The 108,071-nt window shown below is 38.9% G+C and carries 102 protein-coding genes and 1 tRNA gene (1 of these 103 only partly in view); 47 read left to right on the top strand and 56 right to left on the bottom strand.

Features of this window, described 5'->3' with window-relative positions; translation table 11 throughout:
- The first annotated feature begins 111 nt into the window (after positions 1 to 111).
- Together mdtH and PSE83_RS02160 are read left to right on the top strand one after the other, a co-directional pair.
- The gene (gene mdtH, locus PSE83_RS02165) at positions 112 to 1,317 is read left to right on the top strand and encodes a multidrug efflux MFS transporter MdtH (RefSeq protein WP_004255096.1); all 1,206 of its coding nucleotides are present in this window, start codon (positions 112 to 114) and stop codon (positions 1,315 to 1,317) included.
- A 38-nt stretch (positions 1,318 to 1,355) separates the two neighbouring features.
- Positions 1,356 to 1,916, top strand: coding sequence for a lipoprotein (locus PSE83_RS02160; protein ID WP_096864845.1), 561 nt, complete (start codon positions 1,356 to 1,358; stop codon positions 1,914 to 1,916).
- Between the two features lie 154 nt (positions 1,917 to 2,070).
- Here PSE83_RS02160 and PSE83_RS02155 read toward each other — a convergent pair whose 3' ends face one another.
- Both PSE83_RS02155 and ghrA read right to left on the bottom strand, forming a co-directional pair.
- Positions 2,071 to 2,622: a TorD/DmsD family molecular chaperone gene (locus PSE83_RS02155; protein WP_172767234.1), complete on the bottom strand. Its 552-nt coding sequence runs from the start codon at positions 2,620 to 2,622 to the stop codon at positions 2,071 to 2,073.
- Positions 2,623 to 2,758: 136 nt separating this feature from the next.
- Positions 2,759 to 3,700 (bottom strand): glyoxylate/hydroxypyruvate reductase GhrA, encoded by a 942-nt coding sequence (gene ghrA / locus PSE83_RS02150; protein WP_004255104.1) that lies wholly within the window; start codon positions 3,698 to 3,700, stop codon positions 2,759 to 2,761.
- Positions 3,701 to 4,037: 337 nt separating this feature from the next.
- On the opposite strand from ghrA, the gene PSE83_RS02145 reads away from it, so the two are divergent.
- Positions 4,038 to 4,125, top strand: a tRNA-Ser gene (locus tag PSE83_RS02145).
- A gap of 8 nt (positions 4,126 to 4,133) precedes the next feature.
- Here PSE83_RS02145 and PSE83_RS02140 read toward each other — a convergent pair.
- The 5 genes from PSE83_RS02140 to PSE83_RS02120 form a co-directional block, all read right to left on the bottom strand.
- On the bottom strand, positions 4,134 to 5,654 hold the full coding sequence (locus PSE83_RS02140) for an alanine/glycine:cation symporter family protein (protein ID WP_004255107.1): 1,521 nt from the start codon (positions 5,652 to 5,654) through the stop codon (positions 4,134 to 4,136).
- An 87-nt stretch (positions 5,655 to 5,741) separates the two neighbouring features.
- Positions 5,742 to 7,226, bottom strand: coding sequence for an aldehyde dehydrogenase (locus PSE83_RS02135; RefSeq protein ID WP_004255110.1), 1,485 nt, complete (start codon positions 7,224 to 7,226; stop codon positions 5,742 to 5,744).
- 8 nt (positions 7,227 to 7,234) lie between these two features.
- A complete protein-coding gene (gene dapA, locus PSE83_RS02130; RefSeq protein WP_004255111.1) occupies positions 7,235 to 8,101 on the bottom strand; it encodes a 4-hydroxy-tetrahydrodipicolinate synthase in 867 nt (288 codons plus the stop codon).
- A 17-nt stretch (positions 8,102 to 8,118) separates the two neighbouring features.
- Complete coding sequence (locus PSE83_RS02125) at positions 8,119 to 9,366, bottom strand: NAD(P)/FAD-dependent oxidoreductase (RefSeq protein ID WP_272660616.1); 1,248 nt, start codon at positions 9,364 to 9,366, stop codon at positions 8,119 to 8,121.
- A gap of 9 nt (positions 9,367 to 9,375) precedes the next feature.
- Complete coding sequence (locus PSE83_RS02120) at positions 9,376 to 10,326, bottom strand: 4-hydroxyproline epimerase (protein WP_164565313.1); 951 nt, start codon at positions 10,324 to 10,326, stop codon at positions 9,376 to 9,378.
- 153 nt (positions 10,327 to 10,479) lie between these two features.
- Between PSE83_RS02120 and PSE83_RS02115 the strand changes: the two genes are divergently transcribed.
- The 6 genes from PSE83_RS02115 (at position 10,480) to dauA (ending at position 17,867) form a co-directional block, all read left to right on the top strand.
- The gene (locus tag PSE83_RS02115; RefSeq protein ID WP_004255117.1) at positions 10,480 to 11,283 is read left to right on the top strand and encodes a helix-turn-helix domain-containing protein; all 804 of its coding nucleotides are present in this window, start codon (positions 10,480 to 10,482) and stop codon (positions 11,281 to 11,283) included.
- A 238-nt stretch (positions 11,284 to 11,521) separates the two neighbouring features.
- On the top strand, positions 11,522 to 12,145 hold the full coding sequence (locus PSE83_RS02110; RefSeq protein WP_164565314.1) for a CDP-alcohol phosphatidyltransferase family protein: 624 nt from the start codon (positions 11,522 to 11,524) through the stop codon (positions 12,143 to 12,145).
- A gap of 9 nt (positions 12,146 to 12,154) precedes the next feature.
- Positions 12,155 to 13,921 (top strand): bifunctional alpha/beta hydrolase/class I SAM-dependent methyltransferase, encoded by a 1,767-nt coding sequence (locus tag PSE83_RS02105; RefSeq protein WP_004255121.1) that lies wholly within the window; start codon positions 12,155 to 12,157, stop codon positions 13,919 to 13,921.
- Between the two features lie 180 nt (positions 13,922 to 14,101).
- Positions 14,102 to 15,445: a phosphatase PAP2/dual specificity phosphatase family protein gene (locus PSE83_RS02100; RefSeq protein ID WP_004255123.1), complete on the top strand. Its 1,344-nt coding sequence runs from the start codon at positions 14,102 to 14,104 to the stop codon at positions 15,443 to 15,445.
- An 8-nt stretch (positions 15,446 to 15,453) separates the two neighbouring features.
- Positions 15,454 to 15,843, top strand: coding sequence for a hypothetical protein (locus tag PSE83_RS02095; RefSeq protein WP_232062734.1), 390 nt, complete (start codon positions 15,454 to 15,456; stop codon positions 15,841 to 15,843).
- 290 nt (positions 15,844 to 16,133) lie between these two features.
- A complete protein-coding gene (dauA, locus tag PSE83_RS02090) occupies positions 16,134 to 17,867 on the top strand; it encodes a C4-dicarboxylic acid transporter DauA (protein ID WP_110591652.1) in 1,734 nt (577 codons plus the stop codon).
- A 50-nt stretch (positions 17,868 to 17,917) separates the two neighbouring features.
- On the opposite strand, the gene PSE83_RS02085 is transcribed toward dauA, so the two are convergent.
- The 7 genes from PSE83_RS02085 to hemA are packed head-to-tail and all read right to left on the bottom strand — an operon-like array spanning position 17,918 to position 24,529.
- Positions 17,918 to 18,652, bottom strand: coding sequence for a tetratricopeptide repeat protein (locus PSE83_RS02085; protein WP_004255132.1), 735 nt, complete (start codon positions 18,650 to 18,652; stop codon positions 17,918 to 17,920).
- Positions 18,653 to 18,672: 20 nt separating this feature from the next.
- Positions 18,673 to 19,575, bottom strand: a complete 903-nt coding sequence (locus PSE83_RS02080; protein ID WP_004255134.1) for a TIGR01212 family radical SAM protein — start codon at positions 19,573 to 19,575, stop codon at positions 18,673 to 18,675.
- Between the two features lie 12 nt (positions 19,576 to 19,587).
- Positions 19,588 to 20,442: a 3-deoxy-8-phosphooctulonate synthase gene (kdsA, locus tag PSE83_RS02075; RefSeq protein ID WP_004255137.1), complete on the bottom strand. Its 855-nt coding sequence runs from the start codon at positions 20,440 to 20,442 to the stop codon at positions 19,588 to 19,590.
- Positions 20,443 to 20,487: 45 nt separating this feature from the next.
- The gene (gene sirB1, locus PSE83_RS02070; RefSeq protein WP_036958727.1) at positions 20,488 to 21,297 is read right to left on the bottom strand and encodes an invasion regulator SirB1; all 810 of its coding nucleotides are present in this window, start codon (positions 21,295 to 21,297) and stop codon (positions 20,488 to 20,490) included.
- Between the two features lie 22 nt (positions 21,298 to 21,319).
- The gene (gene prmC / locus PSE83_RS02065; protein WP_094962514.1) at positions 21,320 to 22,153 is read right to left on the bottom strand and encodes a peptide chain release factor N(5)-glutamine methyltransferase; all 834 of its coding nucleotides are present in this window, start codon (positions 22,151 to 22,153) and stop codon (positions 21,320 to 21,322) included.
- The gene (prfA, locus tag PSE83_RS02060; protein ID WP_004264135.1) at positions 22,153 to 23,235 is read right to left on the bottom strand and encodes a peptide chain release factor 1; all 1,083 of its coding nucleotides are present in this window, start codon (positions 23,233 to 23,235) and stop codon (positions 22,153 to 22,155) included. Before prfA ends, prmC begins: the two co-directional genes overlap by 1 nt.
- Positions 23,236 to 23,266: 31 nt before the next feature.
- The gene (gene hemA / locus PSE83_RS02055; RefSeq protein WP_004264133.1) at positions 23,267 to 24,529 is read right to left on the bottom strand and encodes a glutamyl-tRNA reductase; all 1,263 of its coding nucleotides are present in this window, start codon (positions 24,527 to 24,529) and stop codon (positions 23,267 to 23,269) included.
- A 623-nt stretch (positions 24,530 to 25,152) separates the two neighbouring features.
- Here hemA and lolB point away from each other — a divergent pair.
- Genes lolB through prs form a run of 3 tightly spaced genes read left to right on the top strand, consistent with a single transcriptional unit; the run spans position 25,153 to position 27,685 of the window.
- On the top strand, positions 25,153 to 25,809 hold the full coding sequence (gene lolB / locus PSE83_RS02050) for a lipoprotein insertase outer membrane protein LolB (protein WP_004264131.1): 657 nt from the start codon (positions 25,153 to 25,155) through the stop codon (positions 25,807 to 25,809).
- Positions 25,806 to 26,681, top strand: a complete 876-nt coding sequence (gene ispE, locus PSE83_RS02045; RefSeq protein WP_272660615.1) for a 4-(cytidine 5'-diphospho)-2-C-methyl-D-erythritol kinase — start codon at positions 25,806 to 25,808, stop codon at positions 26,679 to 26,681. The genes lolB and ispE overlap by 4 nt, the downstream gene beginning before the upstream one ends.
- A 56-nt stretch (positions 26,682 to 26,737) precedes the next feature.
- Positions 26,738 to 27,685 carry a ribose-phosphate diphosphokinase gene (gene prs / locus PSE83_RS02040; protein WP_004910604.1) on the top strand — a complete coding sequence of 316 codons (948 nt, stop codon included), beginning with the start codon at positions 26,738 to 26,740 and terminating at the stop codon, positions 27,683 to 27,685.
- Positions 27,686 to 27,988: 303 nt separating this feature from the next.
- Here the strand turns inward: prs and ychH are convergent, their stop codons facing one another.
- Positions 27,989 to 28,261: a stress-induced protein YchH gene (gene ychH, locus PSE83_RS02035; protein WP_004910602.1), complete on the bottom strand. Its 273-nt coding sequence runs from the start codon at positions 28,259 to 28,261 to the stop codon at positions 27,989 to 27,991.
- 300 nt (positions 28,262 to 28,561) lie between these two features.
- Here ychH and pth point away from each other — a divergent pair, with 300 nt between their 5' ends.
- The 10 genes from pth to PSE83_RS01985 all read left to right on the top strand — a co-directional run bounded on the left by pth (position 28,562) and on the right by PSE83_RS01985 (position 38,412).
- On the top strand, positions 28,562 to 29,152 hold the full coding sequence (gene pth / locus PSE83_RS02030) for an aminoacyl-tRNA hydrolase (RefSeq protein WP_110591647.1): 591 nt from the start codon (positions 28,562 to 28,564) through the stop codon (positions 29,150 to 29,152).
- Between the two features lie 102 nt (positions 29,153 to 29,254).
- Positions 29,255 to 30,346, top strand: a complete 1,092-nt coding sequence (gene ychF / locus PSE83_RS02025) for a redox-regulated ATPase YchF (protein WP_094962511.1) — start codon at positions 29,255 to 29,257, stop codon at positions 30,344 to 30,346.
- A 943-nt stretch (positions 30,347 to 31,289) separates the two neighbouring features.
- Positions 31,290 to 31,628: a helix-turn-helix domain-containing protein gene (locus tag PSE83_RS02020; RefSeq protein ID WP_004264112.1), complete on the top strand. Its 339-nt coding sequence runs from the start codon at positions 31,290 to 31,292 to the stop codon at positions 31,626 to 31,628.
- A gap of 93 nt (positions 31,629 to 31,721) precedes the next feature.
- Positions 31,722 to 32,255, top strand: coding sequence for a fimbrial protein (locus tag PSE83_RS02015; protein WP_094962509.1), 534 nt, complete (start codon positions 31,722 to 31,724; stop codon positions 32,253 to 32,255).
- A gap of 72 nt (positions 32,256 to 32,327) precedes the next feature.
- Positions 32,328 to 32,858, top strand: a complete 531-nt coding sequence (locus PSE83_RS02010) for a fimbrial protein (RefSeq protein WP_272660614.1) — start codon at positions 32,328 to 32,330, stop codon at positions 32,856 to 32,858.
- Between the two features lie 38 nt (positions 32,859 to 32,896).
- A complete protein-coding gene (locus PSE83_RS02005) occupies positions 32,897 to 35,422 on the top strand; it encodes an outer membrane usher protein (protein ID WP_272660613.1) in 2,526 nt (841 codons plus the stop codon).
- A gap of 28 nt (positions 35,423 to 35,450) precedes the next feature.
- Positions 35,451 to 36,212 (top strand): fimbria/pilus periplasmic chaperone, encoded by a 762-nt coding sequence (locus PSE83_RS02000; RefSeq protein WP_136135199.1) that lies wholly within the window; start codon positions 35,451 to 35,453, stop codon positions 36,210 to 36,212.
- 33 nt (positions 36,213 to 36,245) lie between these two features.
- Entirely contained in the window at positions 36,246 to 36,869 is a 624-nt protein-coding gene (locus PSE83_RS01995; protein WP_004264096.1) for a fimbrial protein, read from the top strand.
- A gap of 49 nt (positions 36,870 to 36,918) precedes the next feature.
- Positions 36,919 to 37,818 carry a hypothetical protein gene (locus tag PSE83_RS01990; RefSeq protein WP_272660612.1) on the top strand — a complete coding sequence of 300 codons (900 nt, stop codon included), beginning with the start codon at positions 36,919 to 36,921 and terminating at the stop codon, positions 37,816 to 37,818.
- Between the two features lie 63 nt (positions 37,819 to 37,881).
- A complete protein-coding gene (locus PSE83_RS01985; protein ID WP_004264094.1) occupies positions 37,882 to 38,412 on the top strand; it encodes a fimbrial protein in 531 nt (176 codons plus the stop codon).
- 439 nt (positions 38,413 to 38,851) lie between these two features.
- Here PSE83_RS01985 and PSE83_RS01980 read toward each other — a convergent pair whose 3' ends face one another.
- Positions 38,852 to 40,465 carry a GMC family oxidoreductase gene (locus PSE83_RS01980; protein WP_272660611.1) on the bottom strand — a complete coding sequence of 538 codons (1,614 nt, stop codon included), beginning with the start codon at positions 40,463 to 40,465 and terminating at the stop codon, positions 38,852 to 38,854.
- A gap of 266 nt (positions 40,466 to 40,731) precedes the next feature.
- Entirely contained in the window at positions 40,732 to 41,628 is an 897-nt protein-coding gene (locus PSE83_RS01975; RefSeq protein ID WP_004264091.1) for a LysR family transcriptional regulator, read from the bottom strand.
- 124 nt (positions 41,629 to 41,752) lie between these two features.
- Between PSE83_RS01975 and PSE83_RS01970 the strand changes: the two genes are divergently transcribed.
- A complete protein-coding gene (locus tag PSE83_RS01970; RefSeq protein ID WP_036958717.1) occupies positions 41,753 to 43,402 on the top strand; it encodes an alpha-keto acid decarboxylase family protein in 1,650 nt (549 codons plus the stop codon).
- Positions 43,403 to 43,440: 38 nt separating this feature from the next.
- On the opposite strand, the gene PSE83_RS01965 is transcribed toward PSE83_RS01970, so the two are convergent.
- Positions 43,441 to 44,421: a Gfo/Idh/MocA family protein gene (locus tag PSE83_RS01965; RefSeq protein ID WP_004264085.1), complete on the bottom strand. Its 981-nt coding sequence runs from the start codon at positions 44,419 to 44,421 to the stop codon at positions 43,441 to 43,443.
- Positions 44,422 to 44,886: 465 nt separating this feature from the next.
- Here PSE83_RS01965 and PSE83_RS01960 point away from each other — a divergent pair, with 465 nt between their 5' ends.
- From PSE83_RS01960 to PSE83_RS01950, 3 genes are read left to right on the top strand one after another with little or no spacing between them, the layout of a single operon-like run.
- Entirely contained in the window at positions 44,887 to 45,609 is a 723-nt protein-coding gene (locus PSE83_RS01960; protein WP_004264067.1) for an IclR family transcriptional regulator, read from the top strand.
- A gap of 25 nt (positions 45,610 to 45,634) precedes the next feature.
- Complete coding sequence (locus tag PSE83_RS01955) at positions 45,635 to 47,050, top strand: YfcC family protein (RefSeq protein ID WP_050763789.1); 1,416 nt, start codon at positions 45,635 to 45,637, stop codon at positions 47,048 to 47,050.
- A gap of 4 nt (positions 47,051 to 47,054) precedes the next feature.
- Positions 47,055 to 48,875, top strand: coding sequence for a CocE/NonD family hydrolase (locus PSE83_RS01950; RefSeq protein WP_004264061.1), 1,821 nt, complete (start codon positions 47,055 to 47,057; stop codon positions 48,873 to 48,875).
- A 75-nt stretch (positions 48,876 to 48,950) separates the two neighbouring features.
- Here the strand turns inward: PSE83_RS01950 and PSE83_RS01945 are convergent, their stop codons facing one another.
- The 8 genes from PSE83_RS01945 to PSE83_RS01910 form a co-directional block, all read right to left on the bottom strand.
- A complete protein-coding gene (locus PSE83_RS01945; RefSeq protein ID WP_172767564.1) occupies positions 48,951 to 50,093 on the bottom strand; it encodes an ABC transporter substrate-binding protein in 1,143 nt (380 codons plus the stop codon).
- Between the two features lie 21 nt (positions 50,094 to 50,114).
- Positions 50,115 to 52,238, bottom strand: coding sequence for a TonB-dependent receptor family protein (locus PSE83_RS01940; protein WP_004264057.1), 2,124 nt, complete (start codon positions 52,236 to 52,238; stop codon positions 50,115 to 50,117).
- A gap of 230 nt (positions 52,239 to 52,468) precedes the next feature.
- On the bottom strand, positions 52,469 to 53,323 hold the full coding sequence (locus PSE83_RS01935; RefSeq protein ID WP_272660610.1) for a dimethyl sulfoxide reductase anchor subunit family protein: 855 nt from the start codon (positions 53,321 to 53,323) through the stop codon (positions 52,469 to 52,471).
- A gap of 11 nt (positions 53,324 to 53,334) precedes the next feature.
- On the bottom strand, positions 53,335 to 53,877 hold the full coding sequence (locus PSE83_RS01930) for a DMSO/selenate family reductase complex B subunit (RefSeq protein WP_004264054.1): 543 nt from the start codon (positions 53,875 to 53,877) through the stop codon (positions 53,335 to 53,337).
- 13 nt (positions 53,878 to 53,890) lie between these two features.
- Entirely contained in the window at positions 53,891 to 56,473 is a 2,583-nt protein-coding gene (locus PSE83_RS01925; RefSeq protein WP_136135193.1) for a molybdopterin-dependent oxidoreductase, read from the bottom strand.
- 29 nt (positions 56,474 to 56,502) lie between these two features.
- Complete coding sequence (locus tag PSE83_RS01920) at positions 56,503 to 57,192, bottom strand: TorD/DmsD family molecular chaperone (RefSeq protein WP_004264043.1); 690 nt, start codon at positions 57,190 to 57,192, stop codon at positions 56,503 to 56,505.
- A 10-nt stretch (positions 57,193 to 57,202) separates the two neighbouring features.
- Complete coding sequence (locus PSE83_RS01915; protein WP_165880595.1) at positions 57,203 to 58,546, bottom strand: radical SAM protein; 1,344 nt, start codon at positions 58,544 to 58,546, stop codon at positions 57,203 to 57,205.
- Between the two features lie 658 nt (positions 58,547 to 59,204).
- The gene (locus tag PSE83_RS01910; protein WP_004264035.1) at positions 59,205 to 59,684 is read right to left on the bottom strand and encodes an Lrp/AsnC family transcriptional regulator; all 480 of its coding nucleotides are present in this window, start codon (positions 59,682 to 59,684) and stop codon (positions 59,205 to 59,207) included.
- A gap of 155 nt (positions 59,685 to 59,839) precedes the next feature.
- On the opposite strand from PSE83_RS01910, the gene PSE83_RS01905 reads away from it, so the two are divergent.
- Complete coding sequence (locus PSE83_RS01905) at positions 59,840 to 60,451, top strand: LysE family translocator (RefSeq protein ID WP_004264031.1); 612 nt, start codon at positions 59,840 to 59,842, stop codon at positions 60,449 to 60,451.
- Here PSE83_RS01905 and PSE83_RS01900 read toward each other — a convergent pair.
- Positions 60,448 to 61,014: a HutD/Ves family protein gene (locus tag PSE83_RS01900; protein WP_272660609.1), complete on the bottom strand. Its 567-nt coding sequence runs from the start codon at positions 61,012 to 61,014 to the stop codon at positions 60,448 to 60,450. The two genes, PSE83_RS01905 and PSE83_RS01900, sit on opposite strands and share 4 nt — an antisense overlap.
- A 95-nt stretch (positions 61,015 to 61,109) precedes the next feature.
- Positions 61,110 to 62,534, bottom strand: coding sequence for an aminotransferase-like domain-containing protein (locus tag PSE83_RS01895; protein WP_004264022.1), 1,425 nt, complete (start codon positions 62,532 to 62,534; stop codon positions 61,110 to 61,112).
- A gap of 247 nt (positions 62,535 to 62,781) precedes the next feature.
- Here PSE83_RS01895 and PSE83_RS01890 point away from each other — a divergent pair, with 247 nt between their 5' ends.
- The 3 genes from PSE83_RS01890 to PSE83_RS01880 are packed head-to-tail and all read left to right on the top strand — an operon-like array spanning position 62,782 to position 65,255.
- A complete protein-coding gene (locus PSE83_RS01890) occupies positions 62,782 to 64,119 on the top strand; it encodes a cytochrome ubiquinol oxidase subunit I (protein WP_164565325.1) in 1,338 nt (445 codons plus the stop codon).
- The gene (gene cydB / locus PSE83_RS01885) at positions 64,109 to 65,119 is read left to right on the top strand and encodes a cytochrome d ubiquinol oxidase subunit II (protein WP_004264011.1); all 1,011 of its coding nucleotides are present in this window, start codon (positions 64,109 to 64,111) and stop codon (positions 65,117 to 65,119) included. The genes PSE83_RS01890 and cydB overlap by 11 nt, the downstream gene beginning before the upstream one ends.
- Positions 65,076 to 65,255 (top strand): DUF2474 domain-containing protein, encoded by a 180-nt coding sequence (locus tag PSE83_RS01880; RefSeq protein WP_050763788.1) that lies wholly within the window; start codon positions 65,076 to 65,078, stop codon positions 65,253 to 65,255. Before cydB ends, PSE83_RS01880 begins: the two co-directional genes overlap by 44 nt.
- A gap of 5 nt (positions 65,256 to 65,260) precedes the next feature.
- On the opposite strand, the gene PSE83_RS01875 is transcribed toward PSE83_RS01880, so the two are convergent.
- Positions 65,261 to 66,103: a hypothetical protein gene (locus PSE83_RS01875; protein WP_004264007.1), complete on the bottom strand. Its 843-nt coding sequence runs from the start codon at positions 66,101 to 66,103 to the stop codon at positions 65,261 to 65,263.
- Positions 66,104 to 66,360: 257 nt separating this feature from the next.
- Between PSE83_RS01875 and PSE83_RS01870 the strand changes: the two genes are divergently transcribed.
- The gene (locus PSE83_RS01870) at positions 66,361 to 67,200 is read left to right on the top strand and encodes a siderophore-interacting protein (protein ID WP_096863987.1); all 840 of its coding nucleotides are present in this window, start codon (positions 66,361 to 66,363) and stop codon (positions 67,198 to 67,200) included.
- 217 nt (positions 67,201 to 67,417) lie between these two features.
- Positions 67,418 to 68,062, top strand: coding sequence for a metal-binding protein ZinT (gene zinT, locus PSE83_RS01865; protein ID WP_004264004.1), 645 nt, complete (start codon positions 67,418 to 67,420; stop codon positions 68,060 to 68,062).
- A 74-nt stretch (positions 68,063 to 68,136) separates the two neighbouring features.
- On the opposite strand, the gene phoH is transcribed toward zinT, so the two are convergent.
- From phoH to PSE83_RS01845, 4 genes are all read right to left on the bottom strand, one after another.
- Entirely contained in the window at positions 68,137 to 68,922 is a 786-nt protein-coding gene (gene phoH, locus PSE83_RS01860) for a phosphate starvation-inducible protein PhoH (protein WP_094962486.1), read from the bottom strand.
- A gap of 495 nt (positions 68,923 to 69,417) precedes the next feature.
- Positions 69,418 to 70,371 (bottom strand): endonuclease, encoded by a 954-nt coding sequence (locus PSE83_RS01855; protein WP_226616991.1) that lies wholly within the window; start codon positions 70,369 to 70,371, stop codon positions 69,418 to 69,420.
- Between the two features lie 298 nt (positions 70,372 to 70,669).
- On the bottom strand, positions 70,670 to 71,140 hold the full coding sequence (locus PSE83_RS01850) for a threonine/serine exporter (RefSeq protein WP_004263995.1): 471 nt from the start codon (positions 71,138 to 71,140) through the stop codon (positions 70,670 to 70,672).
- The gene (locus tag PSE83_RS01845) at positions 71,131 to 71,943 is read right to left on the bottom strand and encodes a threonine/serine ThrE exporter family protein (RefSeq protein WP_004263992.1); all 813 of its coding nucleotides are present in this window, start codon (positions 71,941 to 71,943) and stop codon (positions 71,131 to 71,133) included. The genes PSE83_RS01850 and PSE83_RS01845 overlap by 10 nt, the downstream gene beginning before the upstream one ends.
- A 198-nt stretch (positions 71,944 to 72,141) precedes the next feature.
- On the opposite strand from PSE83_RS01845, the gene PSE83_RS01840 reads away from it, so the two are divergent.
- Positions 72,142 to 72,783 carry a TetR/AcrR family transcriptional regulator gene (locus PSE83_RS01840; protein WP_004263990.1) on the top strand — a complete coding sequence of 214 codons (642 nt, stop codon included), beginning with the start codon at positions 72,142 to 72,144 and terminating at the stop codon, positions 72,781 to 72,783.
- On the opposite strand, the gene PSE83_RS01835 is transcribed toward PSE83_RS01840, so the two are convergent.
- On the bottom strand, positions 72,780 to 73,181 hold the full coding sequence (locus tag PSE83_RS01835; protein ID WP_050763787.1) for a hypothetical protein: 402 nt from the start codon (positions 73,179 to 73,181) through the stop codon (positions 72,780 to 72,782). The two genes, PSE83_RS01840 and PSE83_RS01835, sit on opposite strands and share 4 nt — an antisense overlap.
- A gap of 243 nt (positions 73,182 to 73,424) precedes the next feature.
- Here PSE83_RS01835 and PSE83_RS01830 point away from each other — a divergent pair, with 243 nt between their 5' ends.
- A complete protein-coding gene (locus tag PSE83_RS01830) occupies positions 73,425 to 73,718 on the top strand; it encodes a DUF5339 family protein (protein WP_036958707.1) in 294 nt (97 codons plus the stop codon).
- A 53-nt stretch (positions 73,719 to 73,771) separates the two neighbouring features.
- Here PSE83_RS01830 and PSE83_RS01825 read toward each other — a convergent pair whose 3' ends face one another.
- From PSE83_RS01825 to PSE83_RS01790, 8 genes are all read right to left on the bottom strand, one after another.
- Complete coding sequence (locus PSE83_RS01825; RefSeq protein ID WP_004263984.1) at positions 73,772 to 74,209, bottom strand: universal stress protein; 438 nt, start codon at positions 74,207 to 74,209, stop codon at positions 73,772 to 73,774.
- A gap of 168 nt (positions 74,210 to 74,377) precedes the next feature.
- Positions 74,378 to 74,713, bottom strand: a complete 336-nt coding sequence (locus PSE83_RS01820) for a hypothetical protein (RefSeq protein ID WP_004263981.1) — start codon at positions 74,711 to 74,713, stop codon at positions 74,378 to 74,380.
- Positions 74,714 to 74,838: 125 nt separating this feature from the next.
- Positions 74,839 to 75,267 carry a universal stress protein gene (locus PSE83_RS01815; RefSeq protein ID WP_004263978.1) on the bottom strand — a complete coding sequence of 143 codons (429 nt, stop codon included), beginning with the start codon at positions 75,265 to 75,267 and terminating at the stop codon, positions 74,839 to 74,841.
- Between the two features lie 114 nt (positions 75,268 to 75,381).
- Positions 75,382 to 75,819: a hypothetical protein gene (locus PSE83_RS01810; protein WP_004263976.1), complete on the bottom strand. Its 438-nt coding sequence runs from the start codon at positions 75,817 to 75,819 to the stop codon at positions 75,382 to 75,384.
- A gap of 80 nt (positions 75,820 to 75,899) precedes the next feature.
- Complete coding sequence (locus PSE83_RS01805; RefSeq protein ID WP_004263974.1) at positions 75,900 to 76,829, bottom strand: Gfo/Idh/MocA family protein; 930 nt, start codon at positions 76,827 to 76,829, stop codon at positions 75,900 to 75,902.
- 330 nt (positions 76,830 to 77,159) lie between these two features.
- Positions 77,160 to 77,939, bottom strand: a complete 780-nt coding sequence (locus PSE83_RS01800; protein WP_004263971.1) for a YaeF family permuted papain-like enzyme — start codon at positions 77,937 to 77,939, stop codon at positions 77,160 to 77,162.
- Positions 77,940 to 78,162: 223 nt separating this feature from the next.
- Positions 78,163 to 78,351 (bottom strand): stationary-phase-induced ribosome-associated protein, encoded by a 189-nt coding sequence (sra, locus tag PSE83_RS01795; protein ID WP_004263968.1) that lies wholly within the window; start codon positions 78,349 to 78,351, stop codon positions 78,163 to 78,165.
- A 255-nt stretch (positions 78,352 to 78,606) separates the two neighbouring features.
- A complete protein-coding gene (locus tag PSE83_RS01790) occupies positions 78,607 to 78,948 on the bottom strand; it encodes a hypothetical protein (protein WP_180311987.1) in 342 nt (113 codons plus the stop codon).
- Between the two features lie 356 nt (positions 78,949 to 79,304).
- Here PSE83_RS01790 and PSE83_RS01785 point away from each other — a divergent pair, with 356 nt between their 5' ends.
- The 3 genes from PSE83_RS01785 to catA all read left to right on the top strand — a co-directional run bounded on the left by PSE83_RS01785 (position 79,305) and on the right by catA (position 81,399).
- A complete protein-coding gene (locus PSE83_RS01785) occupies positions 79,305 to 80,000 on the top strand; it encodes an aspartate/glutamate racemase family protein (protein ID WP_096863984.1) in 696 nt (231 codons plus the stop codon).
- 324 nt (positions 80,001 to 80,324) lie between these two features.
- Entirely contained in the window at positions 80,325 to 80,567 is a 243-nt protein-coding gene (locus tag PSE83_RS01780; RefSeq protein ID WP_004263957.1) for a helix-turn-helix domain-containing protein, read from the top strand.
- Between the two features lie 190 nt (positions 80,568 to 80,757).
- Entirely contained in the window at positions 80,758 to 81,399 is a 642-nt protein-coding gene (gene catA / locus PSE83_RS01775; protein WP_004263956.1) for a type A chloramphenicol O-acetyltransferase, read from the top strand.
- 85 nt (positions 81,400 to 81,484) lie between these two features.
- On the opposite strand, the gene PSE83_RS01770 is transcribed toward catA, so the two are convergent.
- The 3 genes from PSE83_RS01770 to PSE83_RS01760 all read right to left on the bottom strand — a co-directional run bounded on the left by PSE83_RS01770 (position 81,485) and on the right by PSE83_RS01760 (position 83,988).
- Positions 81,485 to 81,625, bottom strand: a complete 141-nt coding sequence (locus tag PSE83_RS01770; protein WP_004263953.1) for a hypothetical protein — start codon at positions 81,623 to 81,625, stop codon at positions 81,485 to 81,487.
- A gap of 228 nt (positions 81,626 to 81,853) precedes the next feature.
- A complete protein-coding gene (locus tag PSE83_RS01765; RefSeq protein WP_004263951.1) occupies positions 81,854 to 82,777 on the bottom strand; it encodes a nucleoside hydrolase in 924 nt (307 codons plus the stop codon).
- 23 nt (positions 82,778 to 82,800) lie between these two features.
- Positions 82,801 to 83,988 (bottom strand): NupC/NupG family nucleoside CNT transporter, encoded by a 1,188-nt coding sequence (locus tag PSE83_RS01760; RefSeq protein WP_232368743.1) that lies wholly within the window; start codon positions 83,986 to 83,988, stop codon positions 82,801 to 82,803.
- A 1,226-nt stretch (positions 83,989 to 85,214) separates the two neighbouring features.
- Between PSE83_RS01760 and ttcA the strand changes: the two genes are divergently transcribed.
- Positions 85,215 to 86,129: a tRNA 2-thiocytidine(32) synthetase TtcA gene (ttcA, locus tag PSE83_RS01755; protein WP_262960819.1), complete on the top strand. Its 915-nt coding sequence runs from the start codon at positions 85,215 to 85,217 to the stop codon at positions 86,127 to 86,129.
- A 260-nt stretch (positions 86,130 to 86,389) separates the two neighbouring features.
- On the opposite strand, the gene zntB is transcribed toward ttcA, so the two are convergent.
- Both zntB and PSE83_RS01745 read right to left on the bottom strand, forming a co-directional pair.
- Positions 86,390 to 87,373, bottom strand: coding sequence for a zinc transporter ZntB (gene zntB, locus PSE83_RS01750; RefSeq protein ID WP_004263941.1), 984 nt, complete (start codon positions 87,371 to 87,373; stop codon positions 86,390 to 86,392).
- A 346-nt stretch (positions 87,374 to 87,719) separates the two neighbouring features.
- A complete protein-coding gene (locus PSE83_RS01745; protein WP_172767274.1) occupies positions 87,720 to 89,342 on the bottom strand; it encodes a peptide ABC transporter substrate-binding protein in 1,623 nt (540 codons plus the stop codon).
- A 722-nt stretch (positions 89,343 to 90,064) separates the two neighbouring features.
- Between PSE83_RS01745 and tpx the strand changes: the two genes are divergently transcribed.
- On the top strand, positions 90,065 to 90,568 hold the full coding sequence (gene tpx / locus PSE83_RS01740; RefSeq protein WP_004263934.1) for a thiol peroxidase: 504 nt from the start codon (positions 90,065 to 90,067) through the stop codon (positions 90,566 to 90,568).
- Positions 90,569 to 90,647: 79 nt separating this feature from the next.
- On the opposite strand, the gene PSE83_RS01735 is transcribed toward tpx, so the two are convergent.
- From PSE83_RS01735 to pspA, 7 genes are all read right to left on the bottom strand, one after another.
- Positions 90,648 to 91,022 carry an ATP-binding protein gene (locus PSE83_RS01735; protein WP_094961776.1) on the bottom strand — a complete coding sequence of 125 codons (375 nt, stop codon included), beginning with the start codon at positions 91,020 to 91,022 and terminating at the stop codon, positions 90,648 to 90,650.
- 325 nt (positions 91,023 to 91,347) lie between these two features.
- Positions 91,348 to 92,907: a transcriptional regulator TyrR gene (gene tyrR, locus PSE83_RS01730; protein WP_004263923.1), complete on the bottom strand. Its 1,560-nt coding sequence runs from the start codon at positions 92,905 to 92,907 to the stop codon at positions 91,348 to 91,350.
- 239 nt (positions 92,908 to 93,146) lie between these two features.
- Positions 93,147 to 94,202 (bottom strand): YcjF family protein, encoded by a 1,056-nt coding sequence (locus PSE83_RS01725; protein WP_094961775.1) that lies wholly within the window; start codon positions 94,200 to 94,202, stop codon positions 93,147 to 93,149.
- Positions 94,199 to 95,596 carry a YcjX family protein gene (locus PSE83_RS01720; RefSeq protein ID WP_140170554.1) on the bottom strand — a complete coding sequence of 466 codons (1,398 nt, stop codon included), beginning with the start codon at positions 95,594 to 95,596 and terminating at the stop codon, positions 94,199 to 94,201. The genes PSE83_RS01725 and PSE83_RS01720 overlap by 4 nt, the downstream gene beginning before the upstream one ends.
- Before the next feature lie 344 nt (positions 95,597 to 95,940).
- Positions 95,941 to 96,297 (bottom strand): envelope stress response membrane protein PspC, encoded by a 357-nt coding sequence (gene pspC / locus PSE83_RS01715; RefSeq protein WP_004263899.1) that lies wholly within the window; start codon positions 96,295 to 96,297, stop codon positions 95,941 to 95,943.
- Positions 96,297 to 96,527: an envelope stress response membrane protein PspB gene (gene pspB / locus PSE83_RS01710; RefSeq protein ID WP_272660608.1), complete on the bottom strand. Its 231-nt coding sequence runs from the start codon at positions 96,525 to 96,527 to the stop codon at positions 96,297 to 96,299. The genes pspC and pspB overlap by 1 nt, the downstream gene beginning before the upstream one ends.
- An 80-nt stretch (positions 96,528 to 96,607) precedes the next feature.
- Positions 96,608 to 97,273, bottom strand: coding sequence for a phage shock protein PspA (gene pspA / locus PSE83_RS01705; protein ID WP_004263893.1), 666 nt, complete (start codon positions 97,271 to 97,273; stop codon positions 96,608 to 96,610).
- A gap of 278 nt (positions 97,274 to 97,551) precedes the next feature.
- Here pspA and pspF point away from each other — a divergent pair, with 278 nt between their 5' ends.
- The 7 genes from pspF to sapF all read left to right on the top strand — a co-directional run bounded on the left by pspF (position 97,552) and on the right by sapF (position 105,364).
- A complete protein-coding gene (gene pspF, locus PSE83_RS01700; protein WP_136135396.1) occupies positions 97,552 to 98,568 on the top strand; it encodes a phage shock protein operon transcriptional activator in 1,017 nt (338 codons plus the stop codon).
- Between the two features lie 500 nt (positions 98,569 to 99,068).
- Positions 99,069 to 99,674: a hypothetical protein gene (locus PSE83_RS01695; RefSeq protein WP_172767276.1), complete on the top strand. Its 606-nt coding sequence runs from the start codon at positions 99,069 to 99,071 to the stop codon at positions 99,672 to 99,674.
- Between the two features lie 366 nt (positions 99,675 to 100,040).
- The gene (gene sapA / locus PSE83_RS01690; RefSeq protein WP_094961772.1) at positions 100,041 to 101,726 is read left to right on the top strand and encodes an ABC transporter substrate-binding protein SapA; all 1,686 of its coding nucleotides are present in this window, start codon (positions 100,041 to 100,043) and stop codon (positions 101,724 to 101,726) included.
- The gene (gene sapB, locus PSE83_RS01685) at positions 101,723 to 102,688 is read left to right on the top strand and encodes a putrescine export ABC transporter permease SapB (protein WP_272660607.1); all 966 of its coding nucleotides are present in this window, start codon (positions 101,723 to 101,725) and stop codon (positions 102,686 to 102,688) included. The genes sapA and sapB overlap by 4 nt, the downstream gene beginning before the upstream one ends.
- Entirely contained in the window at positions 102,675 to 103,565 is an 891-nt protein-coding gene (sapC, locus tag PSE83_RS01680) for a putrescine export ABC transporter permease SapC (RefSeq protein WP_094961770.1), read from the top strand. Before sapB ends, sapC begins: the two co-directional genes overlap by 14 nt.
- A complete protein-coding gene (gene sapD / locus PSE83_RS01675) occupies positions 103,565 to 104,560 on the top strand; it encodes a putrescine export ABC transporter ATP-binding protein SapD (RefSeq protein WP_094961769.1) in 996 nt (331 codons plus the stop codon). The genes sapC and sapD overlap by 1 nt, the downstream gene beginning before the upstream one ends.
- Entirely contained in the window at positions 104,561 to 105,364 is an 804-nt protein-coding gene (sapF, locus tag PSE83_RS01670; RefSeq protein WP_004263864.1) for a putrescine export ABC transporter ATP-binding protein SapF, read from the top strand.
- A gap of 58 nt (positions 105,365 to 105,422) precedes the next feature.
- Here sapF and PSE83_RS01665 read toward each other — a convergent pair whose 3' ends face one another.
- Entirely contained in the window at positions 105,423 to 106,289 is an 867-nt protein-coding gene (locus PSE83_RS01665) for a DUF817 domain-containing protein (protein ID WP_004263860.1), read from the bottom strand.
- Between the two features lie 306 nt (positions 106,290 to 106,595).
- Between PSE83_RS01665 and gstA the strand changes: the two genes are divergently transcribed.
- Positions 106,596 to 107,201 carry a glutathione transferase GstA gene (gene gstA, locus PSE83_RS01660; RefSeq protein WP_036958678.1) on the top strand — a complete coding sequence of 202 codons (606 nt, stop codon included), beginning with the start codon at positions 106,596 to 106,598 and terminating at the stop codon, positions 107,199 to 107,201.
- Between the two features lie 115 nt (positions 107,202 to 107,316).
- On the opposite strand, the gene pdxY is transcribed toward gstA, so the two are convergent.
- Positions 107,317 to 108,071: the 3' portion of a pyridoxal kinase PdxY gene (gene pdxY / locus PSE83_RS01655; protein ID WP_004263856.1), read on the bottom strand. 109 nt of this gene lie beyond the right edge of the window; the window shows 755 of its 864 coding nt (coding positions 110-864); its start codon lies beyond the right edge, outside the window — the gene reads right to left on this strand; its stop codon occupies positions 107,317 to 107,319.

Genomic DNA, 108,071 nt, shown 5'->3' with positions numbered 1-108,071 from the left:
ACGAATATTTATCGATAAAAAAATATCATCTATCAAACCTCAATATACTGATATTATTAATAACTAATTTTAAGCATCATTCCCTCTTTGCTATTTTTCTGATGGTGTCTCATGGCGCAGGTGTCACGGGCAAGAAGCCTTGGTAAGTATTTCCTTTTGCTTGACAACATGTTGGTTGTCCTCGGTTTTTTTGTTGTTTTTCCGCTTATTTCCATTCGTTTTGTTGATCAACTAGGTTGGGCCGCCGTGGTGGTGGGTTTTGCCTTAGGGCTTCGTCAGTTTGTTCAACAGGGTTTAGGTATCTTTGGCGGTGCTATCGCTGACCGGTTTGGTGCGAAACCCATGATTGTTATTGGAATGCTATTACGTGCCAGTGGTTTTGCAGTGATGGCAGTGGCCCATGACCCTTGGGTTTTATGGTTATCTTGCGTCCTTTCTGCACTGGGTGGAACCTTGTTTGATCCCCCACGAACCGCATTAGTTATTAAATTAACTCGCCCTTATGAACGCGGCCGTTTTTATTCTTTACTCTTAATGCAAGACAGTGCTGGAGCCGTTATTGGCGCGTTGATTGGTAGTTGGTTATTACAATATGACTTCCATTATGTCTGCTGGGTTGGCGCTGCTGTTTTTATTATTGCTGCTATCTGTAATGCTTGGTTGTTACCTGCTTATCGAATATCAACCATCAGAACCCCTATTAAAGAAGGTATGGGCCGCGTACTAAAAGACAAACGCTTTGTGACTTATGTAGTCACTTTAGCTGGCTATTTTATGTTGTCAGTACAAGTGATGCTTATGTTTCCTATTGTTGTCAATGAGTTAGCAGGGACGCCAACTGCCGTCAAATGGATGTATGCGATTGAAGCAGCGATATCCTTAACATTGCTTTACCCTATTGCTCGTTGGAGCGAAAAACATTTTCGCCTTGAGCAACGGCTCATGGCCGGGCTATTTTTAATGAGTCTCAGCATGTTTCCAATTGGCATGACAACCTCACTCAACACGCTATTTGCCCTTATTTGCCTATTTTATTTAGGTACTGTGACTGCCGACCCCGCTAGAGAAACACTAAGCGCATCACTTGCTGACCCAAGAGCCAGAGGGAGCTATATGGGCTTTAGCCGCTTAGGCCTTGCTTTAGGCGGAGCTGTCGGTTACACCGGTGGCGGCTGGATGTACGATATTGGCCACCAATGGAATATGCCACAATTACCTTGGTTCTTATTAGGGATCATCGGTTTTATCACTTTATGGGCACTGCATAAGCAATTTAACCGTAAAAAAATTGAAACAGTCATGTTGAGTGGGCAGTAATGCGCTAAACTAGCGGTATTACTGTAAAAGGAGTCTTTATGAAGAAGTTTATAATCGCCGCTATGGTGGGCTTTCTAACTCTCTTATCGGGTTGTAGTCAATTATCTGAGTTTAGTATTAGTGAATCACAAGTTAATGATTATCTTGCTAATAAAGTAAAATATGACCACAAGGTCGGCATTACTGGTTTCGCTGATGCGGATATTCAACTCGCTAATTTAAAATCAGAAATCGGCCGCAGTGAGCCTGGAAAAGTCGCACTGACAGGAGATGCAAGCGTTAAATTAGACTCGCTGATTGGTAAAGCACAAGCACAAATTAACCTGACCCTCACTGCTCGTCCTTATTTTGACGCCAAAACAGGCTCAATTTACTTAAAAGAGTTAAATATTAGCAGTTACAAGGTAACACCCGAAAATATGGATACGGCAATGTCAGCTGTTATTCCTTACTTAAATAGTTCCCTTGAAACTTTCTTTGAAACTCAGCCTGTTTATGTGTTAAATCCAGATAATGGTGCTGCTGAAGCAACTGCGAAGAAACTCGCTAAAGGGCTTGAAATCAAACCGGGCAAACTGGTCATTCCATTAGTTGATTAATTTTAACCATAAATTATTTCGATTGATAAAAGCATGAAAGGCAACAAAAAATCTGTTGCCTTTCTGACTTATTCAATCCTCAAACAAAATTATTAATCAATACCGCTGACTAAAACATAAGTAACATCACCATAAAAAAGTGACAGCGTCACAATTATTCGGTTTCTGAGTCAAGCTCATCACGCAGAGCAATAACTGCATCACGCGTAATTTGAGCTAAAGTACGATAGAACGTGGTTGTAGCATGCGCTTCAACTTTACCTAAAAAGCTGCCATACCAGCTAAGAATATAGCTATCAAATAATTCTTCTTGGGCGGCTGTTTCATCTTCTGCCGCTTGGTCTTCCAACCAAGAAGCCGCGAGTAGTAACGCACCAAAAGCATCCGCAGGTGCATTCGTCAGGGACATTCCTCTCACCGTTAAAAATTCGCGAACTTCTGCTTCTGTAATTTCAGAATCGTAATCATTCGCTAACATTGAAACTGCTGGAGATTCACCTGCAAACAGGGCTTGGTAATCCTCATTAACCGCATTGATATCGAGATCTTTTGCCATACGTGACCATAATTCATCTTGCTCCAATGGCCATGATGCTTTTAATTTATCTTGAGCAATCATATCAATAAGCGGCTTTACGAGGCTATCAGAGGGACTACGTTGAAATAGTGTCCCCAAAATACGGCAGACGATTGAAAATTCGTTCATATATTATCCTATTTTTCAGATTCAGTAGTCACACCTCGTGACCGAAGCAGTTTCTTTCAGTATATCGAAAAAATAGGAAAGATATTAGGGGTGATGATTGCGAGTGATCACAAGGCCACTCGCAACAAAGAAGTGACTAATAACCGCGTTGCATATCAACCACACCAATAGGAGCTTGCCCAGCTTCGATGCGCTGGATATTACTGACAATCATATCCATGGCTTCTTTTGGTTTTGTAAAGGCGGCAACATGGGGCGTGATAGCGATGCGTGGATGCGTCCAGAACGGATGCATTTGCGATAACGGCTCACTCGCAAAAACATCAAGCGCAGCACCTGCAACTTGCCCTGATTCAAGCGCTAAAAGCAAATCTTGCTCAATCAGATGAGCACCACGTGCAAGGTTGATAACATATGCCCCTTGCTCTAATTGGCTAAATAGTTGCTGGTTTAAAATTCCCACCGTTTCTGGCGTGCTTGGCAGAAGATTAATAATCACACGGGTTCCAGAAAGAAAGCTAGCTAATTGGTCATTACCAAAATAGCTTTTTACGTTATCAAGTTGTTTTTCAGAGCGACTCCATGTTCTTACATGAAAACCAAAGCTGACTAAGCGTTTTGCAACCGCTTGTCCTAATGCCCCTGCTCCCATAACACCAATGACAAAATCTTCGTGTTGGTAGGCTGGTAATTGCTTCCATTGTCGCTGTGATTGTAATTGGCGGTACTCATCCATACGACGAAAGTAGCTTAACACTTTTGCACAAGCGTATTCTTCCATTTGAATCGCCATTCCAGTGTCTTCCAAACGCATTACAGGAACGCCTGCCGGTAAGGTCCCAGGTTTGTCTTGTTCTTGCTTTAAAATAGCATCCACACCCGCACCTAACGCGAAAATACCTTTTAAATCACTGCGACCAGCGAGACATTCATAAGGCGGTAACCAAACCATAGCGTAATCTGCACTTTGGTTATCCCCTTTTTCCCATTGGCGAATATTCACTTGGGGTAATCGCGCTTTCATGCCCTCAATCCACTGTTTTGAATCAAAAAATGGATGGTAAAATAAAATATTCATGGCAACTCCTCTTTAGTTTCTAACAGAGTGTGCCGAATGGCATTTCTTTTCAAGTTAATCAAGCCGATACACTGTATTCAATCAGAATTTTGTTAACTAGCTAACGCTTTTTATCTTCACGACTTGCCGTTTCAAATTAACATTAAACGTATTATTTACCTTAGCTGATAACATTTAAGATTAGATAATAATCAAATTGTTTTTTATTTAGCTAAACAGCAACAAAAGTCGGAAAAAGGATAAATAGGGAGTTGACGTTAGACGCTATTTTCCCTATAGTAGCGCCCCGTTGCAGAGCAGGTTTTTATTCCCTACTCCACAACAGATTTAGAAAAACGGTGAGGTGTCCGAGAGGCTGAAGGAGCACGCCTGGAAAGTGTGTATACGGCAACGTATCGAGGGTTCGAATCCCTCCCTCACCGCCATTTTTCTTCTAGTTTTTCCTCTCTTCTTCTTGATATGCCATTCCTTGATTTTTTTTCTCTTTCGGTTCTATACCAATTCCTTGTTCGTGATATTCGCGGCTTATATCTTCCCAGAGTTCTGCATTTTCTATCCCAGCGACTTTTGGGTCAAACACCGGATCAACGCCTAGTTTTTCCTGCCGCTCAAAGTCACGCAGTGCTCGTAATGCAGGTTTTGACAGGAAAACGATGGCAATAAGATTAAGGTAACTCATACTACCGAACCCAATATCGCCAAGGCTCCACATTAAGCTAACTGACTGGACGCTTCCCATAAAAACAATAATCAGAAATACAAACTTAAGTATCAATTTCAAAATGGGATAACGCAATTTTCTATCGAGATAAACAATCGTGGTTTCTGCAATATAGTAATAAGCCATCAATGTCGTGAAAGCGAATAAAAATACGGCGATTGAGACAAATCCCGACCCTGCAGAAGTAAAGACTGTTGATACCGCCATTTGTGTCCATGCGGTCCCCGCGGCAACCCCGGGAACATATTCGACTAAGGCAGTCGCTGAACCATCTGGAAAAACGTTATACATATTGGTGACAAGGATCATCAAACCTGATGCAGTACACACAACGACAGTATCGATATAAATAGAAAACGCTTGAATTAACCCTTGTTTTACAGGGTGGCTTACCTCGGCTGCCGCAGAACTAAATGTAGCTTCACCCGCACCTGCCACGTTGGAAAAAACGGCACGGCGCACACCCCATGAAACAGCCGTACCAACAATACCACCGAATACAGCGTCCATTCCCATCGCACTACGGAAAATTAAACTGAACATACCCGGCACTTGTTCGTAATGGCTACCCAAGATGATCACCATCATGACGATATATGCCAATGCCATAATTGGCACGATCTTGTCTGCTGCACTCGCAATACGTTTTACACCACCAAAGATTAACCATGCCATCAGCACTGTCACAATGCCGCCTGTCGCAATTGGGGGTAAGTTAAATGCAGTTTGAAAGGAATCAGCAATGGTATTGGCTTGAATACCCGGAACCAGTACTCCATAAGATAGGCAAATAACCGCAGCCACTATAATGGCAAATGGTTTCAGTTTTAACCCTTTCTCGATATAGTAAGGGGAGCCTCCGCGGTATTGGCCATCAGAGCGCTGTTTGTATACTTGAGCAAGTGTGGATTCGATAAATGCGCTTGCTCCCCCCAATAGCCCCATGACAACCATCCAGAAGATTGCACCGGGGCCGCCTGCGGCAATGGCTGTCGCCACCCCCGCGATATTACCTACCCCTACACGCCCTGATAATGCTAAACAGAATGCTTGGAAGGAGGAAATTCCTTCTTTTGACGCTTTATTTTCCTTTAACAAACATACCATTTTAATGAGATAGCGAAACTGTACACCGCGAGTCGCTAATGTAAAATAGAGCCCAACACCTAGCGATAACACCACTAATGCATTACCCCAGATGTAACCAACGATTGTATTAACGATGGCTTCCATTTTGTACTCCTTCGTTATTGTAATTGTTTATTTGTATTTGCAGGGTAAAAAAAACCTGAGTCCAATAAGGTACTCAGGCCAACGTTTTTATTGATGAATAAACCAGATAACCTTGGTTTGAGTGTATTGCTCAAATGCCTCTAACCCGTTGTCTTTACCGCCAAAGCCTGATTGACGAAAGCCACCAAACGGCGTTGTAATATCGCCTTCACTAAAGCCATTGACTGAAACGGTACCTGCGTTAATGCGCTGTGCAATTTGCATGGCTCGGTGAATATTTTGGCTATAAAATGAAGCCGCTAAACCATATTGAGTGTTATTGGCCAAAGCGACCGCTTCATCATCAGTTTTAAAAGATGTAACGGCTAAAATAGGGCCGAAAACTTCATGCTTAAATAGTGACATTTCAGGAGTGACTTCATCAAAAATTGTCGGTTCGATATACCATCCAGCCCCCAATTCATGATGGACCTTTCCTCCAGCAATGAGTTTTCCGCCCTCTTTTAATGTGGTATCTAAAAATGATTTCACTTTTTCAAAGTGAGCTTGTTCGACCATTGGCCCAATTGAAATATCCGCATGCCTTGGGTCGCCGACTTTCCATTCTTTAACGGCGGCGGCAAGCTTCTCTAATAGTGTTTTTTTGATGCTTTCGTGCACAATTAAGCGAGAACCACAGCTACAGTTTTCACTCATATTCCAAAAGGCAGCCGCCATAATATGCGGAATTGCCGCCTCAATATTGGCATCTTCAAACACCACTTGAGGGCTTTTTCCCCCACATTCGAGTACAATTTCTTTTAAGTTACTTTCTGCTGAATATTTTAAGAATAAACGCCCTACCTCTGTTGAACCGGTGAATGACACAACATCCACATCATGATGGCGGCCAAGAGCTTCCCCGACTTTTTCACCTAACCCACAAACTAAACTTAATGCGCCTTTAGGGACCCCTGCCTCATAGGCCAGTTCCACCATACGATAAGCACTTAATGAGGTTAATTCAGCAGGTTTCACAATCACCGAGTTGCCTACCGCGAGAGCAGGTGCCACTTTCCATGCAAACATCTGAGCAGGGAAATTCCACGGCAACACTGCACCAACCACGCCAATAGGCTCATGCACTATCAACCCCAATTCTTGATGGCTTGTTGGTGCAATTTTACCAAACAGTTTGTCAATCGCTTCGGCATACCAATAAAAGGTGTCAATCGTTGCGGGTAAATCCGTATTTAAGCATTCAGTGATAGGTTTACCTGCATCAATACAATCTAGCGCTGCAAGTTCTTCACTGTGTTTTTCAATGAGATTAGCCCATTTAAGCATGATAACTTTACGTTCTTGAGGCGATAATCCGCGCCATTCACCTTGATTAAATGTGTTACGCGCTACCTGTACCGCGGCATTAATATCGTTCGCATCACCGTCAGCAATAAAACCAATAACGCTATTATCGATTGGGGTACGGTTTTCTAATTTATTTTGCTGTTCTGGGTGCCCTGCAATTAAATTGCCCGCCCACAGTTTCCCTTGTTTTGCACATTCAAACACCTGCTGTTGGGTCATGGTCATATTTCCCCCTAGCGTTTAATTAATTTAATGAATTCATCGCGTTCTTGAGACGCTAGATTTGACAGAGGCAAACGAACCGGGCCAACATTGAACGTTCCATTCAAGCAACCCGCCTTGGCTTTTTGGTTATAGTTCCCTGATTCCATTGAGTAAATTGCAGGATAGATTTCAGTCATAATTTGCTTCGCTTGTTGCCAGTCACCCGCCTGCGCTGCATTAAAAATAGCAACTTGCTCTGCTGGGAATACGTTCCCCGCCCCCGCTATCCAACTTTTCGAACCCCAAAAGAAGAAATCCACAGGTTGGTCATCACAGCCACAAATAACCTCGAAATTTTTGAATGGTGTTTGTAATAGATGCAATGCTCGGCTAAAGCTACCGCTGCTTTCTTTGATGGCGACAATATTGTCGATTTCAGCTAACTTAATGACCGTTTCAATGTCGATTTCAATACCAATCCGAGCAGGGAAATTGTACATAATAATGGGTAATGGTGTTGATTTTGCGACTTTTTCATAGTGAGCATACACCCCTTGCTGGTCCGGCAGACTATACGGCGGAGGCGATAACATTAACCCTTCATAACCGAGCTCTTGAGCTTGTTTCGCGCGTGCGATTGCCCCCTCAGTTGATAAGTCGTTAATGCCCGCAATTAATGTCACTCGCCCTTTTGCAATCTTGCAAACGGTAGATAGCACGGTTTTACGCTCATCTTCATTTAATGCGTAATATTCCCCTGTTGTCCCACAAACTACTAAACCGGTAACACCTCGCTCAATAAGTTTTTCAGTTAATTCAGCAAGTGCACTGACATTTAGTGTTAAATCATCATGAAACGGGGTCACTAAAGGAACAAGAATGCCATGGAAATTCATTTGAATTCTCCTCAAAATTAAAGAAATCGTTCAATGGAAAAAGGGGTACAGTCGATGCTTGTCGGCTGCTGATGAATAAAACTATTCACAATATCTGCGGTGATCGCCGCTTGGGTTAACCCCAAGTGTTGGTGACCAAATGCAAAAATATAGGGGCCTTTGTGGTCTAAAACTGGCAATGAGTCTGATGTGGATGGACGAAATCCCATCCATGATGTCGATTGTTGGCTGTTTAATGTTTCCTTGAGCATTGGTTGTGCTAACGGAAGAAAATGTTGAGCACGCTGCATATTTGCGGGGCGCTTTAGCCCTGCGTATTCCACGGTTCCTGCAAGGCGTAGCCCTTGAGACATTGGCGTCATAATAAAACGCCTATCCATACTTGATACAGGTATTGATAAACGGCTTAATTCATTAGGCAACATCAGGTGATAACCACGCTCTGTTTCAAGTGGCACTTTGATGCGGCTGACCATTTTGACTAATGATTTAGAGAATGCGCCACCTGCAATAACAATTTTTTGTCCTGTGAACTGCCCTTGGGTCGTTGTCAATACGGCTTGTTGATTCGATGTTGATGTAATTTCTGTTACTTCACAGTGGGTTAATGCCTGCCCACCCGCTTGTAAAAACGCCTCGGTCAATTTTTGGTGTAATGCACATAAATCCACAACATGGCCTGTATCTGGATAAAAAATGCCCCCGATTTGGCTTTCAGATAAAGCAGGTTCGCGTGTGAGTAGCGCATTTTGACCAATCAATTGATTTGTCACACCAATACTTTGTAGGTACTCACTGTGATGACTTAACTTATCGAGAGTTTCTTTTTTCTCAGCCACCAACAGTGACCCCTTCATTTTGACAAGGTCACTTAATTGCCATTTTTGAATAAATGCTTGCCATGAATCAAAAGCGGCACTATTTAATGTCGTTAAGGTGTGATGAATATGAGTAAAAGGCTTATGGCGCATATTACCCAATAATTTTATTAACCAAGGGGTTAAGGGTAATAGATAACGCCAATCCAAGCGCAAAGGCCCTAATGGGTCAAGTAGCATTTTTGGAAGTGATTTTAAGACACTCGGGTCAGCAATCGGAAAAACTTGTTCTGTCGCAATATGCCCTGCGTTGCCAAATGAGGCACCTTGGCCAATTTCATGTTTATCAAGCAACAATACGTTTGACCCATTAGCTTGGACTGTCAGCGCAATACTCAGGCCAATAATACCGCCACCCACTACAATCACTGGATGTTTGCGTTCCATTTCATTCCCCTATGCCACCGAAATTCCAAACCGAAATGGGTCTTGTTCATCTATCAATAAGGTATTTTTCCCACTGATATAGGCATGTCCGCGGATAGTAGGAATAATGCCGTTTTCATCTGCTTGCTGAAAACTGGCTTGAAATTGGCTGCCAATAACACTGGCTTGATGCCAGATTTCACCAGCTGCCAGTTTTTTATCTGCCGCTAAGCAGGCAAGTTTAGCGCTGGTCCCTGTTCCACAAGGCGAGCGGTCATAAGCGCCACCAGGGCACAAAACAAAACTTTGGCTATTAGCATTGGGGTGTGAACCGAATAATTCGATATGGTCAATTTCTTGGTCATCTTTACCGCAAACACCTTGTTCAGCTAAGGCTTGTTTAATCTTTAAACTAATTTCTGTCAGTACTTTAATGTTTTGGTAATCAATGGCGACTGGTGACTGTTCAACAAGAAAAAACCAATTTCCACCCCAAGCGATATCTCCAGTAATGGGGCCGAGGTCTGGAACATTAACTTGTACCGCTTTGCGATAACGATATGAATAAACATTCTGAATGCTCACGCTACCATCTTGGTGTAGTTGCGCCGTCACATCTCCTACCGGAGTTTCAATAAGATGTTTGCCATAAGTGATATGACCGAGAAAATGCAACGAGGCCACTAAACCGATAGTGCCGTGGCCACACATTCCCAGATAACCTTGATTGTTAAAAAAAATCACACCTGCTGTTGCCGCTGGGTTTTGTGGTTTGCAGAGTAATGCGCCAACAAGAATGTCATTGCCACGTGGCTCTAAAATGGTAGTTTTACGCCATACATCATGTTGCTTGCGTAATTGCTCCAATCTCGATGCCATGCTTTGTTGCCCTAAATCAGGGAATCCATCAATGACTAGCCGAGTTGGCTCGCCTGCGGTATGGGAATCGATAACTTCAATTTTGGTATATTGAGATTGCATCAGTTAGCATCCTATTTATTATCATTGTTAATAGAATGCTTGATTTTTGTTAACAACTCTTGATATCTTTCTAACAAACTTATGCGGTTTTCTGCACAATCTCAAAATATTTAACAGAATTAGTAAGATTAATTTAATATTTCGGAGCGCAGCATGATCAATCTAAATAAATTGCTATTGATTAGTCAGGAAAACATGCTGTTTCCCGTTGATAATATTGATGTTTTATTAAATCATTTAGGTTTAATCATGCCTCTAATTAATACCTTGCCTAATGTGACTTTTTTTATAAAAGACCATAATGCAAAGTATTTATTGGCTAATGATAATCTAGCCATTCGTTGTAAAATCGACAGTGTTAATCATCTCGTTGGTAAAGGCGCTGAGGATATTTTTCATTCGGAACTCGGCCAAAGCTATAGTTCTCAGGACTATTTAGTGATGGAAAAGAAAATTAGTGTCATTAATAAACTAGAGCTTCACCTGTATAAAGCGGGTTTGTTGGGATGGTGCTTAACGACTAAGGTTCCTATTTTTAATACACGTAACCAGGTTATTGGGGTTGCAGGAATTTCAGTGGATTTACAAGATGTAAAATCTGTCAGTCCTAAGCTGAACAACCAGCTTAGCCGTGTTGAACGCCATATTAGTGAACATTTTGATACCGCTATAAAAATGACAACTCTTGCTGAAATATCTGGCCTCTCCCTTTCCCAATTAAACCGCCAGTTTAAAGCTATTTTTTTGATAACCCCCCAGCAATATATTCAAAAAATGCGGCTTGAACATGCTATTGAACTACTCGAAGATGATTTTTCAATCACTGAGATTTCCAGTAAATGTGCCTACGCTGATCACAGCGCTTTTTGCCGTAAATTCAAAGAAATGACCACAATGACACCCAGCCAATTTAAACGAATGCGTTCAAAAATCGATAAACAAAAGATATTGACGTGATCGGGTATCATATTGTTAATCTGTTTTCCTCAACGTGAATAAATCCATTCCATTTAATTTTATTAAATGTTTTTAGTTAATTATTCAAATAGTTAGAATAATTTTTTACTAAAATAACACGGCTATATTCCTTGGTTATTTTCTAACTTAAGATAGCTCTTATTGCAGACATCAATCAATCGGGTATTGATATATCCCAAAGCTGCATCATTGTGCAGTGACGAGAAAGGAACACTCAATGACCATTTACGATCTGAAACCTAAATTTCAAGATCTGCTTCGTCCAATTGTTCATAAGTTATTTAGTGCGGGAGTTACCGCCAACCAAGTCACCTTGGCGGCTTTACTTTTATCCGTGATCAGCGGAATGCTATTACTGTTCATTCCAAATCCGCACCTGTTTATTTTATTACCTTTCGTTCTGTTTATTCGTATGGCACTCAATGCGATTGATGGCATGTTAGCAAGAGAACACAACCAGAAAAGCCATCTGGGTGCAATATTAAATGAGCTTGGTGATGTCATTTCAGATGTCGCACTCTACTTACCATTTGCCGTTATTTTCCCTCAAGCATTTTGGCTTATTTTATTAATTCTATTTCTTGCGCTACTTACTGAGTTTATTGGCGTTATCGCTCAATCAATTGGTGCATCTCGGCGCTATGACGGCCCTATTGGTAAAAGTGACCGAGCCTTTATTTTTGGTACGCTAGGACTGCTCGTTAGCATTTTTCCACAGATTATCTTTTCTAGTTGGGTAAATTATCTGTTTATCCTTTTAACTTTGTTGCTGTTTTATACTTGCTATAACCGTATTCGCCGTGCTCTTTGTGAATTATCTACACCTGCGAATAATAATTAAGGAAGAATTATGAACGTTCAGACAGATTATCTGACGCAACGTCCCGTTATTGAGTCCCAATTTACCACCAGTGACCATACTTCTCTTTTTTATCGACATTGGCCAACAGAAACGCCGACCAACAAAGCGATTATTTTATTTCATCGAGGCCATGAACATTCCGGCCGAGTCGCCCATTTAGTCGATGAACTCAATTTACCTGACTATGCTATGTTTGCATGGGATGCCCGTGGCCATGGTAGAAATGATGGCCCTCGAGGTTATAGCCCTTCACTAAGCACATCCATCAATGATGTCGATGAGTTTGTGCGTTACATTTCCGCTGAATATAATATTCCGTTAGAAAATATCATTGTCATTGGGCAAAGTGTTGGTGCCGTTCTTGTCTCCGCTTGGGTTCATGACTACGCCCCCAAAATTCGAGGGATGGTACTCGCCTCCCCTGCATTTAAAGTTAAATTGTATGTTCCATTTGCCCGAACAGGGCTTGCTTTAATGCAAAAGGCTCGAGGCTTGTTCTATGTAAATTCGTATGTTAAAGCTAAATTTCTCACTCACGATGCACAACGAATTGATTCGTTTAATCGCGACCCATTGATCACTCGCCCTATTGCCGTCAATATTTTACTTGAGCTGTATAAAACGGCTGATCGCATCGTTGCTGATGCGGGTGCAATTACTTTGCCCACTCAACTATTTATTTCGGGTAGCGACCACGTTGTTCACCACCGGCCTCAACATCAGTTTTTTGAAAAATTAAACACCCCAATAAAAGAAAAGCATATATTACCCGGTTTTTATCATGACACTTTAGGTGAAAAAGAACGCCATATCCCACTTGAGAAAATCCGTGAGTTTATTGGCAAATTATTCGCCTTACCGCGCTACCAACATAATTATCAATATGAAGATACGTGGAGTGTCAGCGCTGAAAAATATCGTTCACTCATGACTCCATTACCTAAATGGTGCCCCAAAAATCTTGCTTATAAAATTATGAGCAAATCAATGAGCACACTTGGCAAAGCTTCTGAAGGTATTCGTATTGGTTATGATAAAGGGTTTGATTCAGGTTCGACCCTTGATTACGTATATCGCGATAAAGCGCAGGGGAAAGGCTTGTTTGGCCGTGTGATTGATAGGCAATATCTCAACAGTATTGGCTGGCAAGGAATACGCCAACGCAAAGTCAATATTGAAAACATCATTCGGCAGGCTATTCGTGACCTAACAGAGAAAGGGACGCCCGTGCGAATTATGGATATTGCCGCAGGCCAAGGTCGTTATATTTTTGATGCGATTAATGACTATGGAAAAGTCGAGTCCGTCCTGCTAAGAGACTATAGCCCTATCAATGTTGAGCAAGGGCGATTACATATAAAAGAACGTTACCTTGAAGACAAAATCCAATTTACTGAAGGTAATGCTTTTGATGCCGATGATCTAGCTGCGGTTTCACCATCGCCAACAATTGGCATCGTCAGTGGTTTGTATGAGCTGTTCCCCAATAATGAAATGATAAAGGCTTCATTAAATGGGCTTTCTCGGGCAATTCCATCTGGCGGGCTATTAATTTATACCTGTCAACCATGGCACCCTCAAGTTGAAATGATTGCCCGGGTACTCCCAAGCCACCAAGGTGGGCAAGCATGGGTTATGCGTTGCCGTAGCCAAGGCGAAATGGATGCTTTAGTTGAAGAAGCGGGCTTTGAAAAACTAAACCAATCAATTGATAACTGGGGCATATTCAGCGTATCTATAGCTAGACGGCGTTAATCTAGTTATCCTCCAGAGTGATTGGTGACACATTATTGCCATCAATCACTTACTTCAACTTTAGATGATAGCCGTTGTTTATTGTTAGCAAAGCACCTATGCTGCTTAGCGTTATTTGTTTTCCCAATCATTTACTAATATCACCACCAGTTCGTTGACATTTAAGGAATAGGATAAAGGATGATAACTGCAACCCGCGAACCTCAACAGGTTGTACCTCGACGCAAAATAATACTGTCTGGTTTGCTATGGTTAGTTTTTCTAGCACCTTTTTTCTTCTTAACTTATGGCCAAGTCAATACCTATACCGCAACGTTAGACCAGGTTCCCTCTATCGTTTTTTCTTGGGAAACACATATCCCATTTCTTCCTTGGACTATCATTCCCTATTGGAGCATTGACTTATTCTATGGGTTATCATTATTTATTTGCACGACCCGTAAAGAACAAACCATCCACGGCTTACGGCTGATCACGGCTTCTCTTGTTGCTTGTATTGGTTTTTTGCTATTTCCACTAAAGTTTAGTTTCCCTCGACCAAGCACTGATGGCCTATTTGGCTGGATGTTTAACAGCCTAGAGTTATTTGATCTCCCCTTTAACCAAGCCCCTTCATTACATATTATTTTATTGTGGATCCTATGGTTACGTTTTCGAGCACATACACCAACAAAATGGAGATGGTTACTTCATAGTTGGTCTGTTTTAATTTTAATTTCAGTTCTAACCACATGGCAACACCACTTTATTGATGTCATCACTGGCTTTGTCGTTGGCCTATTAATTAGCTATTTACTTCCTATACAAACCCATTGGCAATGGCATTACACAGGTTCTCCTCGCAGTTTTAAAATGAGTAAAAACTATGGAACCGGTTCTCTTGCTTGTTTTATTCTTGCTTTTACCTTCCAAGGGTTCGCCTGGTTACTATTATGGCCTGCTATTGCCCTCTTTTTTATTACCCTTGGCTACTTAGGAGCCGGAGCCAGCGTTTTCCAAAAAACACCGGAAGGTAATATTTCCCCTTCGGCTGCTATTTTATTGCTGCCATACCGGCTGATTGCTTGGGGAACCTATCATTACTTCGCTAAGCACTGCGCACAACCCAGTATTGTCAGTAAACATATTGTTTTGGGAGGGCGCCCGCTTTACGCTTTGCAAACTCAAGCTGTTTTAGATATGACTTGCGAATGGCCTCGCAATTCTTATAGTAAAGGGCTGAAATATTGTAGCCAACCGCAAATTGATTTGTTACCTCTAAGCGCGGAAGATATTGAAAAGTCAGTCCATACTATGGATGAGTTGGTAAAACACGGTGCGGTATATATTCATTGCAAATTAGGTTACTCACGAAGTGCGACTGTGGCTGTTGCATGGCTGGTACATCATGGTGATGCTAAAAATATAGAAGGGGCCGTAGTATTAGTTGAGCAAACTCGCCCACAAGTGATTTTAAATACAGCAACGATAGAGCAGCTGAATTATTGGTATACCCATTACCACCTAAACCGAGTGAAAAAATGAATACATTGATGAATAAACAACAAGGTGAAGTCATCACTATTTTGACTCATAGTTGGCGTTATTTTGCTGTAGGGTCTGTATTAGCATTATTTTGCCAATTAAGTTTATTTTTGGGTTCTAATTACCCTAAATATATTTTATTTGTCAATGTGATTATATTTATAATTTGCCAGTATTATATATATCGCCTATGGCTAGATAACCATTTCTTTAAAATTATCTACACACATAATGAAACAGAACATTTTGATAACGCTTTAAATTTTTTATTTCCAAGCAAAATTAAACATTGTACGATGCAGCAAAGGTGGTCTGGGACTAAACGTCTTTTCATACGTGTTCTTGGGCTAGTACTACTGCAATGGATAGGATTATTGGTAGCAATCATAACAATCTAGCCATTATACGTGTTGACTAATTATTTATTTATAATGATTTATAATTACTACTTAAAAAATAAAATTACGATTACATCATTCACATATACAGTCTAAAAAAGAAAAATAGCCATATAAAATGTACTCTAACTATTTTTCTTTATAATATAACGGTTTTTTACTTTTGTTACTGAAAACGTTATGATAATTGCAGATTCATTGATACATAACAGATTTTTTTTAGATTGCTAAGCGTATCCTTATAGGTACATCTTTCGTTTATTTTTCACCCTGTTATTTGGTAGGGTATAATGAGTACAAAAAAAATTAATAGGTTGCGCCCTTTTAGTGCGCTAATAGATTCTTGTTGGAAAGAAAAATATACGGCTACCCGCTTTATTAAGGATTTAATCGCGGGTATTACCGTGGGTATTATCGCTATCCCCCTCGCAATGGCTTTGGCTATCGCTAGCGGTGTTCCGCCTCAATATGGGCTTTATACTGCCGCGATTGCTGGGATCGTCATCGCGGTAACTGGTGGGTCACGCTATAGCGTTTCAGGCCCCACAGCGGCTTTTGTGGTGATCCTCTATCCTGTCTCTCAACAATTTGGGTTAAGTGGGTTATTAGTCGCCACATTGATGTCGGGTGTCATACTTCTTGCGATGGGGTTTGCTCGCTTTGGTAAGTTTATTGAATACATACCCGTTTCTGTCACCTTAGGCTTTACTTCGGGAATTGCTATCACCATTGCTACCATGCAAATTAAAGATTTCTTTGGCTTGCAAATGGCGCATGTCCCAGAAAACTATGTTGATAAGCTCATTGCTATTGGCAATACCTTCCCCACTTTTCAGTACAGTGACACACTAATTGGTCTTTCAACCCTTTTGGTGCTTATCTTCTGGCCTAAACTAAAATTAAAACTTCCCGGCCATTTGCCAGCCCTTATTGTCGGGACTTTCGTCATGTGGGTACTTTCATTATTTGGTATGGAAGTCGCGACTATCGGTTCTGAATTTAGCTATTTATTGCCTGATGGTACTGAAGGTAATGGTATTCCCCCTATCCTACCGCAGTTTATTTTGCCATGGGAACTCCCCGGAAGTGCGCCAATCAACTGGGCGATGATCACCGCATTAATGCCTGCAGCATTTTCTATGGCGGTACTTGGCGCAATTGAGTCACTGTTATGTGCTGTAGTATTGGACAACATGACAGGAACCAAGCACCATTCCAATAGTGAACTTATTGGCCAAGGTGTGGGGAACATTGCGGCGCCTTTTTTTGGTGGGATCACAGCAACCGCTGCAATAGCACGCTCTGCAGCTAACGTCCGTGCAGGTGCTACATCCCCCATTTCTGCGATTATTCACTCAATACTGGTGATACTTACATTATTAGTTCTTGCACCAATGCTCTCTTATCTGCCATTAGCCGCAATGTCTGCATTACTATTGATAGTGGCTTGGAACATGAGTGCTGCGGGCAAAGTCGTTTACCTGATTAAACGCGCGCCAAAAGATGACATTATTGTATTAGTACTATGTATGTCTCTAACTGTTCTATTTGATATGGTTATTGCTATCACTGTCGGGATTGTTCTCGCGTCATTATTGTTCATGCGGCGTATTGCCAATATGACCCGTTCAACACAACTCGCAGAAACAGACGAAGAGCGAAGCCGTTTAGTCGTAAGAATAAATGGCCCGTTATTTTTCGCTGCTGCTGAGCGTATTTTCGATGAATTGCGCGTCAAAAGCGCAGGTTATGAAACCATTATTATGCAATGGGACGCAGTGCCAGTTTTAGATGCAGGTGGTTTAGAAGCTTTCGAAAAATTCATAGATGCCGTACGCAAAGATACCCATGTCTTAGTTTGTGACATTCCGTTCCAGCCATTAAAAACTTTGGCAAGAGCGAAAGTGACACCTATTGAAGGCGTATTGAGCTTTTATAATTCAATGGATCATGCACTTGAAGCCGTTAAAGCTATCGAACAGGCAGGTTCTATCGACACAGAAAAATCAACAACAACGCCTTAACTTAGGTATCAAAGCAAACCGCCATGCTATTTCACATGGCGGTTTAGCTATCACTCACTAAAACAAAACATCTCATTCCCTGCATTTTTTCCTTTTTCGCAGGCTATTTCCCTTAATTTTTTTGCTTTAACTTGGTCGATGGTCACCGTTCCTGTGTTATCTTCAGAAAATCTAAACGCAGCCATCCACTCTGCATAGCCTGGATAAGTCATCTCATTTGCTTTATCAAACCATTGCTGTGCTTGCTTTTCGTCTTTTGCAACGCCTTTGCCATCTAAATAGATAACACCAAGTAAAATTGGAGCAATAAAATAATCCGGGTTATTTAACGCATTAACTTCATTAAGAAGTTCTATAGATTGTTGATAATCCGTTTTGCCTGCAATTGGATTTATCAATGACTCTGCTAAACTGATTTTTCCGCGCGTACTGCCCATTTCAACCGCTTTTGTCGCGTATTTACGGGCATCAGCCAATTCCTGCGAAAAGTAACTATCACTTAATAGATTGATATCCGCCAATAATGCATAACCATCCGCATTACCGTTTTTTGCCGCTTCATTTGCCCATAAACGCGCACTATTAAAATTTTGTAGGACACCTAAACCGGAAAAATACATTTGAGCAAGTTGGTACTGAGCAAGAGCATCTTTCTTGACTGCTTTTTGGTGAGTTTGTACAAATTTTTGTTTATCTTCAGGAGTAATATCAAGTTGAGCAGCAGCTTGAAAAGAAAACGTAATTAGAGATGAAACGATAATAGCTTTATAAAAATTTGATTTCATAGTTGTTCTCATTAAAGAAGTCAAAGCGCGGAGCCTTGCCCTCCCCATTTTAAGAAATATTGATATAAATTATTCATTCCCACCCAATGATTTTCACACCAGTTCGGGGCGAGCAAAGTTGGCTTTCTTGCACTTGCACTGATACGGTGGTAGACAATGTCAGTCGGAGTATGACGTACCATTTCACCAGCAGTTTGGGTATATTCATCAAGAGAAAGCGTTGCCAAGCGCCCTGCTCGCCAACTTTTGGCCATCACACTGCCTTCAACAATATGTAACGGATGTAATTTGATACCATCCGTTCCGCATTCAAGCACTTTATCAAGTGTTTCCATGTTCATTTGGCCATTTTCCCCGGGTAATCCACAAATCAAATGCGTACACACTTTTAATCCAAGGCTACGGGCTTTTTGCGTTGTTTGTCGGTATGCATAAAAACCATGGCCACGATTAATACGATGTAGTGTTTTATCATGAGCACTTTGTAAACCTAGCTCAAGCCATATTTCATAGCCTTTCTGTTGATACTGGCCTAACAAAGACAAAACGGATTCAGGGACACAGTCAGGGCGAGTTCCTACGCATAAACCAACAATATCGGCTTGCAGTAAGGCTTCTTCATAAAGTTGTTTTAATAGGCTTACTTCGGCATAAGTGCTGGTATAGGCTTGAAAATAAGCTAAATAACGTTTTGCGCGGGAAATTCGGGTGATCTGTTGGTGAATTTGTTCACTAATAGTGTGAGATGACTGACTTTCATCAGCAAAAGAGGCCACATTACAAAAAGTGCAGCCTCCTCGCCCAAGGGTGCCATCACGGTTCGGGCAATTAAAGCCACCATGTAAGGTGATTTTATAGATTTTTTCACCATATCGGCGCTGTAAATCAGCGCCGAACATAGAAACGACTTCAGTGAGTTGCATAAACCGCCTAACTTAGCGACTTGTATCTAACTCTGGGAAGCTTTTTACAACTTCGTCAATTGCTTTCATTTGTTTCAGGAATGGTTCCAGCTTATCTAATGGCAGTGCTGATGGGCCATCGCAACGTGCGTTGTCTGGGTCTGGATGCGCTTCAAGGAATAAACCTGCTATTCCAACCGCCATTCCAGCTCTTGCCAACTCAGCAACTTGGCCACGACGGCCACCAGATGCTGCACCGAACGGGTCGCGGCATTGCAGTGCATGGGTTACGTCGAAAATGACAGGACAGCCTTTTGATGCTTGGACCATGACATTAAAGCCAAGCATATCAACCACTAGATTGTCATAACCAAAGTTCGCACCGCGGTCGCAAAGAATAATTTTATCATTACCGCCTTCGATAAATTTCTCGACGATATTCCCCATTTGCCCTGGGCTGATAAACTGTGGTTTTTTAATATTAATTACTGCATCTGTTTTAGCCATTGCCGCAACTAAATCTGTTTGGCGTGCTAAGAACGCAGGTAATTGGATAACATCAACGACTTCAGCAACAGGGGCGGCCTGTGCTGGCTCATGAACATCCGTAATGATTTTTACGCCAAATGTTTGTTTCAACTCTTGGAATATTTTCATTCCTTCTTCAAGACCAGGGCCACGATAAGAGTGGATTGATGAGCGATTTGCTTTATCAAATGACGCTTTAAAAACATAAGGAATTCCCAGCTTTTGTGTCACCGTGACATAATGCTCACACACTTTCATCGCCATATCGCGGGATTCTAATACATTCATTCCACCAAATAACACAAACGGCAAGTCGTTCGCGACATTGATATCACCAATATTGACTACTTTCTGTTGCATACTCTTACCTTAAATATTAAAACAGGGGATAGGCCTGTATGTTAATTAATGTAATACGACCGGATGGTTATCCAGCGAATAAATTTGTATTTTAATCATTTCAGAAACAGGGTCTTCTGGGCAATGCTCAATAAAATAATTGAGATCGCTCAATGCCACATGATTACAGTCTAAATGTGCCAGAATTAACCCTCGGTCACGAATTTCGTAAGGGTCTTCAGGGTCAAGAGTCAGAAGCGTTTCACAAACCCGCAACGCTAATTCCATCTTTTTCTCTTCCATTAATGACGCTTTTAATGTGTCAAAAATTTTACGAATGACAACGCTGTTTTCTGCTACATCCAGTTGGTCATGGTAAAATTCAGAAAAAGGATCAACTGTTCCTTTGAGCCATAAATTTAATGTGTGTAATGATAAAGACTCGCCATTAACAGGGTTAATTACCCATTGGCTGCCATCATTTCTTTCACTGATAAATAATAATTGCGTAGGAAAAATAGCGGGATAAATCGCAATACCAAGGCGTTCGGCAACATACAAGAAGATAGCACCGAGTGTCACTGGTGTACCTTGCTTAGATGACAATACTTTATCTAACCACAGCATATCCGATAACAAATAAATTCCTTCAGCTGGACCAAACGACCATTCTTGGTAGAAAAGTGAAGTCAATTGCTGAATTTTTGTTTCATTATCAGCAGTTAAATCGATACAAGACTTGGCTGATGATACTAAGCTATCTAACTGAGCTTGCACTTTCATCAGCGGGAAATCATGACGGATACATTGTGACACAGTCATGATCCCTTCACTTAAAGGGAGTTGATTAAACTCTATATTCGCTATGGTTTTCATTACATTCCCACTGCTACGCCACTTAACCATTCCATTGACCGAGTGAAATTCGCTCTCTTCCACCATAATCAAGACAAGTCTCAATTTTGGTGTACCCATGTACTTTAAATAAATCACGCACCGCAAGACCTTGTGTCCAGCCATGCTCAAGAAGCAACCACCCTTGATTTTTAAGATACTTTTTAGATTCTTTAATGATATGCATTAAATCAGCTAAGCCTTCATCCTTCGCCACTAGAGCGGTTAACGGCTCAAATCGCACATCACCTTCACTGAGGTGCATATCATTTTCATCAATATAGGGTGGATTACTGATAATCATATCAAATTGTTGAATTGATAGTGAAGAAAACCAATTACTTTGTATAAATTTGACATTTGAAATATTCAAACGCTGCTGATTTCGTTGTGCTAAAGCAACTGCATCAGGGTTAAAATCAACACCAATAACCTGACTTTGTTGCATCTCTGACGCCAAAGCCAATGCAATCGCCCCTGTCCCAGTGCCTAAATCTAAAATTTGATTTTTTTGCTCTGTTAGCCTAGATAATGCTTGTTCAATAATGCATTCAGTATCTGGCCTAGGTATTAGTGTTGCAGGAGAGACATAAAGAGGAAGAGACCAGAACTCACGTTCACCGATAATATAGGCGATAGGCTCACCTTTCTCACGGCGTTGTAAAAGTAATTCAGCTTGTTGGAATTCTTCGGCTTTGAGTTCTGTTTCACCAAAAGCAAAAAGATAGGTACGACTGCGGCCTGTGACATGTTCCAGTAAAATTTCAGCATCTCGCTTCGCACTGTCACTTGCAGACAGCCGATTCGCTGCCTGCTTGACCCATTCGATATATTGCATTATTCCTGCTCAGACAACGCAGAAAGTTGGTCTGCTTGGTATTCATTGATGATAGGTTGGATAAGTGAATCCAGCTTTCCTTCCATTACTTCATCCAAACGGTATAACGTTAAGTTGATACGGTGGTCAGTCACTCGGCCTTGAGGGAAATTATAGGTACGAATACGGTCAGAACGGTCACCAGAACCCAACAGGTTACGACGTTCAGAGGCTTCCGCGGCTTGGCGTTTATCCATTTCTGCTTGGCGAATACGCGCACCTAACACAGACATCGCTTTCGCTTTGTTTTTATGTTGTGAACGTTCATCTTGGCACTCAACAACGATACCTGTTGGAATATGGGTAATACGAATTGCAGAATCTGTGGTGTTAACGTGCTGACCACCCGCTCCCGATGAACGGAAGGTATCAATACGTAAGTCCGCAGGGCTGATCTCAGGTAACTCAGCTTCTGGCAGTTCAGGTAAAATAGCCACAGTACAAGCAGAAGTGTGGATACGGCCTTGAGATTCAGTTTCAGGGACACGTTGAACACGATGACCGCCTGACTCAAACTTTAAGCGACCATAAACGCTATCACCGGAAATTTTCGCGATAACTTCTTTAAAACCGCCATGTTCACCATCACTCGTGCTCATTAATTCAACGCGCCAGCGGTTGTTTTCTGCATAGCGGCTATACATACGGAATAAATCACCCGCAAAAATTGCCGCTTCGTCTCCCCCTGCTCCCGCACGGATTTCAACGAAGCAGTTATATTCATCATCAGGATCTTTCGGAAGCAATAACAATTGTAATTGCTGTTCGAGCTCTTCATTGCGCGCTTTGGCTTCTTTAAGCTCTTCTTGAGCCATTTCTTTCATTTCAGGATCGTCTAACAACATTTCAGCTGTTTCGATGTCATCCTGTACTGTGCGCCATGCGCTAAAGCATTTAGCGACATCAGACAATTGAGCATATTCTTTTGATAAAGCACGAAAACGGTCTTGATCGGCAATTACACCTGCATCAGCAAGGTGCGCTTCAATTTCTTCGTAGCGTTCTTGTAATGCTTCTAGTTTTGCGACAATAGAAGGCTTCATTCGTTATATAAGACCTATGATTAAAATGTGGTTATTGATGGTCCAGCCCTAAGCTGTCCCTAAGTAGATTTAGACGCTCTACATCCCCATTTCCTGCAGCTTGCTGCAAAGACTTGGTTGGAGCGTGAATAAGGCGGTTGGTTAATTGTTGCGATAATTGCATGATCACTTGCTCAGGGTCTGCACCTTGACGGATAGCCGTCAACGCTTTTTCAGTCATATTTGCCCGAATGGCCTCAGCTTGTTCTCTGTAATCGCGAATTGTAGACACTGCCGCTTGTGAGCGCAACCAATCCATAAAGTGGCTACTTTCTTGCTCAACAATGTATTCAGCTTCAACGGCTGCGGCTTTTCGCTGAGCAAGGTTCTGTGCAATGATAGATTCCAAATCATCCACAGTATAGAGATAAACATCTCTTAATTTTTCAACATCTTGTTCGATATCTCGAGGAACGGCAATATCAATTAATAACATCGGCTTACTACGGCGTATTTTCATTGCGCGCTCGACCATCCCTTTCCCTATAATGGGTAAAGGACTCGCCGTTGAACTAATGACAATATCCGCTTCAGCTAAACGGTTATCAATATCCGATAACGAAATGACTTGTGCATTGACCTCATTGGCCAATAGCTCCGCCCGTTCACGTGTTCGGTTAGCTATCATCATTTTTTGTACGCCGTGTTCGCGCAAATGACGTGCAACAAGTTCAATAGTTTCCCCTGCGCCAACTAACAAAATATTTAAATGCTTAAGTGATTCAAATATTTGACGAGCAAGTGTACAAGCAGCAAATGCCACAGAAACTGCATTCGCGCCAATATCGGTTTCTGTACGCACACGTTTTGCAACAGAAAATGATTTTTGGAAAAGACGCTCAAGTTCGCTTGATAACGAATGGTTACCTTGCGAAAGTGCAAACGCCTTTTTTACTTGCCCTAATATTTGTGGTTCACCCAAAACTAATGAATCCAAGCCACTCGCCACACGCATTAGGTGGCTCACCGCTCGGTCGTCTTGGTGCCAATATAAACTTGGCTGTAAATCTTTTTGGGTTATACCATGAAAATCACACAACCATTTTACTAGCTGTTCTTGAGCCCGTTCTTGTGATTCAAGGCTCAAATAAAGCTCAGTTCTATTACAGGTAGATAGCACAACGCCACCATTCACTTGAGGCTGTTTGAGAAGTTCCTCAAGTGCATGGTCAATTTTTTCAGGACCAAATGTCACCCGCTCACGCAGGGCTACTGGTGCTGTTTTATGGTTGATGCCTAAGGCTAATAAGGTCATTGTGCTTTACGACTTACTCACATTGCTTACAGTGCTAATTATTTTCAGTAATGCTCGATGGGGATTCCCCACCAATTTAGCAATACTGTTATTTATATTGTTCTATTGTAAATGATCCGCGTCTCTCTTTCTACGGTTTGCATAAGCCTATCCTTCAGAAAGATGACCCACGCCAAAAAATAAACCGAAAAAAACAGACGTAATGGTTATTTTACCAATCACAACTGATCGTAATTTTATCGTTTATTTATGCTATATGAAACTGATTATCAGCCATATCATTATTTACAATGATAAATTAACTGCAATAAGATGCATAGAGGATGCAATTATTTCGCACAGAAAGCAAATGGTGACTGGTGAGGTTTATCCTGATAACTTAACGTCGCATGAACCCAACCTGAATTGGCAGAATAACATTTTTAGGGAACCATTTTCCCTGTCAATACACTATGTTATTTGTATACAAACTGTAAATCACTTACAGATTTTTATCCGCTAGGTATATCATCTGGTGTAATAGATGACTCTGATGGCCTTAACGCGCTAAACTGAACTTCTTTAAATGCAAGTAACTCAATTAGAGACTGCTATCAGCGCCCAATACAACTTTGAGATTTGATATGCAATTAACTCAAACTTTGCCCTTTATGCACATAAATAAGCATTTTTTTCGCCTATTGCCACTTTCATGCGTCTTGCTAACCGCGTGCGTGACAACGTCACAAACGACCACGAAAGGAACCAGCTCCGCATCCGATGCGAAATGGAAAGCACATCAACAAGAATTAAGTCAGTTACGTGACTACCAAACCCGTGGCTCATTTGCCTATAACGGCGGAGAAACAAAAACGTATGCTAAGTTTTTCTGGCAACAATATACGCCTGAAAAGTACCGTTTGTTGCTGACCAACCCATTAGGTAGTCGCGAACTTGAGCTTACCGTTGAACCTGATTTAGCTCGGTTAACCACTAAAGATGGCCAAACCCATATGAGTGACGTTCCAAGCGAGCTTATCTATCAACTTACTGGTATGGAAATTCCCATTGATGACCTAACCGCTTGGTTAACAGGCTCACCGGGACGTGCGACAGACTTTACCTTAGATGAAAACCACCTGCTGAAAAGTGTCACGTTTAAAAGCAATGGTGAAACATGGCAGCTCAACTACATTTCCTATGACAGCAAAACGGTACCTATGCTGCCAAACTACCTAGAGCTACGCCAAGGGGACAGGCTTATCAAATTAAAAATGGATAGTTGGACACTGAAGAAATGACGTTAACATGGCCTTCTCCGGCAAAATTAAATCTTTTTTTGTACATCACAGGCCAACGCTCTGATGGCTACCATGAGTTACAAACTCTATTTCAATTTGTTGATTATGGTGATGAAATCACCATTACAACACGTGATGACGACCAACTGAATTTATTGACTGATATGCAAGGGGTTCCCCCCGAAAAAAACCTAATTTTACGGGCAGCTAAATTATTACAATCCTATTGCCACGATACCTTACAGCACGATGGCCCATTAGGGGCTGATATTTGTATTCATAAAGTATTGCCCATGGGCGGTGGTATTGGTGGGGGCTCATCAAACGCAGCAACAACCTTAATTGCGCTTAACGAACATTGGAAAACACAGGTTTCTGATGAAGTCCTTGCAGAATTAGGTGCATCATTAGGTGCTGATGTTCCTGTGTTTGTTCGTGGACATGCCGCTTTCGCTGAAGGGATTGGTGATATTTTAACCAAAGCTTCCCCTGAAGAGAAATGGTATCTCGTCGCTCATCCCGGAATTGAAATATCAACCCCGATGATCTTCACAGATCCACAATTAAATCGAAATTCTCCAAAACGCTCCCTAGCCGCATTATTACTGGCTCCGTACGCAAATGACTGCGAACCAATCGCAAGAAAACGTTTTCGTGAGGTTGAACAGCTTGTTTCTTGGCTGTTAGAATATGCTCCGTCTCGCCTTACAGGAACAGGCGCATGTGTTTTTTCTGAATTTGAAACACAAGCGGATGCCCTGCAGGTGTTAAATAAAGCCCCATCGTGGGTGCAAGGGTTCGTCGCTCAAGGCGTTAACGTTTCCCCACTGCACAAGTTCCGCGCTGGGATAACCCGTGTATTGCACCAATAAGCCTTGTCGCTATTGGTCAACAATATCTCTCTGGACGCAAGCCTGAGGTTTTTCTCGTGCCCGATATGAAGCTTTTTGCTGGTAACGCTACACCGGAACTAGCACAACGTGTTGCTAACCGCCTTTACACTAATCTTGGAGACGCGGCTGTTGGTCGTTTTAGCGACGGCGAAGTCAGTGTTCAAATTAATGAAAATGTTCGCGGTGGTGATATTTTTATCATCCAGTCAACTTGTGCACCAACCAATGATAACCTGATGGAACTGGTTGTTATGGTCGATGCGCTACGCCGTGCATCTGCTGGTCGTATTACCGCTGTTATCCCTTACTTCGGTTATGCAAGACAGGATCGTCGCGTACGTTCTGCCCGTGTACCAATCACCGCTAAAGTTGTTGCCGATTTTCTGTCAAGTGTAGGTGTAGACCGTGTGCTCACTGTCGATTTACACGCAGAGCAGATCCAGGGCTTCTTTGATGTTCCTGTGGATAATGTATTTGGTAGCCCTATTCTTCTGGAAGATATGTTACAGAAGAATTTGGAAAACCCAATCGTTGTATCTCCAGACATCGGCGGCGTGGTACGTGCTAGAGCTATCGCAAAACTCCTGAATGACACTGATATGGCCATTATTGACAAACGCCGCCCACGTGCGAACGTTTCTCAAGTTATGCATATCATTGGTGATGTTTCAGGTCGTGATTGCATCTTAGTGGACGATATGATTGATACCGGTGGTACTCTGTGTAAAGCAGCTGAAGCACTGAAAGAACGTGGTGCTAAACGTGTATTTGCATACGCAACACACCCGATTTTCTCAGGTAATGCTGTAGACAACATCAAAAATTCAGTCATTGATGAAGTCATTGTTTGTGACACTATCCCTCTTTCTCCTGAAATCAAGGCGCTGAGCAATGTTCGCACCTTAACGCTTTCAGGTATGTTAGCTGAAGCTATCCGTCGTATCAGCAACGAAGAGTCAATTTCAGCAATGTTTGAGCACTAATTCTCCAATATTGGGTTTTAGCGTTCAACCATAATGAAAAAGTCACAATAAAAAATATAAGCCCCTGCAATGTAATTTGCAGGGGCTTTATGATTTTGGCAGGAAAGAAACCATCGATGCCTATGTTTATATTCTATCGCCAATCATAGTGGTGATTTCACGTAATAAAACGATAAAAATAGCCATCTAAAATAACTCACAATCTTCACGACAAAAGAGCAAAATTCTTTGGAATTTCACTCTTCTTAATGCCTAATTATCAAACTTGTTCACCATTATCAGCAATTAATTGCTCTAGGCTATTTATGGATAGCGGTGATTATCTCTGCGTGAATGATATTGTTGTTTTAACTGCCAGTAACGGTCTGCAACTTTTTCACGGCCGCCGATCCTTGCACCGACTAACCATACCATCGCACCGATAAAAATGCCGAATAAGGAACCATTGGTAATAAGTTCTGAAAGGCCTAAGTTAACAATATGAGAGAATAAGTTGACACCAATACTCCCGATCATCAACACCATTCCGATTCCCATGAAGACATTACCAAGAAGATGAGCGCTTTTCCGTTTCATATATACCTCCAGTACCAGTAAACTGATAAGCAAGCATGTGTAAATAAATTCGGTCATACTTTATATTTATGTAATGATTATAGTGCATTAAGTAAAATTTTTTGCGATAGACATCACAAGGAAGGAAGTTAGCAAGAATATCTGTACAAAAAGTGCTTTTTATCAAAAACCCAGAAAATCCGAATAGTTTATTCGGCAATTATAATCATAGTGACTTTTATCTATCACAATTTTGTACATCCTGTATTTCACAAGGTAAACTAAGGCATTATTTTCATAACTGATAGTGAAATCATCGCCGTGAGCAAAATTAAGTTAATTGTTGGACTTGCCAATCCAGGTGCTGAATATGCACAAACGCGCCATAATGCAGGTGCATGGTATGTTGATTTACTGGCTGAGCGCCATAATCAGCCATTGAAAGAAGAAGCTAAATTTTTTGGTTATACCGCTCGCATTAATATGAATGGTAACGATATCCGTCTGCTGGTTCCAACCACCTTTATGAATCTAAGTGGTAAATCTGTTGCCGCTATAGCTAATTTTTATCGCATCAATCTCGATGAGATCTTAGTCGCCCATGATGAGCTCGATTTACCACCAGGTGTGGCTAAAATGAAGTTAGGTGGCAGTAATGGCGGGCATAATGGGTTGAAAGATATTCAAAGCAAATTCGCCAATAACCCGAATTTTTATCGTTTACGCATTGGTATTGGTCATCCGGGTGATAAAAATAAAGTTGTTGGTTTTGTTTTGGGCAAACCGCCTTTATCTGAACAAAAGCTCATTGATGATGCGATTGATGAAGCAGCTAGGTGCACAGATATTCTCCTGGCTGATGGGATGGACAAAGCCATCAATCGTTTACATGGTTTTAAAGCAACCGCATAAGAGTTCATTTCATCCGAATCAACTTTTTGTGTATAATCAGCGCCAATTTCTAAACATTGGGTGCAGCGTGAGACTGCCCCTTGCTATTAAGGTGAGAAACATATGGGTTTTAAATGCGGTATCGTTGGTCTGCCTAACGTGGGTAAATCCACCCTATTTAATGCATTGACCAAAGCCGGCATCGAAGCAGCCAACTTCCCTTTCTGTACAATTGAACCAAACACGGGTGTTGTGCCAATGCCAGACCCACGTCTTGATCAATTAGCTGAAATTGTGAAGCCACAGCGTATATTACCAACGACTATGGAATTCGTTGATATCGCGGGCTTAGTGAAAGGTGCATCCAAAGGTGAAGGCCTAGGCAACCAATTTTTAACGAATATCCGTGAAACCGAAGCCATTGGCCATGTTGTTCGTTGTTTTGAAAACGACAATATCATTCACGTTGCAGGCCAAGTTGACCCTGCCGCAGATATTGAAGTCATTAATACTGAATTAGCACTTGCTGACCTTGATACTTGTGAGCGCGCTATTCACCGTGTCCAAAAACGTGCAAAAGGCGGCGATAAAGACGCAAAAGCGGAATTAGAAGCATTAGAGAAATGTTTGCCGCACTTAGAGCAAGCAGGCATGTTACGCACATTAGATTTATCTAATGAAGATAAAGCGGCTATCCGCTACTTGAGCTTCTTAACATTAAAGCCAACCATGTACATTGCTAACGTTAATGAAGATGGTTTTGAAAATAACCCGTTCTTAGATGTGGTGTATAAAATCGCAGAAGCTGAAGGCTCTGTGGTTGTTCCTGTCTGCGCAGCGATTGAGTCTGATATCGCAGAACTTGAAGACGAAGAGCGCGATGAATTTATGGCGGATTTAGGTATTGAAGAGCCGGGTCTTAACCGTGTTATTCGTGCTGGATATCAGTTATTAAACCTGCAAACCTATTTTACTGCCGGTGTTAAAGAAGTGCGTGCGTGGACTATCCCTGTTGGTGCAACTGCGCCACAAGCTGCGGGTAAAATCCATACTGACTTCGAAAAAGGCTTTATTCGCGCGCAAACTATCGCATTTGATGACTTTATCCAATACCGTGGCGAACAAGGTGCTAAAGAAGCAGGTAAAATGCGCGCAGAAGGAAAAGATTACATCGTGAAAGACGGCGATGTGCTCAACTTCCTGTTTAATGTGTAAGCCTATATTTTAGATTTGCACCCAACTAAAAAGTATCATTAATCAAAAAACAGCATAATATTTAATTTATAAATATAATACTATGCTGTTTTCCCTCCTGTTATATCATAAAAACTCACTATTGGTTCTCCTTCTCTTTCTAAATAAATAGAATCTAGCTTACTTTCATAACAATTTGAATTTACAGGCTAACAAAGCCAAGTTAAAAAATATCAGACTAATGACCGCCCTAAGTCATATCTTAAAATAAAACATTATGGTAAAAAACGACACATATCCGTACTTGTTTACTACTCTGCAGTAACTCTCTTACTAGATATAAAGTAAGCTAGAAGAGCCCGTAACAAAAAATTTAAGCAGATAGAACCCTATAGTGTCTCGGCTATGGAGGTATAAATATTTAGATAAGTAAGGCTATTGATGTAATGATAAGAAGCCACACATCATCTCTGCTAGCTACTATAATGATTTAATTGTATTTTTTTGTAGATTTTTACTCCAAATGAGAGTATTAATTAATCACTTGATTTTACTGTCTTTTTTCTAAAGTCTTTCGTTTTTCAAATTACATAATCACTCCTTATGTGTGTGTTTTTGATTGAAATCAAGTTATTTTGTTACAATCTAAGAGGATTTATTAAAATTTGTTAATTTCAGATAAAAATACTTTTTTTTATGTCAAACCAAGCCTAATAAACTAACAAGCTAACTTCTAAATTTGATTTTAAAAAAATTGTTAAAAACTTTAAATGTTTATAACTTATTGTTAGATAAGAAAAACAACTGAATTGTAAAAAGTGTAAATATAGCCAATTAAATAGACTCTATTCTTTTTCGTGGTTTGATTTAAAAAATACTACTCATTATAATTGTAAGCACTTAAAGGGAATATATAAGAGCACAACAAATTATAAATTATTAAACTGAGACCTTGTTATTAATTATGAGTAAAGTTAATAGAGTCATATCCAAATATGAAACACAAGATAATCTATTTTCTATTTACTGTGGATTAGTTATAAGAAAAATACGTAAAGAGAATGGTATTTCTGCTTGTGAACTAGCAAAACAAGTAAATGTTTCACAGCAACAAATGTCACGTTATGAACGTGGAATAAATAAAATTAGTATTGATATGTTATTTAATTTAAGCGTAGCACTCGATTGTCCATTTGAAAGAGTCATTAAGCTTATTATTGCTGAAGTTCAAAAATCCCCTTCGGATGATGTAATTTCTTTAAAAAATAAGATATCAGCATCTGATACAATTTATTTTTATTAGTCCATTTAAATATATTTTATTTAAATATTTTTTTATTAAAAAAATGCATATAAATATTTATATGTATATCTATACTTATCGTTTGAGGAAAAAATGAAAAAAATTATTTTAGCAACTATGATTTCTGGTTTAATGAGTACATCTGCTTTAGCTGTTGATGCAGGGAGTGGAACGGTAACATTTTCTGGTTCTATTATTGAAGCGCCATGCTCTATTGCTCCTGGTGAAGAGAATCAAGAAGTTCCATTAGGCCAAGTATCTAATGTGACTTTAGATAACGGTGGTGAATCATCAGCACAACCATTTCAGATTAAATTAGAAGGCTGTAACCTAAAAGGTGATAATCAAGTTGCGGTAACTTTCAAGGGAACTGAAGCGGGGAAAGATACAGGTTATTTACAGATTACAGGTGATGCTACTGGTGCCGCAGTGAAGATCATGAATTCATCGGGTACTCAAATTAAAGTTAACTCTGGCGCAAAACAAAATTATGTTGAAGGGAATAACACATTAAAATTCCAAGCATCATTAATTGGACTTCAGTTAGTTGATGCGCAAAGCAAAGTTATTCCAGTAACACCAGGGAAATTCCAAGCAGTTACTAATTTTACATTAGCATATAATTAAATAAATTTTTATAAGATGCTATCTCACCACGGGGTTGATAGACCTCGTGGTGTATATTTTAATGGTTATAATATGATAACAAAGAAAAAAGAAGTTATTTTATCATTGTGTTTTTTTTTACTATTACCCTTTTTTAAAAATGCTTCTGCAAATAACTCAATGGATCTGATAATGCAAGGTAGCATTATGGATACGGCATGTAGTATTGATACTGGTTCTTATGAACAATCCATTGACATGGGAATTTTACCACTATCATTAATACAGCAAAAAGGACAAGGACAAGCACATGATTTTTTTATTACATTAATTGGTTGCAAACTAACATCTTATACAGGTGAACCATGGAAAACATTTGAAGTTTCATTTGATGGGCCTGTTACTGGGGATTTTTTTTCAGTATCGGGGTCAGCACAAGGTATAGCACTATTATTAACTGATTCGAAAGGAGTACATATTTACCCAGGAAAAAAAACACTACCGAACGATATAAAAGCTGGGAAATATATTTTGAATTATCAGTTAAAAGTTATTTCAGATAAAACACCGTTACGTGCTGGGCAGTATCAAACATCACTGCGTTTTAAACTAGATTATTACTAAATAATAAATAAATTATTGTTAGATTTTAGGAATATTTTATGTCTTCGTTACCTATTTATACACCAAAATTAAAATGGTTAAGTATTCTTATTGGATTAACAATCAGTTGTGTGACTTTAACTATCAATGCAGATAATCATATTGAATTCAATACTGATGTTTTAGATTTAGAAGACAAAAATAACATTGATTTAAACCAATTCTCTCGTGCGGGTTATATTATGCCCGGAGCTTATAACTTTACGCTAAAAATCAATAACGAACAAATATCTGACATTAGCATCCCCTATTATACTGGTGAGTATGATCCTGATAATAGTCAGCCTTGTTTATCTCCAGAAATAGTTAAGCTACTCGGGCTTACTTCTGAGTCGCAAAAAAAATTAACATGGTGGCATGAAGGGCAATGCCTTAATGAAAACAGCTTGCCGGGATTATTACTGCGCGGTGATTTAGCTACGTCATCTCTATATGTCAGTATTCCACAAGCGTACCTAGAATACACATCAGAAAACTGGGATCCCCCTTCTCGCTGGGACAATGGAATATCAGCATTACTTATTGATTATAATGTGAATGCTAATGCCACTAATTCCTATAATGGAGGAGCAAATTCATCCTCAGTAAATAGTAACGGTGTCGCAGGTATCAATTTAGGTGCTTGGCGGTTTAGAGCTGATTGGCAAAGCCGCTATAACCATACAACAGGAAGCCAAGGACGTGACCAATCTGATTTCACATGGAACCGTTTTTATGCATACCGAGCTCTATCTGAATTAAAGGCTAAACTCGTACTGGGTGAAGACTATTTGGCTTCAAATATTTTTGATGGCTTTAGATTTATTGGTGCAAGCTTGCAATCTGAATTAAGCATGATGCCACCAAACTTGCGTGGATATGCCCCTGAAATAACAGGGATAGCACAAAGTAATGCTACAGTGACGATCATGCAACAAGGACGGATACTGTATGAAACACAAGTTGCGCCGGGTCCCTTTCGTATCCAAAATTTAAGTGATGCCATAACAGGAACTTTAAATGTTGCCATTAAAGAGCAAGATGGTTCAATTCAAGAGTTTCAAGTTGATACCGCAAATTTGCCATATTTAACAAGACCTGGGCAAGTTCAATATAAATTTGCGCTAGGCCAGCCAACGAATACCGAGCGCCAAAGTGAAGGGGAAAATTTCATTACAGGTGAATTTTCTTGGGGTATTAGTAATGGTTGGTCTTTAATTGGCGGTAGTTTGAATAGCCAAAATTATAATGCGCTATCAATGGGATTTGGGCGGGATTTACTCGCATTCGGTGCACTTTCATTTGATGTTACTCAGTCTATCGCCCGTTTATCCGGTGAAGGGACATTAAGTGGGAGCTCATACCGAGTTAACTATTCTAAACGATTTGAAGAGTTCGATAGCCAGATACAATTTGCAGGTTATCGTTTTTCAGAACGAAGTTATATGAGCATGAGTGATTTCTTAAATACCCAACGAACAGGGCTACGTAACTATGGAAGCAAAGAGCTATACACTATATCTGTAAATAAGAATTTCCAGGATATAGGGTTATCATTATATTTAAATTATAACCATCAGACGTATTGGGATAAAAAAGATAATGATTATTACAGTTTAATGCTATCGAAATATATGGATATCGGCCCAATAAAAAATATGAGTATTAGCTTATCTGCAAATCGTAGTTTTTATAATGGTGTGACCGATGATAGCGCTTATGTATCATTATCTTTCCCACTAAGTAATGGGGCAAATGTTGGTTATTCGATGAATACAAGCCGCTATGATACGACTAATCGTGTTTCTTATTATGACCGATTGGATGATAGAACAAATTATCAGGTAAGTGCAGGTGCAAATCGAAAAGGAGGAACCGCAAGTGCTTTTATTTCACATCAAGGGGACAATGCTCGTTGGTCAGCCAATGCGAATCATATAAATAACCAATATAGTGCTTTTGGCCTTTCCACTTCAGGTGGCTTGACCTTAACAGGAAAAGGTACGGTTGCACATAGAATAAATAATCTCGGGGGAGCACGTATATTAGTTGATACTGATGATGTTCCAAATATTACGATTCGTGGTATTGGTGTTCCTGTTGAATCAAACCGATTTGGGAAAGCAGTTATTTCAGATGTCAGTAGCTACTATCGAAATAAAGCGCAAATTGATTTAAATAAGCTACCTGATGATATAGATGCCCAACAATCTGTTATTCAAGCAACATTAACTGAAGGTGCTGTTGGATATCGTTCATTTTCGGTTATTTCAGGTCAGAAAATTATGGCTGTTATCGTACTTACTGATGGTACTCATCCACCATTAGGAGCTCAAGTAACAAATCATAAAAAGCAAAACGTTGGGATTGTAGGTGATTTAGGTAATACTTATATAAGCGGTGTTCATCCTTCAGAAATAATGAATGTTACATGGGGTAAAAATATGTCATGTGAAATAATTTTTCCCTCTGAATTAATGAATCGAGAAATTCAAGATAATTTATTACTTCCATGCAACGAGGTAGTAAAAGCAATAGTCAAATGATTATTTAGTTTAAATAGATAAAAGTAATATGAAAGGTAATAACCAAATGAATATCAAAAAGACATTAATGAGTATTTTTTTAGGGCCTTTAACCCTAAGTGCTTTTTCAGAGGCTGCGGTATCATTAGATAGAACAAGAGTCATCTTTGATGGAGAGAACAAGTCAATCTCTTTAAATATTAATAATAATAATAAGCAACTTCCTTATCTTGCTCAAGGTTGGATTGAAAATGAAGAAAGTAAAAAAATAACATCACCATTAATTGTATTACCACCAGTTCAACGATTAGAACCAGGAAAATCTAGTCAAATGAAAATTGAAGCTCTACCCGATGTAAAAAACTTACCTCAGGATAGAGAGTCTTTATTCTATTTTAATATGCGAGAGATTCCACCTAAGAGTGATAAACCAAATACTTTACAGATTGCATTACAAACAAAAATAAAATTATTTTATCGTCCAGAAGCAATTGCACCACAGCAAAACAGTGCGCCATGGCAAGAAAAAATGCAGCTTGAAAAGAAAGGAAATCTTGTTTTTGCCAAAAACCCAACGCCTTATTACATCACAATAATTAATGCAGGGGCCCATGCAAATACGGATGCGAAAGAATTTAATCCAATTATGATTGCGCCCTTTAGTGAGATCAATATTGGAATGACAAATGAGCAATTAGGTAATACCCCCGTGATTACTTATATTAATGATTATGGTGGTCGCCCAAAATTAACCTTTGATTGTAAAAATACAATCTGCTCTGTTATTACAAAAAATTTATTAAATAAATAGTAAAGGAATATAAAGCTAAATGGGGACATATTTATGAGCTCAAAAATATATCGTTGGTTACGTTCAAAATATATAGTCATTTCACTTTGCTTAGCCACAGTATTGCCGGCTGTTGCTGACAATAATAATCTATTCAGGCCTACAGATGGTTGGGAGGTTGATGGCCAGCATGGGGTTATCCATGTTTCAGGCTCTTTAACTGAAAACCCATGCGAATTAGCTATGAAATCTAGTAACCAATCCGTTTCGCTAGGAAATTTATCATTTAGTGATCTAAATTCTTCTGAGCAAGTGATGCAACCTATTCCATTCCAAATTGAGTTGTTAAATTGCTTGCAAGTTCAAACTGAACTTCAAAATTTCCAAACTGGAAAAACAGTATGGAGTAGCACACAGCCTGCGGTCAAAATCAAATTTTTAGCGGCAAGTGAACCTGAACATTCAAATATTATTCAAGTCAACGGGGCATACGGCTTTGGGTTGCAAGTAGCAAATTCAGCAGGAGAAATATTACCAATAGGTAAAGAAAGTAACCCAACGTTAATTGCATCGGGCCAAAATAGCCTAATTTATTATGTCTCAGCTATAAGAACGTCCGGTCCACTCATACCTGGTGCTTTTTCTGCTTTAATTGCTTTTGAAATGCTATATGATTAACGTCATAGCATCACGATAATAATTTATAAAATTGATAGGTAATAGCGTAATGCTAAAAAGTAAAAATATTTATTTTTTTAAAATAATGATGCTAGCTTTACTATTTATAATTAATAATAAAACTAGTGCAAGTCCATTAAATCCTAACAGTATATACACCACAAGTAAGTTACATAATCTTATTAATGATGCATACTATACTATACCAAAAACGTTAGGCCCTTATTTTTTATATATTCCAGATGAGATAAAAAACAGCACGAATACTGAGTGTAATATTACAGTTATTGCGACTGGTCGCTCATCGACAGGCTCTATAAGCTCTATGGCAACACCAAGTATTTCTCTACTAGTTGGATTTAGTAGTATATATAATGTAGGTGTTGTTAAATACTATTCAGTTACACGAAACACACCTAAGCACTGTAGTGAAGTATTACCCGATTTCGGCGTTAAGTTTGGGCAGTTTGATGTTAGATATATAAATTTCTTCGATTACCATGCATCAGCAACAGGTTATGCTGATACATGCTTACAAATAATTGTGAATGGAAAAGATGTAGGAACAACCTGTTCAGTTAATGTCCCTGAGATCCCAGTATTGCCTTCTTGCAATGTATCTATGCCATTAACGATATCTCATGGCAATGTCAATTCAAATAATATAAATGGAAATATAGCAAAAATTAACGGGGATATATCGTGTACTGGCGATATGAGTGCCACATTTCAATTTTTACCTGAAAATGAAGTTGATTTATTACATGGTGTAAAAAGTCAATTAGATGTATGTGTCTCAGGAAAATGTATGTTGAATAATTTAGTTCAAGCGGATATTAAAAAAAATACAAACTTAACCTTTTCCGTTAGTTCAACTCTATCTTCATTAGGAAATCCCGAGCCAGGTTCGAGGGTAGGAAATGCTATTTTATCTATTGTAATTAATTAAAAAATTAAATCTAAGTTACTTGAAATTAATTTATTCGATTTATCGATTGGAGTATAAATCATTATGATATTTTTAACTCAAATAATAAAAAAAAGATTACTTTTACTATTTGTAACTCTCACTAATATACTGATTATTTTTTTTAGTAGCTTTTGCCTTGCCGAAACCTATACATTAACAATTAAAGTGGATGTGATTGAAAGTACTTGTGATGTGTATGGTGAAAATGGCCCTGGACAACCTATTGAAGTCTCATTTGGTGAAATAAATCTACACAGATTTACCAGTGAACGTTATACAAAAAACATTGACTATCATTTGGATTGCGGAAGTAAATCATCCAGTAATCCAAATCTTAAATTAAAGCTTGAAAGCTCTAGTGCAAGCTTTAATACGGATTTGCTTGAAACATCTAACCCTAATTTAGGACTAAAAATTCAAGCAGATAATACGCCTTTATTACCTAATGAATATCGTAATTTTACTTACTATGCACAGCCAGTATTAACTGTGTCCCCAGTTTTTCATGAAGGGAAAGAAATTGAACTAGGTTTATTTACCGCTTCTGGAATATTGAAAGTGGAATATCAGTAATAGTTTGTTTAGCTTTCAAATGATTATGCACGGTCGAAATTTTTATCGTGAAGGTAAGGTTTATCTACATCATCCCAAGCCAATCAAGTCAGCTTCACCTATAACGCTCTTTGGCATATTATCCAAAAAAGGGAAATACGACTTTATGTCACTTTATAGTAGTCATTGAGAAGTAAATTTATTGTATGAAATTATTTAACTTTAATAAAAGTACGCTATTTTATTTGATGGATTTAATTAAATGAATATACCGCGAGTACAAAATAAACCATTAAATATAAAAATACTATAAATCAATAAAGCAAAATAACGGTTTAATATATAACACCACAACTTAATGTTAGATCGTTCTAAGTACCGTAAGATTATTGAAACAGCATAAAGTTTGGGTGGTTGCCTTGATTTTATGCTGTTTTTCTATTATTACCTTATCGCAAGGCTAATTTGCGTTCCTATCTTCTATAATCATCGCTGCTGCGCGTTCTGCAATCATGATCGTTGGGGCATTTGTGTTTCCACTTGGAATTTCAGGCATCACAGAACAGTCCACGACACGTAAGTTTTCAATACCATGTACACGTAACCGCAAGTCAGTCACTGATGTTGTAGTATCCGTTCCCATACGGCAAGTTCCCACAGGATGGTAAACCGTTTTACAAAAATTTCGGACAAACTCTTCAAGTTGAGCTTCATCATGGCGCACCGACGCTGGCGGCATTAGAACTTCTTTGCTTAATACTTGTAATGAAGGGCAATCCAATACTTCCAGTCCAAATTTAACTGCCCGTTTGCAACCTTCCATATCTTCAGGTGACGCAAGATAATTAGCATGTATCTTTAGTGGTGCTTGTGGGTCTGCGCTGCGCAATAAAACTTCACCACGGGACTTAGGTTGCAGGTACCCGACCTTTAAAGAAAAGCCGTGGGCGGCGGGTAGAGGTTCGCCAGGAACATCATCCCAACTATCTAAAATAGGTAAAAAATGAATTTGTACATCAGGACGACCTTGGCTGCAACTGTCTTTAAATGCAGCGCCTTCTAAAACGTTAGAGGTGAGCAGTCCACTGCGAAATGCTATCCACTCTACCCCGTGTTTAATCGCATTTAGACCTTGGTCTGCGCCAAATAAGCTAATTGGTTGCTTAGTCGTGACGTTAATTGACATATGTAGGTGGTCATGAAAATTTTGGCCAACAGGCAGATTCACATGAGTATCAATCCCCAACGAAGATAGGTGCTCCTCTGGCCCGATTCCTGACAGCATCAATAATTTTGCAGAGCCCATCGCACCAGAACAAACCAATACTTCGCAACTAACGAATGCCTCAACTTCATGGCCATTTTTCCCTTGATAAGCAACACCAATCGCGCGGCCATCGCGAATTATAATACGGTTCACTTGAGTGCCAAGCTTTAATGTCAACTTATCATTCTTTTCCACTGATTTTAAATAGGTTCTTGATGTACTGGCTCTTTCTCCATTATGCGTTGTCGTCTGGTAAAAGCTTGTTCCTTGCTGGCTTTCTCCATTAAGATCATTGAGATAAGGAAGACCATGCTCTTGTGCTGCACGAATAAATGCCATTGATAATGGGTGCCGGTATCTATTTTCACTGACAGGAAGTGGGCCTTCTGTTCCATGATATTCCCCTGTCAGGCTTTCATTGTTCTCTGCTTTTTTAAACCATGGCAATACATCCGCATATCCCCAACCTTCACAACCATAGTTTAGAGCCCAATTATCATAATCTTGTTTCTGTCCTCGGATATAAATCATTCCATTGACAGAACTACTTCCCCCCAATACTTTCCCTTGGGCAATTTGCATTTTACGGTTATTAGCATGAGGCTCTGGCTCAGTTTCATAAGGCCAGCTCTTTTGGGCGATAATTTTCGCTACACCTGCAGGCATACGAATAAACAAATGGTTATCGCTATCGCCCGCTTCGATAAGTAATACTCTAGATTGCGTTTCTTGGATCAACCGAGCAGCAAGAACACAACCGGCAGAACCCGCACCTACAATAATATAATCATATTTTACTGCGCTCATTTGTCACCCCGCTAAATAAAATAAACAATTTATTTTCATTTGGTTAACAATAGCGCTTTTAATTCATTAATGTATGAACAATATTCCGCATATGTGATTTAAATCAAAAATAATTTCTTATGTAATTATTTTATAATCTCAATAGATTCTGTTTATTAAAGAAAATTTTTAATTAAGATAAATATTTAAACCTTAGCAATATTCATTAATAAATGAATATTTCTGGGCGGTTTAATGCAAGACTTAGCAATACAGGACTAACTGCCTCATCTTGCCCTATTGGCCTTTAATATAGTTAACGCCAAATCATGCCATGCTTTGGCACGACGGCTTTGGTGGTGGTTTTTTACTGTCGCTAAAGCAATATCGTAAGCCAATATTGGCTCAATAACTGGAATAACGGATAATCCCACTGAACTGGTATTCTGCCACATACTATCTGGCAGTAGCGTTACCCCTACCCCGGCTCTTACCATGGCAGTTACCAAATCTAAATGGCTACTGCGTCCGGAAATAGTGGGCTTTTTGCCATAAACACCGCAAGCACTGACAACCAGTTCATTAATTAGAAAATCATCAGAAAAGAAAATAAAAGGCTCATCGACTATTTCACTAAATTTAACAAATTCACGGATCGCGAGTGGATGTTGTTTGCTGACTAATAGCATTAATCGGTCCGTTGAAAAGGGGTGTACTTCAAAGCGGTCATCAGCAAAAGGTAACATCACCGCGGCAGTTTCAACTTCACCATTTAACATTGCCTCACGCATTTTTCGGGTACCTAACTCAAGAATTTTCAGTTCCACCTGTGGGTAACGTTGGCTAAAAGCCATAATAATGTCAGCAAAATAAGTCGATGCTATCACCGGTGGTAGCCCCACAGGTAGTACCCCGGATATAGGGCCCGACCTTTCCTGTAACGCTTTTTTCATACTGCTAAACTGTGAAAGAATTTGCTTCGCATGAGCCAATAAAATGTCCCCTTCCTCCGTTAATTTAACGCCATCGACTTCCCTAATCAGCAAGGTATAACCAAGCTCATCTTCTAATTTTTTAATACTGCGGCTAATCGCCGGTTGCGTTACAAATAAACTTTCTGCCGCACGACTAAAACCATTGAGCTGTACGACTTCAACAAAATAACGTAATGAACGAATGTCCATTGCACCCCCTATGATTTTTAGTTATAGATAGAATGAGTTTAAGTGATTTCCTTTAAAGCACAATAAACGATAAAAATAATTCAATTTAGAATTATTAGCTAAGCAATTAATGGAGATCAGCATGATGAATAAGACGGTTATCGAATACGTATTGGACAGACTTTACCAAATCGGTATTCACGATATTTTTGGTGTTGCTGGTGACTATGCATTCCCTATTGAAGATGCAGTATGTGAAAGTGAAAAAATGCGCTGGATTGGCAACTGCAATGAACTTAATGCCTCATATGCTGCGGATGGCTACGCTCGCGTGAAAGGTGTAGCAGCATTATCGACGACTTTTGGTGTCGGCGAACTCAGTGCTTTAAATGGTATTGCAGGCGCTTATGCTGAACATCTTCCCATTTTTCACCTTGTTGGTATGCCAGCAAGTGGGGTACAAAAAAACCACCGCTTAGTTCACCACACTCTTGGAAATGGTGATTTCGATGTGTTTTATCAAATGAGTCAACACTTAAGCTGTGCTCACGCTATTTTAACGCCTGAAAACTGTATTGCCGAAACAGAACGTTTAATTACAACCGCTTTACAAGAATCTCGACCCGTTTATTTAGGTTTCCCTTCTGACTACGCTGTTATGCCAATTAAAGCAGATAAAACATCTGAAACTATCACTATAAATAAAAGTCATAGCGAGTCATTATCAGCTGCCGTTACAGCTATTGTCGAAAAGCTCACATCGAGTACAAAAGCCTGCATTATTCCTGGAATTTTAACAGCACGTTTCGGCTTAACGACTGATGTTGAGGCTATTATTCAGAAAACTGGCCTACCCTATGCCACTATGTTTATGGATAAAGGGGTCTTAAGCGAATCTAACTCTCGATATATGGGGATTTATAACGGAAAACTAATGAATCCTGAAGTGAGAGAATTTGTCGAGAGTTGTGACTGTGTTATGGGGATCGGTGCAGTATTAACGGACTTCAACTCCGGCAGCTTCACGGCAGCTATTGCCCCTGAAAGCTGTATTAACATTCTTTCTGACCACGTGAAAGTGGGCTCTGCTATCTATCCAAATGTATTGATGAAAGATGTGTTACATAAATTAAAAGAACTTGTGCCCTCACTGAACCATGTTGGGATCAAAGCCCAAGATTTAGGATCTCCACAACAAGGTGAAAATGGCCAAATTACTGCCTCATATTTGTACCCTCGCCTAGAAAAAATGTTCCGTAAGGACGATATTATTATTGCAGAAACGGGAACTGCATCCATGGGGTTAGGTTTTGCTTTATTACCTGAAAATGCACAGTTTCATAACCAAACCTTGTGGGGCTCTATCGGTTGGGCCACTCCTGCTGCATTTGGTGCAGCAATAGCTGAGCCACACAAACGGGTGATTTTAGTAACTGGAGAAGGTTCTCACCAACTCACTGCCCAAGAGATTAGCCAGTTTGCCCGTTTTGGCTTAAAACCCATTATTTTGGTCCTAAATAATGACGGCTATTTAATTGAGCGGCTTTTGTGTAAAAACCCTGAAGCCTATTACAACGACTTACCCCAGTGGAATTATGCACAGCTTCCCGCGGCATTAGGCTGTAAAGATTGGTATTGTCAGCGTGTTACCAACTGTATTGAATTAGACAATGCGATTAAACAAGCCGAGCTATCGAACCATGCGGCCTATATCGAAGTGATCATGGATAGATATGCGGCATCTGAGCTTGCTGAAAAGCTTGGTAAATCAGTAGCATCTTTATATTCATTTTAAATTGACAAATTATGGCAGCCATAGCGCTGCCAATGTATTTATGATTCAAATACCAGCCCTACATCGTCTCGTGACTGATGCAATATTTTTGAAACAATTAATGCTAATTCAAGCAATTCATTACATTTAGCATAGCTTTTAGTGCCAATTTGCTCACGAAAGAATGCAAACTCATAGACCATATGATTGATTGTTGTATCCCGAGATACGCTGGATATTTCCCCGTCAATGCAAACCTCGACTGACTGGCAAAGACTTGGAGCCCCCTTGATACAAATATACCCTTTGGTACCTTGAATAATAAAGTAACCAGGGCTCGCCGAATCTTTCGCTCCCACGCACGATGCAACTGAACGCCCAAAATGGGCGGTTAATATCCCTGATGTATCAATTCCATTAAACCCTTTATTACAAATATAATGGCTACTATCGGGTGCTCCCATCAAGGCCGATAACAAATAAATGTTATATAGATTAATATCATAGAGTGCACCGCCTGCTTGCTGTGGGTCAAAAGCGGCATGAATACGGCCTTGTAAATAGTCATTGTATCGACTTGAATATTGGGAGTAATTACCGTGAATCACTTTGATTTCACCAATTTTATCAATATGTTGTTTGATAAAATGAAATTCAGGAGTATGAATAGACGTAATGGCTTCAAACAAAAAAAGCCCTCTAGTCTGAGAAATGGAAATTAACACCTGCAATTGTTGCCAATTTGGTGTAAACGGTTTCTCGCATACCACATGTTTGTCGGCCATCAATGCATCAAAGGTATACTGAAAGTGCAAATGATTTGGCAAACCTATGTATATCACATCAACATCAGGGTCTTGCAGGAGTTCTTGATAATCAGTATACAACTTTGCTATACCAAATTGTTGGCAAATAACCTGCCCCTTTTCAATACTTTCCTCCCGAACACACAGTGCAACTAGCTCTATCCCCTGCACCTGTATTAAAGCATCAAGAGCCGACATGATTATTTTTCCAGAACCGACCAGCGCGAGTTTCATCTCTGTTATCCATTAAAGAAAGTGAATTTCATTCTGCCATAAGGCTCATTATTTAAGAAATACCTTCGATGCTTTTTTGATAACCTCTGCCATTTCCGAATTTTCCCCTTAAAAATTCAATAAAAACGACGATTTTTTTCGCTGGAGGTTCTTTTATTTATTGCTGGTGTACGAATCAATTTCACTAGGTGAACCAAATAACCGCCATAAATGACGATTAGCTTCCCATTTACAATCATTTCTATTCGCGTTGTCATCAAAACTTTCTTATTTTACATTTCCTATAACCAATTGTTTTATATTAAAAATACTCCACTTTCATTTTTATCACTGAAAAATACCTTTTTAAAACCCTAACTCACCTCACAATTTATTAACAACTTTCTTGAATCATTTTTTATTATTCTCCATGCTAATTTTATTAAATAAACCAATGGTTTACTGTATGAACCAGTCGAGGTTGATATGAAAGAAAATATTGTCACTGCCGTTGATGATGCTTTATTGTTATTGATGCTATTAGGTGAAAAAAACAATCTTGGGTTAAGTGAACTTGCACGCTTATCTGGCATGAATAAATCCAAGGTATACCGCTTATTATGCACATTGGAAAATCGCCATTTCGTACAAAAAAATGAAAATCCGGTTACCTATCATTTAGGCCATCAATTATTAAGCTTGGGGAATTGCGCTCGCCAACAAATTAACTATATTCAAGTCGCAGAGGTTGAAGCAGAGCAACTACGTCAACGTTTTGATGAAAATATTCAAATGCGTATACGTGACAACGATGAAATTTTACAAGTTCTTCATAAGCCATCAGGACAATCACTTCAAGTGCGCAGTGAAGCTGGTAATCGCCGACCGTTAGGATCTGGGGCTTCAGGCAGAGTGCTATTGGCTTACTCACCTAAAGATGTTCAAGCACATTTTATTGAAAAGAACCCCTCTATTGAAAAATCTATTGTAACCATACGCTCACAAGGTTTTGCAATTACCCGAGGTGAATTAACCGCAGGTATTGGTGCGATCGCCGCACCTATCTTTTCACAACATGGGGAATGCATTGCTTCACTGAGTATTAGCTTACCTCTAAGCCGTTTTTCTGATGAAAAAGAACAAGATATGACTGAACAACTGCTTCTGTCTGCTTTACGTATATCGAGGCAGCTCGGTTACGACTCATAATTAATACAATAAAAGAGACAACATCATGCAACCAACAAACAGCACAATACAAAGCCCATCTTCACCACCAGGCTGGCAAATGAACCCGGTTTTAGTAATGTTAACTATAGTTATCATTGCCTTTTTAATGACTTATTTTGTTAATTCAGGCCAATATGAGCGTGATGGCAAGAAAGTTATTCCTGATTCTTACCAAACTATCACTAAAGACATTACGTTAGAGCAATTATTAGGCACTGAGAAATCGGAGGAAGGTACTGCCGCTCCTGTCAGTTTGCCTCAACTATTTAAAGCGATCCCCGAAGGAATTGTTAAGCAATCGCCACTTATATATATGGTGCTATTCATCGGAGGAATGTTTGGTATTCTCAATAAAACAGGGGCTATAGAATCAGGGCTAGAGCGATTGCTCCATGTTACCCGAGGCAATATCTACTTGTTAATCCCTTTCTTAATGATTGTATTTTCCATGGGAAGTACCTTTATGGGGTTGGCCAAAGAGTATCTTTTGGTTATTCCCATGGTTATAGCCTTAGTGAAACGCGTTGGGTTGAATGAACTTATTGGGCTTGCCATTGTAGCTATTGCGGTTAAGGTAGGATACCTCGCCTCCATCACCAACCCATATGCACTTTCTATCGCACAACCGCTTGTTGGTTTACCCGTGTTTAGTGGTTTAAGTATGCGAATTGCGGCGTACCTTATTTTTATTACACTCGGTATTTTATTCGTTTTCTATAGCATTCGTAAAACGACGCTCACAAACTATGTGGTTGAAGAACATAATCAAACCACACAATTAACCCATCGCCATAAACTTATGTTAATTGTCTTAGCTATCGGTGTTGCATTTTTAGTCTATGCCTCTAATCGCTGGCATTGGAAAAATAATGATTTATCTGCTTACTATTTATTCTTAAGTGTTATTTTAACTTGTTGTAGTGGTTTGACCGCAAGTGCCGCCGCTAATGCATTTGTCAGTGGAATGAAAAAAGTCCTCATCGCAGGGGTGTTAATTGGGTTAGCGACTGCTGTCGAAATTATTCTTTCTCAAGGTAAAATTCTTGATACCATTATTCATCAATTAGTTGGGCTTGTCGGTAATCACGGTCCTTATGTTTCATCATATAGCATGTTTATTTCCCAACTATTATTAGACATTGCTATTCCATCTACTTCTGGGCAAGCCGCTGTCACAATGCCAATTTTAGGCCCCGTTGGTGAAATTTCTGGTGTTTCCCCTCAAACAACGGTTTTTGCATTTTTAATGGGTAATGGGCTAACCAATATGATCACACCAACATCTAGTGGGTTATTGATCTTTTTAGCTACAGCCGGTGTCAGTTGGACCACCTGGGCAAAATATATTTTACCGCTTTTTATCATTTTTATGGCAATCAGCATTGGTTTACTGAGCGTCGCCGTTACCATAGGGTATTAGTAAGATGGATATGAAGAATTACCGAATAGAAATGCGTGATGGAATAATGCTATCAACCGATATTTACTTTCCACAAACTCAATCAACTGCATCTTTTCCCGTTATTATAGAGCGAACCCCCTATGATAAAACCGCACCTTCTCGTTCGGAAAAAACGGTATCAGGCCAGCAAATAACACGCCAAGAAATGGCGAAATACTTCAATAAACATGGTTTTATTGTCGTGTATCAGGATTGCCGCGGGCGTTATGAGTCCGAAGGAAAGTTCACAAAATATATTAATGAAGCTGAAGATGGTTTTGATACATTACAATGGATTATGGAACAACCCTGGTGTAATGGCAAAATAGGCTCAATGGGTCTCTCTTATGCCGCTCATACACAATTAGCAATGGCGTGTTTAAATCCACCAGGTTTACAGACGATGGTGCTGGATTCTGGCGGTTTTGCCAACGCCTACCAATGCGGGATCCGTCAAGGGGGGGCTTTTGAACTCAAACAAGCCACTTGGGCGTTTAAGCAAGCTAAACTAAGCCCACTCGCCCAGCAATCTCCCGAAATTTTAGCCGCACTCGAACAAGAAAATATCCATGAATGGTTTACGACAATGCCATGGCATCAAGGACAAACATTGCTTAAACATGTTCCTGAATATGAATCGTATTTATTTGAGCAATGGGAAGAAGAGTGTTTTTCCGATTATTGGCAGAAAATAGGCATTTATGCCGAAGGCTATTATGACCAAATACCGGATATCCCAGTGTTATTTATGTCTAGCTGGTACGATGCCTATGTCAGTTCAACATTAGATAACTACTATGCATTTGTTACCAAAAAACAATCACCGCAAAAATTAATCATGGGGCCTTGGCTACATGGTGACCGTAATATCACGCATAGTGGTGACGCAGAGTTTGGTGATATCGCAGCATTTGACCACAATGTTAGTGAAAGTTGGTTATCTTGCCGTTTAAACTGGTTTGAAACTCACTTAAAGGATGAGAGCGCCAAAAACCATCGTGACGAAGTAACAATATTCATGATGGGTGGTGGAAGTGGTAAACGCAACCAACAAGGACGTATAGAGCATGGGGGAAAATGGCTTAGCCACCATCAGTGGCCTTTGCCAAATACTGAGAAAACTGCGTATTATCTGTGGCCAGATAACAAATTACATCATCAGCCCTACACTAAAACAACTACAATATCCTATTGTTATGACCCTAAGCACCCAGTGCCTACCATTGGCGGTGCCTTAACCTCAGGTCAGCCTATATTTTGGGGTGGGGCTTTCAATCAATGTGAATTACCAAAGTTTTTTGGTAGTAAGCATAATAACTTACCCCTTTCTGCCCGCTGTGATGTATTAGTATTCGAAACCGAAGAATTACAAGCAGATGTCTGTTTAGCAGGTGAAATTGAAGTGTCGCTTTGGATAAGCAGTGATGCATTAGATACAGATTTCACTGCAAAACTTATTGATGTTTACCCTCCCAGTGCCGATTACCCTCAAGGCTATGCCATGAATATTACTGATGGCATCATCCGTTGTCGTTTTCGGCATGGTTATGAACGGAAGGAATTATTAACCCCAAATGAAATTGTCGAAGTAAAAATTAAGCCGTTTGCCTGTGCAAACCGTTTCGCAAAAGGACATCGTATCCGATTAGATATTTCTAGTAGCAATTTCCCTAAATATGACTTCAATACAAATACAGGTAAAACTATCGCGGGTGATAGAACCTGGAAAATAGCTTGTAATAGCCTACATATTTCTAGCGAATACCCGTCAAAAATCATTTTGCCCGTGCTCAACGAAACTTAAAAATAATATAATTAACCAATAAATTTGCCCGCTTTAACTGCCAACACCACTAAAGCGGGCTATATGAGAAGATAATTATTCCGCTTGAACCCAAAACACACCATCCCCCTCTAGGGCAGTAAAGGTCTGGTGTAAATAATCGCTATCTGCCTGTGGGTCAAGGTCTGCAAACAACTCTGGGTGGATAAATTTTGCAATCGCTTCCACCGCAATAATGTTAAATGGCGTATCGTAGTATTGCTGGTATAACGCTAATACTTGCTTGTTTTTGTAAGCAGATAATGAACGAAACTTAGGGCGATCCATTAGCTTACTCAAGCGAGCTAAAGACTTTTGTTTATCCCCCGTATAACCTAACGGCACAGAAGCACTACCTTTACGGGTACTATCCCAATCAGCTGCGGTCATTAAATAATAATCAGGGTTGCTGTGAATCAATTGTTCTTCACTGATTTCCCCACCCATTCCAATACTAAACCATTGTGAACCAAGGTTATTCCCGCCTGCCGTTTCAACAAATTCGCCAAAATTACCATTACCGAACGTTTTACAGCAATAATCTTCCCCTTGGATACCAGCAGCTCGTTCAATGAATACGCTTGGACGCTGCTCTTTGCTAAGTTTAGCCACTCTTGAACGGATTAAGTCTAACTTTTGTTGATAAAACTGATTAAATGCTTGTGCTTGTTGTTCCTCGCCGAATACTTGGCCAAGTAATGCCATACTCGGCATGGTATTTTTTAATGGATATTGCCTAAAGTCGATAAAAATAACGGGTAAACCACTTTTTTCCAATAACGATAAGGTGCCACTTTCAGCAAGCTTACTTTTTAAGCCAATATCAAAAATTAACAAATCAGGTTGAGCTACTAAGGCCTTTTCAACACTAAAATCTGTCGTATAAGGGTTGGGAAAAACAGGTATTTGACTGAGTTGTGGAAATTTTTTGCTGTACGCAACACTCAAATCAGGCGCTTTTTTAATTAACGCATCATCCCAAGCAATAATCCCTTTTAATGGGTCTTGCGGATGTAATATATTTAACGCAACTAAAACACGGCTGTCCGCCAGCATCACTCGAGATACAGGGGCATTAACCGTCACATCCCTACCCGCAATATCCGTCACAGTGATAGGTGCCGCCAAACTATTAGTTGAAAATAGTAGGCTAACAGCACTAAGAATCAGCACGAATGCATTGATAAGTTTTCTCATCATCATTGTTCTGCCTTATTTTTATTAAAATTTTACGGATGCTTGAACATAGTAAGTTCTTGGCTGCCCCACATAGATACCATAATTGTTATCCGTAGAACGTGTAAAATAAGTTTGATCAAAAAGATTTTTAATACCAGCAGATAGCGTTAAATCAGACAAACTTTTTCCAAAATGGTACTCGCCTCGTGCGTCCCACACCATATAACCGGGGATTGTTCCGTATCGGCCATCAGCACTTGGTTTTGTTACATAATGGCTTGATGTTCCTGGCGATTCTTGGGTAGATTGTGCATAAGTATTTAAGTTCCATACCCAATTACCAGTTTCATAACGGCTACCTGCGGTAAAGACTTGCCGTGAATAAAACGGTAAATCCTTATGAGCGAAATCCCCTTTTTTACTTACCGCTTTAGTGTAGGTATAAGTACTATACACACTTATACCATCCAATTTATCACTCAGCTCAGACAGGTTATATCTTGCTGCCAATTCCACACCTTGATGAGTTGTGGCTCCCAAATTTGTCCAACCCGTTGTATTTTCAACGTAAAGTAATTGGTCATCGAAATCGATATAAAATAATGTCGCTTCAAGAGATAGCGCAGTATTATCGTATTTAGTCCCCACTTCATAGTTATGTGCTTTTTCTGCACTTAACCCATTTGCGGGTGAATTCCCTACCCCTTTCGTATTCAACTGAAAATACTGCAAACTGCCAAATGACGTACTGGCATTGGCAAATAGTTTCCATTCATCATCAATGTGATAGATCACCGCTAGCGCAGGAAGCGGTTCGCTATATCGCTTACTTCTGTTTTGGTTTTTAAAACTGTCATTTAAATGAATATTAATGTTCTCATAGCGGATCCCTGGGATCACCGTCCAATTACCAACATCAATGGTGTCATCAAGGTAAATAGCGTGGGCTTCTGTTCCACCTGATGTGTGTTGGTAATAATCATTAGTACTCGGCCGCGAACTTTGAGTGCCGGCTTGGTACCAATTTGAACGGTAAGCTTTTTCGTCTGCGGTTTCATTTAAATAACGGTATCCCACCGTCACTTCATGTGAAATATCATTAAAACGGAATAATTGTGAATAACTCGGTTCAATTGCATACGCGGTATAGTGACGAGGGTAAGAAACTAACCGTCTTTCATTCGCTTTATCTTTATGGTCACTTTCTATATAACTCCCCCGATAACTTTTACTAAACCATGTCATTAACTCAAATTGTTTATCATCTTCTTCATGTTTATATTTCAATGACATATCTTGTCGATTCCCTTCAAAACGGTCATAAGGCCGTGTTGATTGGAATGGGTCAGCGTTATATTGCGCTTGAGTTAGCCCACCTGGCATACCTGACATTGCATGATAATAATGAAAATTAGCCAGTAACTCGTCGTTATCGGTTATGGCATAACGTGTTTTTAAAATCAGGTCATCAATATCTGTATTATCATTGCTTTTACGGTAGCCCTGCCCATGTAACCCTGAATACAGCAGTATCGCTCCTGCTGAGTCATCGGCTTTTGAGCCCCCCACGGACGCATCGACTAGGGTTTTGAGCCCTCCTGTTTTAGCCCCTTGGGTTTGTAACGAAACACCACCAGAAAAGTCTTTCGGGATAGGTTTTGTCACAAAGTTAATGACGCCACCCACATTTTGTGGCCCATAACGTACGGAAGCTCCTCCGCGGATCACATCAATAGATTCAATACTCCCTAGTGATAATGGCGACATCGACAGCTGAGGTTGGCCATAAGGAGCTGCCGCTAGTGGCATACCGTCGAGTAAAATCGTTGAGCGAGGTGAAAGGCGTGAGGTTAACCCACGAACCCCAACATTCAAGGAAACATCGCTCCCACCTGTCCCGTTACTTTCTCGTACCTGCACACCGGGTATCCCTTTCAATGCATCAGCAATGGTTTCACTGCCTGATTCTTTAATTTGTTGCTGCGTTTTTACCGTTCGAGCACCTGGGTGATTAAATACCACCTCACCATCTTCAGTATTTTCAAGCCAATTGCCTGTAACTGTAATCTGATCATTTTTTGGATTATCAGCAGCAAATACATGATAAGGCGCTAATGCCGCTGAAATTGCTAATGGTATGAGTAGCTTGCTAGTTTTTAAATTCATAAGGAATAAGCAATAAAGGAGATTAAGAGAGATAATGATAATTATAATCATTACAAACAATCAACTTAATTTACTATTTATTTTGAAATTATTCTGTTTTAATTCCTTATTATATAAAGGGTTATTGAGAGTGAAGAAAGCTAAAAAAACCGAAGGGAGATTCCCCTCGGTTCATATTATTGGTAAACATGATATAATTAGAGGCAAATATCATTTTGCCTCTAAAGGCATTAACCACCCAGCGAGAAAAATACCACTCGGCCAACCCCCTCACCAACAAAAATACAGAGTGTTGCCAGTGACATAACAAATGTTGCATTTACATTCTGCCCATTTTTTTTGCACAGTAAACGGCCAACAAACAAGACTCCTAATGCAATAAGTATGACTCTAACAATGCTTAAGTTCACTAAACCCTCAGGTAGTTCACGCGGCGTCATTCCCATATAAATAGGCTCTCCGATATTTCCGAGTAGAGAGAATGCGCCCAGCAGCATAAGTAAGATCCCAATAACACCAATACCAAATGTAATTTTAACCACTCGCTTTAATTGCTCTTCTTTATCATTGCGACGTAAAGAACCTACCAGTAATAATGCCGCTATCACGCCACCAACCAGTAATACCGCCCCAAAGAAACTGGCGTAGGTAAATAAGCCATTCCAGAGATTAAACAAGGTATTAGCATACAACGCTGACATTGCATACATATAGATAATACCCGCTAACGCACTAAGCAACAGTAGCGGCGCGTTCGCTTTTTGTTTAAGTAATAACAGCGCGACACTGAAAAATAATAGCGCCATATAAATTGCAGTCGCCCACACTTCACGACTCATCCATGAGGTTGATACATGCAGCATGGTATAAAACATGTGTAGCGGGTTACCCATATGAAATAATGAACCCAATAACCCAACACAGCCCAGAACAAAACTAGCTAGAACAGGCAGTTTAATAAACTGGACGCTTTGTAGGTTATTTCCGCCTTCAAGCACACGAAAATAGCATACTAATGAAACTAACAAGCACCCCACAGAAGCTTGCATAAATAAGGTGAAAATCACCAACGGAAATTCATGCATGATAATTCTCCTTATCCTTTTGTACCGACAACTAGGTTCGGTTTGGTAATACTTGAGCTAGGTAGCCCGGCAATATCTGCATTCGAGCCATATTTTTTACGTAATTCGCTAATTAGACCGAACTCAATCGCACGCATAGGGCAAGAATCAACACACATTGGATTTCCTCCTTTTTCACGGAGATCAAGACAAGTGTCGCACTTAGTCATCATTCCAATACTGGCATCAAACTGAGGTGCTTCATATGGACAAGCCCACGTACAATAGCGGCAACCCACACATTTATCATGGTCGACTAAGACAACGCCATCTTCCTCTCGTTTGTGCATTGCGGTGGTAGGACAATGACTTACACATTGCGGATCATCACAATGGTTACAGGCAATAGACAAGTGCCAAGTCCGAGGACGTGGATACTCCCCCACTTCAATATCATACACACGGCGAAAGTTGCGCCCGACTTCAAGGTCATTTTTGTCTTTACATGCAACAACACAGGTCTTACAACCAATGCAAGTGGCAACATTAATATAAAATCCGACTTGTTTATCCATTTCTTATTGCCCCCTAAAATATAATACGCTGTGGAATTGCTGCATCTGGAACTAACTGGTCACCATGCCATTTTTCGATATTACATAGCATCGTGTTCCACCCTGATGTACCAAGCCCTGTAGGGACTTGAATGGTTAGCGTATTGTCGGCCCCCGCCATATCTATCCCTGTTTTTTCGTCAACATCAGTCCAACTGCCATGGGGTAGTGCGACCACACCCGGCTTCATCGTTTGTGTCACCAATGCAGGGCGCACAATCTTCCCTTGTGGGCTCGTTATCAACACAGTTTCACCGTGTTTAATACCTAAACGTTTCGCATCAGACGCATTGATATAAATTGGGCTTGGCCACTGTTCACGTAACCAAGGCACATTATCAAGCGTGCTATGAGAGCGGCGTAAATAGTGTGGATTATAGATTTGGAATGGGTAATCCCCTTTCTCCTTCTTCGAGAAATCGCTAAAGCTAGCCTCGTAACCACTTGCAGACGGAATATACTCAGGAATTGGTGGTAATTTAGTCCAGCCACACTCATCGGCTTTTTCGACTAATGTTTGGCAGTAAATTTCAAATTTGCCACTTGGTGTTGGTCGTGGATTGGCCTGTGGGTCGCGAATGAAATCTTCATAGGCAATATAGCCATAGTTATCACCAGCCGTCCGTTTTACTTGGTATTTCCCAACAGTAAGAAATTCATTGAGGGTAATTCGCCCCTGTTGTGGCTTGCCTGTTACTTGCCATTCATCAATGTCCGCTTGAGTGATTGTGATTAATGGTTCTGTTGTCTTACCATCTTCACCAATGATTGTTGCGCCATTGAGTTTATTGAAAAATTGTTGTTTTTCCGAAACAGGAAAAACTTCATCGACATTAATACCTAGACGCTTACCTATTTCTTTGGCGATCCATTGGTCACTTCTCGCTTCATAAAGTGGTGGCGTTACATTCACCGCAGCTATCATAACTTCACGGTTACTTGGATTTAATATGGTTCCTTCACGCTCCCATTCAGTCGTCACCGGTAAGACAATATCCGAATATTTGGCGCAAGTATGCGGAACATACGCTGCGGTCACAACCAATTCCACATCTTTACGGTAGGCCTCAACGCTTTGCGAAATATTGGCTCGTGTTTGTAACGTGGCATTGAATGGATGAATGATCATTTGGATATTTGCATCGACATCTCCCACACCACGTTGGCGGAATTTTTTCTCTAATAATGCACGGTTAAGCTCATTGTGATTGATTTTTAAACTGACTGGGTTTGGTACTGAAGGTAGCCCACTTGCTCCCGCCATAACGAGCCGCGTGCCATTATTTCCAGCAGCGAAATGGCAACTAACCCCTGTCATCCGGCCAGGCCTTCCCATATGGCCAGTCATAAAGCCTAAGGTTGAGAATGCTTGCACCCACCCTTCACCATTATGAATTCGAGCAGGTGCCCAACCTGTAAGCAATGCGACTCGGTTAGTGCCACCGATTTCACGTGCCAAAGTGCGAATATCACTCACTGACAGCCCACAAATATTAGAGGCCCACTCAGGTGTTTTTGGCTCTCCCGTATAGGTGCCTAATAGATAATCTTTGAAGTTCCCCTTCGGGTCTGCACCTGCGGGCATATTACTTTCATCAAAACCAACTGTGCAACGGCGTAAAAAATCCCAATCAATCAACGGACTGTCAGGGCTATCCATTTCTAATAGTGCGTACATAATACCCAGTGCTAATGCATGGTCAGTACCCGGATTGATGGGGTACCAATCTGCATCCATTAACTCTGCCGTCGTCGTATAACTTGGGTCAATGCTAATGAAGCGAGCCCCAGCTTTTTTTGCCTGATAATAATTATAGGTTGGGCTACCCGGGCTACTCCACGCTGGGTTTGCCCCCCACATCACGATCAACTGGGAGTTACGCATATCAAAACGGTCATTGGTACCAAAGGTATAAAATCCTTCAAGTAATCCTAAATGGGCTGGTGTTTCAAACCATGCTCCCCACGAGGTTGTTCCCCAATCCCCAACAAAACCCCCCGCTTTGGCGTAAACGTTTTGGATATCAACACCGTTACCACCCGTGATCCAAATAGACTCGTTACCATATTTTTCTTTAATACGTTTCGACTCTGATGCCACAATATCTAATGCTTCATCCCAACTGATGCGCACCCATTGGTCCCGTCCTCGTAAGCTTTTGTCCCCACCACCCGGGGCCCAGCCTTTACGCTTCATGGGGTATTTCAGACGATCCGCCCCAAAAACTTGTTTACGTTGTGAACGACCACGTAAACAACCTCGCTGTTGTGGGAAATCAGGAGAATCTGCAACCACATCATCTGTTTTTTGTCTAACAACGACACCATCGACCACCAATGCTTTATTAACACAGCGGCCACCACAGTTATGCCAACAGGCTACGGGTTTCCATTTCCCTTGAGTCACTGCATCAGTGGCTTGTGCAACTGCTTTTTCCTCCTCTGGTGTTGCCGCATATAATTGCTTACTCAGCGGTAACGTAGCCATTACTGATGCCGCTGATGTCCAAGCTATAAATGAACGGCGACTTAAGGCTATTTTCTGTCTTTCTGACATTGCTCTTACCTCTTCATTTTGTTTTATTATTATAAATTGACTAATTCATTGATTTTTTTAATATCATTGCGTAAAAAAAGTTCAAGTAATGAACTTAATTGACGATAAAATACGGTTTCTGCATGGTTATACATTGAGCGGCAAAATGGCGTAATAAAAGCCAATAAATGGGTATTCAGGAATGTCGCAGACCCGAGCAATAATGCGTTTACTTTAGTCCAATCAACATTTTCAGTTTCGCTATCAATAACTTCAGTAATACGCAGACTTAAATGCCACATAAAATCTAACTCATAACCAATATGGTCAGCGGCTTCCATATCACCTTCTGGCAAGTGAACGCCATACTGTTCATAAAAAGACTTCACTGCTAAGGTACTTTCTTGAAATAACAATTTGTCACGAGAAACATACGTTGATTCCCATGGCGCTGCCGGCGGGGCTTCTGGGCCAATAAATAAGCGAGTAAAATCCCAATGCAAATTTTCGAAATCTTCGTTATTGGCTTGTATCCGCCTATTGTTTAAGTCTTTATGCATCTCATTTATCGCATTTTTCATTGCAGGTAATGCTTCATCACAGGGGAATAACAACAACCCTGAATCACTTAAATAACTTAATAATTCTGGCGTCGGTTCTTCCATAAACAAGCGCCGTAATACGTCATAAGCAAATTGACGCGCATAAAGAAAATCTAAAATTTGGTCATCATTGGTCATAAATGTTTCCCTACAGGTCAGTCAATAAAAATTCAGTGGGTGTGGTGAGTTCAACTCGCACTTCTTTAATTAAAGGATTGCCCTGTTCATCGGGCTCAATAATGTGGGAAGTCAATGCAATAGGCAGTTTGGCTAGCGGGGTTAATAAGCAAATTGCTTCAGGATTAAACTGCAAAAATCCATGCAACAATTCTTGATGATAAGAAACGCCTGCGTTTTTCAATAAAACCGCCACTTTTTCACAATCGTCACCAAAAACTTTGGCGCTTTTAAAAAAATAATCCCGAGAGGAAAAAATATAATGCTTTCCTATTATTTGTTCGTTGTGTTCAAAAAAAGCATTGCTTTGGTACACTTGCCCAGTATGCTTATTTTCTAAAGAGCAGTAGTGCACTCCAATAGATAACTGATTTTCTAGTGCAAATTTAAGAACACGGAGGCAGGCTAGTTCACTCTGTGCGACAGCTAATCCACCTGCATACCAATAGTTGTAATACACCTCATAAGGTGGGTTTTTAAGCATGAACCCGCGAGTTTGATAAGCCTCGCTATTTGTTAGTGGAAAGCAAAACTCTAATAAATTGATACCATCAATACCAATATCATCAAGCTGAGTAAGTAATTGATACATCTGCGGTTCTGTACCGGGGATCACGGGCATTTCCACCATTACAGTTGGAAAAATTTCGCGAGCTAAAGTAATGCGATGTAAAACTTTAGTAATTCGTTCTTTAGGATCATCAATTTTGATACTAAAGCGGATTTCTTGTAGACCAGCTTTAGCTAGAGCTAATGCCGTATTACGGTCTAATGGATCACCTGCTGTATATAAACGGCTATGAGCCAGAGGTAATTTCTGTTGGACTGCTTGGAAAAACGCAATGCTTTCTTGGCGAAAAAGTAGAGGTTCCCCTCCTGTTAGTGCGATATGGGTAAGTGGATAACCTTGTTCTGCTATCGCATCAACCTCACCAATAGCATCGCGCATTTCCTCTTGAAATTCATGATAGTTTTCTTGATTTGGATTAAAACAAAAGTAACAATCGCGGTGGCATTTTAAGGATAAAAATGTCGTGTGACTCCCTTCCCCTGTACGGCATTGTACACAAGCACTTGATAGCCAATTACAATGTATACTCTTTCCACTATTCGAAAAAATTGCGCCTTTACTTTTTATATCTAGTTTGAGTTGTTCAATCTCATGTTGCTGTGCAAAAGGGTCTTCAAAATTAAGTCCATATTCGATAATTGCCTGCTGTGTTTGCTGTTCAATATCCAAATAGCGAATAGCATAACGCTTAAACTTTTGGTTATTTACTGTAGAGATTGTTCTATCTGTAATAGGATAGATCATAAATTTACCTTCAATTTATGAGCAAATAGTTTCTATTATTCGTTGAATTTTCAATTGGACTCAGATCGCAAATAATCAATTAATAGACGGGTATGACAATACCTGTGACAATTAGAAAAATGCTTATAAAGACTCACATCATTACCGATTAAATTGAAAATATTTTTTAAATAAGAAATATTCGCATTATTTTATTTTGATTTAGTATTAATGGCAGTATAAGTTAGTGGCATTATATGATGTTGCGCAAGATCAAAAAAACTTTCCTTTCATTATTTATATATCAACCAATTAGCTGATACTGCTAGCACAGCCAAATTATTACTCAGCAACGTTCTCATTATATGAGAATAATCTCATCAAATAAGTCGCTATATAAAAACTAAATAGCCAATTAGGCAACACTTAAAAATAAAATAAAACTAACCTGTTAACATTAAAATAATCATAATAATATTTCAATTTGTAAAATTAAAATTCAAAAAATGTTCATCTATTCATTTTTGTATTATTATTTATTTTTATCTTATAAAAATAAATCTCCCCAACAAATAAAGCATAGTGACTATTTATCATTTTTATCATATTTAATTTATATAATTAAAATTAATCGTTAAGCATTTTCAATTTGTCACTATCGCTCTATTAGCTATTATCATCAAAGTGGTAAAGCATAAGTAACCTTAACCGTTTCCATTGGTACCTCCGTCTTAATACTTTGAATACTACTAATTTGTGTTAAATGATCCGCATGGAAACGACGATATGAAGCTAAGTCTTCCGTCACAATACGGATCAGTGCATCACATTCCCCAGCCATTAGATGGCATTCGACGACTTCAGGCATCTGTTTAATGTCTTCAACGAATTGGTTGATGGTTTTAGCATCCTGTGTTTTAAACCAAATACGAGCAAATAAAGAAAGGCCAGCTCCAATTTTACTGCCATCCAACACCGCTACATAACGTTTGATAACCCCAGCCTCTTCAAGTAATTTCACACGACGTAGGCAAGGTGACGGGGAAAGCCCCACTTCTTTAGCTAATTCAATATTCTGAATTTTTCCATCTCTTTGTAATACTTGTAAGATATGCCTATCAATGGCATCCAGTTTTAGTCTACTTTCCTTCATTGGCATTCCCCCTCAATTTTATATTAATTAATGATATTAAATACCAATTTTTGTTTATTTTAAAGCAATAAAAAAACCCAATATCATTGGATTATCGCTATAATTTTATCGCTACTGGCCAGTTGCGTGAAAATAACAATGAACAATAATGAGGAATTGAAATGGAGTTACAGAACTTACTCTTATTTAGCGCAACCGTGATCCCTTTAGTCTGCACACCAGGCCCAGACATTCTATTTATTTCCGCACAAGGATTATCGGGAGGAACCTCAGCGGCCTTGAAAGCGAATTTGGGTATTATATTGGGTTATGTGGCACATGCGATTCTGGCTGCACTTGGTTTAGCGGCGATTGTTGCAGCTTCACCCATGATTTTCCACACCATTAAATGGGTTGGGGTCGCTTATGTCACTTACCTTGCTATTCGCATGGTGTTATCTGCAATGAAAGCCGGAGACTTAAGAATTCAAACTGTGTCAACAAAGGCGGTCGTGGGTAAAGCATTTTTAACTAGCTTTCTTAACCCCAAGGGGTTACTGGTGTATTTTGCTATTTTACCGAATTTCATTAAGCTAACAGAAAGTGTCGCTGTCCAATCCTTGATACTTTCAGCCACTTTTATACTTTCGTGTGTCGTGATCTACGGCGTAATAGGTGCATTATTTGCATCCATGCATAATAAACAAGCTTATAATGATAAAAAACGTCGTATAACCGAAGGTGTTGCAGGTGGAATGCTAACGCTAGCCGCTATCGGTTTAGCAACCAGTTAGCGGGGTAATAACTCAATCCAGATTAACTTGCTATCGGTGCTAAGTGGTTTTATATCTCCTTCACCGATATCAGGTAACCACCACGCTCCTTGTCCTTGCGCCATATGATGGCAATTTGCCCCTGAAATTTCCCATTCGCCATTGAGCACGTAGACTAACCCCGCTTGGTTGGCGGATAATCTACAATCTTCAGTGATGAAATAGTTTATAGCCACCCACCTATCATCTCGAAAAATAAAATTCATTAACTTAACTGATGGCTCTGAGACTTTTACCGCGCAAAATTGCTGAGCTGAAAATTGGGCGTGATCACCTGCGCGCTCTAGGCGATGCTCAAACGCTTTGGTATCGGTTAAAAGAAGCGGCTGGTCATTCAACAATACCACCAGCCTTTCCCCTTCTGCATAGCGCTTTAAATAGCTATCTTGGTTAATGGTTGCAATGCTTGCGCGTAATGAATAATCCGATGCAACCGGCCAGCAAAACACTTCTTGGCTGGCCCCCGCACCATCATTCCAATCAAGGATAGGTAATTCCATTATGTCAAAACATTTTATTTTCACATTACCTCCCGTCTGTTGCTGCTAACACATTTAGATTTATACCTAGATTGGCAAAGTTAATCTTTCAGGGCAATGAATTAACGACGATAATGTGACTAATCACGCCTCTCATTGATTAAAAAGTGACATAAACGACCTAAAGTTTTCATTGCTTCCTCCACCCTCTCATTCCATGTAAACGATGCATTAAGACGAAATGCATGGTTAAACTGGTCACTTGTGGAAAACATGCTTCCCGGCGCGATACTGATCCCTTCTTTTAGTGCGAGTTGATACAACCGAATTGCATTAAACGGCGGTTCAAACTCTAGCCATAAAAAATACCCACCTTTTGGTGTATTTACTTTTACTGACTGAGGCATGTATTTTGCTATTGCACTCAACATTTGGTGCTGACGCTGTTCCATCGTTAAACGCAGTTTACGAAGGTGGCTGTCATATCCCCCTAATGATAAGTACTCCGCAATAGCTAATTGCGTGGGAACGCTGGCAGAAACTGTACTCATCATTTGTAAATGTTGTATTTTTGTCGCGTGTTGTCCTGCGGCCACCCAACCCACACGATACCCCGGTGCTAAACATTTCGAAAATGAAGAACAATGAAAGAAATTACCTTTAGTATCAAGTGCCTTTGCGGGTATTGGCTGTTTGCTACCAAAATAAAGTTCCCCATAAACATCGTCCTCAATTAAAGTAATTTGATGCTTATTAAGGATATCGACCAGACGTCTTTTGTTTGTTTGCGGCATCGTTCCGCCTAATGGATTTTGATAATGCGTCATTAGCCAACAGGCTTTAATTGGATATTTGCTCGCAATATCCTCTAATGCGTCAAGATCAATACCAAATAACGGGTCTGTTTTAATGGCAATGGCCTTAAGTTTTAACCGCTCAATTGCCTGAAGTGAACCATAGAATGCAGGAGATTCGATAACGACCCAATCCCCGGGCTGAGTCACCGATTGTAAACTCAAAACTAAAGATTCCATTGCCCCTGCTGTAATCACGATTTCATCCGGAGCGACATGGATCCCTTGGGTTGCATAACGCTGAGCAATGTTACGACGCAGTTGTTCATTACCAGGAGGCAAATTAGCCGGGGTATTAAATTTCGATAAGCGCCTAGCAACAGACGCAAGAGACTTCGCGAGTTTTGGATCATCCAATAAGGCGGGTTCTGGAAATGCAGAGCCAAATGGGATAATATTCGGGTCCTTACAAGCTTGTAGGACACCAAAAATAGAGGCATTAATCTCTACATTTTCATTCAAATGTAGCCCTTTTCCTCCTTTTGCGGCAGCAAATGCATTATTGCGGTTTGCCACGTAATACCCTGATTGCGGCCGAGCAACGACCCATCCTTGGCTTTCAAGTAACTGATATGCTTGCACAACAGTCATTAAACTTAAACCAGACTGTTTAACACTTTCCCTCAATGAAGGTAATCTGTCGCCCACTTGCCAGATATTGTCTTCAATTTGCTGACGAATTTGCGCTGCTAATTGTTCGTATCTCGTCATAGCCGCCTCAACTGTTATAGTTAATATCCCAATAATTGTTACTATTATAGTTTATCGTCTCATGTTCTACTTATCCACACATTCACCTGACTTTTTTTTAACTATAAGCACAAAAAATTTTTCGTTGAATTGCGGTTATTTTGCATTCAGATGTGAGCAATTCCTTTTGCTAGGGATTAGCGCCTCAATTGCTCTCATCAAAACGTTAAATATTGCGTGCCATTAACATATCCACTCAGGGGTCAATATGTTTGGACTAACTGCGCTGGAACTTGCCCGTATACAATTTGCTTTTACGGTCTCGTTTCATATTATTTTTCCAGCCATTACTATTGGGCTAGCAAGTTACCTTGCGGTGCTACAAGGTCTATGGCTTAAAACTCGTGACGAGGACTATATAAAACTGTTCCACTTTTGGTCGAAAGTTTTTGCGGTTAATTTCGGAATGGGCGTTGTTTCTGGATTGGTGATGGCATACCAATTTGGTACCAACTGGAGTTTCTTTTCAGATTTTGCGGGTGGAATTACCGGCCCATTGCTCACGTATGAGGTATTAACCGCGTTCTTTCTTGAAGCCGGTTTCCTTGGTGTCATGCTGTTTGGCATGAACCGAGTGGGTGAAAAACTGCACTTTTTTGCCACCTGCATGGTTGCATTAGGTACCATCATTTCCACTTTCTGGATTTTGGCATCTAACAGTTTTATGCAAACACCGCAAGGTTTCGAAATCATCGATGGGCGTATTGTTCCTGTTGATTGGCTTGCGGTTATTTTCAACCCATCGTTTCCATACCGTTTATTGCACATGACCACGGCTGCTTTCCTTGCTGCGGCATTCTTTATTGGTGCTTCTGCGGCATGGCATTTACTCAAAGGCAATAAATCCAGTGCCATGAAAAAAATGTTTTCCATGTCCCTGTGGTTGATTTTAGTGTTAGCCCCTGTTCAAGCTTTAATCGGTGATGCTCACGGCCTAAACACACTTAAACATCAACCGGTTAAAGTGGCCGCAATGGAAGGTCACTGGGAAAACAAACCCGGTGAAGCCACCCCTCTAATTTTATTTGGTATTCCAAACCAAGAGAAGGAAAAAACCGAATATGCCATTGAGATCCCTTATCTGGCGAGTCTGATTTTAACGCACAGCATTGATAAACAAGTGCCTGCATTAAAAGAATACGCGCCAGAAGACAGGCCGAACGTGTTTATGGTGTTCTGGTCGTTCCGTGTAATGGTCGGGTTGGGCTTATTAATGATAGCGGCGGGAGTTTGGGGTTTATGGCTGCGTTATCGTAAAAATCTGTATGAATCCAAAACCTTCCTGCGCTTTATGTTCGTCATGGCACCCTCTGGTTTGATTGCCATTTTAGCCGGTTGGTTTACAACAGAAATAGGCCGTCAGCCATGGGTTGTTTATGGGCTACAACGAACCTCTGATGCGGTCAGTGCACATGGTGAAATACACATGAGCATCAGTTTAATCGCCTTCTTTGTGGTTTACGGTGGGGTTTTCGGTATCGGCTACATGTACATGATGAAATTAATTCGTAAAGGTATCGCGGAGGACGCAGCTCATGGGCATTGATTTACCTCTCATTTGGTTTGTCATCATCGTATTTAGTATGTTGATGTATATTGTTATGGATGGGTTCGATTTAGGCATTGGGATCCTTTACCCTGCGCTAAAAGATAGCCAAGACCGTGATCTGATGATGAATAGCGTTGCCCCTGTGTGGGATGGCAATGAAACTTGGTTAGTTTTAGGTGGAGCCGCTTTATTTGGTGCCTTTCCTCTCGCTTATGCGATTGTCCTTGATGCCTTGTCAATTCCGTTAACTTTCATGTTATTGGCCTTGATTTTCCGTGGTGTCGCCTTTGAGTTTCGCTTTAGAGCAGACGAATCACACCGCCGCCATTGGGATCACGCCTTTATTTGGGGTTCAATTTTTGCCACCTTTGTTCAAGGTGTGGTAGTTGGTGCCTTTATCCAAGGCTTCCATGTGGAAAACCGTGTTTACATGGGGGGTTACTTCGATTGGTTCGCGCCTTTCCCACTATTTTGCGGATTTGGCCTCGTGGTCGCTTATGCACTACTAGCTTGTGGCTGGTTAATCATGAAAACTGAAGGCCACTTACGTAGCACAATGTATCGCGTTCTAAAACCATTAACATTACTGATGTTAGCGGTCATTGCGGTAATCAGCTTCTGGACCCCAATGTTAAATGAGGCAATCTTTGAGCGTTGGTTCTCACTGCCGAACCTGTTCTTCTTTTTACCTGTTCCGTTACTGGTATTAGCCTGTACTTGGTTGATCCTAAAAAACGCTAAGCGCCAACAACATGACAGCGTGCCATTCTTAGCGGCTTTAATGTTAATTTTCCTTGGGTTTACTGGTCTAGGTATCAGCATCTGGCCAACGCTCATTCCACCTGCAATAAGTTTCCGTGATGCCGCAGGCCCATCCGAAAGTTTAGGCTTTATGTTAGTGGGTGCGTTATTCATTATTCCTGTTATTTTGGTTTATACCTATTGGAGTTACTATGTCTTCAGAGGAAAAATTACCCCAGAACAAGGCTACCACTGATAACGTGGCAGCCTCCCCTTGGTGGAAAAAACTCGGTTGGATGGCCATTATCTGGTTCGGAAGTGTACTTGCTTTATTTGCATTTTCGTCAGTGTTTAAATTGATGATGACCGCCGCTGGAATGAAAGTGAAGTAATCAACTTACTGAATGCCGCATAAATTTTTACGCGGCATTTTTAGACTTTTCAGGAAAGGCACTGTCGGGTGTGATGAATTTGACCGCCGCAAAAAAGACGCCTCGGCTAATTTATCCAAATCATTATACTTCCCATTATACACTTCAACCATATTATCGATATCTACCATGGTAATTTTATTTTCACCCAGTATTTCACTATTTTTTGTTTCAAGATAGCTTCCAATATTACTCCAATTTAAATCTTGAGCTAAATATTTACCTTTGCTATTCCAGTCAGCTATTTTTGTTTTTAAGAGGTCGTTATAGTCTTCTTTTTTACATACAATATTTGCCCATGGATCAATATTATAATCTTGCCCATTGATAGCAATTTGACAAAAAATATGATCAAAACGTTTATTTTTCACATCTATTAACCGGACAAAATTTGGATTAAGACCAGCATGACATGATAAAACATAACAAATTTCCGCTAATTCACCGCAATTCCCCGTTTTAGATTGAATGGCTGCGAGTAAAAAAGCTTTTTTATCTTTAATGGCTCTATTTTTGCTTAACTGTTCTAAACAATTTTGATGTTGTTGAACAGTACGATTTAACCTGATTTTATTTGCTGATTTATTAGGACTTCCCTTAAAATAAGAACGTGTTTGCAACAGGCAATCATCCGCTTTTTTTAATAATGTGATGTGTTTCTTATCGCTATCAGCCTTATATAATGAGTTTAATGAAGGTAGTGATGATAAATTTTTAATATTAACAATATGTGATTCAATTCTCGTCTCATTTCTGGGTGATAATTGTGAAAAACAGATATCCTGTGTTCTTTGTTTATTTATTCTCATGACGATTGTCTCTTATAATAGTGAATAACTGATACGCAGCATAAATCTATCACGCCTATTTGTATTTAAAGAAACGACACAAGACACTGCGATATATTTACCATAAGAACCGCTGATAGCACTAAACTCGCTCAAGTTCGTAGCCATCATTTATCAGCTGCAATCAGTGTTTCCCTCTTGCAACCTTTTAATTTATTCATGATAATGATAATAATTACCAAATAATAAAATTATCATTAACACATAGGAGAACGTCCGTGGCTACTGAACAGACAGTTGAAAAGAATATCTATCGCCCGGCTCCACCACAACTTATTCAAGTTAAATCGATTACCGATATCAGCCCATCTATTCGTAGTATTACTTTCACCGGTGAAAGACTCAATACATACCCAACAGATTGTGAAGGTGGGCACCTGAAAATATTTTTAGCCCCTGATTTAATCAGCCAGCCCGCACTCCCTATCCTAAGTAAAGAAGGCCGTAGCTGGCCAGAAGACAAACCTCGCCCATTTGTTCGTACCTATACCGTCAGAGCCATCCGTCCAGAAGTTAGCGAGATAGATATTGAATTTGCTATGCATGATGGCGCAACTGGCCCTGCATATCTATTTGCTCGGGATGCAAAACCAGGAAATTGGATGGGAATTACCAATCCAGGTGGCCCAGACCCATTATTACCTGCCAGACAACATTACTTCATGGCTGGTGATTCAAGTTCCCTACCCGCTATCGCCGCATTATTAGAAAAAATGCCAGCGAATGCCCAAGGCAAAGTTGTACTACGATTAGATAACCCAAAAGACGTAAGAGAACTAAAAAAACCTGAACAAGTTGAGGTGATTTGGGTTTGTGGTGATATCACCAAAACCGCTGAATTAATTAGCACATTTAAGTCTTGGGACATCCCAAGCAGCGACTGCGCTTTCTGGATTGCGGGTGAAGACCAAATTATTCGTGATTTGCGTCGTTATATTCGTCGTGAAAAAGGTTTTGGTCGTGATGATATCTATGCGATCCCTTACTGGCGATATGGCTATGATGAGGAAGGTTACCATCATGAGCGCCATGCTGTAATGGATAATCCTGACGATTAACTTCACTTCAAATATTTAGTTCGCTTATTGGTTTATAAATTCTAATAAGCGAACTCATTTCCTGATCTTGCCTGTCTTCATCAAGTTGTTAACCATTATATTCCTCAACAATAAACTCCCTAAAATACTTTTCATATCCATAAATGTTATGTTATAACATAATAGTTTTTATGGTCGTTATATTCACTACAAAAATAGGAAAACCACTGTGTACAAAATGGCAATTTTAAAAACTAGTCTTTATATTGCATTAGCTCTCACTAGCTATACTGCTGCTGCTCATGGCTCACATAGTCACTCCCATCCACAATCAGAGAAAGCGCTACAAGCTTCAAAAGGGATTTTTGAAGATACTGACGTCAAAGATAGATCTCTTAGTGACTGGCAAGGCATCTGGGAATCTGTTAATCCATTGCTATTAAATGGAAAACTTGATGAGGTTCTAGAAAGTAAAGCGAAGAAAAATAAAGACAAAACTGTTGAAGAGTATCGTGAATATTATAAAAAAGGTTATGCCACTGATGTTGACAGTATTGGTATTGAAAACGATGTTATTGAGTTTACTCAAAATGGTACTGTAAGTAGCTGTAAATATGACTACGCCGGTTACAAAATTCTTCATTATACTTCAGGAAAAAAAGGCGTTCGTTACTTATTTGAATGCAAAGATGCAAACTCAAAAGCGCCTAAATTTATCCAGTTTAGTGACCATATTATTGAACCACAAGCCTCGGGGCATTTCCACCTATACATGGGAAATGAATCTCAGGAAAAATTATTAAGTCAGCTAGAAAATTGGCCAACTTATTACCCATATACCCTCACAGATGAGCAAATCGTACATGAGATGCTCTATCACTAATCGGCTTCCTATATAGGAGTCTAACCTATGCCCCGTGGGTAAATCGCGGGGCATATAGTTAATAGCAATGCTAATTAGTGGTTATAAGCCAATAATGCCTTATGGCATAATTGTGATCTCACACAATCCTCTATAGTAAAATTCACCATTGAAACCATTTCATCACTACTAAAACGTTGTAATGCATCAGCTAACCCTGAAGACACACCTTCTGGTAAATCACACTGGGTCACATCACCATTGACTATCACCGTCACATTTTCACCAAGCCGAGTTAAAAACATTTTCATTTGAGTGACTGTGACATTCTGAGCCTCATCTAATATCACGACGGCATTTTCAAATGTTCGGCCTCGCATATAAGCAAATGGGGCTATTTCCACTTTAGCAATTTCGGGACGCAAACAATATTGCAAAAAAGATGCGCCGAGCCTTTTCACCAAGACGTCATAGACTGGGCGAAAGTAAGGCGCAAACTTTTCTGACATATCCCCCGGTAAAAAACCGAGATCTTCCTCCGCTTGAAGAACGGGCCTTGTCACAATGATCTTATTGATATCTTTATGAATTAACGCATCAGCCGCAAGTGCAGTACTGATGTAAGTTTTACCACATCCCGCTTCGCCATTCGCAAAAATTAATTGCTTATGTTTAATGGAATTAATATAGAGTTTTTGAGCTTCATTTCTGGGCAATATAGGGGATTCATCACGCCGTTCTTTTGCCATACCGATAGCTTCAATGCCAGTAAATTCAGCAAATGATGCGACGTTATTGATATCAAAACGACCTGAGCGATCTTTGCGTGATGAACGTTTCATTTCACGGCGTGCCTTTGTTGCAGCTTTCTGTCTACTCATAGTATTAACCCTTCCAGGTATCAGTGATGTCAATTCAAATGACGGACTATTCAAAACAGAGGCGAGCTCCCTTCAAGCTCAAAGTTAATATCAAATATCTATTATGTGGCTGTAACTCCATGCCATAACTCGGCTAATAAAAAAACCGGTTACCAATCTCACCATGGAAATCTCATGATGGAGTGGTAACCGGCTTTGTATTCTCGTGTACAAACACTTATTTCCCATTAGTTTCTCCTGTAACAGCGATACTTTTAAACTAATGAATCTATGTGACAGTAATATGACGAACTGCAATATTTTTTGTGCCCCAATGAGTCCATGTTTTTATTGCAGTTTTCACTGCTTTAAATATAGCGTCATTTTTTTTGATAAAGCAACATTTTTCTAACAAAATTTTGGGCGTTTATTAAAATTTTTCGTTATCACACATAAAAACAAAAAAAGTAAAACCACAATAATCAGTTAGTTAACTATTGTGGTTTGAAAGGATAATTAGCGTATTTTACAATTTCCCGCTAACTCAAAACCTGCGGCTTTAGCCGATTGTTCGTCAGTGAAAATGACGGCATTTTTATCAGCGATGGTATTGAAGCTAGCGCAATGTGAAAAATGATATTTTTTAGAATTACGATTACCTTTAATTTCAACCGCATCTGATACAATAGATTTATCTTCTATTACTTGAGGCTGATTTAAGGGTGAGACTGGTGAAATATTAACTCCCTCTGCGCTATTTTTATGATTTAAATTCCATTTTTTCTCCCCTGTCACAAATGGGTTATGATGCCCCATTACCTTAGCGATTCGATTATCTCGCTTGATTTCCCAAGAGGTTGGAGGATATTTATTATCCCAAGCCATCAATAACTGTTGTTGTTGACGTGACATAGACAAGTTATAGCGGTCATGCATATAAAAATATACTCGAGCTACCTGCCCTTTGGCTTCATCTCTTGGCTCAAAGACTTTTTGTTTAAAATCAACTCGGCTACGGCACATTCCGTATGGATACGGTGTATTAGTGGATAATTGCCCAAAACTAAAATTGCTTCTATCACCATTCACTTCACCAATAGAAGGCGCTAAATTATGCATATCTGCTTCCATTCGGCCAAAAATAGGGTCACTAGACACACAGTTTTTCCGCCCCCCTTTTTGCCAGCATTGCCTTTGATGACCAAACACCCATGCTGGAACAATATGCTCCCATTCAATACGCTCAGCTCGGTTCTGTTGTTTACGCACTTGGTAGCCACAAGAGGCTAAGTCAACCTTTCCCCCGCTTTTTCCTACCCATTCCCACTGGCAACCACAATATATTGTTCCCTCTCCTTGATGATTTTGATCTGCATAAACCTGCGTTTTACTTAGCACTTTAGCTTCTGTAAACGAATTTGGTGCGGAAAATGAAAAAGCAGAGAAAAGAAATAATAGAATCGAAAAAATGAATTGATAATATTTGGACAAGCTAAATTGTTTCAAAATAACACCACTAATAAGAATATATGCGAAGAATTAATATAAATGCATTAGTTTTTCCTCTAACACATTAATGCATAAGAAGAAATATCACATATTCTAATCAAATAGTAGCATAAATGATATCAGCGATGACCCAATTTTATGGTTCACCATCCATATCGGAATTTATGCAGCTTTAATAGGATATCTAAGTCTTATTAGTAAAAAGTAAAGTATGACTTACTCACATAACGAGAATGCCAGTAAGCCACACCATTAAAAATTACACGCTTGGTCTTTTGCGATATAACCATAAACCAGGTAAAGAAATACCAATAGACAAGGCTCCAACAATGAAAGAGGCTTTTAAAAAATTAGTCACTAAAATCTCAACTAATTCAGGGTTATAGCCAAATTGCGATATTTTCACGACTGAAATCATTGCAATATAGGCACTAATACCTGGGAACATCGGGATCACGGCAGCAACAGTAAACACTTTAGGATGAGCTAACCACCAACGCGACCACTGAATACCGATAATACCGATTAAAATTGCAGCAAGAAAACTTGCCCACTCAATTTGCAATCCTAATGTCATCAGTATCATTCTAAAGCCATAGCCAATAGCACCCAATAAGGCACAATATTTCAATGCCCTTACAGGCACATTAAATACCATAGCAAACCCTGCTGCCGGTATAGCGGCTAATAGCATTTTCTCACATAAAGAGAATAGAAATTCTATGCCCATTCTTTTAAACCCCAGATTGTCATTGCTAACACAACCCCAATACAGGTAGCCAAAGTGAGAAGGCTCGCCATTGTCCAACGCGCTAATCCTGTATTAACATGCCCTTTAAACATATCAGCGACTGCATTAATTAATGGAAAGCCGGGAACTAAAAGCAATACACTGGCAGCCATCGAAATTGTTTCAGTCACAGCCAAATACGGTATTTTCAATAATAAACCTGAGACCGTGGTAGCAACAAAGGCAGTAATACAAAAATTAATTAACGGATTCATTTGATGGGAAGTTAACACTTGCCGCACATACATTGCACAACCGCTGGCTAAAAATGTAATTAACGCACTCTCCCATCCACCGCCATTCAACCTACTAAAACAAGCACAAGATAGTGCCACCATCAGCACCATTAACCATCGAGGATAACGCAACGGTTTAATTGATAATAATTTCTTTTTTAATTGTTTTCGGTCTAACAAATGATGTTCGACTAGGATGACTGCATGTTGAACTTCAGTAACAACATGCATATTTATACCGCGGTCAATAATGCGTCGTGTTGACGTTAAGCAGCGACCATCAATTATAGTGGTTAAAACTAATGAATTAGATGAAATAGCACTATCGACTTGGCTTGCTCCAAGTGCAATACCCAAACGGGTCGTCAATTGTTCAACGAGCATACTTTCAGCGCCATGTTGCAATAACAATAAACCACACTCAATACATAGCCGAGTTACCTCACGTTGCTGATTAACAGGATCATCTTGGTCTGTTTTTTGCTCATTTAATACATGCTCTGTCATCTTGCCCCCAACATTGTGACAACCATTCAGATATCTACCTAAACATGTTAATCTTTATAAATATCATAAAGACAAATATCAGCTTAAATGATGATCTCTTTCAGGTAAATCTGTGATTGAGGTAACGTGATTTAAACTATTTCGTAAAATTTGTTATGTTATTTTCTTATTGAAGACAAATTGTAGGATTAACCATTCATGAATAGCCCTCTAAAAGCTAAAACCCCAAAAGGCCAACGTCGGCATCAGGCGTTGATCACTGCAGCAACTGAAATTTTTCTGCAATATGGGTTTGAAGGCGCAACTCTGGATATGATTATTGAACGTGCAGGGGGCTCTCGCTCAACCTTATATAAAAATTTTGGTGATAAAGAAGGGTTATTTGCTGCGGTTATTGCATCAATGATTGATGATATTTTTCAAGAGCCCGACGAAAAAACACCACCACTGGATACGATTGAGTCCATACTTTCTTTTTATGGTTCTCGATTTTTATTGAATGTGCTTAAGCCTGAATCCATTGGGTTATACCGGTTAATTTTAGGTGAATACAACCGTTTCCCAGAAATAACTCACGCATTTTTTGAGCAAGGTCCAGTAAAAAGCTATCGTCTGTTGACACAAAAATTGGCTTTGCTTCCTGACGTTAAAGTGGATGAAAAAACATTGTTAAGCATTTCTTCACGCTACCTAGAAATGCTAAAAGCGGATGTGTTTATCACCACTTTCTGTATTGCTGATTTCAAGCCCAGCGATGAATTTATTCAACAGCAAATTGCTATGTCTGTCGATATCATCGCCAGTTATATCCGTAAAATCAGTAAAACCACAGCCGACTAAGCTAGAACTGATTGGGCTTGTTCTTTGGCTGCCATGGAATTATTTGCGATTAAAACTTGAGGGCCGTACAACGCAGACAGCATGGGTGCCATTCGTTCCATTTCTTCTTGATCTCGCCCGTCAGGTTGTAGGGTAACAACCAGAGCACGACAATGTTGCTCCATCGCTTCTTTTGCATCTTTTAACCAACGACGTATATATTTCATGCTTTCCATATCTTCTAAGGATGGTTTTTCTTTTTTAACCACCGGAGGATATATCAATACAAACTCATTTCTTCTTGCCAATAGCATATCCATTTCCTCTAACCATAAACGGGTTTCATCCATCGTTGAAGGAAATACATTCATCTCACAGATTGGCCAGCTTTCTGTTTTTATCATCTTTTTGTTCATCATAATCATCTCTTTTGTCATCATTACTCAAAGTGTACTCAAATGTACACTTTTACATTGCACACAGTCAAGAATGATTATCATTTGTGTTTTGCAAATTATGCTATTACCCCGAGTTACTAACAGGAATACTCTCAATATGCAGTAAAAATTTATCAATTAAAAACATTCACGTGTTCGAGTGATGCGTTTTTGAATATGGGATGTTATTCTGACGATATTATGAATTTTAAAAGCGAAAATATGATGAAAAAAACTCTTCCAATTGCATTTAGCCTTTTAATGGCTTTCACTGCATTTAATGCAAATGCAGGTGCTACCTGTGATACTTATTTCAAAGAAATGAACGACCTTGTTAAGCAAGCTGAAGAACAATATAAAGATGAAGCCAATGCAGGTGAACAAATTGCATTAATGAAGTCACAATTAGAGGAAGCGAAAAAAGCCCTTGCTAGCTACCCTGATGATGCACAAGAGCAAGCTTGTAGCCAAGCACTTAAAGCAATTGAGCAAGCCAAAGAAGCGGTTAAAACCCCCTAGATTTGTTCGCTTTTAATAGACAAAAAATAGCCTGCTAAGCAGGCTATTTTATTTTATCGAACCACAAGAACCGAAATCTTAGCATAGGAAACAATCCCAGAAGCATTTGAACCTAATAAATGCGTTGAAATACTTGGATTGCGTGAGCCGATAACAATAAGATCAGCATCAATAGCTTCAGCTTCTGATAAAACTTTGTCTCTTGGTGAACCAAACTCAACCTTATAAGAGATTTTGTCTGACGGATAATCAATTTTTTCAATAATTTCTTTTAACTGTTCTTCTGAACGTTCAAGTGCTTTTTTAGCAAATGAGGACAATAAATCATAATGATAACTGTAGCTCATTGAAAATCTTGAAACATCCGGAACTGAGTGAAATAAGTGAATTTTCGCATCTGAAATTTTTGCTAAATAAATAGCATGTTTTAATGCATTATCTGTTAGTACATCTTCAGATATATCCACAGGAACCAAAATTGTTTTATACATATGATGCCCCTTATTAGTTATGTTTACATTTTTATTCAAGCTGTATTGTTGTGTATTTTTACAACTTGGTTATTAGGCGTAGCGGGTGAATATTGTCCTTTTACTCTTCTAAGTATAGTCTTACTACACTAAAAAAAGCTGTGAAGCCCCTTACTATTACAACAAAAATTATTCTTCTAAATGCCATTTATGCAAAACGCGATGAATAAAAGGAGTTACGATTAATCCAATACTGATAATAAAAACGCTTTGTAAAAATAGACCATAAATAGCAATAAAGAAACGACCTCCTCGTGTAATAGGAGCCGGCTCAATAGCTTGTCCACTCAACATAGACAACGCATTAAGCATTGACTCAACAACTGAGTGACCTTCAATAAAATAAAAACCAACTATACCGGGTAATAAGCCAAGAAAAAAAATCAAAAGTGCGAGTAAATAAAAACGCAAAACTCTCAGAACAAAGTGTTCAACACGCAGTAATTCTTGCGAAAACTTTTCCATATTGACTCAAACTCACCTTGTTATAAGTAAGATCAATTAACTTGAATACTAAAATTAATTAAATTGGCAATATACATAATCAAATAACAAAGAACCCACCCGATAAGCAGGTTCTTCTCTAATTATTAACGTACAACCAGTACTGATGTTTCCGCGTAGCGCACTATTCCCGCGGCTGTTGACCCTAAAAGATGAGTTGTAATATTTGGACGACGAGAACCAATAACAATAATATCTGCATTAATGTCTTTTGCTGTATTAATCACTTCATCTCGCGGGGAACCAAACGTTATAGTATAACTAACATCATCATGAGGTAAGTCAATTGAATCCATTAACATTTTCATGTCTTCTTCCGCTTTCACCGTCGCACGGTCTTTGATTTCCATGTAACCTAAGGCGTACGCATTAATAATTGCTGAAGAAATGGGTAAAACATGAATAAGATGAATTTTAGCACCGGATTGCTTTGCAAGATTAACCGCGTGACGGACTGCTTTACTGGTTAATTCATCTTCTGTTAAGTCGATAGGGACCAGAATCGTTTTATACATAACCCCTCCTAAAATAGTTAAAATGAAGTTCTACAACAAAATTATAAACAATTACTAATAAATGTCTCTTATCCACAAAGATAAATGAGATCTCTAACTACAAATAAAAACAAGCTATTCCCTTAGCCATGGCGTTACAGTTAAACCAACTAACATACCTTCAGGACTTAATAACCTTGTGACTGTTTGCCCCCAAGGTTCCATTCGGTTATTAACTAATAAGACATAACCTTCTTTAAGGCAAATTTTTGTAATTTTTTCAATGTCTGAAACCTCAAACTCCATCCAGCTTTGCGGGGTAGGTATGTTTTTAGGCCATTCACCTTGACCAAAACACGATTGAGCGGCTTGCTCTATAGGCCAAAGTGCAAAATGTTTGACACCTTCTAGCCCTTCTTGCTCACAAGTTAAATATTGGCTCCCTTCTTCAATTGGTTTTAAAGGTAGCTTTAACAACTCAAGATAAAAAGAGTGACTTTTTTTATAATCTGTAACTATTGGTCCAAATCCTGCAACAAACAATACATCAGAGCTATCTTGTAAATGTATCATCTCGCGTTCCTATAAAGTAATGAGATACTAAAAATTTACTGTTTAATAAAATAGATAATGACTTTTAACATAGAAGATAATTAATCACTGATTGTATTCGCTGTAGATATCATCTTTTCAACCATTCTTTGAGCCTTCAAGCCCTCTTCGCCACTGACCAACGGTTGAGTTTGATTTGAAACAGAATCAATAAAATGGCGAATTGCACCATCAAAGCCGCGTTGAACTAAAATCGAATCCCAATTAGCCGGTTTTCTCTCGCTAATCCCAATGGCATTTTCGTTCCACCAATGGTTCATATTGGTTATTTGGTGAATACTGTCTTCAGCCACCACAATAAGTTGCTCTTGTTGGCTTCCTGCTTTGCGATGCATCGATGTTGTTAGCCAACTTTGGCCAGCTTGCATATGGTGCTCTGCATAAAATAGCTCACCAGCATTTGTGTTATGAATACTACCACTGATTAATTCTACATTTTTTTGCGCTATCCACATTACAGTATCAACAATATGCAAATAATCATCTAATAACGTAAATCTAGCGTCATTCGGCCCTACGCTGTTCATACGGTGCTTATCCATACGAATAGACGTGATATTTTTAATATCCTGTTTAACTGCCAAATAAAATGGCGAGAAGCGGCGGTTAAACCCAACCATTAACATTTTCTGGCGTCGCGCTGCAAACTCAATTAATTGCTCGGATTGTTCAGTTAATTCAGTCAATGGCTTATCAACATAGATATGGACGTTTGCCTCTAATAGCCGCTTGATTACTTCAAAATGGCTTTTCGTCGCACTATGAACAAAAATAGCATCACATTGCTGTGCTAGTGCGTCAATATTGCTAAACAGGAGGATTCGATAACTATCACAAACTAATTTTGCCTTTGATTGATTAGGAGAAAAAGCGCCAACTAACTCCCAATTTTCTTCTTTCGTTAAAACCGGTAAATACGCTTTTTGTGCAATAGAACCTAAGCCAACTACACCTAACTTTAATTTTCGCATCGTAAACACGCCTATTAATGATTAATCTGAGCAAGAATAATCTCATTAATATCAATTAAAAAATTTTTTTTGGGGTAATAACGTAATTTTAATTAGAAATAAATATACAACATTTTGTTTTTTATAAATAAAAAACAAAATCAAGTGAAGAATGAGAATGAGTAACTACATAAAAAAAAGGGTTGATTTCTTAAATGAGAATGGTTATCTTTTACCTCGTGAATACTTGAGTAAATCACTCAGGTTTATCACAAACGACATTGCTCACATTGCTTCCAGTTTAGCAGGCCAACTTTATATGTTGGCCTTTTTTTTGTTTAAAATTACACACTATTTTCTGCGTATTGCACTACTAAAGCTCCATGATTTCAAATGCCCAACATACGCTAGACGCTGGGTTGGCATGAAAGTTGGCACATCACCTGTACGCATATGTAATATATCCGCAGGTGTTATCCACGATGAGTTACCTTCAAATAAGGGAATACCTGCATATTTATAAGCATCGAGGACAAACTGTGAACAAAAGAAACCATTAGCTTGGTCTATATCATCGCCTAATTGAACTTTAGCTAAAGTTTTTAAGCAAAAATTACGTATCGTTTCACCAATTAATGGAAGCTCACATACCCTTTTTGTGATCATCCAAGGCGCTATCATCACAATACCTTTATAATTATATTTATTTCCATTATTTTGAACTGAAAACTCGCGTAATTTTTCTGCATGCAATGATGTTAAGCCTGTTTGCCTCAGCACTACCATGTTGTTAGAGTCTCTCACTGCTTGGTCTAATGTAATGATCCTAACGCCACTTCCAACAGACTCAGCTACTTCCCCCAACCCCAAGTAAATAGATGCGTGACTTACCCCACTAATACTAAATAACCGAATTCCCCATGAATTTAACCCTGTAGCAGAAGATAAAAGAATATCGCCTGGCAACATGTCAGAAACCGCCAACGGCTCAACAGAATCCTTGATAGGAATCGTGTTTGCGTGTTGAATATTAAAATTTAAGCGATTAGTTTCTTCATCTGATTTGAATTGAGTTGAACACCCTGAAAGAGAAAAACAAAATAAAAATAGCAGGAAACAATAAAATTTCATTCAATAACACCCGATAGTCATCTTTCTTTTTAGTTTTTAATTAATGAAGATAATATCGCTTAATCTATTTTATGACTACTGTTTATTTCTATAATAGAAGAGTTAGAATATTACTCATATGAGTGGTGCATATTGAAATGAGCTAACGTAATCTAATGAAAAATTAGTTTTAACAACTTAAATTTAACCCTCTAGTAAACACTAGAGGGTTACATACATTCAATTAACTAATAACATATTCTGGGTAAAAAACGGTTACTGAATGATATGTCTTCTTTTCTGTCGCTTTATTCTTTTGTACTGCAACTGTAGTATTATCTTTAGAACCAAGCGAAACACGTATGTTTTTTTTAGAGCGACTTAATTTATAAGGCATACCTAATAAACGACGTGCATTATTATTACTAACCATTATCGACTCCTTAAACTACTAAATTAAAATTCATTAAAAAATGAACATCAAAAAATATAGTCATCGTTGACCACAAAGGCTTTCTTGTTTCATAAAATGACAAAACAAAATGTAACTCTTTTAGTATAGCACTAAATCACCAATATATAATCCAGTTTTATTTATTAATTTCTATCAGTTATCATTTTGCTGGTTACAGCTCTTCATAAAATAATCAAATTATAGTGCGTTAAAAATATTAGCATACGTCGTTCCCTACTCAAGTGGTGAGGCAGGACTTGAGCATTTATCATTCCAAATTTGGTTAACCTGTTCAGGCAATAATATTTCATGTCCTCCATCAATAAATGGAATTGAAATATCCATGCGACCTTCATCATTAGTATAAGCTTTAACAATAAAACGCTTAAATCCGTCAGGCTTATCATTTTTATATCGATAAACCTCCCCACAAACATAACCTACCTTACCATTATCTGCAGTGTAACGAGAAAAATGATATTCAATATTTCTAAACTTTGCTGCTTGTGGGTACGCTAGAACGTCATAAACATTCTTTTTCACTTGCTCAACTAAACTTAATTGAGTTGGTTTCATATATAGTGCTCCTAACAAAAATGCAGCACCAAAAATGAGTATCGCAATGATTACTTTGAAAAAATTCATTTTTATTCTCGCCATATATGACCAACTTTTTAGAAAAAATATTTTTTACGATGATAACCAGATATCAATTAAAATCCATCTTTAAAACGTAAATGTTCTTATATTTATCCTTTTTTAATTTAAAATATGTTAAATATAAAAACCCTTCAAAAAGTAATGTTAAGTTGTGTTTAATATTACAACTGTTTTTTACTTTTAATCATCTAGAAAATTTTTCTCATACTATTGTGTTCTTTTAGAAACTATCAGTATAGTAAGGAAAACATTACAATAATAGGAACTAAAAAATGAAAACAATAGGCCTTATTGGCGGCATGAGTTGGGAATCAACGTTACTTTACTATCAACAGCTTAACGAAGGTATCAAACAACAACTAGGTGGCCTGCATTCGGCTAAAATTGTTTTATATAGCGTTGATTTTTCTGAAATAGAACAATATCAATCTAGCGGGCGATGGGATTTAGCCGGCCAGTGTTTAGCTGATGCAGGAGAGAGTTTAAAGCTTGCAGGTGCTGATTTCCTTGTTCTTTGCACAAATACCATGCATAAAGTTGCACCACAAATTGAATCTCAAACAGGTCTTCCTTTATTACATATTGCTGATGCGACGGGTGAACGCATTATACAATCAGGTATAAAAAAAATTGGACTCCTAGGTACCGCTTTTACTATGGAGCAACCCTTCTATAAGCAAAGATTAATTGAAAAATTTAACGTGGATGTACTAATACCTAACCAGCAAGATAGGAAAATAGTTCATAATATTATCTATAATGAACTATGTTTAGGGATAATAAATGACAAATCTAAAAAAGAATATCAGCGTATAATGGCATCCCTTGTAGAAAACGGGGCTGAAGGTATTATTTTAGGCTGTACCGAGATAACATTACTAGTTAATCAGAATGATACGACCGTAGGAATATTTGATACTACTGCCATTCATGCTCAAAAAACAGTAGAAGTCGCACTATCTGTTTAACCAACATTAAATCCTTTCTTTAGTAACTATTGTTAAATATAGTCATTGTTAAAGAATAGTATCAAAATTAACATATTATCTAGTGCAAAATTTCATTTAATACTATTAAAAAGAATTTTGCACCCATTAAACTTCATCTTTAGATCATAATGTATAATAATATCTTTCCCTGTTGTTAATTATACCTGAGCTAATCTTATAAATATCATTTATACTTATTCACCTTAGTTCATCTATCTTAAATTTACAGATTATTACCCATTGAATATTAATTTTCTTCTAAGATAATAAAAAAATTTATTATCGAATTGACAATGGATCACTATGAATAAAAATAATGTTGGTAATGCCGTGTTGGGCAAATTTATTAAACAAAAACGTATAGAGCATCAAATTACGACAAAAAAAATGGCAGAATTAATATCTATCTCTGAAAAGTCATACATAAAATATGAAGATGGGAGCCTTTCCATATTCATTGAACATCTTATGGTAATATCTAACACATTGAATGTAGATGTTAAAACATTATTTGATACCTACGTCAACGCACAACCATGTACATAAGTATATTTCACTATCGTGCAAATTGTGCTTTACATTGAAAGAGTAAGGTATAGGCCTCGACAAGCAAAAATAAGCTAGATAACATACAAACATAACTTCAACACGAGATAAGAAATCACTATGAGCCAATCAAAAGCGGAGAAACCTCCCTTCTAATATCAGTAACATTAACTTATTAGAAGGGAAAATTATGAATTATACTAAATTTAATATAGAGACATGGTTACGTAGAGAACATTACAATATTTACGAAAAAACCATAAATTGTGGGTTTAGTTTAACAACTAAGATAGATATCACAAACCTAAAAAGATATATAGATTCAAATGGTTATGAATTTTATCCATCAGTGATTTATTTATTATCACGGGTAGTTAATACCTATAAAGAATTTAGGTTTGCAAAAAAAAATGATGAACTAATTTTATGGGATGAAGTGCACCCTAGTTTTACTATCTTCCACAAAGATACCGAAACTTTTTCTTCATTATGGTGCAAGTATTCTTCAGAAATAACAACATTTATGGAGAACTACCACCAGCAATTAACGTTGCATAAAGATAATCTCGATTTGCACCCTCAACCACAGCAAGTTGAAAATGTCTTCTATGTGTCATCTTTGCCTTGGGTTTCATTCGACAGTTTTAATCTAAATATTGCAGATATTACTAATGTTTTTACCCCGATTTTCACTTTGGGAAAATACTATAGTGAGAATAATAAAATGTGGCTTCCTCTAGCTGTACAAGTGCATCATGCAGTTTGTGATGGCTTCCATGTAGGTCAGTTTTTAACTACTTTACAAAAGCTATGTGACGAATTAACCCATTAGCCTAGATTACTCTCAGTCATGAAGGAAGCTAGCCTTCCTTCATTTATAGGAAATTAACCTCGTTAAATGGATACTCTCATCATCTTTAATTCAAAAATAATAAGCTTATGTAAATGGCATCCCCAATAGCGTCACTTTGAATAAGATATTCCGTTGGAGTAATCACCATTTTAATGGTGTTGGCGAGTAAAGAAAAAATCAATTCAATAGGATCAGTTGCAGGCATGTTTCCTCCATATTTTTCTATACATTAAGTTCTCATTGGCGCTTATACAATAAGATAAAGGCTATAGCGAAGACACTATCCCCTAACAGATTTTCATCTTTTGATAAATCTCACTGATTAAAATTTAAGCATAGAATAATCATAACTTAAAAAACTGGGCCATTACCTATGGTAAGCTCCATTATATTAAATAATTATCAACCGAGGCTCTAGTTGGTACTCTTTACCTCAAAGATTTATAATACGTTCTGTAATTAAAGATATTAATTTCGATGTATCAACGTCAGTAATAATTTTGCATTTAGCTTCATTATACTTAGCTTTTGGGTCATGATTAATGGAGGTAGATGTGTAAGCAAAACTATGACCGAATAATTTATTAGACTCATATTCGATAGTAATTGAACCGTCAATACCTGAAAAAATTTCAGGTTTAATGAGGTATGCAATAACGCAGGGATCATGGAGAAATGGGTCAAACTCTGCATATCTTCGACACATTTCTGCAACAGTCTGAGCGATAAGGCCACCTTTTTCCAAAGGACTACACAAACCAGCCCTTATATCAGCCTTACTTGTTACATCCAAACCAAGCATAGTAATATGGCGTGCACTATCAAAAACGATATGAGCAGCATGAGGATCTACATAAAAATTAAACTCAGCAGCTGGCGTTATATTCCCCTGTGTAAATGCAGCTCCGCCCATGACTACAATGTCTTTTACATTATCAACTAATTTTGGTTCTTTGATGATAGCGACGGCTATATTAGTAAGAGATGCTATTGTGCATAATGTTATTTCACCTGGGTTTGACATTACCGTATCAATAATAAAATCTACGGCGTGACCAGAATAATTTGGATAATCTGATGCGGGAAGCAATACTCCAGCTAGACCATCAGTACCATGAACATGAGTTTTACTCCCACTTTTGGACATTAGTGGACGCTCACAACCTTTTGCTAGAGGAATATCCTGCCTATTTGCTAACGCAAGTAATTGTCGTGCATTATTGTGAACCTTTTCTAATTCTACATTACCTGCAACTGTGGTTATGCCTATTAATTCTATTTCTGGAGAAGCTAAGGCTAAAAAAATGGCCACAGCATCATCTACACCAGGATCACAATCAATTATTATTTTGTTCATTCTATTACTCCTTGATTTATATGTTATACAAAAATACCAACAATAGTCGCTGATAAACAACTGACTAAAGTTGAGCCAACAATCAATCTAAAACTATTTGATGCGATCATTTTTCCATGTTCTCGGCTTATACTTGTAACGCAACCGATAATCATTCCGATAGAGCCAAAATTTGCAAATGATATTAAAAATACGGACATAATTGCATCCGTTCGTGGTGTAATGCTTGTTAATTTCATATAGTCAATCATAGCAACAAACTCATTCGATAAAATTTTAGTCGCAATAATTGTTCCAAAAGTAACACTTTCATCCCATGAACTACCCAAAATGAAAGCTAAAGGTGAAAAAATATAACCAAGAATTCCTTGAAAACTAATTCCTAAAATATTTAAAAAAACATCATTCAGCATACTAATTAAGGCGACAAAACCGATAATTATGGGAACAATTGCAAGAATAAGCTTAAAGGCATCCTGCATGTGATCTGTCAATACCTCAAAAAATGAGCCCCTTTCACCTTTATTTGCCCCCAAAGGACAAGTTGTGATATTTGTGGGTTCACTTGGATTAATAATAGAAACAATAATAAAAGTACTAAAAAAATTGAGACTAACACCAATAAAAACATAGCGTGGCTCAACCATTTGTGTATATGCGCCTAGCAATGCAATATCTACTGTTGAGATAGTACATGCAGCAATAGTATACATCTGTGCTTTAGATAGCCTTGGAATGTAATCTTTAATTGATACATAAGCAGGCATCATTCCGACTATCACAGCGCTAATAGCGGCAAAAGACTCTAATTTTCCAACTTTAGATATTTTGTTGATTAGAAAGCCTATAGTATTAATAATTAAATCTAGCGCACCGATATATTTAAATATTCCAATTATAGAGCAAATAAAAATCAAAGGTAAAAGAGCTACAACAACAAAAACCATAGAAGTTTTACTGCTTATATCTCCAAAAACAAAATCAATCCCCTTATTAGCATAATTAATTATATAATGAATACCTGATGCTATACCGTCAAGAGTAGCAAGCCCAATAGTAGTATTTAGCATGGTAGACGCGACAATAATCTCCAATGTTAACAATGTTAGTATCGATGGAAGTTTATGTTTTATGTTTTTTTTACTAAAACTAAGCAAATATGCTATAAGAAAAACAAAAATTAGACTAAAAAAGAATATAAGGTATTTCATAAATATCACCATGTTAATAGATTTTAATTATGATTAGTTGATTTAATGTCTCCTTAACCCACTAATTAAAAGCAAAAAAATAATTTTTAATTTCAATATATATGACCTTGCTTAAAAGGTACGATTTTAAGCATTTACATTCAATTTATAATTATAGTTCAAGCGCCAAACACCCAGGAACATAATAATTCAAATAAACTCTCTTAGTTTGTATTTTTAAACATATAATTCTTAAAATGTGAATCATGTCGCACTTGTAAGCCATACTTAAAATAAAGCTTTTTCTTTTCACAAATAACTCAGAGCGTTAGTTACCTTATAATTTTTTTCAATATCTTATTGTTATTAAGCGTTAAATTCTAATGATTCTGCAATTATACATTCACTCTATCTCGCTCTCTTTACCACTGCACTGGAAAACTGGCTAAGTTTAAATAGAAGAATATGTTCTATCTAAATATTATAAACATAGGCTTTATAATGCCCATATAATTCTTACCGTGATTAACAATTTATTAAGTTACTAAAATTTCTAGTGACTACTAAAAATATAAAATAGCTAGTGGGATAAATATTTATTACTTATTTACCTTGCTTATACTAAATAAGAATAAGAAAGACTCAATACAGCTATATTATTTTAGCTCAAAAATAGATACTTTAGCCCCCAAAAAATGGAAAGTAATAATTGAAAAATTTATTGGTTCTGTATCTAGGCATAAAAACAATAGTATTGTTAACTCACATCTGAATAAGGCAGCTATAATTAGATTTTCTGACCTAAAATTTGCAGATGTCATGATGAAAAAGCTCAAATACTCAAGGGGCATTAGGTTTCATGCACGAAAATTTATATTGCAGTAAATACGTTAAAACACTCAATATTATTAATGAAGAAACACACGAATGCTTAGCGCATTTTGGTTGATACATCATTGCACGCTAAAATATCATCAGAGCACTTGAAAGTTTAAATCAGCTTCCACCGTAGGCATATCGTCAACAGTAAGAAAACTCTATGTTTGTGTGTCTCTATTAAAGTGGGGTGGACACCAATTTTCACCTATTTTACCGAACTGGTATCACTCTTCCCTCATGTTCTGCTATCATGAGCCTCTTTTTATAACTCTCGCTGATTAGGCTTTAAGCATAAAACAATAATAATTTAAAAACCAAATGTACAATTATCCATCAGCAACATAAACCCCAGTAGCAGAACGTATAGAATGACGACCAATAAAGAACAGTACAACTTAAATAAGTTGCAAAAAAGAATTCGCCGCGATGTTGGCCAAGCAATCGCTGACTTTAATATGATAGAAGACGGTGACCGGATAATGGTTTGCTTATCTGGAGGTAAAGATAGTTACACACTACTTTCCATCCTGCAAAGCTTACAAAAAAGTGCCCCAATCCAGTTCTCATTAATTGCGGTTAATTTAGATCAAAAGCAACCCGGGTTCCCTGAGCATATTTTACCTGCATACCTTAATAAACTTGGTGTAGAGTACAAAATTGTTGAAGAAAACACCTATGGGATCGTAAAAGAAAAAATTCCTGAAGGGAAAACAACCTGTTCACTGTGCTCGCGTTTACGTCGTGGGATTTTATATCGTACAGCTACTGAACTAGGTGCAACTAAAATTGCTCTTGGTCACCACCGTGATGATATTTTACAGACTATGTTCTTGAATATGTTTTACGGTGGTAAGTTAAAAGGTATGCCTCCTAAATTGATGAGTGATGACGGAAAACACATTGTCATTCGCCCGCTCGCTTACTGTCGAGAAAAAGATATAGAACGCTTTGCGCAGGCTAAAGATTTTCCAATTATTCCATGTAACCTATGTGGTTCTCAACCAAACCTGCAACGTCAAGTTATTAAAGAGATGCTACGTGATTGGGATAAGCGCTATCCCGGCCGTATCGAAACAATGTTCCGTGCTACTCAAAATATTGTACCGTCTCATTTATGTGATACCGAATTATTTGACTTCAAAAATATTTCTCATGGAGATGAAGTTATCAATGGCGGAGATCTTGCGTTTGACAAAGAGGAGCTACCGCTTCAACCTTTTATAGATGAAGATGATAAGCCCGACTTTACAGCAGAACGCCTTGATATTATTGAAGTTAAATAAACATTTATTGATAACCTCCTCGTATGGAGGTTATTTTTGCTCGGATTAGATGCAAAAAAAAGCCGATGTAAAATACATCGGCATTACAGTGGTCAATTATTCTGTATAAGAACTCAATATGAGAAAAACTACAATTATGGAGCACAACGTTCATCGCTCAACGTTGCATTCACCTGCAGGACTAATACTGCACTAAAACCTCAGTAGTTTTATTGATTTATCTCAAACTAGGTCCGGTTATCGCAAATAAGTCATCAATATTAGAGCCATCGGCTTTTTCTTAACCACCACAAAACGGTTCCAATTAAAACGGCTAATAAAACACAAAATACACTAAAGGCAAAACGGAACTCATTACCAGGGATCCCGCCTAAATTCACACCAAACAGCCCCGTTAAAAAAGTTGTTGGTAGGAATATCATGGCCATTAATGACATTGTATAAATGCGCCGATTCATCATCTCAGTCATCATATTCGTTATCTCGTCAGAAATAATCGCTGTACGTGCAATAAAACCATCGAGATCTTCAATACAACGTCCTAATCGGTCAGAAATCTCTTGAATTCGACGACGATTGGTTTCATCTAACCAAAGCAATTTTTCTGTTGTTAAACGGGAAAACATATCTCGCTGTGGAGCCATATAACGGCGTATCACAATAATTTGTTTACGAAGTAATGCTAATTCCCCTCTCTCAGGAATTTGGCTATTTAATATGAAATCTTCCATATCAATTAAACGCTCATGCAAAGAATCCGTAAAATCACTTATTTCATCTGTAATAGAATCAGCAACCTCAACTAACCAGTCACCTGTACTTTGGGCCCCGACTCCCTGCTTTAAATCATCAATGATAGAATCTAAGGAATTTACTTTTCGATGACGACTAGAAATAATTATCCGATTATTAATAAATACCCTAAACGCAACTAATTGCTCAGGCCGCTGGCCAGCATTGGTATTTAATGTTTGCAATGTTAATAAAATACCATCGCCAACACGAATCAATCGCCAACGTCCTGAATGCCCAGATAAAGCAGACTTAACTTGGTCATTAAAGAGATCTGATTGCTGAATCCAATTAAAACTTTGTGGGTCCTTATAATCATAATGAAGCCAAAACGGTGATTGCTGGTTTGCGCTAGCATTCACGTCGATAGGAAGTAACCCACCGTCTCCATTTAACTGAAATGCATGTACAGGATTTGAATTTTGGAATAAAGAACCATAAATCAGTCCCATGCAATATCTCCCTTTTATAATCAATACGGTATTTTTAGTCGAATAGTGACATATTTGTCATTATTTCAAGAATCGTTCTCACGATACATAAAATAACAAAAAAAAGATTGAGATTAATATCTCATAAAAACAGACAATTTCCCATAAATCACAAAATATCGCCATTTTTGCTAAATAACACTACATAATTGACACAAACGAGCAATAAAGTTCATGATGATTTTTTTATTATGAAAAGGTAGTGTTTATTCCTTTTTTGGTCCTCCTTCCCATTCTCCAGAGGAAGGAGCTTTTTTTCTTTCCTTTAGAAAAAGCAGCCCGTACCTTGCACAGGCTGTATCCTATTTTAATGTTTAATGATATAAAAACTGTGGCTATAAGCGACATCTTCGGGGTTGTTTATCGGGTACCCCTTCAGCCAAGGCTTAATTAAGCGTGCATTGGTATATTGGTAAATAGGCGCGATTGGAGCTTCTTTTGCAATGATTGCTTCCGCATTATTATAATAACGGTTGCGTAATTGTGCATTCGTTTCAATACTCGCCGACTCAATAACGCTATCATATGCAGGGTTATTAAATTTTGGTATATTGCCAGTATGTTGAGATGTAAGCAGAGACAAGAATGTTGAAGGCTCATTAAAATCACCTATCCATGATGCACGTATAACATCAAAATTTCCTGTATTGCGGCTATCTATATAAGTTTTCCATTCTTGATTTACTAATTTGACTTCAGCGCCTAATTTTTTCTTCCACATAGAAGCAATTGCAATCGCAATTTTCTGATGATTTTCTGAACTGTTGTACAACAATGTTAATTCTAACGGGTGATTTGGACCAAAACCTGCTTGCTGTAATAACACTTTTGCTTGCTGGTCTAATTCTTTTTGTGAGTAGCTATTGTAAAGCCCTTTTTCAGGTTTAAAGCCATCGGTGACATCGGGAGTAAAATAATTTGCAGGTTTTTCCCCTGTACCTAATACTTTATTAGCAATTAATTGGCGGTCAATCGCCATGGATAAGGCTTTTCTAACACGAACGTCATCCGTCGGTGCGCGTTGGGTATTAAATGCATAGTAATAGGTCCCTAATTGGTCTGGTGTAAAGACTTCATTAGGAATATCTTTCAATAATTTTTGATAGCGTTGTTTTGGAAATGATTCGGTAATATCCAAGTCTCCCGCTAAATAACGATTAGTTGCATGAGACTCTTGGTTAATCGGGACAAAAGTGACTTTAGTTATCACTGTATTTTGATGATCCCAATAATTTTTGTTTGGAACTAAAACAATTTTTTCATTAACCACTCTGTCAGATAAAACAAAAGCGCCATTTCCGACTAAATTACCTACTTTTATCCAGTCATTACCAAACTTTTCAACGGTTCCTTGGTGAACAGGAAATAAACTAAAATTAGCTGCTAATGAAGAGAAATAAGGTACTGGTTTATTTAAAGTAATCTTTAATGTATGCGCATCAACCGCTTCAACACCTAGCTGTTCAACAGGCAGTTTTCCATCAATAATAGCTTGCGCATTGTTAATACCTGCTAATGCTGCAAACCAAGCAAATGGTGATGATGTTACCGGTGAAACCAGTCGTTGCCAGCTATAAACAAAATCTTGAGCCGTGACAGGGTCACCATTCGACCAACGAGCATCAGTCCTCAGTGTAAATGTCCAAATCCGGTTATCTGTTGTATTCCAATTTTGGGCTACACCTGGGATAGGCTTTCCATGGTCATCCTGGTTAACAAGCCCTTCAAATAAGTCACGCATGACTTGCGCTTCCGTTAACCCCACTGACTTTACCGGGTCCAAAGAAGCCGGCTCGTCTTTTAAATGACGCGTAACTTCTTGGTTTTCAGCTAAAACTGTGCCAGTGGGTATCACCGCACTAATAGCTTGTGTAGTAAAAATAACTGAAGAAATCAAAACAGCTAAAGATGTGAATGAATGTTTATGCATTTTATTTTCTATCTTGTTAGTATAAATAAAGTTAACTAAAAGCCTAGTTAAATGATTTCAAGTGAAGGTGCTATTGTTAGCAATATTACTGCATTTACGTCTTAAGTTTCATTTAGGTAAATTAATTATTGAAACATATTTCCGTATATCCATAAAAAACAATAGATTATAGAGCAAAAACTCACTCAGTTTAGATAATATCAAACAGCGATACACTTGAGTTATTCTGTAGTTTATCTTAATTTATCATATGCTGTCATATTTCAGAAATCTACATTTCTCTTGTAATCAATTGATTTACCTATCTAAATATACATAAACTAATACTCGCATTATACAATAATAGCTATGCCCATATCCTTGTCATTTTTCTGATCAGTAAATAATGACTAAAGAAATCAATACAGACAGATTTCCTTTTGTTACACTCCATAAGGCAATTTAAAAAGGTGCATAACAGAAAACGCAAGCATTGAAAAAGCTTAGCTGTTATATAATGATAATGCACCATACCCTAATAAAAAGTATGTAATATTACCTTACTTTGCCCCATGTAGAACTCAAAGTAAGTGATAAGGTTTCTGTATGAAATTTGGTCATTAGTAGAATGTAAAACTCAGCACTGTATAACTACTCATTAAAAAACCTTTAATCGCAAAGATTTTTTATTAGAAGTTAGATTAAGTTAACAGTGAATCACTTTATGAACGGGAGAAAAATTCATGTCGCAAACAGTTAAATTAAAAGGTAATGACATCACAGTTAATGGTGTTTTTTTACAAGCAGGTTCAAAAGCTAAGCCCCTTACCCTTGTCACCAAAGATCTCAGCGAAGCAACGCTGGAAACTTATGAAGGTAAAAGAAAAGTTTTAAATATTTTTCCAAGTGTAGACACTGGCGTATGCGCGGCATCAGTTCGCAAATTTAATAAGCTCGCAAACGAGTTGGACAACACGGTTGTGTTATGCATTTCTGCTGACCTGCCTTTCGCACAAGCACGTTTTTGTGGTGCAGAAGGTTTAGATAATGTCGTTATGCTATCTTCTTTCCGTAGTGATTCATTTGCTAATGACTATGGTGTTGCTATCGCTAGTGGTCCATTAAAAGGCTTAAATGCACGTTCCGTTGTTGTCTTAGATGAAAATAATAACGTTATTTATAGCCAATTAGTCTCTGAAACTACTGAAGAACCTGATTACGACAGTGCATTAAACAGCCTTAAATAAGCTTTTTATATCATTTAACTCACTGTAATTAGTAATGAAGCGGGAATTTTCCGCTTCATTACTCAATATAAAAACCACACTAATCTACGTGAGCCCAGTACAATGGCTGGTGGTTCTTCGCATTAACAACATTCGCAAATAACTTATTGTCACTCATTATAGAGATCAAAGTATGAGAAAGCGTACTCAATACTTTTAAGGCTTGATCCTGAGTGACAGGGCAACAAGATGTCAAAATATCAATAATAAGGTCTCGAGGCTTATGGCCATTTTTCACCAATGCCTCCCACGTGAAACGATTTTTCTTCGTTAAATATTTTACTGCGGCTTTATTCATCAGATAAAGTTCAGCAGCTGAGGCAGCAGACTCAAACATATCATTTTTATAATGACTCTGGCTCATGTATTCGCGTAACTTACGATTTACAATGAAATTAATAGTGAATTGGTCCATGGCAACTCCTTGTAGGCTGAAACCCATCAGATGAGATTACGATACCCTAAAACAGTAGCTGTCTTTGTTATATAGCAGGAAAATTCACCAATTAGCAATAGTATTAGTAAGGTTTTGCCATACTAAACACGAGCTAAAAAAGGTACGTCTTTAAAATAACATTGAATTAGTGCCCTATTCTCATAGATTTTACCGACTGTTCGTACTACAGCATCTCGGCAATACTTATTCAAACCGTGGGTCGGTATTGCCGTTGCAATGCCAGAACCACTAAAAAACAAACCTATTGCTGTTAACACATAGGTTATTGTTTTGTTCATTTTAATTAGTTTTGCTCTTTTTTCGTATTGAGACCATATTCTCTTAATTTATTGGCAATTGCCGTATGAGAAATATCCAAGCGTTTAGCTAATTTACGAGTGCTCGGGTAATCACGATACAAGCGCGCTAATACTGACGCTTCATAGCGTTTAGTAATTTCATCTAGCGAACCATTGAGCGAATCTAAAGCCAGTGCGGGAGGATTTACTACATCAGGTAATTGGATATTCTCTGCTTCCAATATATTGCCATTAAGTTGAGTTAACCCTTGATAAAGGGCATTTCTCAGTTGCCTTACATTACCCGGCCAATAATAACTGCTTAAAAATTCGATTAGCGAAGGCGCCAATTTAGGCTCTGCAATATGAAGCTCTTTGGAAAAACTGGCTACAAATGTCTTGGTTAGCGGTAAAATATCTTCTTTACGTTCACGTAATGGAGGGATGGTTAATGTGAGTACATTTAAACGATAATAAAGGTCCTCTCTGAATTTTTTTTCTGCCACCAATTCAGGTAGATTTTTCTGTGTTGCACAAATTACACGGACATTAACCTTAACTTCTCGTTCCTCGCCAACACGCCTAAATGTTCCATCATTTAAAAAACGTAATAACTTAATTTGCATTTGAGGTGACATTTCAGCAATTTCATCAAGCAATACTGTTCCGCCATTTGCTTGTTCAAAAAAACCTTTTTTACCTTCAACTGCATTTGGATACGCCCCTGCTGCATAACCAAATAATTCACTTTCTACGACATCATCCGGCATCGAAGCACAATTTAAACCTAAAAACGGTTCTTTTCCTCGCGCACTATGCAAATGACAAGCTTTCGCTAAGATATCCTTCCCGGTCCCTGTTTCACCAACGAGTAATAATGGCTCATCCAGCATCGCAACACGTTTAGCCCGTTCAACTACATTTGCCATGACAGGGCTAACAGCAATAATTTGTTCAAAACCACTGCCATCTACCTCAATAACTTGTTTACGTTGCTTATCTAAAATTTCAGCCGATTTCAACAGCAACACAGCTCCTGTACAATGGAGTTTACCATTTTCATCTGCCAAAATAATAGGAGTCACTTGCATCAAATAGTCTTGGCCTTTAATGACGACTTTCTCTGTATAAGCTTCTGGTGACTCTCGTTCAAACCAACGTACCAGCCCTTGGCTACTGACTAACTGAGAAAAGGTTTTTTCTCGAATTTTTGCCTCATCATAACCAAATAATTGCAATGTCATTGGGTTAACCAACTCAATATTTAGCTTATTATCAATGGACAAAACAGGTTCTGGAAATGAGTTTAATAGCGCCCAAACAGCTTTATGCTCTCTTTCTGAAGGCATAAAATAAATTCGGCGAACATCAATAACACCATTGATACGCCGTATTTCTGCCATCAATGTGCTGAATACCTGAAAATCTACAGGTGTAAAATTTAGGTAAATCCTACGTTGAGGAGATATTTCAATACCTTTTAAATCAATATTTTGTAGGACTAAAAGATCAAGTAATTCACGCGTTAAACCGATACGGTCTTGGCAGGTCACTTCGAGGCGCATGGATAGGAACCTTCATCAAAAAAGCCGAGAGAATAAAGGTATTTTAGCCTTAAACATTAAGGGAATACAGTGTTTGTGTCACAAATTGTTGACAGCTTGTAAGCTTCATAGGTATTAACAAATAAAATCACTGCTTTCCTTAATTTTTTAAGGCTTGAAATAACAATAAGCATATTAATCAACACATGATGCTGCTGAGTGAGTGAAAACTGTCAACTCACTCTGCCAGCGATATTTCTTTACGCTTTATCTTTTTTACTGGGAATAACATTCTTTAATTGGCCAATTAGCTGATGACGAAAATCGGCTAAACGAGGCTTGTTTTCAATCCAAGGTAGTGGTCGGCATAATTCCATCGCCTTAATACCTAAACGTGCAGTTAACAAACCCGCACCAATACCTTGTGCTGCACGTGTTGATAACCGTGCGGTAATGTCTTGAGATAACCAATCCATCCCCACTTCACGAATTAATTCAGATGCACCTGCAAAGGCAATATTAATGAGCACCATACGAAATAGCCGAATTCGGCTGTAATAACCGAGTTCAATACCATAGATTGCCGCGATCCGATTAATTAGACGAATATTTCGCCAAGCAATAAATGCCATATCCACCAGTGCTAACGGGCTCACTGCAATCATAATGGCCGATTCAGCAGAACAACGACTAATTTCTTTACGAGCTTGTTCATCAAGAATGGGCTGAACCATTCGACTATATAATTCAACAACTTCTCTATCATTATGAGAATCATGGAGAGTGGCTTGCCAATTAACAATCGCAGGATGTTGCATTGATAACGCAGATTGTTTTGCCAATTTTTCACAAAAAACCTTTCCTTGCCCCATTCCATGACTGTGCAATAATTCGCGAGCAAAGTCTCGTTCCTCTGCTCGTTCTCTTAAGCGATACAACCGCCGCCATTCACCAACGACTGACCCTACACCCGCCACAACGATTAAACCACCCGCAGCAGCAACACCTAACGCAGTCCAATCTTGTGTTACCCATGATTGATGGATCCAAACGCCCAATTGAGCAACGACACTGACCCCAAAAATCCCTGCTGCAGCGCCAACTAACTTTCTCCAAAAACTCCGTTTTGGTTTTAACGCTTCGTTAATCAGGCTTTCAACCTCACCCTCTTGGCTATCTTGTTCTGCTTCCAAAGAAACTGGAGTGAATTTTTCGAGTTCTCGTTCATCAAAAACTTGGGCTTTTTTTAGCGATTCTTTCGTATCATTTTCACTACTTTCAGCGAAATCTAAACGCTGTTTTAAAGGTTCATTCATTTCAGTTTATCTCCCAACAAAAATTCAAGCGCACTGTCCATACGAATATGTGGCAATGGTTGATCCATTGGCGTTGGCCTTGGTCTGAAATCTTCAAATTGAAAACCTTGAGTTTGCCAGAATTGCTCATTTGGCAACCGTTTTGGGACTTCACCAGGATAAAACATTAGCGGTTGTCCATCACTTAACCGATTCCCTTTTAACGCAGGTAATTTTTCACCTTTATAATCCACAAGGCCACTTTCGGTTGCTTGTATTGATGCTAAACCAACACAATCCATGCTGATCCCTTCAAATGCAGCATGCTGCCATGCCTCTTGCACTAATTGTTGCAATAAAGCCACTAAATTTGCATGCTGGTCTGGTGTTACATGGTCTGACTTGCTCGCCGCAAAGAGTAATTTATCAATACAAGGTGAAAATAAACGCCTCAATAATGTGCGTTTACCATAATGAAAACTACGCATTAATTGAGTTAACGCCATTCTCATATCATTAAATGCATCAACACCACTATTTAACGGTTGCAAACAATCAACTAAAACAATTTGTCGGTCAAAACGTTGGAAATAATCACGATAAAAACCCTTTACAACATGCTCACAATAATATTGATAGCGTTGCTGTAATGCGCCAATATTGGTGTTTTTTCCTGCCTGTGCGAGCTTTTTATCACCATATTTGGCTACATTCGGCCATGGGAAAAATTGGAGTGCGGGTGCTCCTGTTAATTCAGCCGGTAAAACGAAACGACCCGGTTGAATAAAATGTTGCCCTTGGGCCTTGCATTCCACTAAATACTGGGTGTAGGCAGCAGCAATTTCAGCCAGCAAATTTTCGTCAACAGGCGCTAAAGGGTCACATTTTTCACACAATGTCAGCCATGGTTGGGCTAAATGTGCACGCTCTCCCTTTATTAAGGTGTTCATTTGTTCAGACCATGCTAGATAATTTAAATCTAGCATGGGTAAATCCAACAACCATTCGCCGGGATAATCCACAATCTCTAAATATAATGATGAGTTATCGACAAAATGGCGCAAAAAAGAGTCTTCTGAACGGTAATGCAATTTAAGGCGTATTTCACTGACCCCCCGTGTTGGTGTTGGCCATTGCGGTGGTTCCCCATAAAGGGATGCAATACCTTCATCATACGCAAAGCGTGGTACTGACAAATCACGGTGAGGTATCCGTTTCACCCCTAACAACCGCTTATCACGCGCGGCAGAAAATAAAGGGAGCCGTGCGCCCGCATTCACATTCAATAATTGGTTCACCAGTGAAGTAATAAATGCGGTTTTTCCACTACGGCTAAGCCCTGTTACTGCGAGCCTAACATGACGATCAACACTTCTATTCATCAAATCAGTTAATTCACTGTGCAGTCGTTTCATGCTCCTCCCAAGACTTATCCTTTCAATTTAAACTCATTTTACGTCATATTGCGTTCTATAATTTAGCATAAAACAAATTGTATTAGGTTAACCGTTTAATTAGTACATTAAGCAACCATTTACTTGTCAATAACTTAATAAGTTTACCTATGAACCCTGCTGGGCCATACGTCATGAGCAACACTGCGGCTAATCGAATACCTTTTCGTAGCAAAAGTTTCTTTGCAAATTTTTTAATTCGATAACGAACGTTGTTTGCCATATTTCACTCACTTTTTTATCAAAAACAAAAGGGATTTGGTTTTGAAACCTAATCCCTTATCATGTGATGGCGATACGATTTATTATAGATTTCGAAATTTACTGTTCACTGTATAAGTATCTGACGTAACGTATCTTTCAATCTGGCGTAGCTTCATTTCACCTGATTTTAATTGTGTATCGATTTGGTTAATAAGACTACTGACTTCTGGGCCAATATCTTGCTGTGAACGGTAGCCACTTGGTGCCGTTTCTACGACAAAGCACATCACGATATACAAAATCAAAGTAATACCAAAACTGACAAATAGAGCCAATACGGCTAATGCTCTAACCAAAGCAACTGGAAGTTCTAAATACTCAGCAATACCCGAACACACACCACCGAACACACGTCTATCCGTTAAACGATAAAGTTTGCGGTTGCGAAATTGAGTCATTATTTTTGCCTCCAATTTGGGTGTTCTGCATCCAAAATATCTTCAAGTGTTTTAATGCGTTGCTGCATCTGTGATGCTTGTTCTGCTAATTGCATCAAACGATGTACTTCATTTTCAGTTAGCTGACTCCCCTGCCCACTGTTTTTTTTGCTGTAATGTAGCCACAGCCAAATAGGCAGAATAAAAATGAGAAAAATGATTAATACGAGAGACAGAAAAACGTAGCCCATCACATATCCTTATACATATGGTTAACCTATCTATGGCACTGATACGATATTACTAACGTACCAGTGCATCAAAATAACTGTTACTGATCTTTATTGATTTTAGCTTTAAGTGCCGCTAATTGCGCACTTATTTCGTCGTCTGCTTTTAACTCTGCAAACTGTTGATCCAGTGATTTTTGTTTCCCAATACCATAACTTTGGGCTTCACCTTCCATATGGTCTATACGGCGCTCAAACTGTTCAAAACGCGCCATTGCTTCATCCAGTTTGCCGCTATCCAGCTGGCGACGTACATTACGACTAGATTGTGCGGCTTCCATACGAACAACCATTGATTGCTGTTTCGCACGAGTTTCTTGCAGTTTGTTTTCTAATTCAGTGATTTCACCTTTCAAACGAGTCAAGGTTTCATCAACAATAATCAGCTCGTGTTTTAAGGTATCGACCATTGCACTCACTTTTTGCTTTTCAATCAGTGCCGCACGCGCTAAATCTTCTTTATCTTTCACCAGCGCTAATTCTGCTTTTTCTTGCCAATCAGCAACTTGTTTTTCGCCCATCTCAATGCGACGTTCTAAACCTTTCTTTTCTGCTAAAGTACGTGCTGATGTTGACCGGATTTCAACTAACATATCTTCCATTTCTTGAATCATCAGACGGATCATTTTTTGCGGATCTTCTGCTTTGTCTAACAAAGAAGCGATGTTTGCATTAATGATATCGGCAAAACGTGAAAAAATACCCATTGTTTATATCCCCTTGATGGATTTAATCATTCTGTAGCGCCTCGACCTGATTTGGCTTCCAACCCATACCTGACGCTCCGTAAGTCTAACAACAATTCGCATGTTGCTGTATTTAGCTATTGCTATTACATATTTTAAATAGCAATTCGCGTGCCAACTTTTAAATTAATTCATATTGATATGATTTTAAAGAGAATAATTATAAGCTTCCCCTGAAAATCATTTTAGTCTATAGTTCAAATATCGGCATTTTAAACCAACTATTGGTGAAAAAAACCATGAAAGAAACCAATGAACCTATTCTTGGCGTTTCAAGTAACTTTCTCGATGTACTCGAACAAGCCTCTGAACTCGCACAACTCAATAAACCTGTTTTAGTTATCGGTGAACGCGGCACGGGTAAAGAGCTTATCGCAGATAGACTCCATTACCTTTCCCCTCGCTGGCAAGAAGCTTTTATCTCTCTCAATTGCAGCGGACTCAATGAGAATTTGCTGGATTCTGAATTATTTGGACATGAAGCGGGGGCTTTTACGGGAGCCCAAAAACGCCATCAAGGGCGCTTTGAACGAGCTGACAAAGGTTCTCTTTTTCTTGACGAACTCGCGACTGCACCTATGTCAGTTCAAGAGAAACTCCTGCGTGTCATTGAATATGGCGAGCTTGAACGTGTCGGTGGAAGCCAAGCTTTACACGTAGATGTGCGTTTAATCTGTGCCACAAATGCCAATTTACCCGAACTCGCCAAACAAGGTCGTTTTCGAGCCGACCTCTTAGATAGACTGGCTTTTGATGTCATTCGCCTTCCCCCATTACGTGAACGGCAACCTGATATATTATTATTAGCAGAGCATTTTGCTATTTTAATGTGTGGTGAATTAAAACGTTCGCACTTTACAGGTTTTACACGACATGCCCAACAAGCCCTGCAAAACTACCCATGGCCAGGTAATGTACGCGAATTAAAAAATGTCATTGAGCGTTCAATATACCGCCATGGAAACCATGCTGAACCCGTTGATAATATTATTTTCAATCCATTTGGTGAAAAACTTGCTGAGCTACATGAATCACCAAGCCCCCAACCCATACAGCCTTCCCAACAAGCAAATACCATTTTACCTTCACTACCTTGTGACTTACGTCAGTGGCAACAGCAATCTGAAAAAGCACTATTAGAACAAGCGCTAGCAGATTGTCATTTTAATCAGCGTAAAGCAGCACAACGGTTATCTCTAAGTTATGACCAACTGCGTGGTTTAATTAAAAAACATCAAATAAATATTGAAATTTAATAGTCATTAGTTCAAACAATCCAAATTTATTGTTTGAACTAATGCAATATACTTAGAGATAAAAAGTTTAAATTTGAAAATCGTGGGCTTTATTATTACTAAATGTTTCCAATTTCACATTGCACTTTTAAATATTACTTATCACTTAATTACTAACAGCATTAGTAAAAAACCAAATAAAATAAAAACAATAAATAACAATTAGTTAAAAGATAACTTCATCATAAAAAATTAAGCAAAATTACACTAAAAACCATTTTGACACCCCCAAAAAAAGTGATAATTAGTAATTTCCACTAGCTATTATATAAAAAATATAATTTTCTTTAGCACGTTTAGTTAATTATATATAGATAGATAGATAGATAGATAATTCTATTTTAATATGATTAATGCTGTTTTATTATTTGTATTTACACCTTGTCATATTTAACTACTGTGCGAAATATATTTATATGATATCTCTATTAATATAATTCTTATTATATGAGGAGCCTATTATGAAAAATATAAATGTACTAGCGATCACCTTTTTTCTTCTAGGGTTATCTCCTACGGTTAATGCGCAATCATTGATGAAAACATTTTCTTACTGTGATGCCGCTTTCTTCAAGAAAATAAAAGATGACCCTGTTTTAAACCATATTTCTAATGCATTGAAAAATAACCAATTAGGCACCAATGAATACGTTTCTGTTAATCTCAATTTTTCACCAACCGGTATTGTGACTTTTAACCGTTTTTTTGTTAGTCATAGTAATTTTGATAAATATGATGGCTTCGCCTATTTAGGCTTGCGTGGTCAATACTATTTTTGGGGATTTGAAACAACACAAAGCCTTGAAGAGGTTGTCCGCTATACGTCATCAAGAATTGCGATTATAAAGGTAGGAAATACTTATATCTACTCACCGATGATCCGCCATAATTTGCAAAGTAAATGGGTATTTAACGAACACGCAACGCAAGATTACAACTTGGAACCAAATGCTGCTGAAAAAATGCTGATTATTGAAAAAGATGAGCAAAGAGGTGTTGTTCGTTTCTTATGTACCCTTCAAGGCAACGTAACCGATGAAGACTTACACTATGTGGGTTTAAAATAATAGCTAGAAATTAAGCTAAACAAGCTCATCTATTTCTCCATAAAAAAAAAGCCAGCACCCAAGCTGGCTATCAAATAAAACACTGGAAGCAATGTGAGCAATGTCATGCCTTGTCTACATAAGCACTCGGCTTAAGTGACAAAACGAATGATAATCGTTATCAGTGTCATTTGTAAAGCTTTTTAATGAGATTTTTTCTCATTAAGACATACTTCAATGATTAATATAATAATTTAAGTTGATTATTATATTAACATCATCCCTTTTAGCTTAATTTTCATACGTTATGAGGCTAAATTTTGCTTATACCCTGTAGCCCCATTTTTACGCTACAATAGGTCAATTCTCGTTAACGATGTCAGTGGTATGCGCCTATTAACTGTTTGGTTTTTATTTATCATTTCTGTGTCTGCACAAGCGCTTAATAACCAAGAGCGCTTTACCGATATTGTGGCTAACGAGGTCCCTGCAGATATACGCCAAAAAGGCTTTATTTACTGTGTAAATGGGGTCGTTACCACGTTTAACCCACAATTAGTTAGTAGTGGGCTAATTGTCGACCCTCTCGGTGCTCAAATTTATGATCGGCTATTAGATGTTGATCCGTTCACTTATCGCTTGGTTCCTGAACTGGCTGCTAGATGGGAAGTTTTAGATAACGGTGCAACTTACCGTTTATACTTGCGTAAAGATGTAAAATTCCAAAATACAACTTGGTTTACACCTACACGCAATATGAATGCTGATGATGTTGTGTTCAGCTTTTCCCGCATGTTTGAGGTGAATCACCCCTATCACTACATCAATGGGGGGCATTACCCTTATTTCGATAGCTTACAGTTCGCCAACAGCGTGCAAAGCATACGTAAAATTAATAACCATACAGTGGAGTTTCGTTTGAACTCTCCTGATGCGTCTTTTTTATGGCATTTGGCGACACATTATGCTCCTATTCTTTCATCCGAATATGCCGATTTCCTTTCAAGCATAAATCGCCAAGAGCTGATCGATTGGCGACCAATTGGTACGGGGCCATTTCATTTAGATGACTACCAAGCAGGGCAATTCGTTAGACTTCTTAGAAATGACAATTATTGGAAGGGCTTGCCTCGTATGGAAGAAGTGGTTGTTGACATGGGAGCAGGTGGAACTGGCCGTATTTCAAAATTACTCACTGGGGAATGTGACGTTTTAGCTTACCCTGCCGCAAGCCAGTTAAAGGTATTACGCGATGACCCGCGTTTACGAATTTCTATGCGTTCTGGGATGAATATTGCCTACCTCGCATTTAACACCAGCAAGCCGCCATTAGATAAGCTAAAAGTACGCCAAGCAATTGCGTATGCAATTAATAATGAACGTCTAATGCAATCAATTTATTACGGCACGGCAGAAACAGCTGCATCTATTTTACCAAGAGCATCATGGGCTTATGACAATCAAGCAAAGATCACCGATTATAATCCCGAACTTTCTAAGCAAATGCTCAAAGAGATGGGATTAGAAAATCTAAAACTAGATTTATGGGTACCAATCGCCTCCCAATCATATAACCCAAGCCCACTTAAGATGGCAGAGCTTATCCAAGCTGATTTAGCGCAGGTCGGTATTGTGATGAATATCCGTTCTGTCGAAGGCCGTTTCCAAGAAAACCAATTAATGGATAGAAGCCATGATATGACATTAGCGGGTTGGACAACTGACAGTAATGACCCAGACAGTTTTTTCCGTCCGCTACTGAGTTGTGCAGCAATTGGTTCCCAAACCAATTTAAGCCATTGGTGTAACCCTGCCTTTGATGAAATCTTACATAAGGCACTATTGACACAGCAATTAGCCGCACGTATAGATTATTACCACCAAGCACAGCAAATTTTAGGGGAAGATTTACCCGTCTTACCCCTCGCCTATTCTTTACGTTTACAGGCCTACCGCTATGATATAAAAGGCCTAATGATCAGTGCGTTTGGTAATACCTCATTTGCTGGCGTGTATCGTGAAATGGAGCAGCCTGAAAAAGTTTCTCCGAAAAAACAGAGGCAGAAACCATGATTATTTATTCACTGCGTCGTTTTTTACTTTTATTAGTCACGGTGTTCTTCTTATCGCTAGTCAGCTTTAGTTTAAGCTATTTTACGCCTAATGCACCTCTGAGCGGCGCATCACTTATCGATGCCTATATTTTTTATTTTGAAGGCTTACTCCATTTTGATTTTGGTGTTTCAAGTATCAACGGGGAACCCATAACCGAACAATTAAGGGACACATTCCCTGCAACCATGGAGTTATGCATTTTAGCGTTTATTTTTGCTTTAACGACAGGTATACCACTCGGCATCATTGCTGCATTTTGGCGTAACAAGCCTGCAGATATTGCTATCAGTATCTTTGCTTTATTAGGATTTTCTGTCCCTGTATTTGTACTTGCACTGGTTTTAACTCTCTTTTTCTCATTACATCTAGGATGGCTTCCTGTATCTGGCCGAATTGACCTATTATATAATTTAAAAACGGTGACTGGCTTTGCCTTGGTTGATGCATGGCTTTCTGACTCCCCCTATCGTAAAGATATGATTATCAATGTACTTGAGCACATGGTGTTACCTGTCCTCACTTTAGCACTCGCACCAACAACCGAGGTTATTCGGTTAGTACGTAATAGCACCGAAGAAATCGCCAGTGAAAATTATATCAAAGCAGCCGCTATTCGAGGGCTTTCACGGATTAAAATCATTCGCCGCCATATTTTTCATAATGCTATTCCACCGATTATTCCTAAGCTTGGCTTACAGTTTTCTACGATGTTAACACTGACCATGGTCACTGAACTCGTTTTTAACTGGCCGGGGCTTGGTCGTTGGTTGGTTACAGCAATCCGCCAAGAAGACTACTCTGCGATTTCTGCTGGGGTGATGCTAATTGGTGCGCTCGTGATTACTGTAAATGTGCTGTCTGATATTTTAGGTGCCATGATGGACCCATTAAAACATAAGGATTGGTATGTCCTCAGATAATTTTTATCGTGAACAAAAAATGCCATCCCCAACTCGAGTGGTATGGAATATCTTCTCATCAGATGTGACCTCTATGGTGGGGTTTGTTGGTGTGTTGGTTTTATTAATTTTATGTTTTGTTGGCTCTTATCTAGCACCTTATGCACTAGATCAACAGTTTCTAGGTTACCAATTAACGCCGCCGTCTTGGTCTCATTATGGCGAAGTGGCATTCTTCTTTGGTACAGACGATCTGGGCCGTGATATTCTAAGTCGGCTATTGATTGGTACTAAATCGACATTTGGTGCCGCTATTTTAGTCACACTGATTGCGACACTTATTGGATTAGTTCTCGGCTGCTTAGCTGGGATGACTCGTGGGTTAAAATCTGCAATTTTTAACCATATACTCGATACGTTACTGTCAATTCCTTCCTTATTACTGGCAATTATTGTTGTCGCCTTTATGGGCGCTAGCCTACAAAATGCAATGCTAGCTATTTGCCTTGCATTAATTCCACGAATGGTAAGAACTATCTATGTCGCTGTACATGATGAGTTAGATAAAGAATACATCGTTGCCGCACGCCTTGATGGCGCTTCAAACATTTTTATTTTATGGTATACCGTACTTCCTAACATTACCCCTATTCTCGTCACTGAACTGACTCGAGCACTTTCTATCGCTATTTTAGATATTGCTGCTTTAGGTTTTCTTGATTTAGGTGCACAACTTCCCTCTTCTGAATGGGGTGCTATGCTAGGTGATACTTTAGAGCTTATCTATGTGGCTCCTTGGACGGTTATCTTGCCAGGTGCTGCCATCATGATAAGCGTGCTTTTTGTTAACCTTTTAGGTGACGGGTTACATCGTGCCATCAACGCGGGGGTTGAATAATGCCACTTCTAGACATCCGCAATTTAACTATCGAATTTATGACTGCAAATGGCCCCGTCAAAGCGGTTGACCGCGTTTCAATGACGCTATCTGAGGGGGAAATAAGAGGTTTAGTTGGCGAGTCAGGTTCTGGAAAAAGCCTTATTGCAAAAGCTATCTGTGGCGTGACTAAAGATAATATTCGAGTAAAAGCTGACCGTTTTCGCTTTCAAGACATTGACTTACTAAAACTCAGCCCACGTAAACGCCGCAAACTAATTGGCCATAATATCTCGATGATATTTCAAGAGCCACAATCTTGTCTCGACCCAGCTGCTGATATTGGTAAACAGCTTATCCAAGCTATCCCAGGGTGGACTTATAAAGGCCGCTGGTGGCAACGTTTTAATTGGCGTAAACGTCGTGCTATAGAGCTATTGCACCGTGTGGGGATAAAAGATCATAAAGATATCATGCGCAGTTATCCTTATGAATTAACCGATGGTGAATGTCAAAAAGTCATGATAGCGATTGCCATCGCTAACCAACCCCGGTTATTAATCGCTGATGAACCCACCAATGCGATGGAGTCAACTACTCAGGCTCAAATTTTCCGTTTATTGGATAAATTAAACCAAAACAATAATATGGGAATTTTACTCATTAGTCATGATATGGAAATGATGTCGAAACTTGTTGATCGCATCAATGTACTCTATTGCGGGCAAACAGTTGAAAGCGCAACTCCTGAAGATATTCTACAACGGCCACGCCACCCCTATACTCAAGCACTAATCCGCTCAATCCCTGATTTTGAAAGCCCTCTTCCCCATAAAGGGCGGTTAAATACGTTACCTGGTGCAATTCCTTCACTTGAACATTTGCCCATTGGTTGTCGCCTTGGACCTCGTTGCCCCTATGCACAACGAACTTGCATCAACGCGCCACAATTACGCAATATTAAAGGCCATCTCGTTGCTTGCCATTACCCGCTAAACACCGAGGAACAACCCTAAATGGAAACCTTACTTGAAGTCCGTAATCTCACAAAAACTTTCCGTTTTCGTGAAGGGTTATTTCATCGACACGAATTACAAGCCGTCAAACCCGTTAGCTTTAACTTACAGGCAGGCCAGACATTAGCTATCATTGGCGCCAATGGCTCAGGAAAATCAACCCTTGCGCGAATGTTATCAGGCGTTGTAGAACCCACCAGCGGCGATATTTTCATTCGTGGACAACGCCTGAATTTTGGCGATTATAGCTACCGTTGCCAGCGTATTCGCATGATTTTCCAAGATCCAAGTACATCCCTAAACCCAAGGCAGCGTATTGGTCAAACCCTTGAGCTCCCTTTAAAATTAAACACTGACTTAACTGGCATAGAACGTGAAAGGCGTATTATTCAAACGCTTCGCCAAGTCGGGTTACTCGCCGACCACGCTGAATATTATCCACACATGTTAGCATCTGGGCAAAAACAACGTATTGCATTGGCAAGAGCACTTATTCTACAACCCGAAATTATTATTGCTGATGAAGCGTTAGCTTCGTTAGACATGTCCATGCGCTCGCAAATCATCAACTTGATGTTAGATTTACAAGCAAAACAAGATATTGCATTTATCTATGTTACCCAGCACTTGGGGATGATGAAACACGTCAGCGATAAAATGCTTGTCATGGATAAAGGCGAAGTTGTTGAGCGTGGTAATACCGCAGAGGTTTTAGCTGCCCCTCTTCACGACGTTACCCGCCGGTTAATTGAAAGTCACTTTGGTGAACCCCTGTCGATTGATGCTTGGCGACAAGACTTGTAACTGTTATTCAGTTGTCTGTGGGTAAACACCTTCACAGACAACAAATTAAACATCTTATTTAACGTGCTATCGTCACATTGGCTTTAATATGTTTAAGGTGAACGACTATCGTAAATGTGACAATCACCAACAGTGACCATGCTCCCCACTTACCTGCATGTACCATTGACCAAGCACCAATTTGGTTTGGATACTGCCAAACACCAAAAAATGTCCCAAAATTCTCAGCTAACCAAATAAAAAAACCAATTAGCATAAATGCAAGTAATAATGGCATTTTTCGCTCTTTATCTAGCGGAGTGTAAAAAACCATACTGCGCGCATACAACCCCATAATAAACGCCGCTAAATACCAACGATAATCATCAATATAATGGTGGCTAAAAAAATTAATATAAATAGCCAGTGCGACCAGTGTCGCCATCCAATAAGGTGGATAGTGTTCAATTCTTACTTTAAAAAATCGCCAAGATTGAATGATATAGCTCCCTACGGCGGCATACATAAAACCAGTAAATAGAGGAACTCCCCAAAGTTTCGTATAAGCCTCATCGGGATATTGCCAAGAACCTATCGTTGCTGAAGTTTTAAATAGCTCCATCATAAAACCGACTAAATGGAAAACACAAATAGCCTTTAATTCATCCCAAGTTTCTAACTTTGACCACACTAACAAAGCTTGAAAAGCAACGGCAAAAATTAGTAACAGGTCATAGCGAGGGATACCTATTAATCCTTTAGCTGGGACTAAGAATAGTGCCAAAAAGAAAAAACCAGCGAATAAACAAGAACGAGCATTAATTAAACCGAAAAACCAAAACTCTAATAGAAAGCGTTTAATTCCATGGCTATTATTCGGCTGGTGAGCCATTAAAATTTGGTCTAACTTTCCTAAAAAATTCAATTTCTGACACAAACTGGTCATCTATTCACTCACCTATTCTTTTATTATTCGGTTTGTTTTCTTTCCGAAGATTAGGCGAGGAGTTTAGCAAAATCGAATTACTCTACATAAGGTAACTATCTTAAATTTATGCATTTTTATTATTTATAGCTTTAATCACTAGATTTACACTACCTATTAATATTGACGATACTTTCCATCCAATTATGGGGTTTATTGTTTAACTCGCACCTGATGGCAATTCGTTAATAGAAAGTAATGATATACTTAAGCAATATGTGTTTATTTGCTATATGAATGCCAACTCAACAATTTAGGAGTTCTATGATGAAATTATATTACGCTCCCGGTGCTTGCTCACTTTCTCCTCACATCATTCTGCGTGAAACAGGTTTAGATTTCAGTATTGAACGAGTAAATATAAAAGAGAAAAAAACCGAGAAAGGTGAAGACTTTTTAGCAATAAACCCAAAAGGACAAGTACCCACTTTAGTGTTAGATAATGGCGAACAACTCACAGAAGGTGCTGTTATTGTCCAATATATTGCGGACCAAAAACCGGATCGTAACCTAATCGCACTTCCAGGTTCGATGAAACGTTATCACCAATTAGAAGCTTTAAACTTTATTTCGACAGAACTACATAAAAATTTCTCACCTTTATTCACTCCAGGAACACCAGAAGAGTATAAAGATACTGTCCGTAATGTATTGTTTAATAAGTTTGCGTATGTTGATAACGTGCTCGCTAAACAGGCTTTCTTTGCTGGAGATACTTTTAGTGTCGCAGATGCCTATTTATTCACTGTGAGTAATTGGGCAAAACACGTTGGGCTCGATTTGACTAGCCTGACCCACCTGCAAGATTACAGTGCTAAAATAGCTAAACGCCCTAATGTTCAAGATGCATTAAAAGCGGAAGGACTAATCTAATCTGTAAAATAGCACGCTTTCAGTAGTGCGCTGTAAGGTTGTTGATAAAGCGGGATAAAACATAGTTTTTCCCGCTTTATGTTATCAACTAAAATTTTATCAGCTGAAAAGCAGCTTAATCTAATTGTGTTGCACAGAAGTTATGTTCTGGGTTAACCATTTTGTCTTGAGCAGCGACGAGTTGTAATTCGTACTCCCCCATCTCTTTGGTTTTTATCATCACTTCATATACTGCAGCAGCAACGTGCTCTAACCCTTTATCTAAAGGCTCACCTTTCAATAAGTTAACCAACATTAAACCACTGGTCAAGTCACCGACACCTACAGGTTGTTTTTCACCAAAGTCAACAAGAGGACGGCTAACATGCCAACTGTGCTCTGCTGTTACAAGGATCATTTCAAAACGATCTGCGCGATACCCTGCTCGGCTTAAATGTTTAACAAGAACGATTTTAGGGCCTTTGTGACACAATTCACGTGCAGCTTGGGTAGCTTCTTCAACATTTTTAATTGTTCTACCCGTTAATGTTTCTAATTCTAGTAAATTTGGTGCGATAACATCACTCGCGGCCAATGCACGCTCACAAAGGAATTCAGCAACTCCCGGAGCAACAATACAGCCTTTCTCCGGATGCCCCATTACTGGATCACAAAAATAGAGGGCTTGCGGATTAGCTACTTTGACCCTTTCCACGATATCAAGAATATCATTTCCTTGCTCAGCTGAACCGATATAACCGCTTAATACAGCATCACAAATTTCTAATTTATGGATTTTAGCTAAACCATCAACGATGTCGGTTAAGTGTTGTGCGGGAAAAACACTTCCGCTCCATTGTGAATACTGTGTATGATTCGAAAACTGTACGG

The organism is Providencia sp. PROV150 (assembly GCF_028481025.1).
GTDB lineage: Bacteria > Pseudomonadota > Gammaproteobacteria > Enterobacterales > Enterobacteriaceae > Providencia > Providencia hangzhouensis.
This window is presented reverse-complemented; position numbering and strand designations above follow the sequence as displayed.

Bases quoted from the DNA above. Each gene is read 5' to 3' on its own strand.
- PSE83_RS02105 (WP_004255121.1), top strand. From the start codon at position 12,155: ATGAACGTTCAGACAGATTATCTGACGCAACGTCCCGTTATTGAGTCC.
- PSE83_RS02115 (WP_004255117.1), top strand. From the start codon at position 10,480: ATGATCAATCTAAATAAATTGCTATTGATTAGTCAGGAAAACATGCTG.
- sapB (WP_272660607.1), top strand. From the start codon at position 101,723: ATGATTATTTATTCACTGCGTCGTTTTTTACTTTTATTAGTCACGGTG.
- PSE83_RS01800 (WP_004263971.1), bottom strand. From the start codon at position 77,939: ATGAAATTTTATTGTTTCCTGCTATTTTTATTTTGTTTTTCTCTTTCA.
- PSE83_RS01970 (WP_036958717.1), top strand. From the start codon at position 41,753: ATGAATAAGACGGTTATCGAATACGTATTGGACAGACTTTACCAAATC.
- PSE83_RS01930 (WP_004264054.1), bottom strand. From the start codon at position 53,877: ATGGATAAACAAGTCGGATTTTATATTAATGTTGCCACTTGCATTGGT.
- PSE83_RS01920 (WP_004264043.1), bottom strand. From the start codon at position 57,192: ATGACCAATGATGACCAAATTTTAGATTTTCTTTATGCGCGTCAATTT.
- pspF (WP_136135396.1), top strand. From the start codon at position 97,552: ATGAAAGAAACCAATGAACCTATTCTTGGCGTTTCAAGTAACTTTCTC.
- PSE83_RS01975 (WP_004264091.1), bottom strand. From the start codon at position 41,628: ATGGACATTCGTTCATTACGTTATTTTGTTGAAGTCGTACAGCTCAAT.
- ispE (WP_272660615.1), top strand. From the start codon at position 25,806: ATGACGTTAACATGGCCTTCTCCGGCAAAATTAAATCTTTTTTTGTAC.
- sapF (WP_004263864.1), top strand. From the start codon at position 104,561: ATGGAAACCTTACTTGAAGTCCGTAATCTCACAAAAACTTTCCGTTTT.
- PSE83_RS01780 (WP_004263957.1), top strand. From the start codon at position 80,325: ATGAATAAAAATAATGTTGGTAATGCCGTGTTGGGCAAATTTATTAAA.
- sapD (WP_094961769.1), top strand. From the start codon at position 103,565: ATGCCACTTCTAGACATCCGCAATTTAACTATCGAATTTATGACTGCA.
- PSE83_RS01720 (WP_140170554.1), bottom strand. From the start codon at position 95,596: ATGAAACGACTGCACAGTGAATTAACTGATTTGATGAATAGAAGTGTT.
- prmC (WP_094962514.1), bottom strand. From the start codon at position 22,153: ATGCAATATATCGAATGGGTCAAGCAGGCAGCGAATCGGCTGTCTGCA.
- hemA (WP_004264133.1), bottom strand. From the start codon at position 24,529: ATGACCTTATTAGCCTTAGGCATCAACCATAAAACAGCACCAGTAGCC.
- PSE83_RS01815 (WP_004263978.1), bottom strand. From the start codon at position 75,267: ATGTATAAAACGATTCTGGTCCCTATCGACTTAACAGAAGATGAATTA.
- PSE83_RS01765 (WP_004263951.1), bottom strand. From the start codon at position 82,777: ATGAACAAAATAATAATTGATTGTGATCCTGGTGTAGATGATGCTGTG.
- PSE83_RS01915 (WP_165880595.1), bottom strand. From the start codon at position 58,546: ATGATCTATCCTATTACAGATAGAACAATCTCTACAGTAAATAACCAA.
- PSE83_RS01805 (WP_004263974.1), bottom strand. From the start codon at position 76,829: ATGCGAAAATTAAAGTTAGGTGTAGTTGGCTTAGGTTCTATTGCACAA.
- PSE83_RS01910 (WP_004264035.1), bottom strand. From the start codon at position 59,684: ATGCCAATGAAGGAAAGTAGACTAAAACTGGATGCCATTGATAGGCAT.
- PSE83_RS02120 (WP_164565313.1), bottom strand. From the start codon at position 10,326: ATGCAATCTCAATATACCAAAATTGAAGTTATCGATTCCCATACCGCA.
- PSE83_RS02000 (WP_136135199.1), top strand. From the start codon at position 35,451: ATGAAAGGTAATAACCAAATGAATATCAAAAAGACATTAATGAGTATT.
- sapA (WP_094961772.1), top strand. From the start codon at position 100,041: ATGCGCCTATTAACTGTTTGGTTTTTATTTATCATTTCTGTGTCTGCA.
- PSE83_RS01850 (WP_004263995.1), bottom strand. From the start codon at position 71,140: ATGGGCATAGAATTTCTATTCTCTTTATGTGAGAAAATGCTATTAGCC.
- PSE83_RS02160 (WP_096864845.1), top strand. From the start codon at position 1,356: ATGAAGAAGTTTATAATCGCCGCTATGGTGGGCTTTCTAACTCTCTTA.
- sirB1 (WP_036958727.1), bottom strand. From the start codon at position 21,297: ATGAAAACCATAGCGAATATAGAGTTTAATCAACTCCCTTTAAGTGAA.
- sra (WP_004263968.1), bottom strand. From the start codon at position 78,351: ATGGTTAGTAATAATAATGCACGTCGTTTATTAGGTATGCCTTATAAA.
- prfA (WP_004264135.1), bottom strand. From the start codon at position 23,235: ATGAAGCCTTCTATTGTCGCAAAACTAGAAGCATTACAAGAACGCTAC.
- PSE83_RS01950 (WP_004264061.1), top strand. From the start codon at position 47,055: ATGGATATGAAGAATTACCGAATAGAAATGCGTGATGGAATAATGCTA.
- PSE83_RS01925 (WP_136135193.1), bottom strand. From the start codon at position 56,473: ATGTCAGAAAGACAGAAAATAGCCTTAAGTCGCCGTTCATTTATAGCT.
- catA (WP_004263956.1), top strand. From the start codon at position 80,758: ATGAATTATACTAAATTTAATATAGAGACATGGTTACGTAGAGAACAT.
- tpx (WP_004263934.1), top strand. From the start codon at position 90,065: ATGTCGCAAACAGTTAAATTAAAAGGTAATGACATCACAGTTAATGGT.
- PSE83_RS02140 (WP_004255107.1), bottom strand. From the start codon at position 5,654: ATGGAAGCCATCGTTAATACAATCGTTGGTTACATCTGGGGTAATGCA.
- PSE83_RS01820 (WP_004263981.1), bottom strand. From the start codon at position 74,713: ATGGAAAAGTTTTCGCAAGAATTACTGCGTGTTGAACACTTTGTTCTG.
- PSE83_RS01745 (WP_172767274.1), bottom strand. From the start codon at position 89,342: ATGCATAAACATTCATTCACATCTTTAGCTGTTTTGATTTCTTCAGTT.
- PSE83_RS01905 (WP_004264031.1), top strand. From the start codon at position 59,840: ATGGAGTTACAGAACTTACTCTTATTTAGCGCAACCGTGATCCCTTTA.
- tyrR (WP_004263923.1), bottom strand. From the start codon at position 92,907: ATGCGCCTCGAAGTGACCTGCCAAGACCGTATCGGTTTAACGCGTGAA.
- pspB (WP_272660608.1), bottom strand. From the start codon at position 96,527: ATGGGCTACGTTTTTCTGTCTCTCGTATTAATCATTTTTCTCATTTTT.
- PSE83_RS01960 (WP_004264067.1), top strand. From the start codon at position 44,887: ATGAAAGAAAATATTGTCACTGCCGTTGATGATGCTTTATTGTTATTG.
- PSE83_RS02005 (WP_272660613.1), top strand. From the start codon at position 32,897: ATGTCTTCGTTACCTATTTATACACCAAAATTAAAATGGTTAAGTATT.
- PSE83_RS01890 (WP_164565325.1), top strand. From the start codon at position 62,782: ATGTTTGGACTAACTGCGCTGGAACTTGCCCGTATACAATTTGCTTTT.
- PSE83_RS01665 (WP_004263860.1), bottom strand. From the start codon at position 106,289: ATGACCAGTTTGTGTCAGAAATTGAATTTTTTAGGAAAGTTAGACCAA.
- cydB (WP_004264011.1), top strand. From the start codon at position 64,109: ATGGGCATTGATTTACCTCTCATTTGGTTTGTCATCATCGTATTTAGT.
- PSE83_RS02135 (WP_004255110.1), bottom strand. From the start codon at position 7,226: ATGACCATGACCCAACAGCAGGTGTTTGAATGTGCAAAACAAGGGAAA.
- PSE83_RS01945 (WP_172767564.1), bottom strand. From the start codon at position 50,093: ATGATGAGAAAACTTATCAATGCATTCGTGCTGATTCTTAGTGCTGTT.
- PSE83_RS01735 (WP_094961776.1), bottom strand. From the start codon at position 91,022: ATGGACCAATTCACTATTAATTTCATTGTAAATCGTAAGTTACGCGAA.
- PSE83_RS02155 (WP_172767234.1), bottom strand. From the start codon at position 2,622: ATGAACGAATTTTCAATCGTCTGCCGTATTTTGGGGACACTATTTCAA.
- PSE83_RS01825 (WP_004263984.1), bottom strand. From the start codon at position 74,209: ATGTATAAAACAATTTTGGTTCCTGTGGATATATCTGAAGATGTACTA.
- PSE83_RS01830 (WP_036958707.1), top strand. From the start codon at position 73,425: ATGAAAAAAACTCTTCCAATTGCATTTAGCCTTTTAATGGCTTTCACT.
- PSE83_RS01845 (WP_004263992.1), bottom strand. From the start codon at position 71,943: ATGACAGAGCATGTATTAAATGAGCAAAAAACAGACCAAGATGATCCT.
- PSE83_RS01695 (WP_172767276.1), top strand. From the start codon at position 99,069: ATGAAAAATATAAATGTACTAGCGATCACCTTTTTTCTTCTAGGGTTA.
- PSE83_RS02080 (WP_004255134.1), bottom strand. From the start codon at position 19,575: ATGCAACTCACTGAAGTCGTTTCTATGTTCGGCGCTGATTTACAGCGC.
- zinT (WP_004264004.1), top strand. From the start codon at position 67,418: ATGGCAATTTTAAAAACTAGTCTTTATATTGCATTAGCTCTCACTAGC.
- sapC (WP_094961770.1), top strand. From the start codon at position 102,675: ATGTCCTCAGATAATTTTTATCGTGAACAAAAAATGCCATCCCCAACT.
- PSE83_RS01935 (WP_272660610.1), bottom strand. From the start codon at position 53,323: ATGCATGAATTTCCGTTGGTGATTTTCACCTTATTTATGCAAGCTTCT.
- PSE83_RS01760 (WP_232368743.1), bottom strand. From the start codon at position 83,988: ATGAAATACCTTATATTCTTTTTTAGTCTAATTTTTGTTTTTCTTATA.
- phoH (WP_094962486.1), bottom strand. From the start codon at position 68,922: ATGAGTAGACAGAAAGCTGCAACAAAGGCACGCCGTGAAATGAAACGT.
- dapA (WP_004255111.1), bottom strand. From the start codon at position 8,101: ATGAATTTCCATGGCATTCTTGTTCCTTTAGTGACCCCGTTTCATGAT.
- PSE83_RS01725 (WP_094961775.1), bottom strand. From the start codon at position 94,202: ATGAATGAACCTTTAAAACAGCGTTTAGATTTCGCTGAAAGTAGTGAA.
- PSE83_RS02100 (WP_004255123.1), top strand. From the start codon at position 14,102: ATGATAACTGCAACCCGCGAACCTCAACAGGTTGTACCTCGACGCAAA.
- PSE83_RS01770 (WP_004263953.1), bottom strand. From the start codon at position 81,625: ATGCCTGCAACTGATCCTATTGAATTGATTTTTTCTTTACTCGCCAAC.
- PSE83_RS01895 (WP_004264022.1), bottom strand. From the start codon at position 62,534: ATGACGAGATACGAACAATTAGCAGCGCAAATTCGTCAGCAAATTGAA.
- PSE83_RS01875 (WP_004264007.1), bottom strand. From the start codon at position 66,103: ATGAGAATAAATAAACAAAGAACACAGGATATCTGTTTTTCACAATTA.
- pspC (WP_004263899.1), bottom strand. From the start codon at position 96,297: ATGACTCAATTTCGCAACCGCAAACTTTATCGTTTAACGGATAGACGT.
- PSE83_RS02110 (WP_164565314.1), top strand. From the start codon at position 11,522: ATGACCATTTACGATCTGAAACCTAAATTTCAAGATCTGCTTCGTCCA.
- PSE83_RS01995 (WP_004264096.1), top strand. From the start codon at position 36,246: ATGAGCTCAAAAATATATCGTTGGTTACGTTCAAAATATATAGTCATT.
- PSE83_RS01810 (WP_004263976.1), bottom strand. From the start codon at position 75,819: ATGATACATTTACAAGATAGCTCTGATGTATTGTTTGTTGCAGGATTT.
- lolB (WP_004264131.1), top strand. From the start codon at position 25,153: ATGCAATTAACTCAAACTTTGCCCTTTATGCACATAAATAAGCATTTT.
- PSE83_RS01880 (WP_050763788.1), top strand. From the start codon at position 65,076: ATGTCTTCAGAGGAAAAATTACCCCAGAACAAGGCTACCACTGATAAC.
- PSE83_RS01785 (WP_096863984.1), top strand. From the start codon at position 79,305: ATGAAAACAATAGGCCTTATTGGCGGCATGAGTTGGGAATCAACGTTA.
- ychF (WP_094962511.1), top strand. From the start codon at position 29,255: ATGGGTTTTAAATGCGGTATCGTTGGTCTGCCTAACGTGGGTAAATCC.
- ychH (WP_004910602.1), bottom strand. From the start codon at position 28,261: ATGAAACGGAAAAGCGCTCATCTTCTTGGTAATGTCTTCATGGGAATC.
- ghrA (WP_004255104.1), bottom strand. From the start codon at position 3,700: ATGAATATTTTATTTTACCATCCATTTTTTGATTCAAAACAGTGGATT.
- PSE83_RS01985 (WP_004264094.1), top strand. From the start codon at position 37,882: ATGATATTTTTAACTCAAATAATAAAAAAAAGATTACTTTTACTATTT.
- dauA (WP_110591652.1), top strand. From the start codon at position 16,134: ATGAGTACAAAAAAAATTAATAGGTTGCGCCCTTTTAGTGCGCTAATA.
- PSE83_RS01840 (WP_004263990.1), top strand. From the start codon at position 72,142: ATGAATAGCCCTCTAAAAGCTAAAACCCCAAAAGGCCAACGTCGGCAT.
- PSE83_RS02015 (WP_094962509.1), top strand. From the start codon at position 31,722: ATGAAAAAAATTATTTTAGCAACTATGATTTCTGGTTTAATGAGTACA.
- pspA (WP_004263893.1), bottom strand. From the start codon at position 97,273: ATGGGTATTTTTTCACGTTTTGCCGATATCATTAATGCAAACATCGCT.
- PSE83_RS02020 (WP_004264112.1), top strand. From the start codon at position 31,290: ATGAGTAAAGTTAATAGAGTCATATCCAAATATGAAACACAAGATAAT.
- PSE83_RS02095 (WP_232062734.1), top strand. From the start codon at position 15,454: ATGAATAAACAACAAGGTGAAGTCATCACTATTTTGACTCATAGTTGG.
- PSE83_RS01965 (WP_004264085.1), bottom strand. From the start codon at position 44,421: ATGAAACTCGCGCTGGTCGGTTCTGGAAAAATAATCATGTCGGCTCTT.
- PSE83_RS02085 (WP_004255132.1), bottom strand. From the start codon at position 18,652: ATGAAATCAAATTTTTATAAAGCTATTATCGTTTCATCTCTAATTACG.
- gstA (WP_036958678.1), top strand. From the start codon at position 106,596: ATGAAATTATATTACGCTCCCGGTGCTTGCTCACTTTCTCCTCACATC.
- ttcA (WP_262960819.1), top strand. From the start codon at position 85,215: ATGACGACCAATAAAGAACAGTACAACTTAAATAAGTTGCAAAAAAGA.
- mdtH (WP_004255096.1), top strand. From the start codon at position 112: ATGGCGCAGGTGTCACGGGCAAGAAGCCTTGGTAAGTATTTCCTTTTG.
- PSE83_RS01835 (WP_050763787.1), bottom strand. From the start codon at position 73,181: ATGATGAACAAAAAGATGATAAAAACAGAAAGCTGGCCAATCTGTGAG.
- PSE83_RS01990 (WP_272660612.1), top strand. From the start codon at position 36,919: ATGCTAAAAAGTAAAAATATTTATTTTTTTAAAATAATGATGCTAGCT.
- PSE83_RS02010 (WP_272660614.1), top strand. From the start codon at position 32,328: ATGATAACAAAGAAAAAAGAAGTTATTTTATCATTGTGTTTTTTTTTA.
- zntB (WP_004263941.1), bottom strand. From the start codon at position 87,373: ATGGGACTGATTTATGGTTCTTTATTCCAAAATTCAAATCCTGTACAT.
- PSE83_RS02125 (WP_272660616.1), bottom strand. From the start codon at position 9,366: ATGGAACGCAAACATCCAGTGATTGTAGTGGGTGGCGGTATTATTGGC.
- kdsA (WP_004255137.1), bottom strand. From the start codon at position 20,442: ATGCAACAGAAAGTAGTCAATATTGGTGATATCAATGTCGCGAACGAC.
- PSE83_RS01940 (WP_004264057.1), bottom strand. From the start codon at position 52,238: ATGAATTTAAAAACTAGCAAGCTACTCATACCATTAGCAATTTCAGCG.
- PSE83_RS01955 (WP_050763789.1), top strand. From the start codon at position 45,635: ATGCAACCAACAAACAGCACAATACAAAGCCCATCTTCACCACCAGGC.
- PSE83_RS01790 (WP_180311987.1), bottom strand. From the start codon at position 78,948: ATGAAACCAACTCAATTAAGTTTAGTTGAGCAAGTGAAAAAGAATGTT.
- PSE83_RS01980 (WP_272660611.1), bottom strand. From the start codon at position 40,465: ATGAGCGCAGTAAAATATGATTATATTATTGTAGGTGCGGGTTCTGCC.